Annotated in this window: 95 protein-coding genes, 1 tRNA gene and 2 pseudogenes; 30 read left to right on the plus strand and 68 right to left on the minus strand. The window is 73.5% G+C overall.

What is annotated here, in order from left to right; genetic code table 11:
• Positions 1-436: 436 nt before the first annotated feature.
• The 4 genes from uvrC to rsgA all read right to left on the minus strand — a co-directional run bounded on the left by uvrC (position 437) and on the right by rsgA (position 7,314).
• The gene (gene uvrC / locus ACZ6O5_RS21720) at positions 437-2,374 is read right to left on the minus strand and encodes an excinuclease ABC subunit UvrC (protein WP_465979590.1); all 1,938 of its coding nucleotides are present in this window, start codon (positions 2,372-2,374) and stop codon (positions 437-439) included.
• 76 nt (positions 2,375-2,450) lie between these two features.
• Positions 2,451-2,936, minus strand: coding sequence for a Rieske (2Fe-2S) protein (locus ACZ6O5_RS21725; RefSeq protein WP_465979592.1), 486 nt, complete (start codon positions 2,934-2,936; stop codon positions 2,451-2,453).
• A 201-nt stretch (positions 2,937-3,137) separates the two neighbouring features.
• Entirely contained in the window at positions 3,138-6,080 is a 2,943-nt protein-coding gene (gene uvrA / locus ACZ6O5_RS21730; RefSeq protein ID WP_465979594.1) for an excinuclease ABC subunit UvrA, read from the minus strand.
• Between the two features lie 154 nt (positions 6,081-6,234).
• Positions 6,235-7,314 carry a ribosome small subunit-dependent GTPase A gene (gene rsgA / locus ACZ6O5_RS21735; protein WP_465979596.1) on the minus strand — a complete coding sequence of 360 codons (1,080 nt, stop codon included), beginning with the start codon at positions 7,312-7,314 and terminating at the stop codon, positions 6,235-6,237.
• Between the two features lie 187 nt (positions 7,315-7,501).
• On the opposite strand from rsgA, the gene ACZ6O5_RS21740 reads away from it, so the two are divergent.
• Together ACZ6O5_RS21740 and ACZ6O5_RS21745 are read left to right on the plus strand one after the other, a co-directional pair.
• Positions 7,502-8,218: a maleylpyruvate isomerase family mycothiol-dependent enzyme gene (locus tag ACZ6O5_RS21740; RefSeq protein ID WP_465979598.1), complete on the plus strand. Its 717-nt coding sequence runs from the start codon at positions 7,502-7,504 to the stop codon at positions 8,216-8,218.
• 8 nt (positions 8,219-8,226) lie between these two features.
• Positions 8,227-8,880 carry an MBL fold metallo-hydrolase gene (locus ACZ6O5_RS21745; RefSeq protein ID WP_465979599.1) on the plus strand — a complete coding sequence of 218 codons (654 nt, stop codon included), beginning with the start codon at positions 8,227-8,229 and terminating at the stop codon, positions 8,878-8,880.
• A 49-nt stretch (positions 8,881-8,929) separates the two neighbouring features.
• On the opposite strand, the gene ACZ6O5_RS21750 is transcribed toward ACZ6O5_RS21745, so the two are convergent.
• Both ACZ6O5_RS21750 and ACZ6O5_RS21755 read right to left on the minus strand, forming a co-directional pair.
• Positions 8,930-9,097: a hypothetical protein gene (locus tag ACZ6O5_RS21750; protein ID WP_465979601.1), complete on the minus strand. Its 168-nt coding sequence runs from the start codon at positions 9,095-9,097 to the stop codon at positions 8,930-8,932.
• 91 nt (positions 9,098-9,188) lie between these two features.
• A complete protein-coding gene (locus tag ACZ6O5_RS21755) occupies positions 9,189-9,863 on the minus strand; it encodes a class I SAM-dependent methyltransferase (protein WP_465979603.1) in 675 nt (224 codons plus the stop codon).
• A 179-nt stretch (positions 9,864-10,042) separates the two neighbouring features.
• Between ACZ6O5_RS21755 and ACZ6O5_RS21760 the strand changes: the two genes are divergently transcribed.
• Positions 10,043-10,246: a cold-shock protein gene (locus tag ACZ6O5_RS21760; RefSeq protein ID WP_091059998.1), complete on the plus strand. Its 204-nt coding sequence runs from the start codon at positions 10,043-10,045 to the stop codon at positions 10,244-10,246.
• A 50-nt stretch (positions 10,247-10,296) separates the two neighbouring features.
• On the opposite strand, the gene ACZ6O5_RS21765 is transcribed toward ACZ6O5_RS21760, so the two are convergent.
• From ACZ6O5_RS21765 to ACZ6O5_RS21785, 5 genes are all read right to left on the minus strand, one after another.
• Positions 10,297-11,574 (minus strand): MFS transporter, encoded by a 1,278-nt coding sequence (locus tag ACZ6O5_RS21765; protein ID WP_465979605.1) that lies wholly within the window; start codon positions 11,572-11,574, stop codon positions 10,297-10,299.
• Entirely contained in the window at positions 11,571-12,146 is a 576-nt protein-coding gene (locus tag ACZ6O5_RS21770) for an ArsR/SmtB family transcription factor (RefSeq protein WP_465979607.1), read from the minus strand. The genes ACZ6O5_RS21765 and ACZ6O5_RS21770 overlap by 4 nt, the downstream gene beginning before the upstream one ends.
• Positions 12,147-12,239: 93 nt before the next feature.
• On the minus strand, positions 12,240-13,148 hold the full coding sequence (locus ACZ6O5_RS21775) for a hypothetical protein (RefSeq protein ID WP_465979609.1): 909 nt from the start codon (positions 13,146-13,148) through the stop codon (positions 12,240-12,242).
• A gap of 167 nt (positions 13,149-13,315) precedes the next feature.
• On the minus strand, positions 13,316-14,971 hold the full coding sequence (locus tag ACZ6O5_RS21780; protein ID WP_465979611.1) for a CocE/NonD family hydrolase: 1,656 nt from the start codon (positions 14,969-14,971) through the stop codon (positions 13,316-13,318).
• 2 nt (positions 14,972-14,973) lie between these two features.
• Positions 14,974-15,492, minus strand: coding sequence for a MarR family winged helix-turn-helix transcriptional regulator (locus tag ACZ6O5_RS21785; RefSeq protein WP_465979613.1), 519 nt, complete (start codon positions 15,490-15,492; stop codon positions 14,974-14,976).
• Positions 15,493-15,620: 128 nt separating this feature from the next.
• Here ACZ6O5_RS21785 and ACZ6O5_RS21790 point away from each other — a divergent pair, with 128 nt between their 5' ends.
• Positions 15,621-17,756 carry an MMPL family transporter gene (locus tag ACZ6O5_RS21790; protein WP_465979615.1) on the plus strand — a complete coding sequence of 712 codons (2,136 nt, stop codon included), beginning with the start codon at positions 15,621-15,623 and terminating at the stop codon, positions 17,754-17,756.
• Positions 17,757-17,807: 51 nt separating this feature from the next.
• Here ACZ6O5_RS21790 and ACZ6O5_RS21795 read toward each other — a convergent pair whose 3' ends face one another.
• The gene (locus ACZ6O5_RS21795; protein ID WP_465979617.1) at positions 17,808-18,680 is read right to left on the minus strand and encodes a transglycosylase SLT domain-containing protein; all 873 of its coding nucleotides are present in this window, start codon (positions 18,678-18,680) and stop codon (positions 17,808-17,810) included.
• Between the two features lie 33 nt (positions 18,681-18,713).
• The gene (locus ACZ6O5_RS21800; protein WP_465979619.1) at positions 18,714-20,237 is read right to left on the minus strand and encodes a DedA family protein; all 1,524 of its coding nucleotides are present in this window, start codon (positions 20,235-20,237) and stop codon (positions 18,714-18,716) included.
• 130 nt (positions 20,238-20,367) lie between these two features.
• Between ACZ6O5_RS21800 and typA the strand changes: the two genes are divergently transcribed.
• Positions 20,368-22,236, plus strand: a complete 1,869-nt coding sequence (gene typA / locus ACZ6O5_RS21805) for a translational GTPase TypA (protein ID WP_465979621.1) — start codon at positions 20,368-20,370, stop codon at positions 22,234-22,236.
• 75 nt (positions 22,237-22,311) lie between these two features.
• Here the strand turns inward: typA and ACZ6O5_RS21810 are convergent, their stop codons facing one another.
• Complete coding sequence (locus ACZ6O5_RS21810) at positions 22,312-22,992, minus strand: class I SAM-dependent methyltransferase (protein WP_465979623.1); 681 nt, start codon at positions 22,990-22,992, stop codon at positions 22,312-22,314.
• 70 nt (positions 22,993-23,062) lie between these two features.
• Here ACZ6O5_RS21810 and ACZ6O5_RS21815 point away from each other — a divergent pair, with 70 nt between their 5' ends.
• Positions 23,063-23,929 carry a serine hydrolase gene (locus ACZ6O5_RS21815; protein ID WP_465979625.1) on the plus strand — a complete coding sequence of 289 codons (867 nt, stop codon included), beginning with the start codon at positions 23,063-23,065 and terminating at the stop codon, positions 23,927-23,929.
• 4 nt (positions 23,930-23,933) lie between these two features.
• On the opposite strand, the gene ACZ6O5_RS21820 is transcribed toward ACZ6O5_RS21815, so the two are convergent.
• Positions 23,934-24,731 (minus strand): tyrosine-protein phosphatase, encoded by a 798-nt coding sequence (locus ACZ6O5_RS21820; protein ID WP_465979627.1) that lies wholly within the window; start codon positions 24,729-24,731, stop codon positions 23,934-23,936.
• Between the two features lie 43 nt (positions 24,732-24,774).
• On the opposite strand from ACZ6O5_RS21820, the gene ACZ6O5_RS21825 reads away from it, so the two are divergent.
• Both ACZ6O5_RS21825 and ACZ6O5_RS21830 read left to right on the plus strand, forming a co-directional pair.
• Positions 24,775-25,872 (plus strand): mandelate racemase/muconate lactonizing enzyme family protein, encoded by a 1,098-nt coding sequence (locus ACZ6O5_RS21825; RefSeq protein ID WP_465979629.1) that lies wholly within the window; start codon positions 24,775-24,777, stop codon positions 25,870-25,872.
• A 56-nt stretch (positions 25,873-25,928) separates the two neighbouring features.
• Positions 25,929-26,846 (plus strand): C40 family peptidase, encoded by a 918-nt coding sequence (locus ACZ6O5_RS21830; protein WP_465979631.1) that lies wholly within the window; start codon positions 25,929-25,931, stop codon positions 26,844-26,846.
• Positions 26,847-26,889: 43 nt separating this feature from the next.
• Here the strand turns inward: ACZ6O5_RS21830 and ACZ6O5_RS21835 are convergent, their stop codons facing one another.
• The 3 genes from ACZ6O5_RS21835 to pnuC form a co-directional block, all read right to left on the minus strand.
• Positions 26,890-27,888 carry a TerC family protein gene (locus ACZ6O5_RS21835; RefSeq protein WP_465979633.1) on the minus strand — a complete coding sequence of 333 codons (999 nt, stop codon included), beginning with the start codon at positions 27,886-27,888 and terminating at the stop codon, positions 26,890-26,892.
• A gap of 566 nt (positions 27,889-28,454) precedes the next feature.
• Positions 28,455-29,537: an AAA family ATPase gene (locus tag ACZ6O5_RS21840; RefSeq protein WP_465979635.1), complete on the minus strand. Its 1,083-nt coding sequence runs from the start codon at positions 29,535-29,537 to the stop codon at positions 28,455-28,457.
• On the minus strand, positions 29,534-30,187 hold the full coding sequence (pnuC, locus tag ACZ6O5_RS21845; protein WP_281936405.1) for a nicotinamide riboside transporter PnuC: 654 nt from the start codon (positions 30,185-30,187) through the stop codon (positions 29,534-29,536). Before pnuC ends, ACZ6O5_RS21840 begins: the two co-directional genes overlap by 4 nt.
• Positions 30,188-30,306: 119 nt before the next feature.
• Here pnuC and ACZ6O5_RS21850 point away from each other — a divergent pair, with 119 nt between their 5' ends.
• The gene (locus ACZ6O5_RS21850; protein WP_465979637.1) at positions 30,307-30,600 is read left to right on the plus strand and encodes an antibiotic biosynthesis monooxygenase family protein; all 294 of its coding nucleotides are present in this window, start codon (positions 30,307-30,309) and stop codon (positions 30,598-30,600) included.
• A 124-nt stretch (positions 30,601-30,724) separates the two neighbouring features.
• On the opposite strand, the gene ACZ6O5_RS21855 is transcribed toward ACZ6O5_RS21850, so the two are convergent.
• The 6 genes from ACZ6O5_RS21855 to rpsA form a co-directional block, all read right to left on the minus strand.
• Complete coding sequence (locus ACZ6O5_RS21855; protein ID WP_465979639.1) at positions 30,725-31,624, minus strand: DUF5753 domain-containing protein; 900 nt, start codon at positions 31,622-31,624, stop codon at positions 30,725-30,727.
• Between the two features lie 85 nt (positions 31,625-31,709).
• Positions 31,710-32,078, minus strand: a complete 369-nt coding sequence (locus tag ACZ6O5_RS21860) for a VOC family protein (RefSeq protein WP_465979641.1) — start codon at positions 32,076-32,078, stop codon at positions 31,710-31,712.
• Between the two features lie 23 nt (positions 32,079-32,101).
• Positions 32,102-32,941 carry a helix-turn-helix domain-containing protein gene (locus ACZ6O5_RS21865; RefSeq protein ID WP_465979643.1) on the minus strand — a complete coding sequence of 280 codons (840 nt, stop codon included), beginning with the start codon at positions 32,939-32,941 and terminating at the stop codon, positions 32,102-32,104.
• 25 nt (positions 32,942-32,966) lie between these two features.
• Entirely contained in the window at positions 32,967-35,078 is a 2,112-nt protein-coding gene (gene uvrB, locus ACZ6O5_RS21870) for an excinuclease ABC subunit UvrB (protein ID WP_431936905.1), read from the minus strand.
• An 846-nt stretch (positions 35,079-35,924) separates the two neighbouring features.
• Entirely contained in the window at positions 35,925-37,118 is a 1,194-nt protein-coding gene (coaE, locus tag ACZ6O5_RS21875) for a dephospho-CoA kinase (RefSeq protein WP_465979901.1), read from the minus strand.
• Positions 37,119-37,323: 205 nt separating this feature from the next.
• Positions 37,324-38,853, minus strand: a complete 1,530-nt coding sequence (gene rpsA / locus ACZ6O5_RS21880) for a 30S ribosomal protein S1 (RefSeq protein WP_107157503.1) — start codon at positions 38,851-38,853, stop codon at positions 37,324-37,326.
• Positions 38,854-39,173: 320 nt separating this feature from the next.
• Here rpsA and ACZ6O5_RS21885 point away from each other — a divergent pair, with 320 nt between their 5' ends.
• The 4 genes and pseudogenes from ACZ6O5_RS21885 to ACZ6O5_RS21900 form a co-directional block, all read left to right on the plus strand.
• Positions 39,174-39,977, plus strand: a complete 804-nt coding sequence (locus ACZ6O5_RS21885; protein WP_405090436.1) for a class I SAM-dependent methyltransferase — start codon at positions 39,174-39,176, stop codon at positions 39,975-39,977.
• Between the two features lie 95 nt (positions 39,978-40,072).
• Positions 40,073-40,621, plus strand: coding sequence for a Uma2 family endonuclease (locus ACZ6O5_RS21890; RefSeq protein WP_465979646.1), 549 nt, complete (start codon positions 40,073-40,075; stop codon positions 40,619-40,621).
• 40 nt (positions 40,622-40,661) lie between these two features.
• Positions 40,662-40,880 carry a hypervirulence associated TUDOR domain-containing protein gene (locus ACZ6O5_RS21895; RefSeq protein WP_465979648.1) on the plus strand — a complete coding sequence of 73 codons (219 nt, stop codon included), beginning with the start codon at positions 40,662-40,664 and terminating at the stop codon, positions 40,878-40,880.
• Positions 40,867-41,211 (plus strand): annotated as a pseudogene (locus tag ACZ6O5_RS21900) (DUF3140 domain-containing protein); the annotation flags it as partial. The gene ACZ6O5_RS21895 and the pseudogene ACZ6O5_RS21900, both read left to right, overlap by 14 nt.
• Positions 41,212-41,274: 63 nt before the next feature.
• Here ACZ6O5_RS21900 and polA read toward each other — a convergent pair.
• The gene (polA, locus tag ACZ6O5_RS21905) at positions 41,275-43,974 is read right to left on the minus strand and encodes a DNA polymerase I (RefSeq protein ID WP_465979650.1); all 2,700 of its coding nucleotides are present in this window, start codon (positions 43,972-43,974) and stop codon (positions 41,275-41,277) included.
• A gap of 113 nt (positions 43,975-44,087) precedes the next feature.
• Here polA and ACZ6O5_RS21910 point away from each other — a divergent pair, with 113 nt between their 5' ends.
• Positions 44,088-44,312 (plus strand): hypothetical protein, encoded by a 225-nt coding sequence (locus tag ACZ6O5_RS21910; protein ID WP_396771622.1) that lies wholly within the window; start codon positions 44,088-44,090, stop codon positions 44,310-44,312.
• 39 nt (positions 44,313-44,351) lie between these two features.
• Here the strand turns inward: ACZ6O5_RS21910 and ACZ6O5_RS21915 are convergent, their stop codons facing one another.
• The 10 genes from ACZ6O5_RS21915 to ACZ6O5_RS21960 form a co-directional block, all read right to left on the minus strand.
• Entirely contained in the window at positions 44,352-45,161 is an 810-nt protein-coding gene (locus ACZ6O5_RS21915) for an amino acid ABC transporter ATP-binding protein (protein WP_465979652.1), read from the minus strand.
• Entirely contained in the window at positions 45,158-46,144 is a 987-nt protein-coding gene (locus ACZ6O5_RS21920) for an amino acid ABC transporter permease (RefSeq protein ID WP_465979654.1), read from the minus strand. Before ACZ6O5_RS21920 ends, ACZ6O5_RS21915 begins: the two co-directional genes overlap by 4 nt.
• Before the next feature lie 4 nt (positions 46,145-46,148).
• Positions 46,149-47,054: an ABC transporter substrate-binding protein gene (locus ACZ6O5_RS21925; RefSeq protein ID WP_465979656.1), complete on the minus strand. Its 906-nt coding sequence runs from the start codon at positions 47,052-47,054 to the stop codon at positions 46,149-46,151.
• 30 nt (positions 47,055-47,084) lie between these two features.
• On the minus strand, positions 47,085-47,795 hold the full coding sequence (locus ACZ6O5_RS21930; RefSeq protein WP_465979658.1) for an ABC transporter ATP-binding protein: 711 nt from the start codon (positions 47,793-47,795) through the stop codon (positions 47,085-47,087).
• Positions 47,785-48,630, minus strand: coding sequence for an ABC transporter ATP-binding protein (locus ACZ6O5_RS21935; RefSeq protein ID WP_425787839.1), 846 nt, complete (start codon positions 48,628-48,630; stop codon positions 47,785-47,787). Before ACZ6O5_RS21935 ends, ACZ6O5_RS21930 begins: the two co-directional genes overlap by 11 nt.
• Complete coding sequence (locus ACZ6O5_RS21940; RefSeq protein WP_465979660.1) at positions 48,623-49,768, minus strand: branched-chain amino acid ABC transporter permease; 1,146 nt, start codon at positions 49,766-49,768, stop codon at positions 48,623-48,625. The genes ACZ6O5_RS21935 and ACZ6O5_RS21940 overlap by 8 nt, the downstream gene beginning before the upstream one ends.
• Positions 49,765-50,715 (minus strand): branched-chain amino acid ABC transporter permease, encoded by a 951-nt coding sequence (locus ACZ6O5_RS21945; protein ID WP_107157517.1) that lies wholly within the window; start codon positions 50,713-50,715, stop codon positions 49,765-49,767. Before ACZ6O5_RS21945 ends, ACZ6O5_RS21940 begins: the two co-directional genes overlap by 4 nt.
• Positions 50,716-50,822: 107 nt before the next feature.
• On the minus strand, positions 50,823-51,983 hold the full coding sequence (locus ACZ6O5_RS21950) for a branched-chain amino acid ABC transporter substrate-binding protein (RefSeq protein WP_465979662.1): 1,161 nt from the start codon (positions 51,981-51,983) through the stop codon (positions 50,823-50,825).
• A 258-nt stretch (positions 51,984-52,241) separates the two neighbouring features.
• Positions 52,242-53,429: a hypothetical protein gene (locus ACZ6O5_RS21955; RefSeq protein WP_465979664.1), complete on the minus strand. Its 1,188-nt coding sequence runs from the start codon at positions 53,427-53,429 to the stop codon at positions 52,242-52,244.
• Between the two features lie 60 nt (positions 53,430-53,489).
• Positions 53,490-54,110, minus strand: a complete 621-nt coding sequence (locus ACZ6O5_RS21960) for an ANTAR domain-containing response regulator (protein ID WP_465979666.1) — start codon at positions 54,108-54,110, stop codon at positions 53,490-53,492.
• Between the two features lie 81 nt (positions 54,111-54,191).
• Here ACZ6O5_RS21960 and ACZ6O5_RS21965 point away from each other — a divergent pair.
• Positions 54,192-54,274: transfer RNA gene (locus ACZ6O5_RS21965), tRNA-Leu, on the plus strand.
• Positions 54,275-54,321: 47 nt separating this feature from the next.
• The gene (locus ACZ6O5_RS21970) at positions 54,322-55,056 is read left to right on the plus strand and encodes a transcriptional regulator (protein ID WP_465979668.1); all 735 of its coding nucleotides are present in this window, start codon (positions 54,322-54,324) and stop codon (positions 55,054-55,056) included.
• A gap of 34 nt (positions 55,057-55,090) precedes the next feature.
• Here the strand turns inward: ACZ6O5_RS21970 and ACZ6O5_RS21975 are convergent, their stop codons facing one another.
• Positions 55,091-56,248, minus strand: coding sequence for a trans-sulfuration enzyme family protein (locus tag ACZ6O5_RS21975; protein WP_465979670.1), 1,158 nt, complete (start codon positions 56,246-56,248; stop codon positions 55,091-55,093).
• A gap of 102 nt (positions 56,249-56,350) precedes the next feature.
• On the opposite strand from ACZ6O5_RS21975, the gene ACZ6O5_RS21980 reads away from it, so the two are divergent.
• Positions 56,351-56,830, plus strand: a complete 480-nt coding sequence (locus ACZ6O5_RS21980) for an Lrp/AsnC family transcriptional regulator (RefSeq protein WP_425787834.1) — start codon at positions 56,351-56,353, stop codon at positions 56,828-56,830.
• A 61-nt stretch (positions 56,831-56,891) separates the two neighbouring features.
• On the plus strand, positions 56,892-57,887 hold the full coding sequence (locus ACZ6O5_RS21985) for an LLM class flavin-dependent oxidoreductase (protein ID WP_465979672.1): 996 nt from the start codon (positions 56,892-56,894) through the stop codon (positions 57,885-57,887).
• A 167-nt stretch (positions 57,888-58,054) separates the two neighbouring features.
• Here ACZ6O5_RS21985 and ACZ6O5_RS21990 read toward each other — a convergent pair whose 3' ends face one another.
• The 7 genes from ACZ6O5_RS21990 to ACZ6O5_RS22020 all read right to left on the minus strand — a co-directional run bounded on the left by ACZ6O5_RS21990 (position 58,055) and on the right by ACZ6O5_RS22020 (position 65,719).
• Positions 58,055-60,331, minus strand: coding sequence for a rhamnogalacturonan lyase family protein (locus tag ACZ6O5_RS21990; RefSeq protein ID WP_465979674.1), 2,277 nt, complete (start codon positions 60,329-60,331; stop codon positions 58,055-58,057).
• Between the two features lie 452 nt (positions 60,332-60,783).
• Positions 60,784-61,767, minus strand: a complete 984-nt coding sequence (locus ACZ6O5_RS21995; protein ID WP_465979676.1) for a sulfite exporter TauE/SafE family protein — start codon at positions 61,765-61,767, stop codon at positions 60,784-60,786.
• 201 nt (positions 61,768-61,968) lie between these two features.
• The gene (locus ACZ6O5_RS22000; protein WP_465979678.1) at positions 61,969-62,454 is read right to left on the minus strand and encodes an RrF2 family transcriptional regulator; all 486 of its coding nucleotides are present in this window, start codon (positions 62,452-62,454) and stop codon (positions 61,969-61,971) included.
• A 71-nt stretch (positions 62,455-62,525) separates the two neighbouring features.
• Positions 62,526-63,410 (minus strand): acyl-CoA thioesterase, encoded by an 885-nt coding sequence (locus ACZ6O5_RS22005; RefSeq protein WP_281936448.1) that lies wholly within the window; start codon positions 63,408-63,410, stop codon positions 62,526-62,528.
• Positions 63,407-64,855: a pyruvate kinase gene (gene pyk / locus ACZ6O5_RS22010; RefSeq protein ID WP_465979680.1), complete on the minus strand. Its 1,449-nt coding sequence runs from the start codon at positions 64,853-64,855 to the stop codon at positions 63,407-63,409. Before pyk ends, ACZ6O5_RS22005 begins: the two co-directional genes overlap by 4 nt.
• Positions 64,856-65,024: 169 nt before the next feature.
• Positions 65,025-65,312: a BBE domain-containing protein gene (locus tag ACZ6O5_RS22015; protein WP_465979682.1), complete on the minus strand. Its 288-nt coding sequence runs from the start codon at positions 65,310-65,312 to the stop codon at positions 65,025-65,027.
• A 41-nt stretch (positions 65,313-65,353) separates the two neighbouring features.
• Complete coding sequence (locus tag ACZ6O5_RS22020) at positions 65,354-65,719, minus strand: YciI family protein (RefSeq protein ID WP_107157528.1); 366 nt, start codon at positions 65,717-65,719, stop codon at positions 65,354-65,356.
• A gap of 146 nt (positions 65,720-65,865) precedes the next feature.
• Between ACZ6O5_RS22020 and ACZ6O5_RS22025 the strand changes: the two genes are divergently transcribed.
• Genes ACZ6O5_RS22025 through ACZ6O5_RS22035 form a run of 3 tightly spaced genes read left to right on the plus strand, consistent with a single transcriptional unit; the run spans position 65,866 to position 70,574 of the window.
• Entirely contained in the window at positions 65,866-68,565 is a 2,700-nt protein-coding gene (locus ACZ6O5_RS22025) for a hypothetical protein (protein WP_465979684.1), read from the plus strand.
• 9 nt (positions 68,566-68,574) lie between these two features.
• Complete coding sequence (locus tag ACZ6O5_RS22030) at positions 68,575-69,567, plus strand: queuosine salvage family protein (RefSeq protein ID WP_465979686.1); 993 nt, start codon at positions 68,575-68,577, stop codon at positions 69,565-69,567.
• An 11-nt stretch (positions 69,568-69,578) separates the two neighbouring features.
• Entirely contained in the window at positions 69,579-70,574 is a 996-nt protein-coding gene (locus ACZ6O5_RS22035; protein ID WP_465979688.1) for a hydroxyacid dehydrogenase, read from the plus strand.
• Positions 70,575-70,601: 27 nt separating this feature from the next.
• On the opposite strand, the gene ACZ6O5_RS22040 is transcribed toward ACZ6O5_RS22035, so the two are convergent.
• The gene (locus ACZ6O5_RS22040; protein WP_465979690.1) at positions 70,602-71,414 is read right to left on the minus strand and encodes a glycosyltransferase family 8 protein; all 813 of its coding nucleotides are present in this window, start codon (positions 71,412-71,414) and stop codon (positions 70,602-70,604) included.
• Between the two features lie 147 nt (positions 71,415-71,561).
• On the opposite strand from ACZ6O5_RS22040, the gene ACZ6O5_RS22045 reads away from it, so the two are divergent.
• The gene (locus ACZ6O5_RS22045; protein WP_465979692.1) at positions 71,562-72,809 is read left to right on the plus strand and encodes an MFS transporter; all 1,248 of its coding nucleotides are present in this window, start codon (positions 71,562-71,564) and stop codon (positions 72,807-72,809) included.
• Here ACZ6O5_RS22045 and ACZ6O5_RS22050 read toward each other — a convergent pair.
• The 10 genes from ACZ6O5_RS22050 to ACZ6O5_RS22095 all read right to left on the minus strand — a co-directional run bounded on the left by ACZ6O5_RS22050 (position 72,772) and on the right by ACZ6O5_RS22095 (position 83,322).
• Positions 72,772-73,905, minus strand: a complete 1,134-nt coding sequence (locus ACZ6O5_RS22050; RefSeq protein ID WP_465979694.1) for a hypothetical protein — start codon at positions 73,903-73,905, stop codon at positions 72,772-72,774. The genes ACZ6O5_RS22045 and ACZ6O5_RS22050 overlap by 38 nt on opposite strands.
• Positions 73,902-75,005 (minus strand): glycosyltransferase family 4 protein, encoded by a 1,104-nt coding sequence (locus tag ACZ6O5_RS22055; RefSeq protein WP_465979696.1) that lies wholly within the window; start codon positions 75,003-75,005, stop codon positions 73,902-73,904. Before ACZ6O5_RS22055 ends, ACZ6O5_RS22050 begins: the two co-directional genes overlap by 4 nt.
• Before the next feature lie 20 nt (positions 75,006-75,025).
• A complete protein-coding gene (gene trpS, locus ACZ6O5_RS22060) occupies positions 75,026-76,168 on the minus strand; it encodes a tryptophan--tRNA ligase (RefSeq protein WP_465979698.1) in 1,143 nt (380 codons plus the stop codon).
• A gap of 74 nt (positions 76,169-76,242) precedes the next feature.
• Positions 76,243-77,811, minus strand: a complete 1,569-nt coding sequence (locus ACZ6O5_RS22065; protein ID WP_465979700.1) for an asparagine synthetase B family protein — start codon at positions 77,809-77,811, stop codon at positions 76,243-76,245.
• Positions 77,799-78,740, minus strand: a complete 942-nt coding sequence (locus ACZ6O5_RS22070; protein WP_465979702.1) for a P-loop NTPase family protein — start codon at positions 78,738-78,740, stop codon at positions 77,799-77,801. Before ACZ6O5_RS22070 ends, ACZ6O5_RS22065 begins: the two co-directional genes overlap by 13 nt.
• The gene (locus tag ACZ6O5_RS22075; RefSeq protein WP_465979704.1) at positions 78,737-79,687 is read right to left on the minus strand and encodes an NAD-dependent epimerase/dehydratase family protein; all 951 of its coding nucleotides are present in this window, start codon (positions 79,685-79,687) and stop codon (positions 78,737-78,739) included. The genes ACZ6O5_RS22070 and ACZ6O5_RS22075 overlap by 4 nt, the downstream gene beginning before the upstream one ends.
• The gene (locus ACZ6O5_RS22080; protein WP_465979706.1) at positions 79,687-80,637 is read right to left on the minus strand and encodes an ornithine cyclodeaminase family protein; all 951 of its coding nucleotides are present in this window, start codon (positions 80,635-80,637) and stop codon (positions 79,687-79,689) included. Before ACZ6O5_RS22080 ends, ACZ6O5_RS22075 begins: the two co-directional genes overlap by 1 nt.
• Complete coding sequence (locus tag ACZ6O5_RS22085) at positions 80,634-81,146, minus strand: MaoC family dehydratase (RefSeq protein WP_405090465.1); 513 nt, start codon at positions 81,144-81,146, stop codon at positions 80,634-80,636. Before ACZ6O5_RS22085 ends, ACZ6O5_RS22080 begins: the two co-directional genes overlap by 4 nt.
• Positions 81,143-82,009, minus strand: coding sequence for an HpcH/HpaI aldolase/citrate lyase family protein (locus ACZ6O5_RS22090; RefSeq protein ID WP_465979708.1), 867 nt, complete (start codon positions 82,007-82,009; stop codon positions 81,143-81,145). The genes ACZ6O5_RS22085 and ACZ6O5_RS22090 overlap by 4 nt, the downstream gene beginning before the upstream one ends.
• Positions 82,006-83,322: an aminotransferase class I/II-fold pyridoxal phosphate-dependent enzyme gene (locus tag ACZ6O5_RS22095; RefSeq protein ID WP_465979710.1), complete on the minus strand. Its 1,317-nt coding sequence runs from the start codon at positions 83,320-83,322 to the stop codon at positions 82,006-82,008. The genes ACZ6O5_RS22090 and ACZ6O5_RS22095 overlap by 4 nt, the downstream gene beginning before the upstream one ends.
• A 202-nt stretch (positions 83,323-83,524) precedes the next feature.
• Between ACZ6O5_RS22095 and ACZ6O5_RS22100 the strand changes: the two genes are divergently transcribed.
• The 4 genes from ACZ6O5_RS22100 (at position 83,525) to ACZ6O5_RS22115 (ending at position 88,993) form a co-directional block, all read left to right on the plus strand.
• Positions 83,525-84,112, plus strand: a complete 588-nt coding sequence (locus tag ACZ6O5_RS22100; protein WP_465979712.1) for an NUDIX hydrolase — start codon at positions 83,525-83,527, stop codon at positions 84,110-84,112.
• Between the two features lie 72 nt (positions 84,113-84,184).
• Complete coding sequence (locus tag ACZ6O5_RS22105) at positions 84,185-86,407, plus strand: SpoIIE family protein phosphatase (RefSeq protein ID WP_465979714.1); 2,223 nt, start codon at positions 84,185-84,187, stop codon at positions 86,405-86,407.
• A 70-nt stretch (positions 86,408-86,477) separates the two neighbouring features.
• Positions 86,478-87,344 (plus strand): aldo/keto reductase, encoded by an 867-nt coding sequence (locus ACZ6O5_RS22110; RefSeq protein ID WP_465979716.1) that lies wholly within the window; start codon positions 86,478-86,480, stop codon positions 87,342-87,344.
• A 68-nt stretch (positions 87,345-87,412) separates the two neighbouring features.
• Positions 87,413-88,993 (plus strand): GMC family oxidoreductase, encoded by a 1,581-nt coding sequence (locus tag ACZ6O5_RS22115; protein WP_465979717.1) that lies wholly within the window; start codon positions 87,413-87,415, stop codon positions 88,991-88,993.
• Between the two features lie 43 nt (positions 88,994-89,036).
• On the opposite strand, the gene ACZ6O5_RS22120 is transcribed toward ACZ6O5_RS22115, so the two are convergent.
• The gene (locus ACZ6O5_RS22120) at positions 89,037-89,861 is read right to left on the minus strand and encodes a lipase family alpha/beta hydrolase (RefSeq protein WP_465979719.1); all 825 of its coding nucleotides are present in this window, start codon (positions 89,859-89,861) and stop codon (positions 89,037-89,039) included.
• Between the two features lie 215 nt (positions 89,862-90,076).
• Here ACZ6O5_RS22120 and ACZ6O5_RS22125 point away from each other — a divergent pair, with 215 nt between their 5' ends.
• Complete coding sequence (locus ACZ6O5_RS22125) at positions 90,077-91,432, plus strand: pentapeptide repeat-containing protein (protein ID WP_465979721.1); 1,356 nt, start codon at positions 90,077-90,079, stop codon at positions 91,430-91,432.
• 16 nt (positions 91,433-91,448) lie between these two features.
• Here the strand turns inward: ACZ6O5_RS22125 and ACZ6O5_RS22130 are convergent, their stop codons facing one another.
• The 3 genes from ACZ6O5_RS22130 to ACZ6O5_RS22140 all read right to left on the minus strand — a co-directional run bounded on the left by ACZ6O5_RS22130 (position 91,449) and on the right by ACZ6O5_RS22140 (position 95,058).
• On the minus strand, positions 91,449-91,712 hold the full coding sequence (locus ACZ6O5_RS22130) for a DUF6244 family protein (protein ID WP_107157547.1): 264 nt from the start codon (positions 91,710-91,712) through the stop codon (positions 91,449-91,451).
• Positions 91,713-91,870: 158 nt separating this feature from the next.
• Complete coding sequence (locus tag ACZ6O5_RS22135) at positions 91,871-92,542, minus strand: hypothetical protein (RefSeq protein WP_465979723.1); 672 nt, start codon at positions 92,540-92,542, stop codon at positions 91,871-91,873.
• Positions 92,539-95,058 (minus strand): FtsK/SpoIIIE domain-containing protein, encoded by a 2,520-nt coding sequence (locus ACZ6O5_RS22140; protein ID WP_465979725.1) that lies wholly within the window; start codon positions 95,056-95,058, stop codon positions 92,539-92,541. The genes ACZ6O5_RS22135 and ACZ6O5_RS22140 overlap by 4 nt, the downstream gene beginning before the upstream one ends.
• Before the next feature lie 185 nt (positions 95,059-95,243).
• Here ACZ6O5_RS22140 and ACZ6O5_RS22145 point away from each other — a divergent pair, with 185 nt between their 5' ends.
• Positions 95,244-96,656 carry an alkaline phosphatase PhoX gene (locus ACZ6O5_RS22145; RefSeq protein ID WP_465979727.1) on the plus strand — a complete coding sequence of 471 codons (1,413 nt, stop codon included), beginning with the start codon at positions 95,244-95,246 and terminating at the stop codon, positions 96,654-96,656.
• Positions 96,657-96,712: 56 nt separating this feature from the next.
• Here the strand turns inward: ACZ6O5_RS22145 and ACZ6O5_RS22150 are convergent, their stop codons facing one another.
• From ACZ6O5_RS22150 to ACZ6O5_RS22180, 7 genes and pseudogenes are all read right to left on the minus strand, one after another.
• Positions 96,713-97,114, minus strand: a complete 402-nt coding sequence (locus ACZ6O5_RS22150; protein ID WP_465979729.1) for a hypothetical protein — start codon at positions 97,112-97,114, stop codon at positions 96,713-96,715.
• A complete protein-coding gene (locus tag ACZ6O5_RS22155; protein ID WP_465979731.1) occupies positions 97,111-97,422 on the minus strand; it encodes a hypothetical protein in 312 nt (103 codons plus the stop codon). The genes ACZ6O5_RS22150 and ACZ6O5_RS22155 overlap by 4 nt, the downstream gene beginning before the upstream one ends.
• Before the next feature lie 644 nt (positions 97,423-98,066).
• Positions 98,067-98,234, minus strand: a pseudogene (locus tag ACZ6O5_RS22160) (GntR family transcriptional regulator); the annotation flags it as partial.
• Positions 98,235-98,643: 409 nt separating this feature from the next.
• Positions 98,644-99,057 carry a hypothetical protein gene (locus ACZ6O5_RS22165; RefSeq protein WP_465979733.1) on the minus strand — a complete coding sequence of 138 codons (414 nt, stop codon included), beginning with the start codon at positions 99,055-99,057 and terminating at the stop codon, positions 98,644-98,646.
• A 36-nt stretch (positions 99,058-99,093) separates the two neighbouring features.
• Positions 99,094-99,300: a hypothetical protein gene (locus ACZ6O5_RS22170; RefSeq protein ID WP_465979735.1), complete on the minus strand. Its 207-nt coding sequence runs from the start codon at positions 99,298-99,300 to the stop codon at positions 99,094-99,096.
• On the minus strand, positions 99,227-101,779 hold the full coding sequence (locus ACZ6O5_RS22175; RefSeq protein ID WP_465979737.1) for a type 1 periplasmic-binding domain-containing protein: 2,553 nt from the start codon (positions 101,777-101,779) through the stop codon (positions 99,227-99,229). The genes ACZ6O5_RS22170 and ACZ6O5_RS22175 overlap by 74 nt, the downstream gene beginning before the upstream one ends.
• Positions 101,780-101,905: 126 nt before the next feature.
• Positions 101,906-102,481: a TetR/AcrR family transcriptional regulator gene (locus tag ACZ6O5_RS22180; protein ID WP_465979739.1), complete on the minus strand. Its 576-nt coding sequence runs from the start codon at positions 102,479-102,481 to the stop codon at positions 101,906-101,908.
• A 165-nt stretch (positions 102,482-102,646) separates the two neighbouring features.
• On the opposite strand from ACZ6O5_RS22180, the gene ACZ6O5_RS22185 reads away from it, so the two are divergent.
• Complete coding sequence (locus tag ACZ6O5_RS22185; RefSeq protein WP_465979741.1) at positions 102,647-104,164, plus strand: MFS transporter; 1,518 nt, start codon at positions 102,647-102,649, stop codon at positions 104,162-104,164.
• A gap of 75 nt (positions 104,165-104,239) precedes the next feature.
• Here the strand turns inward: ACZ6O5_RS22185 and ACZ6O5_RS22190 are convergent, their stop codons facing one another.
• Positions 104,240-105,025, minus strand: coding sequence for an SGNH/GDSL hydrolase family protein (locus ACZ6O5_RS22190; protein WP_465979743.1), 786 nt, complete (start codon positions 105,023-105,025; stop codon positions 104,240-104,242).
• Between the two features lie 148 nt (positions 105,026-105,173).
• Here ACZ6O5_RS22190 and ACZ6O5_RS22195 point away from each other — a divergent pair, with 148 nt between their 5' ends.
• Complete coding sequence (locus ACZ6O5_RS22195) at positions 105,174-106,760, plus strand: M1 family metallopeptidase (RefSeq protein WP_465979745.1); 1,587 nt, start codon at positions 105,174-105,176, stop codon at positions 106,758-106,760.
• Between the two features lie 68 nt (positions 106,761-106,828).
• Here ACZ6O5_RS22195 and ACZ6O5_RS22200 read toward each other — a convergent pair whose 3' ends face one another.
• Positions 106,829-108,334, minus strand: coding sequence for a glutamate synthase subunit beta (locus tag ACZ6O5_RS22200; protein ID WP_465979747.1), 1,506 nt, complete (start codon positions 108,332-108,334; stop codon positions 106,829-106,831).
• A complete protein-coding gene (gene gltB / locus ACZ6O5_RS22205; protein WP_465979749.1) occupies positions 108,327-112,994 on the minus strand; it encodes a glutamate synthase large subunit in 4,668 nt (1,555 codons plus the stop codon). The genes ACZ6O5_RS22200 and gltB overlap by 8 nt, the downstream gene beginning before the upstream one ends.
• Positions 112,995-113,039: the final 45 nt, after the last annotated feature.

A 113,039-nucleotide genomic window follows, 5' to 3' on the forward strand; every position in this document is an offset into this window, starting at 1 on the left:
TTCCCCCGAGCCGGTGACCCCGACCACCCCACACCAACCCAAACCCGACACCCACCCCAGACAACCCCCGGGGAAGCCTGCCCGAGGCGAACGCTAGGAGATCTTGGTACCGAACGGCCCCTCCGGGGGCCGAAACGCACCAAGATCTCCACCGTTCCCGTCATTCGGAACAATCATCCCATAAAGCAAGAATATGCCGGGCAGGCATCCACACCCCCACCCGTTCATCCCGTCGATCATGGAGTTGGCGGGCCGACACGCCGACGGCACGGCAGCCAACTTCATGATCACCGGAGGCCCGGGTGGGCGAGCCGGGCACAGGTGGGGCCGACCCGGACACGGGCGGGGTGCGGCGGCGATCAAGGGGTTGGTGTCCCAGCGGCCCGCCGCGGTGACGTCAACCCCTTGATCAACAGGCTGTGGGGAGGGCGGCCGGTCAGGACGGGGTGGTGGCGGGGTCGCTGTCGAGGGCGGCGAGGATCGCCTCGGCGGTACGTCTGCCGACGCCGGGCACCTCGGTGATCTCCTCGACCGTGGCCCCGGACAGCCGCTTCAGCGAGCCGAAGTGCCGCAGCAACGCCTTGCGACGGACCTCGCCCAGGCCGGGGACCTTGTCGAGCGCCGACTCGGTCATCCGCTTGGAGCGCCGCTGGCGGTGGAACGTGATGGCGAAGCGGTGGGCCTCGTCGCGGACCCGTTGCAGCAGGTAGAGCGCCTCCGAGGTGCGCGGCAGGATCACCGGGAACTCGTCGTCGGGCAGCCAGACCTCCTCCAGCCGCTTGGCCAGCCCGCACAACGCCACGTCGTCGATGCCCAGCTCGGCGAGGGCCTTCGCGGCGGCGGCCACCTGCGGCGGTCCGCCGTCGACCACCACGAGCTGCGGCGGGTACGCGAACCGGCGCGGTCGCCCGGTGGTCGGGTCGATGCCGGGGCGGTCGGGGTCGGCGGCGGTCTCCTCACCCAGCTCCCCGGTCTCGGCGCGGGCGTCGAGATAGCGGGCGAAGCGCCGGCGCAGCACCTCGGACATGGCGGACAGGTCGTCGGTGGCGCCGCGCACGATGAACCGGCGGTACTCGTTCTTGCGGGGCAGCCCGTCCTCGAACACCACCATGCTGGCGACCACGTCGGTGCCCTGGATCTGGGAGACGTCGAAACACTCGATGCGCAACGGCGACGTCCGCATGTCGAGCGCGTCGGCGATCTCGTCGAGAGCCTGACCGCGGGTGGTCAGGTCACCGGCGCGCTTGAGCTTGTGCCGGGTCAACGCGTCCTTCGCGTTGCGCTCGACGGTCTCCAGCAACGACCGCTTGTCGCCGCGCTGGGGCACCCGCAGCGAGACCCGGCTCCCCCGGCGGGTGGAGAGCCAGTCGGCGAGCGCGTCGGCGTCACCGGGCAGCTCGGGGACGAGCAGCTCCCGTGGGACGTCGGCCTCGCCCTGCTCACCGCCGTAGACCTGGGTGCAGAAGTGGTGCACGAGGTCGCCGGTGGTCAGCTCCTCGGTCTTCTCCACCACCCAGCCGCGCTGGCCGCGCACCCGGCCGTCGCGGACGTGGAAGACCTGCACCGCGGCTTCGAGGGGGTCGTCGGCGAACGCCACCACGTCGGCGTCGGTGCCGTCGCCGAGCACCACAGTCTGCTTCTCCATGGCCCGGCGCAGCGCGGCCACGTCGTCGCGCAACCGGGCGGCGCGCTCGAACTCCAACTGCTCGCTGGCGTCGAGCATCTCCTTCTCCAGCCGGCGGACCATGGTGTCGGTCCGGCCGGCCATGAAGTCGCAGAAGCCGGTGACGATCTCCCGGTGCCGTTCGGCGGTGACGGTGCCGACGCACGGCGCCGAGCACTTGCCGATGTAACCCAGTAGGCAGGGCCGGCCGACCTGGCCGGCCCGCTTGAACACCCCGGAGGAGCAGGTGCGGGCCGGGAAGACCCGGAGCAGCAGGTCGAGCGTCTCGCGGATGGCCCAGGCGTGCGAGTACGGCCCGAAGTAGCGGACCCCCTTGCGCTTCGCGCCGCGCATCACCTGGAGGCGCGGGTATTCCTCGTCGAGCGTGACCGCGAGGTAGGGGTAGGACTTGTCGTCGCGGTAGCGGACGTTGAACCTCGGGTCGTACTGCTTGATCCAGGTGTATTCCTGCTGGAGCGCCTCCACCTCGGTGGCGACGGTGATCCAGTCGACCGACTCGGCGGTGAAGACCATCTGCCGGGTGCGCTGGTGCAGGTTGACCGGATCGGCGAAGTAGGAGTTGAGCCGGCTGCGCAGGTTGCGCGCCTTGCCCACGTAGATCACCCGGCCGGTGCCGTCGCGGAACCGGTAGACCCCTGGTGACTCCGGGATGGTGCCGGTCGCGGGACGGTAGGTCGAGGGGTCAGCCACGCGCCAAGCGTAGTCCGCACCCCCGACACCCCACCGTCGCCGCGCCCCGCCCGGCCGGCGGGGGCGCGACGCCCGGTCAGGCCAGCGTGATCTGGTCGCCGCTGACCTTGATCTCCTTGGCCGCGAGCGGCTTCGTGGCCGGGCCCGCCTTCACCGACCCGTCGCTGATCGAGAACCGGCTGTTGTGGCAGGTGCAGTTGATGGTGCCGCCGTCGACGTTCGACACCGGGCAGCCCTGGTGCGTGCAGATCGGGTCGAAGCCCTTGAACTGGCCCGCCTCGGGCTGGGTGATCACCACGCCCTTGCTGGCGTACACCGCGCCGCCGCCGACCGGGATGTCGGTGGTGCGGGCCAGCGGACCGCTGCTGTCCCGGTTGCCGTCGCCGGCGTCGCCGGTGGCGCTGGCGCCGGGCGGTCCGCCGCTGGTCGGGGCCGCTCCCGGGGTGGCGTCGTCGTCGCCGCAGCCCGCCAGCACCACGGCCGCGCCGACCGCGCCGGCGCCCGCGAGCAGGGCCCGGCGGCTCTGGGTGACCGGTCCGGTCGGCACCTGGTCGTCAGTCATCTCCGGCCTCTCTCTCGGCTGTCGCCACCGGTTCATGATCCGTGGCCACACTGCGGTACACGCACCAGGGTGGCGCGCGGTTCATACCGGCGCGTCACGAACCGCGTATATCCGCGGCCGGGCCAGCCGTGGCGGCCCGACCGGGCCCGCGTCGGCCGGCACGGACGGGCCGGGTCCGGCCCGTCCGTGCGTACGCGACGGTCAGCGTGCCCCCGCCGGCACCTTACGGGCCCGCGACTTGGCGGCGCCGTTGGCCTTGGCCGCCCGGGTGGTGGCCGCCTTGGCGCCCTTGGCGTCGCCGGCCAGCTTGAGGATCGGCCGCAGGAACTCGCCGGTGTGGCTCTCGGGCACCTCGGCGACCTCCTCCGGGGTGCCGGTGGCGAGCACCGTGCCGCCCCGGTGACCGCCCTCCGGACCCATGTCGATGAGCCAGTCGGCCGTCTTGATCACGTCCAGGTTGTGCTCGATCGTGATCACCGTGTTGCCCTTGTCGACCAGGCCCTCCAGCACCATGAGCAGCTTGCGGATGTCCTCGAAGTGCAGACCGGTGGTGGGCTCGTCGAGCACGTAGACCGTCCGCCCGGTGGAGCGCTTCTGCAGCTCGGAGGCGAGCTTCACACGCTGCGCCTCGCCGCCGGAGAGCGTCGGCGCGGGCTGGCCGAGACGCACGTAGCCCAGGCCGACGTCGACGAGCGTCTTGAGGTGCCGGTGGATGGCCGGGATGGCGGAGAAGAACTCGGCCGCCTCCTCGATCGGCATGTCCAGCACCTCGGCGACCGTGCGGCCCTTGTAGTGCACCTCGAGCGTCTCGCGGTTGTACCGTGCGCCCTTGCACACCTCGCAGGGGACGTAGACGTCCGGCAGGAAGTTCATCTCGATCTTGATGGTGCCGTCGCCGGAACACGCCTCGCAGCGCCCGCCCTTGACGTTGAACGAGAACCGGCCCGGACCGTACCCCCGGACCTTGGCCTCGGTGGTCTCGGCGAAGAGCTTGCGGACGTGGTCCCAGACGCCGGTGTAGGTGGCCGGGTTGGAGCGCGGGGTGCGCCCGATCGGTGACTGGTCCACGCCGACGACCTTGTCCACGTGCTCCAGGCCGGTGATCCGGGTGTGCCGGCCGGGCACCAGCCGGGCGCCGTTGATCTGGTTGGCGAGGACCGTGTAGAGGATGTCGTTGACAAGCGTCGACTTGCCCGAGCCGCTGACCCCGGTGACCGCGATGAGCTGGCCGAGCGGGAAGCTGACGGTGAGGTTGCGCAGGTTGTGCTCGCGGGCGCCGTGCACCACCAGCTCCCGGCCCGGCGTCTGCGGACGGCGGGTGGCCGGCGTCGGGATGGCCCGGCGACCGGCCAGGTAGGCGCCGGTGACCGACTCCTCGTTGTCGAGCAGCGCCGGCACCGAGCCGCTGTGCACGATCTTGCCGCCGTGCTCGCCCGCGCCCGGGCCGATGTCGACGATCCAGTCGGCCACCCGGATGGTGTCCTCGTCGTGCTCGACCACGATCAGCGTGTTGCCCAGGCCGCGCAGCCGCAGCAGCGTCTCGATGAGCCGGTGGTTGTCCCGCTGGTGCAGGCCGATCGACGGCTCGTCGAGCACGTAGAGCACGCCGACCAGACCGGAGCCGATCTGGGTGGCGAGCCGGATGCGCTGCGCCTCGCCGCCGGAGAGCGTGCCCGCCGGCCGGTCCAGGGAGAGGTAGTCCAGACCGACGTCGAGCAGGAACTTCAGCCGGGCGTTGATCTCCTTGAGCACGCGCTCGGCGATCATCTTCTGCCGGTCGGTCAACTCGATGCCGGCGAGCAGGTCGGCCGCCTCGCCCACGGAGAGGTTGCAGACCTCGGCGATGCTCTTGCCGGCCAGCGTGACCGCGAGCACCTCCGGCTTGAGCCGGGCGCCGCCGCAGGCCGCGCACGGCACGTCCCGCATGTACCCCTCGTACTTGTCGCGGGACCACTCGGACTCGGTGTCGGTGTGCCGGCGCTCGATCCACTGCACCACGCCCTCGAAGCCGGTGTAGTAGGAGCGCTCGCGACCGTACTTGTTGCGGTAGCGGACGTGCACCTGGTCGTCGGAGCCGTGCAGGATCGTCTTCTGCGCCCGCGACGGCAGCGCGCGCCACGGCGTGTCGACGTCGAAGTGCTGGCTCTCGCCGAGCGCCTCCAGCAGGCGCAGGAAGTATTCCAGGTTGTGCCCGGTGGCCCAGGGCTGGATCGCGCCCTCGCGCAGCGTGCGCTCCGGGTCCGGGATGATCAGCTCGGGGTCGACCTCCTTCTTGGTGCCCAGGCCGGTGCACTCGGGGCAGGCACCGTAGGGCGCGTTGAAGGAGAAGACCCGGGGTTCCAGGTCCTCGATCGCGAGCGGGTGGTCGTTCGGGCAGGCCAGGTGCTCGGAGTAGCGGCGCTCCCGGGCCGGGTCGTCCTCGGCCAGGTCGACGAAGTCGAGCAGCACCAGGCCGTCGGAGAGGCCGAGCGCGGCCTCGACCGAGTCGGTCAGCCGCTGCTTGGCGCTCCGCTTCACGCTGAGCCGGTCGATGACCACCTCGATGGTGTGCTTCTCCTGCTTCTTGAGCTTCGGCGGCTCGGTCAGCGGGTGCACCACGCCGTCGACCCGGGCCCGGGCGTAGCCCTTGGCCTGGAGTTCGGCGAAGAGGTCGACGTACTCGCCCTTGCGACCCCGCACCACCGGCGCGAGCACCATGAACTTGGTGCCCTCGGGCATCGCGAGGACCCGGTCGACGATCTGCTGCGGGCTCTGCCTGGAGATCCGCTCGCCGCAGACCGGGCAGTGCGGCTCGCCGATGCGGGCGAAGAGCAGCCGGAGGTAGTCGTAGACCTCGGTGATGGTGCCGACGGTGGAGCGCGGGTTGCGCGAGGTGGACTTCTGGTCGATGGAGACGGCGGGGCTGAGGCCCTCGATGAAGTCGACGTCGGGCTTGTCCATCTGGCCGAGGAACTGCCGGGCGTACGACGACAGTGACTCGACGTAACGGCGCTGCCCCTCGGCGAAGATGGTGTCGAACGCCAGGCTGGACTTGCCCGAGCCGGAGAGCCCGGTGAAGACGATCAGGGCGTCCCGGGGCAGGTCGAGACTGACGTCACGCAGGTTGTGCTCGCGCGCGCCACGGATGATCAGACGGTCGGCCACGGTGCGTGTGCTCCCGGAAGAAGAATGTGAGGCGGATCTGTTCACCAGACGACGGGTCTGGGTGGATTTCAGAGTTGTCGAGGCGCAGGGAAAGCGCCTCGACAACTCTAGCCCCGAGGTGTGACAACTTCCGGTGCGCGGACATTCCCCCAGTTCAGAGTGCGCCGGGAGTGGGCGGCGTCGCCGGACGCCCGGTGCGTCGCCGCCCACCGCGCCAGCCGCCCCGCCGCTCGGCGGCCACCCGGGCCGCGCGGCGACCGCTCTCGAACGCCAGCTCCCGCTGCAACCGGCGCCAGCTCTCCCAACGGCGGGCCGGCAGCGCGCCGCTGTCCAGCGCGTCCCGCACCGCGCAGGCCGGCTCGGCGTCGTGTGCACAGTCGGCGTACCGGCAGCCGGTGGCCAGCTCGGCGATGTCGGTGAACGCCCGGTCCAGGCCGGTGGCGCCGTCCAGCAGGCCGACCGCCCGGACGCCGGGAGTGTCCAGCACCGCGCCCCCGCCCGGGACCGGCACCAGCGCCCGCCAGGTGGTGGTGTGCCGGCCCTTGCCGTCGACCCGGCGGATCGCCTGGGTGGGCATCACGGCCGCCCCGGCCAACGCGTTGACCAGGCTCGACTTGCCCGCCCCGGACGGGCCGAGCAGGCCCAGCGTGCGCCCCGGCGCGACGTGCCGGCGCAGCGGCGCCAGGCCGGTGCCGCGCTCGGCGCTGACCGGCAGCACCGGCACCCCCGGGGCCAGCTCGGCGAGCTGCCGGGCCACCGCGGCCGGGTCGGCGGCCAGGTCGGCCTTGGTGAGCACCACCAGCGGCTCGGCGCCGGACTCGTGGACGAGGGAGAGCAGGCGCTCGATCCGGGCGGCGTCCGGCGCCGGGTGCACCGCCTCGATCACCGCGGCGGTGTCGAGGTTGGCGGCCAGCACCTGGCCGCTGGCGTCCTTGCCGGCGGTGCGCCGCACCAGCGCGGTGCGCCGGGGCAGCACCGCCTCCACGGTGACCGGGCCGTCCGGCCAGGTGGCCAGCAGCACCCAGTCACCGGCGCAGGGCAACGCGGTCAGGTCGCGGGCCGCGGCGGCGAGCACGCCGCCGCCGAGGCTCGCCCGTACCGGCCCGTCCGGGCGCAGCACGGTGCACACGCCGCGGTCCACCCGGGCCACCCGCCCGGGTCGGTGGTCGGCGCGTCGATCGAGGTGGGTCGCCCAGTCGGCGTCCCAGCCGAGGGCGGTCAGGTCGAGGGTCATGGCGTCCTCATCGGGGTCGTGGGATCAGGGCGGACACACGCGCGGGGACCGGCATGCGCACCACCTCCCTCCGACTCCCGGCGTCACGGCGTGAAGCCGTCGGCCCCGACGGTAGGACGCGCGGCGACGCGCCGAAAGCGATTTCCCCGGCGGCGCGGCGCGGGCCGGGCCGCTACTGTCGAACCCGATGACGACTGACCCCCTGCTGCTGACCGGCGAGCTGGCCGAGGCGAACGACCGGCTGCTGCGTACCGTGACCGCCCTGGCCGCCGCGGACGTCGCGGCGCCGTCGCTGCTGCCGGGGTGGACCCGCGCGCACGTGCTCACCCACCTGGCCCGCAACGCCGACGGGTTCGTCAACCTGCTCACCGCCGCGCGCACCGGCGCGGACATCCCGATGTACGCCTCGGTCGAGGCGCGGAACGCCGACATCGAGGCGGGCGCCGGGCGCGGCCCGGCCGACCTGCTGGACGACCTGCGTCGCAGCGGCCAGCGCTTCGACGTGGCGGTGGCGGAGATGCCGCCCGGGGCGTGGGGCGCCACGGTGCGGACCCGGCGCGGCCCGTGGCCGGCGGCGCTGCTGGTCTGGGCCCGGCTGCGCGAGATCGAGGTGCACCACGTCGACCTGGCTGCCGGCTACCGGCCGGCGGACTGGCCGGAGGCGTTCGCCCAGCGGCTGCTGCACGAGGTGGCCACCGGGCTGGCCGACGACCCGACCGCACCGGCCATGCTGCTGCGGCCCGACGGCCCGGCGCGCGACCTCGTCGTGGGCGACCCCGAGGGCGCGCCCACGATCACCGGCCCCGCGCCGGAACTCGCCGCCTGGCTGACCGGCCGGGGCACGGGCGAGCTGCTCACCGTCGATCCCGACGGCCCCCTGCCGAACCCACCGGAATGGATCTGAACCCCGTCATGACCTACACCGGAGACGTCACGCCCGGCGGCCCGCCGGCCGTGCGCGAACTCGACCGGCTCACCGTGACCAAGCTGTCGGTGGGCCCGATGGACAACAACGCCTACCTGCTGCGCTGCCGCGCCACCGGCGAGCAGGCGCTGATCGACGCCGCCAACGAGGCGCCCCGGCTGCTGGAGCTGGTCGGCGACGGCGGGCTGGCGACGGTGGTGACCACCCACCGGCACATGGACCACTGGGTCGCGCTGGAGGAGGTGGTCGCGAAGACCGGCGCCCGCGCGCTGGTGCACGCCGACGACGCCGAGGGCCTGCCGATCGCCGCCGAGCCGCTGCACGAGGGCGACACGGTCCGGGTCGGCGACTGCGAGCTGGAGGTGATCCACCTGCGCGGGCACACGCCGGGGTCGATCGCGCTGCTCCACCGCGACCCGTCCGGCGCCCCGCACCTCTTCACCGGGGACTCGCTCTTCCCCGGTGGCGTCGGCAACACCGACCAGGACCCGGAGCGGTTCGGCCGGCTCATCGACGACGTCGAGGCGAAGCTCTTCGACCGGCTGCCGGACGAGACCTGGTTCTACCCGGGTCACGGCAAGGACAGCACGCTCGGCGCCGAGCGGCCCGCGGTGCCGCAGTGGCGGGCGCGCGGCTGGTGACCCGCGCCGGGTCCGGCCTCCCCCGTGGCGGCCGGACCCGGTCAGCCGGTCACCGCGCCGCCGCCGGCCGGGCCACGCCGACCGCCGGCCGGGCCGCGGCGTCGCCGGGCACCAGCACCCCGAGCAGGGGTACGCCGTCGGCGAGCATCACCACGCCCGGCAGCCCCGTCAGCGCGGTGGTGGGCAGGTGCCCGAGCCGGGTGAGCGGGGCCGTCATGCCGAGCACGCTATGCCCGGCCGGCCAACCGGCGCATCGGGCGTGATCCCCCAGCCGCCCCGGAGGTCCCCTCCGGATGATCCCCGAGGGGTCAGCGGGGGCGCAGCACCTGGACCCGGCGTACCGGGGAGTCGACCGAGGGCTCGGTGGTGGGCACCGGGTAGCTGGCCACCAGTTCCAGCCCGGCCGGCGGCAGATGGCCCCGGTCCGGGTCGCCGACCAGCACCTCGACGCCCCGGTCCGCGCTACGTCGCAGGTAGGGCAGCACCCGCGCGGCCAGCTCGGCGTCGTAGAGGGCGTCGCCGGCGACCAGCAGGTCGACGCCGGCCACCCCGTCGAGCAGGTCGTCGCTGTCGACCGCCACCCGGACCCGGTTCGCCCGCGCGTTGACGGTGACGGCGGCCACCGCGTACGGGTCGACGTCGTTGGCGACCACCCGGTCGGCGCCGGCGAGCGCGGCGGCGATGGCGACCAGCCCGGACCCGGCGCCCAGGTCGAGCACGCGCCGCCCGGCGGCGAGTTCGGGATGGTCGAGCAGGTGCCGGGCCAGCGCCTGCCCACCGGCCCAGACCGAGGCCCAGTACGGCGGCGGCAGCGACCGCCCGGCGGCGGCCTCCATCCGCGCCCACCACAGGATGGCGTCCTCGGCCAGGTGCAGCCGCACCTCGGGCACGAACGGCGTGGCCACCAGACGCAGGCGGTCGGGGCCCGCACCGGGCGCCGTGATCTCCCGTTCCAGGTCGGCCAGCGCCGTTGTTGTGCTCATCCGGGCAAGCATGCCGTGCCCCGGGTCGGGTCGGGGAGGGTTTCCGGTTCGCAGGTATTCGTGAGCCACGCCGGCACTTCCGCCAGCGGATCCGGGTTCGGGCGGTTACTGTCGAGGAGGTACAGGGGCGATCACCGACCGCGGGTCGGTGCTCACCCGCATTGAACAGGGAGAGACGCATGGCAACCGGCACGGTCAAGTGGTTCAACTCGGAAAAGGGCTTCGGCTTCATCGAGCAGGACGGCGGAGGCCCGGACGTGTTCGTCCACTACTCGGCCATCCAGAGCGGTGGCTACCGCGAGCTGAACGAGGGCCAGAAGGTCGAGTTCGAGGTGACGCAGGGCCAGAAGGGCCCGCAGGCGGACAACGTCCGTCCGATGTGACGTAGTGCCGGTGGCGGCGGTCGGGCTCCGACCGCCGCCGCAGCGCGTCGTCAGGCGGGTGCCGCCGGCAGCTCACGTCGCCGGCGCAGCGGCCCGATCAGCAGGATCAACGGGGTGAGCGCCAGCCAGGCGGTCATCAGCCGGATCGCGCCTCCCGGCCCCCAGGCGGCGCCCACCCCGCCGGCGACCAGCGCGGCGAGCGGGATGGTGCCGTAGTTGAGCAGGTGCATGCTCACGGTGACGCGGCCGAGCAGCCGGTGCGGCGTGTACGTCTGCCGGAAGCTGCCCTTGACCACGTTGCCGACCGCGACGCCCAGGCTCACCAGCGCGCCGCCGAGCACCAGCCAGGCCACCCGCGCGCCCGGGCCGGCGAGTGGGATCAGCAGCGCGGGCGGCCCGGTGAGCGCGCCGGCGAGCAGCAGCGCGCGGGCGGTGCCGAGCCGCCGGGCCAGCCGGGCGGCCAGCGCCGCGCCGACGACCCCGCCGACGCTGGCCAGGCCGATCAGGAGGCCGACCAGGCCGGCCGGCAGCCCGGCCGAGCGGACCAGGAAGACGACCAGCACCGCCTGGTAGCCGGTGAGCCCGATGTTGCTCGCCGCGCCGAAGACGGTCAGCACCCGCAGGTACGGATCCCGGGCGACGAAGCGCAGTCCGTCGGCCACGTCCCGGCGCAGGGACGCCGCCCCGGCGGCCCGGCGCGGGTGTGGCTCGACCGCGCGGATGCGGTGCAGGCACAGCGCGGACGCCAGGAAGCTCACCGCGTCCAGCGCCACCGCGGTCACCGCGCCGGCGAGCTGGGCGATCAGCCCGGCCAGTCCGGGGCCGAGCAGGTAGCTCGCGGTCTGGGTGGCGTGCAGCCGGGCGTTGGCCGGCGGCACCTGCTCGGGCGGCAGCAGGGTGGGCAGGTAGACCTGGTCGGCGGTCTCGAAGAAGACCCGGGCCAGGCCGGCGCCGAGCGCCACGACCAGCAGGTGCCCGACGGTGAGCAGGTCGAGCAGCGCGGCGACCGGGAGGCTGGCGAACAACGCGGCGGCGACCAGGTCGGCGGCGATCATCACGGGCCGACGACGGACCCGGTCGACCCACGCTCCGACCGGCAGGCCGGCCAGCAGCCAGGGCAGCCAGGCGGCGGCGGTCAGCACCGCCACCTGGAACGTGCTGGCGTCGAGCACCGCCACGGCGACCAGCGGCAACGCCACGGCGGTCATGTTGCTGCCCACCGCGCTGATGGTGTGGCCGGTCCAGAGCAGCCGGAAGTCGCGGTGCCGGAACAGGCCGCCGGACGGCGCGACCGCGGGCGGCGCGGAGGCGCCGGCCGGGGCGGTCACGGCCGGGCCGGGACGCCGTGGGTGAACACGAAGACCGGCTCGCGGCGCTGCCCGTCGTCGGGGGCCGGACGGTCGGCCCAGCGGCTGAACAGCGCGATCACCTCGCGGCTCAGCTCGGCCAGCTCGTCCGGCGTCAGCCGCAGCCAGTGGTCGGTGCTGAACGGGGCGTCGCCCCAGGCGGCGTGCGTCTCGTCGGCGGCGGCGTGCCAGGCCCGCACCAGGGCGGTGTGCCGCTCCAGGTTGAGCGAGCCGGCCGCGTCGGCCACGACCCGGGTGGACGGGTCGGCGTCGAAGTCGGACTCGGACCACCGCACGCCTCTGCTCCGCAGCTTCCACCAGCGTTCCCGCCGGTCGCGGGCCAGCTCGGGCGCCTCGACCAGCAGGTCGGCGGCGGCCAGCACCTTCAGGTGGTGGCTGACGTTCGCCGGGGCCTGGTCGGTGCGCTCGGCGAGCAGGCCGACGGTGCACGGGCCGTACACCTTGAGCACGTCCATGAGGCGGCGGCGCAGCGGATGGGCGAGCGCGGCGAGCACCCGCGAGTCGGTGACCTGGCGCACGGTGGGTTGGTCCATGCGGCCGAGTCTGACATTCGCAAGAGATGTTGCGCAATGACTGTTGCCGAATGCCCCGGCGCCGCGACGCGGCAGTCGTCGCGGCGCGGACGGTCAGGCGGTCAGCCGCCGGGACAACTCGTCGGCGACGTCGCGGGCGATCTGCGGCGGAATGGCCTCGGCGATCCTCTCCGGCGGCAGCCCGGCGAGCACGCCGGTGACGATCTGCTGCTCGTCGGTGAGGTCCCTGCCGGACAGCTCGGTCACCTGCGCCACGAGCGCCGGCCACTCCTGCAGCATCGCCAGCATCTGCTGGAGCGGGGAGTTCGCCAGCGGCGGGTTGACCAACCCGACCGTGTTGGCCGGCGAGATCAGCCAGTTACGCAGGTTCTGCAGGTCGGCCAGCACGTCGCCGACCGTACGGCTGGTCGAGCCGGTGTTCCCGACGAGCTTGTCGGTCTGTTCCATGTCGTCCTCCGGTGTCGCTGGGGCGATCAGCCCGATGGCGGTGAGGTAGCGGCGGAACAGCGGGGTCTGGTCCCGGCCCGCCCTGGTCGAGTCGCGGAAGAAGCTGATGTGGGTGTGGTACAGGTGGCTGCTGTCGCCGCTCGTGCGCCGGCCCAGCCGGTCCCAGCGCCGCACGGTGCGGCCGTCCGCGGAGTAGATGACCTCCCGGATGTCCCGGGTGTCGGCCGCGTTCGCCGCGCACTGCGCCACCAGCCAGGTGGAGAACGTGCGCACCGTGTGGGTGGCGCCGCCGGAGCGGACCGAGAACGTGCCGACGTCCAACGCGGACGCGTACAGGGTCAGCCCGGAACGGTCCCGGGTGGACTCCACCACCGAGTAGTCGTTGGTCACCACCCGGTCCGAGCCGCAGTGGTAGCCGCCCCGGTGGCTGGGATCACCGACGATGCCGACCTCCGCCGGCTCGAGATCCTGATCCCGGACGACGTTCTTGTCGACGTTGAGGTAGGTGAGTAGCAGGCTGCGGACGGCCAGCAGGTTCGCCGGAGCCGACGTCATGGCGGATCCCCTTTCGAGCGATGTCGGCAAGGGAGCGGCCATCACTACGTGTGATGGATTGAGATCTGCGGACGCGCCCCCTGCCGGATGGCTGCACAGCAACGGGCACTTGCGGGAAGTCTATCCCTCGCTGGGAGGAATGCCCAGCTCAAAGACGTTATTGCTGACTATCCGTCGAGCCGCGCGACCGGGAGCAGCAACACCGAGGGACGCTCGGGATCGTGCACCACCTCGCGCCATCCCGCACGCAGCGTGACAGCGGTGCCGAGCGGTTCCCCGGTGCCGGGATTACGCGCCCAGCGCGGGTGGGCGCCGCCGGAGACCTGGAGGCGCAGCCGGTGCCCCGGCGCGAACCGGTACGCGGTCGGCCAGAGCGTGACCGGCACCCGCACCACGCCCGACGCGCCGGCCGGGAACCGGCCCGGTTCGACGCGGACCAGGCCGTCGCAGACGTTCCAGGACCGGCCGCGCCGGTCCACGTCGCACAGCCGCACGAACACGTCCAGGTAGGACAGCTCGCTACGCAGGTGGATCTCGGCGTGCACCGGCCCGATCACCTCGACCGGTTCGTCGAGCGGCTCGCCGGTGTAGGTCAGCACGTCCGCGCGGGACTCCACCGGCCGGTTGTCCACCGCGCCCGCCCGCTGGGCCACCAGCAGCGGGCCGCCCAGCGACGGGGTCGGATCGGCCGGGTCGTACCGGATCCGGTCCGGCGGGCCGCCCACCGGCGGGGCGGGCGACAGACCACCGCCGGGACGCAGGTGCCAGCGCGTCGGCGGGCCGGGCGGCGGCCAGTCGGGCAGGTCACGCCACCCGCCCCCGACGCCGCCCACGTGCACCCGCACCGGCGCGCGCGCCGCCTCCGCGCCGGGGGACGCCGGTCGGCCGGCCAGGTGCTCGTCGAACCAGTCCAGCCCTTCGCGCAGCGCCGCGACCAGCAGACCCGGGCTGCCGTGGGTCCACGGGCCGACGGTCAGCCGTGGCCGGGCGCCGGCGGCGCGCAGCCGGGCGTAGTCGTCGAGCTGGGCCGGGAGGAAGATGTCCTGCCAGCCGCTGACCATGACGACCGGCGCCCGCACCTCGGTGATCCGGTCGCCGAAGACCCGGGCCCGCCAGTAGTCCGCGCCCGGCGTGTGGTGGCGCAGCCACTCCTGGAAGAACGGCACGGTCACGCCGGTGGCCACCCGGTCCGCCTCGACCAGCGGCAGGTGGGCCAGCGCCCGGACGAGCCGGGGCTGGCCGCGCTTGAGTTCCCACTGCCGGGCCAGCCAGGGCACGGTCTGCGCCTGGAGCAGCTCCGCCCAGGTGAGCACCGTGTCCAGCGCGAACGACTCGCCCGCGTACGTCGAGTCGCGGGTGGCCGAGGCGGTCACCACGGCGACCATCGCGCGCAGCTCGTCACCGGCCTCGGCGGCCACCGCCCACTGCACGAAGCCCTGGTAGCTGGCGCCGAACATGCCGAACACGCCGGTCCACCAGGGCTGGCGGCGCAGCCAGTCGAGCGTGTCCAGGCCGTCGTCGCGCTCGTGCACCAGTGGGTCGAACTCGCCGCCGGAGCCGTACGTGCCACGGCAGGACTGGATCACCACGTGGTGACCGCGTTCGGCGACCAGGCGACCGAGCAGCCGCATCGGGCCACCCCGCCCGTACGGGGTGCGGATCAGCACGCAGGCCGCGCCCGGCAGGTCCGGCGCGTAGTGGTCGGTGCGCAGGGTGATTCCGTCGCGGACCCGCACCGGGGCGTCCCGGGTGACGGTGACCCGGCCGGCGCGGGCGGCGGGCAGGCGCAGCGCGGCCGCGGCGAGCCGGGTGACGAGCCGCACGGTCAGCGGTCGCCGGACGGTTCGGTGGCGGTGCCGCGGGCGGCGCGCACCTCGTCGCGGTGCGCCCGCATGCTGTGCACCATCTCGCCCATGAACCGGTGCACCACGGCCAGCTCCTCGTCGGTGAACCGGTCCATCACCTGGTCGGTGCGCCGGCCCAGCGGGCCGAAGAAGCTCTGCGCCAGCGTCGCGCCACGGTCGGCGTAGTGCAGCAGGATCTTGCGGCGGTCGGTGGTGTCCCGGTCGCGCCGGATGTGACCCACGCGCTCCAGCCGGTCGACGAGCGCGGTCACCGAGCCGGAGGAGAGGTTGAGCATCTCGCCGAGGCGGCCGGGGGTGATCGGCTCGCCCACCAGCTCGGCCTCCATCACCGCGATCAGCGCCTGGAGGTCGGTGGGGTTCAACCCGTGCAGCCCGGCGAACGCGTGCCCGACGTGCTGGGCGTCCACCGAGTAACGACGCAGGTCGTTGGTGATCTCCGCGACCATGCGCCCCCGCGGGTCGCTCCGTCGCCGGTACATGCCGTGCCCCGTCACCGCTCGCCGCCATCCCCTCGGTCCGGCTTGCAGCATAGAGCCTCGCCGGATAATCTCGCTCATCAAGATACTCGGCTGGCGAGAATCACCCCGCAGGATCAAGAGGGCATCCGATGTCACTGTTCACCCGCGTCGCCCGGGGCCGGCTGGCCGCCTGGCTCACCGTGGCCGCCGCACTCGTCGTCGGCGCGGTGGTCTTCGGGTTACCCCGACCGGACAACCCCGAACCGGTCTCCGCCACCGGCCTGTCCGTCGAGTGGCAGTCCACCCAGGTCGAGCGCCTCCAAGAGCAGTTGCCGTCGCGGGACACCCAGCCCACGCTGGTCGTGGTCAGCCGCGCCGACCGGGCTCCGCTCAGCGCGTCCGACCGGTCCGCGCTGGACGCCGCGGCCGGCCGGCTCGGCCCGCTCGCCGTCGGCGGCCGGGTCGCCCCCGCCCAGCTCTCCCCCGACGGCACCGTGGCGCTGGTCGCCGTGCCGCTGTCCACCGCGGGCGACCAGCAGGCCGTGGTCGACGAGGTGGGCAAGGTGCGCGACGCGGTGGCCGACCTGCCCGACGACCTGACCGTCGAGGTCACCGGCGGTCCCGCCTTCACCGCCGACCTGAGCAAGGTCTTCCAGGGCGCCGACACCACGCTGCTGCTGGTCACCGCCGCCGTCGTGGCGCTGCTGCTCCTGATCACCTACCGCAGCCCGTTCCTGTGGCTGGTGCCGCTGCTCGTGGTGGCCGCCGCCGAGCAGTTCACCCTGCGCACGGTCGAGACCGTCGTGCCCGCGCTGGGCATCTACCTGCCCAGCGGCCAGGTCACCGGCATCGCCAGCGTGCTGGTCTTCGGCGCCGCGACCGACTACGCCCTGCTGCTCATCGCCCGCTACCGCGAGGAGCTGCGCCGCGAGGAGAACCGGTTCACCGCCATGCGGGCCGCGCTGCGCCGCACCGCCGAGCCGATCCTGGCCAGTGGCGGCACCGTCGTCCTCGGCGTGCTCACGCTGCTGCTGTCCGAGCAGGAAACCAACCGGGCGCTCGCGGTGGCGTGCGCCATCGGTGTGGTGTTCGCCATGCTCTCCGCCCTGTTCGTCCTCCCCGCCGCGCTGGTGCTGTTCGGCCGGGGCCTGTTCTGGCCGTTCGTTCCGCGCGTCGGCAGCGCCGCCCGGGAGGGCCGGCTCTGGGGCCGCCTCGGCGAGCTGGTCGTCCGCCGGCCCCTGCCGGTCGCGGTGCTGGCCACGCTGCTGCTCGCCGGCCTCGCGCTCGGCGGGCTGGGCATCCGCACCGGTCTGTCCGAGACCGAGCAGTTCCGGGAGCGGCCCGAGGCGGTCGCCGGCGCGGAGACGCTCGCCCGCGCCTTCCCGGCCGGCAGCACCCAGCCGGTCGCGGTGCTCACCAACCCGCAGGCGGCACCCGCGGTGCTCGCCGCCGCCGGCGCGGTCGACGGTGTCGCCTCGGCCCGGCCCGGCCTCGCCGGGGACCGGGTCGCCCAGGTCGACGTGGTGCTCACCGCCGAACCCGGCACCGCCGCCTCCGACCGGGCCGTGACGGCGCTGCGCGACGCGGTCGCCGCCGTGCCCGACTCCGCGCCCCCCACCGTCGCCGGGGCGGACGCCCCGGACGGCGCGCTGGTCGGCGGCACGGTCGCCGCCACCTACGACTCCGACCAGGCCAACACCCGGGACCTGCGGCTGATCCTGCCGATCATCCTGCTGCTGGTCGGCGCCGTGCTGGTGCTGCTGCTGCGTGGCCTGCTGGCACCGCTGCTGCTGGTGCTGACCGTGATCGCGTCGTTCTTCGCCAGCCTCGGCGCCGCCTGGCTGCTCTTCGACCACCTGCTGGGCTTCCCGGCGCTGGACAGCGGCGTGCTGCTGCTGGCGTTCGTGTTCCTGGTCGCACTCGGCGTGGACTACAACATCTTCCTGGTCACCCGGGCCCGGGAGGACGCCCGCCGGACCGGGACCCGGGACGGCATGCTGTCCGCGCTGCGGGTCACCGGCGGCGTCATCACCAGCGCCGGCGTGCTGCTGGCCGCGGTCTTCGCGGTGCTCGGCGTGCTCCCGCTGATCACGCTCACCCAGATCGGGATCATCGTCTGCGTCGGTGTGCTGCTGGACACGCTGCTCGTCCGGACCGTGCTGGTGCCGGCGCTGGCGTTCCTGCTCGGCGACCGGTTCTGGTGGCCCGGGCGGATCACCCGCGACCCGGACGCGCCCACCGAGGCGGCCCACGCACCGGCCGAGCCGGTCACCGCGCGGGACTGACCCGCCGACCGGGCGTCGGCAGCACGCCGACGCCCGGTCACCACGGGCCGCTCAGAAGCCGAGGCACTCGCAGCTGGTCATCAGCTCGCGGACGTTGTGGACGTACTGCGGGTTGGGGATCGCCAGCGGCTGCCCCTCCCGGGCCACCGCGCCGTGCCCGTAGTTGTACGCCGAGATCACGGCGTTGAGCAGGCAGGAGCTCAGCTCGGCGGTGCACAGCGAGGCGTCCAGCCGGTAGTCCGACTCGAAGTACATGTCGCCGATGTACTTGGTCAACCAGGCCAGGTAGGTGCCGCCCAGGTAGGCGTTGTCCCGGTAGTCGTCGATGTCGTACGACTGCTCGAACCGCTGGTTCATCCACTCCGCGGTGGCCGGCATGACCTGCATCAGCCCGACGCCGCCGTCGCAGGCCACGATTGTCGACTGCCAGCCGCTCTCCTGCCAGGCGGTCGCCTTCATCAGCGCCGACGGAACGCGGATGTCGGGCGCGGAGGTGGGCCAGTAGGTGCGGGCCGCCGCGTCGGCCAGCGCCGCCTTGACCTGGCTCTGCGTCGCCTTGGTGCCCCGGTGGGTGGGCTTGCAGCCGCTGGGCGCCGGCTTCGGCGGGGGCGGCGGCACCCGCGTCTCGGTCGGCGGCTTCGGCCGGGCCAACGGCGCGTTCGACGTGCGGGACGGCTTCGGCCGCGGCTTCCCGCTCGCCTTCGCGCTGGGGCTGGGCTTGCCACCGATCGCCTCGACCGCCGGTGGCGCCTCGCTCGGCGCGTCGGCCGGCGCCTCCGCCGGCTCCTCGACCGGAGCCGCCGTGGGCAGCTCCGCCGCCACCCCGCGGACCGGCCGTTCCTCGCCGCCGCACCCGGTCACCGTGCCCGCCGCCAGCAGCGCCGCCACCGCAGCCGCGGCCCACCGGCCGACTCCTCGCCGCATCGATCCTCCCCGTGGTCCCCCGTCCGGCGCACCCTAGCAGGGATCGACGGGGGTCCGGGGCCCTCGCGACGCCGGCCGGTGCGTCCGGGGCCGCGGCGGCCCCTCCCCCGCGTCCGGGCCGTCCGGGCCGGCGTCCGCCGGGCCCGACGAATCAGCGACCGCCGCCGGACCGGACCGGTCGAGGCCCGCGTCCGCCGGGTCGGGCCGGCCGTCCCCACCCGCCGCCCGGTTCCGGGTCGACCAGGCGATCACGAACACGGCGGTCCAGGCGACGCCCAGCAGCACCGATGAGGCGGTGCCGCTGGCCGCGCTCCAGCCCAGGTAGAGCCGCGCGCCGGTGACCGCCACCACCCCGGCCGAGGCGACCGTCCAGACCGCCACCCCGACCGGCCAGCGCGCGCCGCGCGACAGCAGCCAGGCCAGCGTGCCGAAGCTCGCCGTCACCACCGCGTTCTGGCCGGGGAACAGGTCCCGGACCCGGTCCGGGACGCCCGGACCGGTCAGGTCGACCACCCCCACCAGCAGCACCAGGGGCACCGCCGCACCGACCGTGCCGACCACCCCGAGCAGATCCGCCCGCCAGGGCCGGTGCCGCCGGGCCACCACCGCCGCCACCAGGGCCACCGCGGTGATCAGCACCCAGCCGCGCAGCACCGACACGACGGCCAGCGCCGCGTCCGCCACCCCCGGGGTACGCCGGGCGGCGAACCAGTCGCCGACCAGCCCGTCGAGCACCCCGAGCCCGCTGTGCCGGACCACCGCCGCCAGCAGGGTCGCCACCGCCAGCCCGGCGGCGAACAGCAGCGCCAGCCCGAACGCCAGGTTGACCAACCACGCGCCGACCGGACCGACGCGCACGCCGAGCAGGAGGAACAACACCCCGTACCGGGCCCGGAGCCAGCGCAGCGGTGGCAGCGCGACGACGCGGGCCGCCAACGCCCGGGCCGGGTCCGGGTTGTGCCCGAGCCAACGGCCGGCCAGCACCACGCCGAGCAGGCACAGCAGCAGCACCAGCACCGCGCCGGTGGCACGGCCGAGCAGGTCCGACACCCGCCGGTACGACTCGCCGGCCAGATAACCGGCCAGCACGGACGCGCCGACCCAGCTCACCACCCCGGCCAGGTTCCACGGCGCGAACCGCCGGTACGACATCCCGGCGCCGCCGGCCAGCCGGGGCGCCAGCGTGCGGGCGAACGCGACCCAGCGCGCGGCCATCATGCCGCGCCCGCCCAGCCGGTCCAGCAACTCCTCGGCGCGTCGCCACCGGTGTGGCCCGATCCGGGCACCGAGCCCGGAGGCGCGCAACCGCGGCCCGTGACGCCGCCCGGCCCGGTAGGCGAGTGTGTCTCCGATCACGGCGGCGGCCGTCATCACCGCCAGCACGGGGGCGAGCCGTAGCGTCCCCGCGTACGCTAGGAAGCCGACCAGCAGCAGGGTCGCCTCGCCCGGCACCAGCAGCCCGAAGATCACCGCGGTCTCGCCCGCGACGATCAGCGCGGCGACCAGGTAGATCAGCAGGGGCGGCAGCCCTTGCAGCCAGTTCAGCAGATCAGGCATTCGGCACCCGCACGGGAGCCAGCATGCCAGTGGCTGGAACGGTCGGCCCAGCACTTTCGACACAGATCCGGGCCATCTCGGGGTGACCCCGAGGCGTGCCCCGGCAACCGCAGACAGGAGTATGGAGGGTATGCAGCTTCGCACCGACCTCCGCAACGTCGCCATCATCGCCCACGTCGACCACGGCAAGACGACCCTGGTCGACGCCATGTTGCGGCAGGCCGGCGCCTACGGCGCCCGCGGCGAGGACACCGAGCGGGTCATGGACTCGGGGGACCTCGAGCGGGAAAAGGGCATCACCATCCTCGCCAAGAACACCGGCGTGCGGTACCTGCCGGCGGACGGCTCCGACCCGGTGACGATCAACATCATCGACACCCCCGGCCACGCCGACTTCGGTGGTGAGGTGGAGCGCGGCCTGACCATGGTCGACGGCGTGGTGCTCCTGGTGGACGCCAGTGAGGGCCCGCTGCCGCAGACCCGGTTCGTGCTCCGCAAGGCGCTGCGCGCCCGGCTGCCGATCATCCTGGTGATCAACAAGGTGGACCGGCCGGACTCCCGGATCAAGGAGGTCGTGGACGACACCTACGAGCTCTTCCTGGATCTGGACGCCGACGAGGAGCAGATCGACTTCCCGATCGTCTACGCCTGCGCCCGCGACGGCATCGCCTCGCTGACCCAGCCCGCCGACGGCTCGGTACCCGACGACAGCACCTCCCTGGAGCCGCTGTTCCGCACCCTGCTGGACACCATCCCGCCGCCCGCGTTCGAGGACGGCGCGCCGCTGCAGGCGCACGTCACCAACCTCGACGCCTCGCCGTTCCTGGGCCGGCTCGCGCTGTGCCGGGTCCGCCAGGGCACGATCAGCAAGGGTCAGACCGTGGCCTGGTGCCGCACCGACGGCAGCACCCAGCGGGTCCGCATCTCCGAGCTGCTGATGACCGAGGGCCTGGAGCGCAAGCCCGCCGAGTCCGCCGGACCGGGCGACATCATCGCGGTCGCCGGCATCCCGGAGATCATGATCGGCGAGACGCTGGCCGACGCCGAGAACCCGGTTCCGCTGCCGCTGATCACGGTCGACGAGCCGGCCATCTCGATGACCATCGGCACCAACACCTCGCCGCTGGTCGGCCGGGTCAAGGGCGCCAAGGTCACCGCCCGGATGGTCAAGGACCGGCTCGACAAGGAGCTGGTCGGCAACGTGTCGCTGCGGGTGCTGCCCACCGAGCGGCCGGACGCCTGGGAGGTGCAGGGCCGCGGTGAGCTGGCCCTGGCGATCCTGGTCGAGCAGATGCGCCGCGAGTCCTACGAGCTGACCGTCGGCAAGCCGCAGGTCGTCACCAAGGAGATCGACGGCAAGACCTGCGAGCCGGTCGAGCGGCTGACCATCGACGCCCCGGAGGAGTACCTCGGCGCGATCACCCAGCTCCTCGCGACCCGCAAGGGCCGGATGGAGCAGCTGGTCAACCACGGCACCGGCTGGATCCGGATGGAGTGGCTGGTCCCGGCGCGCGGCCTGATCGGCTTCCGCACCGAGTTCCTCACCGACACCCGGGGCACCGGCATCCTGCACCACGTCTTCGAGTCGTACGAGCCGTGGTTCGGTGAGCTGCGTACCCGCAACAACGGCTCGCTGGTCGCCGACCGGGCGGGCGCGGTCACCTCGTTCGCGATGATCAACCTTCAGGAGCGGGGTCAGCTCTTCGTCGAGCCGACCACCGAGGTGTACGAGGGCATGATCGTCGGGGAGAACTCCCGCTCCGACGACATGGACGTCAACATCACCAAGGAGAAGAAGCTCACCAACATGCGGGCGTCGACCTCCGACGAGACCGAGAAGCTGATCCCGCCGCGCAAGCTGTCGCTGGAGCAGGCGCTCGAGTTCTGCCGCGAGGACGAGTGCGTCGAGGTCACCCCGACCGCGGTGCGCATCCGCAAGGTGGTCCTCGACCAGCAGCAGCGCGGCCGGGCAGCGGCCCGCCGCAAGCACGCCGGCTGACCCCACCCGCTCCGCGTCCCGCACTTCCACGGAAGGAGTGGCCATTCCCCGGGGAATGGCCACTCCTTCCGTGCATCAGCGCGCCCGGTGGGGGTGGGGTTTGGTGGCGGCGAAGGCCAGGGCGTCGGGGATCGGGCCGGAGCCGGACTCGACCACCCGGTCGAGCACCAGGCCGTTGGCGGTGACGGCGGTGAGCAGGTCGGCCAGGGGCAGGTGCCAGGCGCCCACCCGGGCCCGCACGCCGTGCGAGTTCCAGGACCGGAAGGTGTGCTCCGGCTCGGCGTAACCACCGTCGATCACGACGCGCTCCTGGTCGGACCGGTCCGCGAACGCGCCGCAGAAGCACGGATGCACCCCGACGTGCACCAGCCGGCCACCCGGCGCCAGCACCCGGGCCATCTCCGCGACCGCCGCCGGATAGTCCGGCATGTCGGTGTGTGCCAGCACGCAGACCGCGGCCGGCACCGCGCCGTCGGCGAGCGGCAGCGCGGTCGCGTCGGCGCGGGCCACCGGCAGCCGGGCCCGGGCGTGGCGGAGCTGCCCGGCCGACAGGTCCGCGCCCACCGGCGTCCAGCCCAGCCGGCGCAGCTCTGCGGCGTGCGCCCCGGTGCCGCAGCACAGGTCCAGGCAACGACCCGAGCCGCCGCCCAGCAGCTCCGCCAGCACCGACCGGACCCGGTCCATGTAGGTCGCCGAACCGACCGTGGCGTACTCCTCGTACCAGTCGGCGATCTCGTCGTACCGGGGGGTCGTCATTCCCGCACGCTAGACCCGGACACGATGCCGGCGCAGCCCGGCGCCACGAAGATCCGCTACGGTCACCTGCATGATCTGGGACGAGCTCGACGCGCACCTGGACCGGGTGCCCGGCACCGTCTCCGCGTACGTGGGACGTCCCGGCGCCCGGCCTGCCTGGACCCGACAGGCCGACGCCACCCACTACGCGGCGAGCACCATGAAGGTGGCCGTGCTGGTGGCGCTGCACCGGGCCGCCGAGGCCGGCCGGCTCGACCTGGACGCGCCGGTGCCGGTGCGCAACGCGTTCGACTCCGCCCAGCCCGGCGCGCCCCGCTTCGCCAACGCCCGCGACTACGACAACGACGAGGCGGTCTGGGACGCCGTCGGCGGTACCGCGCCGCTGCGCTGGCTCGCCGAACGCATGATCATCCGGTCCAGCAACCTGGCCACGAACCTGTGCGTCGGCCAGGTCGGGCTGCCCGCCGTGGCGGAGGTCTGGACGCGGGCCGGCGCGCGGCACAGCGTCACCGGCCGCGGCATCGAGGACTTCGCCGCCCGCGACGCCGGCATCGACAACCTGGTCACCGCCGCCGACCTGGCCGCCCTCCTCGGCGAGCTGGCGCTGGGCGCGAGCCGGCCCGGCCCACTCGCCTCGCCGGCCGGCTGCGCCGCCATGCTCGACGTGCTCGTCGCCCAGGAACACCGCGAGGACCTGGCCGCCGGGCTGCCCGACGGCACCCGCATCGCGCACAAGAACGGCTGGGTACGCGGCGTCCGCCACGGCGCCGGCGTGGTCTTCCCGGACGACGCGCCGCCGTACGCGATCGTGGTGTGCACGACCACCGACCTGGCCGACGGCGGCGCGGACGGCGAGCAGGTCGAGGACGACGCGTGCCGGCTCATCGCGCACGTCTCCGCGCGGGTGTGGGACGCCCGGCACGAGCTGGCCGGCTGAGCCGCTACTCCAGCAACTGCTCCCGCAGCCCCGCCCGGACCTCGTCGGTCACGCCCAGCCCGTCGCGCAGGTACGCCTCGAACGAGCCGTGCACCCGGCGCACCTCGTCGTACGCGGCGTCCAGGTACTCCGCGCGCACCTCAAGCAGTGGCCGGGCCACCGCCGGGTCGAGATCCGGCCGACGGCGCGTCATCGCCGCCAGCAGCACCTCGCGCAGGCTCTCGGTCAGCTCGTTGTGCCGCAGGTAGTCGGCCCGGATCGCCGGTTCCGGCACGCCCAGCGCGGTCAGCAGCACCACCGACAGCCATCCGGTGCGGTCCTTGCCGGCGGAGCAGTGGAACAGCAGCGGCAGGTTCGCGCCGTCCGCGGCCAGCCGCACCGCCGCGCCGAACCCCGCCCGCGCCGGTTCCCCGGTGACGAACCAGCGGTAGATCGCCGTCATCGCCCCCGGCATGCCCTCGCGGGCCAACTCCGCGTACGCCGCCAGGTCGTGCCCCTGCAACACGGCCGAGACGTAGGTGAACACCGGGTGGGCCGCGTCGTACACCGGCAGGTGCACCACGCGGGGCGCGCCCACCAGCCGGTCCGGCGGCGCCACCTCCTGCTCCTGCACGGCGCGCAGGTCCACCACGCAGGCCGTGCCGAGCTTGCCCAGCACCGGCAGATCGTCGTCGGTCAGCCGGCCCAGCGCCGCGGTCCGGACGAGCCGCCCGGCACGGACCCGCCGCCCGTCGGTCGTCGGCAGCCCGCCCAGGTCACGGGCGTTCGGCGCGCCCACCAGCTCCCAGTCCCGCCCGGTCATCGGCCCTCCCCTGCTCGCCACCAGTGCCTATAGGGTGCCCCACATGACGATCGCGGCGGTACGCACCCACCGGCTCTCGGCCCCCTTACACACCCCGTTCGTCACCGCGCTGCGGAGCACCACCACCGTGGAGACCCTGATCGTCGAGGTCATCGACAGCGACGGCCGGTCCGGGTTCGGCGAGGCCCCGCAGGTCTGGCAGGTCACCGGCGCGTCGATCGGCGGCGCGGAGGCGTGCGTCCGCGAACTGCTCGCCCCGCTGCTGACCGGTCGCGACGCGGACGACCTCCAGGCCCGCTGCCGGCAGGTGGGCCGGGCCGTGGTGGGCAACGAGTCGGCGAAGGCGGCCGTCGACGTGGCGCTGCACGACCTGGCCGCGCGGCGGCTCGGCGTACCCCTGGTGCGGTTGCTCGGCGGCACCGCGCTGCGCGTCCCCACGGACGTCACGCTGGCCGCCGGCGACGCGGTCGACCTGGCCGCGGCGGCCGGTCGGCGCCGGGCCGAGGGTTTCACGGTGCTGAAGCTCAAGGTCGGCACCGACGCCCGGGGCGACCTGGACCGGGTCCGCGCGGTGCGCGCCGCCGTCGGCCCGGACGCGCGGATCCGGCTGGACGCCAACCAGGGCTGGACGCCGCGCGAGGCGGTCCGGGTGATCCGCGGCATCGAGGACGCCGGGCTCGACGTCGAGCTGGTCGAGCAGCCGGTGCACCGCCGTGACCTGGACGGGCTGGCCTGGGTCAGCGACCGGGTGGCGGTGCCCATCCTCGCCGACGAGTCGGTCTTCGACGTGCGCGACCTGGTCGAGGTGATCCGCCGTCGGGCGGCCGACATGGTCAACGTGAAGCTGGCCAAGTGCGGCGGCCTGCAACCGGCCCGCACGCTGCTGGACCTGGCCGCCGCGCACGGCATGGGCACGATCGTCGGTTCGATGATGGAGGGCCCGGTGGGCGTGGGCGCGGCGGCCAGCCTGGCCGCCGCGCACGGCACCACCGCCGTGTCGGATCTCGACGCCGCCTGGTGGCTGGCCTGGTCGCCGGTCACCGGCGGGCTCCGGTACGAGGGCGCGGACGTGCTGCTGCCGGACGCCCCGGGGCTCGGCATCGCCGACGTGAATGAAGCTAAAGTTCAGCGCCACGGTTGAGTGCGGTTGGATTTTTTCATAGGGTCCCCCACAGGAGCGTGGGAGGAGGGGTGCGGATGGCGTCTCAACCGGGCCACCAGGCCGTGGTACGGGTCCCGGTGGCGACCCTGTGGACAGACCCCGACGCGGTCCGCCCGATCGACGGGCCCGCCCTGCGCGACCGCCCCGACGTCGCCGCCTGGGTTGCCGGGATGGATCGCGACCAGTGGGTCGGCGACTGTGTCCTGACCCAGTTGCTGCTCGGCGAGCCGGTGCTGGTCACCGGGGCCGGGCCGGACGGCTGGGTCCGGGTGGTCGCCCTCGGGCAGCCCGCCGCCAAGCTGGACCCTCGCGGCTACCCGGGCTGGATGCGGTCGGCCCACCTGGCCGCACCCGCCGACACCGGACCGACCGGGTCCGCGTTGGTGGTCGACGTCCGCCGGACCGCGCTGCACGGGGCCGCCGGCGGGTCTCCGGCGCTCACCGGCGTGGTCCTGGGCACCCACCTCACCTCCGCCGGCCGGCCGGCGGACGGCTGGCGGCCGGTCCGGACGCCCGGGCGGGTCGAGCCGCTCTGGGCCCCGGAGGGCGACCTGGTGCCGCTGCCCGCCGAGCGGCCCGAGGCCAAGGAGGTGCTCGCGGTCGCCGAGCGGCTACGCGACCTGGTCTACGTCTGGGGCGGCCTGTCCACCGACGGCATCGACTGCTCCGGCCTGGTGCACCTGGCCTGGCGGCGGTACGGCGTCACGCTGCCCCGCGACGCGGACGACCAGGCCGAGGCGACCACGCCGCTGGCGCTGGACGACGAGCGCCCCGGCGACCTCTACTTCTTCGCCCGCCCCGGCCGGCGCATCCACCACGTCGGGATCGTCACGGCCGAGCCGCACGGTGGCCGGCGCCGGATGCTGCACGCCTGCTACCTCACCCGCCGGGTGGTCGAGGAGGAACTGCCCGCGGACCGGGTCGCCACCCTGGTCGGCGCGCACCGCGTCTGACCCGGTGTCCGGGACGTCGTCCGCCCCGGACACCCGGCGCCGGTCAGCGACGCGCCTCGGCCAGTTCCCGGCGCCGGTCCCGGGACGACTTGGCCAGGCTCGCCACGGTGGCCACGGCCAGCGTGCCGAGGATGACCGTCAGCGAGAGCCAGATCGGGATGTGCGGCGCCCACGCCACGTGCTCGCCGCCGTTGATGAACGGCAGGTTGTTGTCGGCCAACGCCTCCAGGACCAGCTTCACGCCGATGAAGCCGAGCACCACGGCCAGCCCGTAGCTGAGGTAGATGAGCCGGTCCAGCAGACCGCCCAGCAGGAAGTAGAGCTGCCGCAGCCCCATCAGCGCGAAGACGTTCGCGGTGAACACCAGGTACGGCTCCTGGGTGATCCCGAAGATCGCCGGGATCGAGTCGAGCGCGAAGATGAGGTCGGTGGTGCCGATCGCGATCATCACGATCAACATCGGGGTGAACAGTCGCCGCCCGTTCTCCCGGGTGGTCATCTTCGCCCCGTCGAAGTCCCGGGACAGCGGCAGCGCCTTGCGGCTCCACCGGATCAGCAGGTTCTCGCTGAACTCGTCCTCGTCCGGCTCGCCCTGTCGGGCCAGGTTCACCGCCGTGTAGATCAGGAACGCGCCGAAGATGTAGAACACCCAGGAGAACTGGGAGATCAGCGCCGCTCCGGCGGCGATGAACCCACCGCGCATCACCAGCGCCAACAGGATGCCGATGAGCAGCACCTTCTGCTGGTACTGCCGGGGCACCCCGAAGCGGGCCATGATGATCACGAAGACGAAGAGATTGTCCACCGAGAGGCTGTATTCGGTCAGCCAGCCGGTGTAGAACTGGCCGGCCACGCTCGGCCCGGCCGTCACCCAGAGCACCACGCCGAAGAGCAGCGCCAGCGCCACGTAGAAGCCGACCCACAGGCTGGACTCGCGGACGCTGGGCTCGTGCGGGCGGCGGCCGATGATGAACAGGTCGGCGAGCAGGACCGCGATCATCGCGGTCAGGGTTACCGCCCACACCAATGCGGACACGTTCAAATCCATCCTCCGGCAGACACGCAGCGTCGGGCACACCGTACGCCGGGTGTCGGGCCGGGGTGCGTCGACGCTGACTGTGGTGACTGTCGGAGGTCTCTTCCGCCGGCGCCCGGGTGGACTCCGACCGACGGAGCCGGGTCGAGCGACCGGGGGGTGCTGGCGCTCTTCCGTGCTGACGACTCCGTCACGGGGGAATACTCCCCTCCTCGGCCGCCATTGTTCACCATGCCGGCCCGGTAGCGCATCTCCGGGCGCCGATCTGCCGTCATCGGGTGCCGCTCCTCACGTATTCGCGGTACGTCCTAGGAGGCTAGCCTCCCTTTCTGTCCTGGCGCCGGCGGCTCTCGGGTGCCCTTTCGAGCTGAGAGCGGAAACGACTCACGGCGGCGCGTCGACCCACCGCCGGCCACGTCCCACCCGGCATCCCGGACGCGGTCCTGCGTGAGTCGTTACTGCTATCAGCTCGAAAGGGCATCCGGCGAACAGCACCGCCAGGTGCCGGCACGCCCGGCACGATCCGGTCCGGTCCGGTCCGGTGCGGTGCGGTGCGGTGCGGACGGGGGCCCTCAGCGGGCGGGCAGCAGCGGGTCGGTGAACGCCCACCCGGCGGCGAGCAGATCCTCGACCGCGGCGACGGCGGTGGCCAGCCGCTCCTCGTGCGTGCCGCGCAGCTCGACCACCGGCACCCCGCTGGCGGCCAGCTCCACGCGGAACCGCCCGGTCATCCACGCCCGCAGGTGTTCCCCGTCGCGCAGGCCGTCGTCGGCGAAGGGCACCCCCACGTGGTCGGTGAGCAGATAGAGCGCCGGGCGGCGGGCGGCGGCCCGGACCTCGGCCGACGACGACCCCAGGTAGCGCTCCTCCCAGAGCGCGGTGGCCCGGGCGTCGGTGTCGCAGCACAACAGCGGGCCGCTGACCCGTGCCGCGGCGTCCTCGGCGGCCTGCTGCTCGCGTACCACCTCGACGAAGTCGTCCCGGTCCCAGGTGACGTCGAAGACGGTCGCGTCCGGTCGGGAGCGGCGCAGCGTGGCGAGTTTGCGGGCGGTCAGCTCACGGCCGTACTCGGGCACCCAGGCGGTGCGGAAGCGCTCGGCGAGCGCCCGCGTCATGGTCGTGGTGCCGGTGGACTCCGCGCCGACCACCACGACGCGGCGGACCAGCCACGCCCGCACCGGCGCGCTCAGCCACCGCCAGTGCGCCGCCGGGTCCGCGCGCACCGCGGTGCCGGAGACCGGCACCGTCCGCCGCTGCGGATCCACGTCGACCGCGACCGCGCCGAACCGGCGGGCCAGTTCCCCGCCGTACGCCTCGGAGGAGAAGACGGCGTCCACCGACTCGCCGCCCAGCGCGTCGGCGAACACCGCGCAGTGCAGGTCCCAGACCGCCGGGTCGGCGTAGTCGACCGGATGGTCGTCGTGCCGGCCGACGAACCGCACCCACGGCGTGCCGGCGTGCACCTCGCGCAGCCAGGCCAACCGCAGGTCCAGCGGGATCGACTCACGCCGGGACGGCGCCACCACCACGGTCACCGCCGCACAGCGGGCCGCGGCGGCCTCGACGAGCGCGTGGTGCCCCGCGTGCGGCGGATAGAACTTGCCGACCACCAGGCCGTGCCGGAACCGGCGCGGGCCCGCCCCGGTCGGACTCACGCGGCCACCGGTGCCGGGCCGGGCGGCACCGGCGTGGCCGCCGCGCGCCGGCGCAGGTCCGCCCGCCAGGACCGCAACCCCACCACGCAGAGGGCCAGGAAGATCAGGTACAGGCCGCCGGTCAGCCACAGCCCCTTGTACGCGTAGAGCGGGATGTAGATCAGGTCGGCGGCGATCCACAGCCACCAGCTCTCCACCAGCTTGCGGGTCTGGCCGTAGGTGGCCAGCAGCGACAACGCGGTGGTGACCGCGTCGGCCAGCGGGACGGTCGAGTCGGTGGCCCGGTCCAGCAGCGCCCACAGCCCGGCGGTGAGCAGCAGACCGGCCAGGCCCAGCGCCCACCACTCCCGCCGCCCGGTGCGGGCCACCGTGAGCCGGCTGCGCCGGGCCCCGCCGAACAGCCAGTGCCACCAGCCGTAGATCCCGAGCACCACGTAGACGAGTTGCAGGCCGGCGTCGGCGTACAGGCCGGCGGTCCAGAACAGCACCATCAGCAGCAGCACGTTGGCGATGCCGACCGCCCAGTTCGCGATGTGCTGGCGGGCGACCAACCAGACGTTGACCACGCCGGTGCCGAAGCCGAGCAGCTCCGCCCAGGTGGTGCCGGCGCCGAACACGGTGAACGCGGTGCCGGTGAGCCAGTCGAGCATGTGGGTGTCCCTCCCCCGCCGCCGGTGCCACGGTGGAGGCCGGTGCCTTGGTGGAGACGCGGCCCGCCGGAGCGCCCCCGGAGCGTACCGGGGGTGGCCGGGCATGGGAGGCTTCGGGCATGGTTCTTGAGGTCGCGCTGATCGACGTGACGCCCGGACAAGAGGACGACTTCGCCGCCGCCTACGCGCGGGCCCGGCCGATCCTCGCCGAGGCGCAGGGGTGCCGCTCGGTGCGGATGACCCGCGGGGTGGAGTCGCCCACCCGGTTCGTGCTGCTGGTCGAGTGGGACTCGGTGGAGGCGCACGACGTGAACTTCCGGCAGACCGAACGCTTCGGGCGGTGGCGCGGGCTGATCGGCCCGTACTTCGCCGGTCCGCCGCTGGTCGAGCACTTCGTCGACGTGCCGGCCTGAACTGTCGTACCCCACGCGTAGCCTGCGCGCGACGCGCGGTCACCGGTCCCGACGGGCAACGGGGGCGCCGGGCCCGGTGGGCGCGCGGCGGCCCCGTTTCAGCCCGGTGGGCGCGCGGCGCCCCTCACCCCGGCTCGCGCGCGTCGCGGGGCCGGGGCACCGGCGCGGGGCCGAGCCGTCGGGCCAGCAGCTCGGCCGTCGCGTCCTCCGGCAGCGCCGCCGCGAGCAGCCGCTGGATCACCTGCTCGTAGCGGGCCACGTCCGCCTCGCCGACCAGGCGCAGGTCGGTGGTGAGCGTCTCCACCAGCACGGTGCGGGGGTCGTCCGGGTCCGGATAGGCGTAGTAGGAGAACGGCGCCAGCGGGTGCAGGTCGTCGCCGGACGAGGCGTCCCGCGGCAGCACCCGGACCGTGACGTGCGACCGCTCGGCCAGCGCCAGCAGATGCCGTAGTTGCTCCCGCCACACCTCCGCCGGCAGGCTGCCCGGCTCGCAGGCCCGCTCGTCGATCAGCGCGGTGTAGTGCGGCGGGTCCGGCCGGACCAGCAGTTCCTGGCGTACCGCCCGGGCGCGGACGTCGGCATCCACGTCCACCTCGTCGGCGACCGACGCGCCGGCCGACACCCGCAGCCGGGCGTACGCCGGGGTCTGCAACAGGCCGGGCACGAACGCCGGCTGGTATTCCACGATGCGCTCGGCGCCGGCCTCCAACTCCGCGTACGCCCGCTGCCGCTCGCCCATCTCGCCCAGCGCCTTGGACCAGCCACGCCCGGTGGCGGCGTCACGCGCGATGACGATCAGATCGTCGCGCTGGTGCGGCGGCACCGCGTAGACATCGAGCAGGTCGAGGACGTCGGCCAGGTCGGGCCGGCTCTGCCCCAGCTCGATGCGGGACAACTTCGACGTGGACGCCCAACCGAGCCGGGCGCAGACCTGCTCGAGCGTCAGTGACTCACGGCGGCGCAGCCGGCGCAGCTCGACGCCGAGCCGCACCCGCCGGACGACCGGACTTGCTGACATCGGCATGCGCTCCTCCCAGGGTGGGAGCGTACGCATGACCATCACACACGGCAATACCTCGCTTGCGCAGAGCAACAGACACCGGGGTCGGTCAGGGACGGTACGTGCCGAACGACCAGACCATGCCGACCAGGTCACGGGCGGCGTAGTCGCGGGAGCCGTAGTCGGTGTCGAACGGCGACCGGACGATTTCCGCGCCGGCCGCGCGGGCCCGCTCGTGATGCGCGTCCACGTCGTCGACCGCCAGGTAGACGCGGTAGTCGTCGTCGGCCGGGCGGCTCGCCGGTGCGGGCCCCGGCCCGATCATGACGAGGCCGTCGCCGTGACCGAGCTGGGCGTGGCGCACCGCGCCGTCGGGCCCGGAGTGCAGCTCGTGGACCGTGAGACCGAACGCCGACCGGAGGAAGTCGACAGCGGCGTGGACGTCGGGGTACCGGAGGACCGGGTAGATGCTTCGCATGGCACCAGCCTGCCGCGCGCCGGTCAGCCCGGATAGGACGGATGTGATCCAGCCGTTCGCCGGGCCAGCACCGCCGGCGTGGCCCCGGCGAACGCCTGGAACTCCCGGATCAGATGCGACTGGTCGTAGTAGCCCCAGCGGGCCGCCCGCTCCGCCCAACCCGCCCCGCCCGCACCGACGCCCGGCGCGGTGGGCACCGTGCGGCCCAGACCGGCGTACGCCCGCTGGAAGCGCAGGAGCCGGGCCACGGTGCTCGGCGGCAGCCCGAACTCCTGACGGAACCGGACCGCCAGGTGACGACGGGACCAGCCGATCTCGTCGGCCAGCGCGGCGACGCCGACCGCTCCCCCGCTGACGTCGAGCCGCCGCCACACCGCCCGCAGCCGACCGTCGACCGGGTCGGTGGCCGCCAGCCGGGCGGCGAGGGCGGCGTCGAGCCGGGCGAAGCGCTCCGCCCAGCCGGCCGCGCCGGCCAGCACGTCCCGCAGGTCGGTCAGCCAGCCGGCGACCCGGTCGACCGGGACCACCCGGTTGGCCAGCTCGCCGAGCGGCAGCCCGAGCACCCGGCGCGCCGCCGGGGCGGTCAGGACCACCTGCACGCCGACTCCCGTGCCAGCGGTACGGGTGGCGCACCAACCGTCGAACGGGCCGGCCAGGAACGCGTTGCCGGACGTGCCGCGGCCGGTCGCCCGGGGATCGCGCACGTCGAGCGGGTCGCCCCAGCCCAGGATCAGCACCACGAACGCGCCGGCCACCTCGCGGCGCACCAGCGGCGCCGGCGCGTCCTCCCGATAGCCGAGGTACCGGTCCACCCAGGGACGCAGCCGCACGTCGGGACGCCCGACGACCGCCTCGGTCAGCATCCCGCCCTCCCGGCCGGCAGGCCGCTCACCGCACCCCGGCCGCGTCCATCCCGCGCAACTCCTTCTTGAGGTCGGCGACCTCGTCGCGGATCCGCGCCGCCAGCTCGAACTGGAGCTCCCGGGCGGCGGCCAGCATCTGGTCGTTGAGCTCCTGGATGAGGTTGGCCAGATCGGCCCGGGCCATCCCCTCCCGGGACGGGGTCGCCGCGCCGCCCCGGCCCCCCCGGCTGCGGGTCTCCTTGACCGGCGCCTTGCCCCGGGACAGCTGCCGCGCGGCGCCGCCGACGGTGGTGGCCTCGGTGTCCTCCGCCTCGCGGTAGATGTCGTCGAGGATGTCGTGGATCTTCTTGCGCAGCGGCTCGGGGCTGATGCCGTGGGCCTCGTTGTGCGCGATCTGCTTGGCCCGACGCCGGTCCGTCTCCTCGATCGCTGACGCCATGGACGGGGTGATCTTGTCGGCGTACATGTGGACCTGGCCGGAGACGTTCCGGGCCGCGCGGCCGATGGTCTGGATCAGCGACCGGCCGCTGCGCAGGAAGCCCTCCTTGTCGGCGTCGAGGATCGCCACCAGCGAGACCTCGGGCAGGTCGAGGCCCTCCCGGAGCAGGTTGATGCCGACCAGCACGTCGTAGTCGCCCTTGCGCAGCTCACTCAGCAGCTCGACCCGGCGCAGCGTGTCCACCTCGGAGTGCAGGTAGCGCACCCGGATGCCGTTCTCCAGCAGGTAGTCGGAGAGGTCCTCCGCCATCTTCTTGGTCAGCGTGGTGACCAGCACCCGCTCGTCACGCTCGGTGCGCAGCTTGATCTCGTGCATGAGGTCGTCGATCTGCCCCTTGGTCGGCTTCACCACCACCTCGGGGTCGATCAGACCGGTGGGCCGGATCACCTGCTCGACGAACTCGCCCTGGGCCTGCTCCAGCTCCCACGGGCCCGGGGTGGCGGAGAGGAAGACCGACTGGCCCACCCGTTCCAGGTATTCGTCGAAGCGCAGCGGCCGGTTGTCGGCGGCGCTGGGCAGCCGGAAGCCGTGGTCGATAAGCATCCGCTTGCGGGAGGCGTCGCCCTCGTACATGCCGCCGATCTGCGGGATGGTGACGTGTGACTCGTCGACCACGGTGAGGAAGTCGTCGGGGAAGTAGTCGAGCAGGCAGTGCGGCGGGCTGCCGGGCAGCCGGCCGTCCATGTGCATCGAGTAGTTCTCGATGCCGGAGCAGAAGCCGACCTGACGCATCATCTCGATGTCGTAGGTGGTGCGCATGCGCAGTCGCTGCGCCTCCAGCAGCTTGCCCTGCCGCTCCAGCTCGGCCAGCCGCTCGGCCAGCTCGGCCTCGATGTCGCGGATCGCCCGCTCCATCCGCTCCGGGCCGGCGGCGTAGTGCGTGGCCGGGAAGATCACCAGGCTGTCGACCTCCCGGACCACGTCCCCGGTCAACGGGTTGAGGTAGTAGAGCTTCTCGATCTCGTCGCCGAACAGCTCGATCCGGACGGCGAGTTCCTCGTACGCCGGGATGATCTCCAGCGTGTCGCCGCGGACCCGGAACGTGCCGCGTTGGAAGGCCATGTCGTTGCGGGTGTACTGGATGTCGACCAGCCGGCGCAGCAACTGGTCCCGGTCGAGTTCCTGCCCCACCTTGGCCCGCACCGCGCGGTCGAGGTATTCCTCCGGCGTGCCGAGGCCGTAGATCGCCGACACGGTGGCCACCACGATGACGTCGCGTCGGGTGAGCAGCGACATGGTCGCCGAGTGCCGCAGCCGCTCCACCTCCTCGTTGATCGAGGAGTCCTTCTCGATGTAGGTGTCGGTCTGCGGGATGTAGGCCTCGGGCTGGTAGTAGTCGTAGTAGGAGACGAAGTATTCCACCGCGTTGTGCGGCAGCAGCTCGCCGAACTCCTTGGCGAGCTGGGCGGCGAGCGTCTTGTTGGGGGCGAGCACCAGCGTGGGCCGTTGGAGCCGCTCGACCAGCCACGCCGTGGTGGCGCTCTTGCCGGTGCCGGTCGCGCCCAGCAGCACCGTGTTGCGGTCGCCGCGACGCACGCGACGCTCAAGATCGTCGATGGCTGCCGGCTGGTCGCCGGCCGGCTGGAACTCGCTGACCACCTGGAAGCGGCCGTCGAGCCGGGGAATGTCGAGCGCCATGCCACCAACGGTACGCCCGCGGTCCGACACTTCCCCGCCGACCACGGGCCGTCCCTGACCGGCTTCGATATTCCCATTGTGTGGCTCATCTCACCGGACTACCCTCGTACCGTAGGCCGCTCGCGGCGGCCGACCGGGCCGGTGGCCGCCTCCCTCGCGGGGGCCCGGCCGCCCCCGGCGCCGAAGGCCGCAGCACCCGGGACGACCGGCGTGCGCGCCCATGGTGGTCGCGCCGAGAGGCGCTCACCGGCCGCCGCGAGCGCCCCTGCGTCGTTACCCGTGACCCCGCAGCCGCGCCCCGCAGCCGCGTTGTCCCCTCGTGGAGCCCTCTCCCGACCGCCGGACGCGCCGTGACCGCGCCCCCGGCACCGGCGCGTCCGCCCCGCCGCCGGAGCCGGGCCGGCCGCCCGCACCGCCGGCCCGCCGGCCGCCCGCACCGCCGCGCCCGCACCGGGCCACCGCGCGCGGCAACGCCGACCAGCACGTGCCCCGCGAGCCCGGCCGAGGCCACCGCCGATCCCGCACCAGTGCCCCGACCCGGCCCGCCACCACGGCCGGCCGCCGGCGGCGCGGCGGCGCCGCGACCGGCCCGAGACCGGCCGGCACCGCCCGAGCGGGCGCCGATCCCGCGCTGGACGGGCGGGCGACCCACCGGACCGGCCGACCCGCCGACGCGCCGCGCCGGCCTCCCTCACCCCCTCCCCGACCCCTCCCCGCCGAAGCGCGCAGATTCACGGAAAGTGCGGCCATCCGACCCGGAATGAGCACGCTTTCCGTGAATCTGGGGGCGCGGGGGCGGGGCGGGGCGGGGCGGGGCGGGGCGGGAGGGGCGGGGCGGGGCGGGGGTCAGGGGTGCCATCCGGTCTGGGCGGCCCAGTCCTCGGCGCGCAGGTGCTCCTCGTCGAACCAGGGGTCGGTGAGCGTGCCGTGCTCCGCGCTGTCCGGCGCGGCAGCCGCCAGGTCCCGCTTCACCTGGAGGTACGCGGCCCGGCGCGCCGGGTCCGCGCGGAGGTGGTCGCGCATCAGCAGCGCGTACCGCCAGCCGGCCGAGCCGGCCACCCGCAGGTGCAGCAGCACCGGGCGACCCGGGTCCGCGCCGCCGTGCAGCCGCTTCACCCACTGCACCCGGTCGGGGCGACGCGGCGCGTCCCACCACTCGCCGGGCAGCCGGGGGAAGCCCGCCTCGGCCAGCCGGTCGGCGAGCGGACCGTCCGCCTCCGCCAGCGAAGGGACGGTGAGCTGGATGTCGATGACGTCCGGCGCGGCCAGGCCGGGCACGGCGGTGGAGCCGACGTGGTCGACCCGGAGGTCGCCACCGGCCGCGTGGTGGATCCGCGCGGCCAGCCGGGCGTACTGGGCGGGCCACGTCGGATCCGGCCCGGTCGTCGACGGCTCGGTCAACGTCGACGGCTCGGCCTGGACTGCGTGCCGCTCGCGGACGTTGCGCTCGTAGGGCAGCAACCGGTCCCGCCAGAGGTCGTCCACCGCGTCGTGCAGGTCGGTCAGCGTGCCGTCGTTGGTGAGCAGCACGTCCGCCACCGCCGCCCGGCGGGCGTCATCGGCCTGCGCGGCGATCCGCCGCTCGGCCTCGGCCGGGTCCATGCCCCGGTCCCGGGACAACCGCGCCAGCCGGGTCGGCACCGCCGTCTGCACCACCAGCACCAGGTGGTACGTGGGTGCGAGCCCGACCTCGACCAGCAGTGGCACGTCGTTGACCACCACCGCGTCGGCGGGCGCGGCGGCGACCAGCGCGGCGGCCCGCGCCCGGACCCGGGGGTGGGTGATCGCCTCCAGCCGGCGGCGGGCGGTCTCGTCGGCGAAGACCAGCGCGCCCAGCGCGGCCCGGTCCAGCGAGCCGTCCGGGCCCAGGACCCGGTCGGAGAACGCGGCGACCACCTCGGCCAGCCCTTCGGTGCCGGGCGCGACCACCTCGCGGGCGATCCGGTCCGAGTCGACGACCACCGCGCCGAGCGCGGCGAGGCGGGCCGCCACCGCGCTCTTGCCGGATCCGATCCCGCCCGTCAGCCCCACCTTCAGCATCCGGACAGTCAACCGGATCACCGGACACATGCCAAACAGGCCGCCGCTTCCAAGCCGGCCGGGACGGTACGCGAGCGGCGTCCGCACGTGTCCACGACGCGGGCCCCGCCCCCGGCGCTCCGCTGGTGCGGAACGCGGGGACGGGGCCCGTCGTCAGAGGCAGCCGCTGGTGCGTCCGGGTGGACGAACCGGCGTCAGCGACCGGTCACTTGCCGCCGGCGAGCTTCTCCCGCAGTGCGGCGAGCGCCTCGTCGGTGGCCAGCGTGCCGGCCGGCTCCTCGGCCTGACGGCTCGGGGCCGACGAGGTCGAGGTGGTGGTGCTGGTGGCCGGCGGAGCCGGGTTGGCAGCGGCCTCGGCGTCGGCGGCGCGGGAGGTCTGCACCTGCTTGGTGTGGGCCTCCCAGCGCTGACGCGCCTCGGCGTACTGGTTCTCCCAGGTCTCGCGCTGCTTGTCGTAGCCCTCGAGCCACTCGCCCGTCTCCGGGTCGAAGCCCTCCGGGTAGATGTAGTTGCCCTCGTTGTCGTACGTCGCGGCCATGCCGTAGAGGGTCGGGTCGAAGTGCTCCTCGCCCTCGACGAAGCCCTCGTTGGCCTGCTTGAGCGACAGCGAGATCCGGCGGCGCTCCAGGTCGATGTCGATGACCTTGACCATGACCTCGGAGCCGACCTGCACGACCTGCTCCGGGATCTCCACGTGGCGCTCGGCCAGCTCGGAGATGTGGACCAGGCCCTCGATGCCGTCGTCCACCCGGACGAACGCGCCGAACGGCACCAGCTTGGTGACCTTACCCGGCACGATCTGCTGGATCGCGTGGGTGCGGGCGAACTGACGCCACGGGTCCTCCTGGGTCGCCTTCAGCGACAGCGAGACCCGCTCGCGGTCCAGGTCGACGTCCAGGACCTCGACCTCGACCTCCTGGCCCACCTCGACGACCTCGGACGGGTGGTCGATGTGCTTCCAGGACAGCTCGGAGACGTGCACGAGGCCGTCCACGCCGCCCAGGTCGACGAACGCGCCGAAGTTGACGATCGAGGAGACGACGCCCTTGCGGACCTGCCCCTTCTGGAGCTTGTTGAGGAACTCGGTGCGCACCTCGGACTGCGTCTGCTCCAGCCAGGCCCGGCGGGACAGAACCACGTTGTTGCGGTTCTTGTCCAGCTCGATGATCTTGGCTTCGAGCTCGCGGCCGACGTACGGCTGGAGGTCACGCACCCGCCGCATCTCGACAAGCGACGCGGGCAGGAAGCCGCGCAGGCCGATGTCGAGGATGAGACCACCCTTGACGACCTCGATGACCGAGCCGCGGACGACACCGTCCTCGTCCTTGATCTTCTCGATCGTGCCCCAGGCCCGCTCGTACTGCGCCCGCTTCTTGGAGAGGATCAGCCGACCCTCCTTGTCCTCCTTCTGGAGGACGAGGGCCTCGATGTGGTCGCCGACCGAAACAACCTCGGCCGGGTCCACGTCGTGCTTGATCGACAGCTCCCGAGAGGGGATCACGCCCTCGGTCTTGTAGCCGATGTCGAGCAGGACCTCGTCCCGATCGACCTTGACGACGGTGCCTTCGACAATGTCGCCGTCGTTGAAGTACTTGATGGTCTCGTCGATAGCGGCGAGGAATGCTTCCTCAGAGCCGAGATCGTCGTGCGTGACCTTGTTGGCGCTCGAGGTGGCCTCGATGCTGCTCGTCATGTGGGCGGTTGCTCCGGTCGGATGGGTTGTCACAGCGGGCATGGGTGTCGCGGTGACTCTTCCGCGCCAGCGGATCCGTCGCCGGGCACACCGAACGATCGACGCAAGAAGATCATTAGTGGCTCCGGTGACCGCACACCTGCTCCCTGCCGAGGCACACGATCCGCGAGCGCATCGTCTAGCCTACCCGCTGTATTACCACAGCGTGCAAGCCCTCCCGGGTCCGTGCGACCTCATCCGCTGCGAAAGCGGAGATTTCGCGCGGTAAGGGGCCACTCCTGTCTCGTCCGTCACATCCGCCCCGCCCGCAACACGCCGGCCCGCCCGCGACGCGGCGCCTGACCGGCCCTAGCGTGGACTCCGTGGACGACGACAGGGTGACCCGCCGGCGGGTCGGGGCCGCCGAGATCCGCCGGGCCAACCGCGGCTGGTGGGACACCGACGCCGACGCCTACCAGGCCGAGCACGGCACGTTCCTCGGTGACGTCGACTTCGTCTGGTGCCCGGAAGGGCTGCGCGAGGCCGACGCGCGACTGCTCGGCGACGTCACCGGCCGCCGGATCCTCGAACTCGGCGCCGGCGCGGCCGCCGCCGCCCGCTGGCTCGCCGCCCAGGGCGCCCGGCCGGTCGCGTTGGACCTCTCCGCCGGCATGTTGCGGCACGCCGCCGACGCCGCCGACCGCAGCGGGGTACGCGTGCCGCTGGTCCAGGCCGACGCGCTGGCGTTGCCCTTCGGTGACGCCGCCTTCGACACGGTCTGCACCGCGTTCGGCGCGATCCCGTTCGTCGACGACTCGGCGGCGGCGATGCGTGAGGTGGCCCGGGTGCTGCGCCCCGGCGGCCGGTGGGTCTTCTCGGTCACCCACCCGATGCGTTGGATCTTCCTCGACGACCCGGGCGAGGGCGGGCTGACCGCCGTGCACTCGTACTTCGACCGCTCCCCCTACGTCGAGCAGGACGCGCGCGGCGTGGCCACCTACGTCGAGCAGCACCGCACGCTGGGCGACCGCATCCGGGAACTGGTCGGCGCCGGGTTCCGCCTGCTCGACCTGGTGGAGCCGGAGTGGCCGGCCGACCACGAGGGGATCTGGGGCCAGTGGAGCCCGCTGCGCGGCCGGCTCTTCCCCGGCACCGCCATCTTCGTGACGGAGAAGCCGGCGACCTGAGCGCGCGTCCCACCGCGGTCCGACCCGGGCCCGGTTCCCCGGCGGTACGCCCGCCGCATGAGCGCCGAGCCCGTCCCGACATCACCTGGCCCCTGGTGTCCGGACCCGATGCGGCAGCAGCGTGCGGACTACACGCGGGACGACCTGCTCACCCTGCCGGACGACGCCCCCCGCGTCGAACTTGTCGACGGAGTCATCCAGCCCTGGGCCACCAGACCACCTCCAGCCTGCTGTGGCTCTGGCTGCGATCCCACTCGCCGGCGCACCTGCGGGCATCCCAGGCCGTCGGAGTCGGGCTCAGTCCGAACACCAGCCGGCACCCGGGTGTGCTGCTCCACCACGCCGGACTACCCACCGACCGGTCCCGCCTGCGACCGACCGACGTCGTGCTGGCCGTGGAGATCGTCTCGACCGGCACCCGGCGGGTGGACCGGTTCGCCAAGCCGGGCGAGTACGCCGCCGCCGGCATCCCGTTCTACTGGCGGATCGAGCAGGACCCGGTGCACCTGTACGCGTACCGCCTCGGTGACCGGATCGGCCCCGGCGGCGAGCGCCAGTACGAGCTGGTGGCCGACGGCAGCGAGGTGGTCGAGTTGACCGAGCCGTTCGACATCAAGCTGCCGGTCGCCGAGATCCGGCCCTGACCGCACCGTTACTCGGTCCGGCGGGCGGGTAACCGCCGGCATGGCCGAGAAGGAGTTCCGCGCCGGCGACCACGTCTCCTGGGCCAGCCACAGCGGGCGGGCGTACGGCGTGGTCAAGGAGAAGCTGACCGAGCGCACCCACGTCCGCGGGCATCCGGTGCTCGCCTCGCCGGAGCAGCCGCAGTACCGGATCACCAACGACGACTCCGGCCGCGACGTCGCCCATCGACCGGAGGTGCTCCGCGATGAGTCGCAGTGAGGACCCGCAGCAGACGTACCGCGAGTTCACCGACGCGGTGAACATGAAACCCGCCGAGCTGACCCGCTGGCTGGAGACCGACGAGTCCAAGCACGTCGGCTGGCACAAGCCGGGCACCAAGGGCGGCGAATCGGTCGGGCACGACTCCGGCCGCCGGATCGTGGACCTGCTGCGCCGCAAGCGCGACCAGCTCACCGCCGCCGACTACAAGCACATGCGCAAGGTGGTCGGCTACGTGCACCGGCACCTGGCCCAGCGCCCGTCCGGCGACGTCCGCGACACGAGGTGGCGCTGGTCGCTGATGAACTGGGGGCACGACCCGCTCAAGGGCTGAGCCCGCGACCGAACTCCCTGGTCGACTTGGGCGCTGGCGGCACGGGACGACCCGAAGAGGTCAGTGGTCGGCGCTGTTCCAGTCGCGGCCCTCGCCGACCGACACCTCCAGCGGCACCGACAGCGGGTACGCCGCGCCCATCTCCTTGCGCACCAGCGCCTCCAGCGCCTCCCGCTCCCCCGGGGCGACCTCGAAGACCAGCTCGTCGTGCACCTGGAGCAGCATCCGGGAACGCAGCCCGGCGTCGCGCAGCGCGCTGTCGACGTGCAGCATGGCGACCTTGATGATGTCGGCCGCCGAGCCCTGGATCGGGGCGTTGAGCGCCATCCGCTCGGCCATCTCCCGGCGTTGCCGGTTGTCGCTGACCAGGTCGGGCAGGTAGCGACGGCGACCGAGGATGGTGGAGGTGTAACCGTCCTGCCGGGCCCGGGCCACCACCTCGTGGAGGTAGTCGCGGACGCCACCGAACCCGGCGAAGTAGTTCTCCATCAGCCCGCGGGCCTCCTCGGCGGAGATGCCGAGCTGCTGGGACAGGCCGAACGCGCTCAACCCGTACGCCAGGCCGTAGTTCATCGCCTTGATCTTGCGGCGCTGGTCGGCGGTGACGTCGCCGACCTCGACGGTGAAGACCGAGGAGGCGGTCGCGGCGTGGAAGTCGTGCCCGGAGTTGAACGCCTCGACAAGTGCCTCGTCGGCGGACAGGTGCGCCATGATCCGCATCTCGATCTGGCTGTAGTCGGCGGTGAGCAGGCATTCGTAGCCCTCGCCGACCACGAACGCGCGCCGGATCCGCCGCCCCTCCTCGGTGCGGATGGGGATGTTCTGGAGGTTCGGCTCGGTGGACGACAGTCGCCCGGTCGCGGCCACCGTCTGGTTGAACGTGGTGTGGATCCGGCCGTCGTCGGAGACGGACTTGAGCAGCCCGTCGACCGTCGACTTGAGCTTGGCGACGTCGCGGTGGCGCAGCAGGTGGTGCAGCAGCGGGTGCTCGGTCTGCGCGTAGAGCCACTGGAGGGCGTCGGCGTCGGTGGTGTAGCCGGTCTTGATCCGCTTCGTCTTGGGCAGCGCCAGCTCGGTGAAGAGGATCTCCTGCAACTGCTTCGGCGAGCCCAGGTTGAACTCCCGGCCGACCACCGCGTACGCGCTCTGCGCGGCGGCCTTCACCTCGGCGGCGAAGTGCGCCTCCAGCTCGGACAGGTAGACGGTGTCGGCGGCGATGCCGGTGCGTTCCATGGCGGCGAGCACCCGCATCAGCGGCAGCTCCACCTCGGCCATCAGCCGGGCGGACTGCTCGCCGTCCCGGGACAGCTCGGCGTCGATCGCGTCGGCCAGGTCGAGCGTGGCCCGGGCCTGGAGCATCAGGTTCTGCTCGGCCGCGTCCTCGTCGCCGAACCCGTCCAGGGTGAGCTGGCCCGTCTCCGGCGCGTCGACGCGCAGCTCCCGGTGCAGGTATCGCAGCGCCAGGTCGGTGAGATCGTAGGAACGCTGATCGGGACGGGCCAGGTAGGCGGCGATCTGGGTGTCGCGGGCGATCCCCCGCAGCTCCCAGCCGTGCGCGGCGAACGCCAGCACCGCCGGCTTGCTGTCGTGCAGCACCTTGGGCCGCCCGGCGTCGGCCAGCCAGCCGGCCAGCGCGGCCTCGTCGTCGGCGGCCAGCCGGCTCGGATCGAACCAGGCGCCCGCGCCGTCGGTGGTGGCCAGCGCCATCCCGGTCACGGTCGCGGTGTGCCGGCGGTTGGGCCCGGTGTCGAGCGTGGCCGCCAGGCCGACCGACGTGCCGGCCGGGGCGTGCGTGCCGAGCCAGCCGGCGAGCGCGCCCGGCTCGGTCAGCACCTCGCCGGCCAGCTCGAAGCCGGCCTCGGCCTCCGGCTCGACGGCTTCGAGATACTGGTAGAGCCGGTCGCGCAGGATGCGGAACTGGAGCGTGTCGAACACCTGGTGCACGGCCTCGCGGTCCCAGCCCTGCCAGCGGGCGTCCTCGGGACGCACCGGCAGCTCCAGGTCGGTGACCAGGCAGTTGATCTCGTAGTTGCGGATCACGTCGGCGAGTCGCTCGCGCAGGCTGTCGCCCGCCTTGCCCTTGATCTCGTCGGCGCGCGCCACCACGCCCTCGACCCCGTCGTACAGGTTGATCCACTTGGCCGCGGTCTTCGGGCCGACACCGGGCACGCCGGGCAGGTTGTCGCTGGTCTCGCCGACCAACGCGGCCAGGTCGCGGTAGCGGCCGGGGGTGACGCCGTACTTCGCCTCGACCGCCGCCGGGTCCATCCGGGCCAGGTCGGAGACGCCCTTGCGCGGGTAGAGCACGGTGACCTGGTCGCCGACGAGCTGGAACGCGTCCCGGTCGCCGGTGGTGATCAACACGTCCATGCCCTGGTCGCGGGCCTGGCAGGCGAGCGTGGCGATGACGTCGTCGGCCTCGTAGCCCTCCTTCTCGACCACCGGCACCCGCAGTGCGGCGAGGACCTCCTTGACCAGGCTGACCTGGCCCTTGAAGTCGGTCGGGGTCTCGCTGCGACCGGCCTTGTATTCGGAGTACCTCTCCGTGCGGAAGGAGCGGCGGGAGACGTCGAACGCCACCACGATGTGGGTCGGCTGCTCGTCGCGCAACACGTTGATCAACATCGAGGTGAAGCCGTAGACGGCGTTGGTCGGCTGCCCCGTGGTGGTGGAGAAGTTTTCCACCGGCAGGGCGAAGAACGCCCGGTATGCCAGGGAGTGTCCGTCGACGAGGAGCAGGCGCGGCGTCGTAGCTGTCACGGCAGCGACTCTAGTCCGTGACCCCGACATCCCCGGCACCAGCGGCCCCCACGGATCGCTACCGGACCGCTACGGTATGGAGATCAATCGATGGTATTCACAAGGAGGACCCGATGCGACGATGGAGTGTCCGAATCCTGGCACCGGTGCTCGCCACGGCCGGCATGGTGGCCGCGTTCAGCGCGCCGGCTTTCGCCGTGTGGGTCAACGGTGGGGTCTACTCGACCCAGTCGAAGTGCATCTCGGTCGGGCAGTCCCGGGTCAGCAGCGGCACCTACCAGACGTACGTCTGCGAGTCGCAGAGCCCCGGCTGGCTGCTCCGGGGCTACGTGAACTGACCGGAGGGGTCCGGTGCGGCGCACGCCGCACCGGACCCGTCAGAGCACCTTGGCCAGGAACGCCTGGGTCCGCTCGTGCTTCGGCGCGGAGATCACCTCGCGGGGGTCGCCCTGCTCGACGACCACCCCGCCGTCCATGAAGACCAGGTGGTCGCCGACCTCCCGGGCGAAGCCGATCTCGTGGGTGACCACGATCATCGTCATGCCGTCGCGGGCCAGGTCCTTCATCGTGTCCAGCACCTCGCCCACCAGCTCCGGGTCGAGCGCGCTGGTCGGCTCGTCGAAGAGCATCAGCTTCGGCCGCATGGCCAGCGCCCGGGCGATCGCCACCCGCTGCTGCTGGCCGCCGGAGAGCTGACCCGGGTACGCGCCGAGCTTGTCGCCCAGCCCCACCCGCTCCAGCAACTGCGCGGCGTGCTCCCGGGCCTGCGTCTTCTTCGCCTGCCGCAGCAGCAGCGGCGCCTCCATGACGTTCTGCAACACGGTCATGTGCGGGAACAGGTTGAACCGCTGGAACACCATGCCGATCGCCCGGCGCTGCGCGGCCACCTCCTTGTCCCGCATCTCGTGCAGCTTCCCGCCGCGCTCCCGGTAGCCGATCAGGTCGCCGTCCACCCAGATCCGGCCGGCGTCGATCTTCTCCAGGTGGTTGATGCAGCGCAGGAACGTCGACTTGCCGGAGCCGGACGGCCCGAGCAGGCAGCACACCTCGCCGGCGCGAACCTCCAGGTCGATGCCCTTGAGCACCTCCAGCGGCCCGAACGACTTGTGCACCTGCTCGGCGCGCACCATCAGGTCGGACCCCGCCGTCGGCGCGGTGGCCTGCGTGGGCACGATCAGCTCGGTCATGGTGTCCCCGCCCCTCCGGCGCCGCCTCCACCGGTCTCCGCGGCCAGCGTGCGCAGCCGCGCCCGGGCCCGTTGCGTGGTCCCGTAGCCCTTGCCGAAGTGGCGCTCCAGGAAATACTGCCCGACCAGCAGGATGCTGGTCAGGAACAGGTACCAGAGGCAGGCGGCGACGTACATCGGGAAGATCTGGAACGTCCGCTTGCCGACGGCGTCGAGCTGGAAGAACAGCTCTATGCTGACCGGCACGTAGAGCAGCAACGACGTGTCCTTGAGCATGGCGATGGTCTCGTTGCCGGTCGGCGGGATGATCACCCGCATCGCCTGCGGCAGCACCACCCGGCGCAGCAACTGGCCCCGGCTCAGGCCGAGCGCCTGGGCCGCCTCGGTCTGCCCCGGGTCCACCGACTGGATGCCGGCCCGGACGATCTCCGCCATGTACGCGGCCTCGGAGAGCGCCAACCCGAGCAGGCCGGCCATGAAGCCGGTGAGGATGTCCCGGGAGGAGAACCCGAACAACCGCAGTTGCAGGTTGTCGATGCCGAACAACTGGCCGAGCTGGGTGTCGAACGGCACGCCGAACTCGACCCGGCTCCACAGGATGCCGATGTTGCCGAAGACGGCCAGCAGCACCAGCCGGGGCACGGCCCGGAAGAACCAGGTGTACAGCCAGGCCACGCCGCGCAGGATCGGGTTGTCGGAGAGCCGCATCACCGCGATCACCACGCCGAGCGTGACGCCGATCAGCATCGCGCTGACCGTCATCAGCACGGTGCCGCGCAGCAGCCCCTCGATGATCGGCGGGCGGAACATCTTGTCGACCATGAAGGGCCAGTTGAAGGCCTTGTTGGTCACCAACAGGTGGACGAACATCGCGGTCAGCACGGCGAGCACCGCCACCGCGATCCAGCGTCCCGGGTGCCGCACGGGCACGGCCTTGATCGGTTCCGGCCGTGCCCGTGCGGTTGTCGCTTCCTCGGTGGTCATGTCGTCACGGGTTGATCGCGGGATCCGTGATCGCGCCGTCCCCCACCTTCCACTTGTCGAGCACCTGCTTGTACGAGCCGTCGGTGATCAGTGCCTTGGTGGCGTCGCGCACCGCCTCGGCGAACTGCGCCTGCTCCTTGGCCACCACGTAGCCGTACGGGGCCGCCTCGTACTGCTTGTCCAGCAGCTCCAGGGCGTCCTTGGACTGGGTCACCGCGTACACCCCGACCGGGTAGTCGGCGAGCATCGCGTCGTCCTTGCCGGAGACGACCGCGGCGGTGGCGGCGTCCTGGCCCGGGAACTGGTCGATCGTGATGGCCGGCTTGCCGGCGTCGGTGCAGGTCTTGGAACGCTTCTGGATGTCCTCGACCTGGACCGTGTCCTTCTGCACCGCGATCTTCTTGCCGCAGGCGTTGTCCAGCGCCACCCCGGCCGGGTTGCCCTTCTTGGTCACCCACTGGGTGCCGACCTGGAAGTAGCTGACCATGTTGGCCTGGCCCTTGCGCTCGTCGTTGACGGTGAACGACGAGACGCCGACCTCGTACTTGCCCGAGTTGACGCCGTTGATGATGTCGCCGAACGGCGCCGAGACGAACTCCGCCTTCAGGCCGAGCTTGGCCGCCACGGCGGTGAACAGCTCGACGTCGAAGCCGATGACGGTCTTGCCGTCGGAGTCGAGGAACTCGGCCGGGGCGTACGTGGAGTCGGTGCCGACCACGATCTTGCCGTCGGACTTGATGGCGTCGGGCACCTTGGCGGCCAGCGAGGAATCCGCCGTGGCGGTCACGCTCGCGCCGCCACCGGGCTGCTCGGTCTGCTCCTCCTCACCGCAGGCGGCGAGGGAGAGCAGGAGGACGGCCGCGCCGGCGACGCCGAGCGCCGCCCGACGGCGAGGGCTGGGGTGGAACATGGGGTACTCCTTTTGCGAGGGGGGCGTCGGTCAGGCCACGCCGAGGTAGGCCTCTTTGACCGAGGGGTCGTGCAGCAGGTCGGCGCCGGTGCCGCTCTTGACGATCCGGCCGGTCTCCAGCACGTACGCCCGGTGCGCGCGGGCCAGGGCCTGCTGGGCGTTCTGCTCCACCAGCAGGATGGTGGTGCCCTGCTGGTTGATCTCCGTGATGATGGTGAAGATCTGCTGGATGAGCATCGGCGCGAGACCCATCGACGGCTCGTCGAGCAGCAGCAGCTTCGGCCGGCTCATCAGCGCCCGGCCGACCGCGAGCATCTGCTGCTCGCCGCCGGAGAGCGTGCCGCCGGCCTGCTTGCGCCGCTCGGCCAGCCGGGGGAACAGGTCCAGCACCCGCGCCAGGTCCTGCGCGATGCCGGCCCTGTCCCGCCGGGTGTACGCGCCCATGTCGAGGTTCTCCAGCACCGTCATGCCGGGGAAGATGCCCCGGCCCTCGGGCGCCTGGCACAGCCCGCGCCGGACCCGCAGGTCGGCCCGGAGCTTGGAGATGTCCTCACCGGCGAACCTGATGCTGCCGGTGGCGATCGGCCGGATGCCGGAGATCGCCCGCATGGTGGTGGACTTGCCGGCGCCGTTCGCGCCGATCAGCGCGACGATCTCGCCCTCGTCCACGGTCAGGCTGATGCCGTGCAGCGCCTGGATCCGCCCGTAGAGCAGGCTCACGTCCTCGATCTCAAGCAGCATCGTCCGGCACCCCCAGGTACGCCGCGATCACCTTCGGGTTGTCCCGCACCTCGGCGGGCAGCCCCTCGGCGATCTTCTTTCCGAACTCCAGCACCACGATCCGGTCGGTCACGCCCATCACCAGGCGCATGTCGTGCTCGATCAGCAGCACCGTCACGCCGGTGTCGCGGATCTGCCGGATGAGCTGGAGCAACTCCTCCTTCTCCGCCGGGTTGAAGCCGGCGGCCGGCTCGTCCAGGCAGAGCAGCACCGGGTCGGTGGCCAGCGCCCGGGCGATCTCCAGGCGCCGCTGCTCCCCGTACGACAGGTTGCGCGCGAACTCGTGCATCCGGGGCAGGATGCCGACGAACTCCAGCAGGCGCTCGGCCTTCTCCCGACCCTCGCGCTCCTCCCGCCAGTGCCGCGGCAGCCGCAGCAGCGCGGAGATCACACTGGTCTTGTGGTGCACGTCCGCGCCGACCTGGACGTTCTCCAGCGCGGTCATCTCCGGGAAGAGCCGGATGTTCTGGAACGTGCGGGCCATGCCCATCCGGGTGATCTGGTGGCGCTTCTTGCCACTGATCTTCTCGCCCCGGAACCGGATCTGCCCCTCGGTGGGCTGGTAGATGCCGGTCATCGCGTTGAAGCAGGTGGTCTTGCCCGCGCCGTTGGGCCCGATCAGCCCGAGGATCTCGCCCTTGTAGAGCGTGAAGTCCACGTCGTTGAGCGCCACCACACCGCCGAAGCGCAACGTGACGTGGTCGACCTCCAGCAACGGCTCGCGCTTGTCCACCGTCTCGACGGCGGGCGCCGCGGCCTGGGCCGGAACGGCCGGGGTCTGTTCGGTGTCACTCACCGACGATCACCTCCTTGCGACGGTCCTTGAACTCCGCCGCTCGTCGCCGGTTCGGGATGAGGCCCTGCGGCCGGAAGATCATCATCACCACGAGCACCAGACCGAAGAAGAGGAACCGGTACTCGTACAGCTCGACGCCGAACAGCTCGATGCCGCGGAACCGCTCGATCATGTACGCCACCAGGCCGCCGCCGACGATCGCGCCGACGATGTTGCCGGAGCCGCCGAAGATGACCGCGGCCAGGATGATGATCGAGTTGAGCAGCTCGAAGTTCTGCGAGTTGACGAAGTTCTGCTTGCCGGCGAACAACGCGCCGGCCAGGCCGGCGATCGCCGCGCCGGAGGCGAACGCCCACAGCTTGAACTTGAACGTCGGCACACCCATGAGCTGGGCCGCGTCCTCGTCCTCCCGGATCGAGATCCAGGCCCGACCGACCCGGCTGTGGGTCAGGTTCCGCACCCCGATCACCACCAGGATGATCAGCGTGAGCACCAGCCAGTAGTAGGGGCGGGCGTCGAGCACACCGAAGAACGGCTTGCCGTCGGCGTACTTGCCGGGCGGGTGCGGGATCTGGTTGAAGCCCCGCTGCCCCTTGAGGAACTCGGAGCTGACCGCCGCGATCCGGATCATCTCGGCGAAGCCGAGCGTCACCAGCGCCAGGTAGTCGCCGCGCAACCGCAGCGTCGGCGTACCCAGCATGACGCCGGAGACCATGGTCAGGGCGATCGCGATCGGCACCACCAGCAGCCACGGCCACAGCGTCTTGACGTTGCTGCTCGGCGACGTCAACACCGCGACCGTGTACGCGCCGACCGCGAAGAAGCCGAAGTAGCCCAGGTCGAGCAGGCCGGCGAAGCCGACCACGATGTTCAGCCCGACCGCCAGCAACACGTAGATCGAGACGGTGAAGAGCACCTGGGTGAAGTTCGCCCCGGGCGTCGGGATCGGCCCGAGGTACTGGTAGAACTCCTTGTTCGGCAACGCGTAGAAGAACACGATCACCGCGGCCAGCAGCACCCAGCGCACCCAGCGCGGAGCGTGGTGCCAGCGGTTCGCGACCGCCTCGCGGCCGTGCCGCAGCCGTACCCCGATCCCCTCCTGCTGCTCCGGGGTCGGCGGATTCACCGTCGTCGTCATGCGCGTGCCCTCCCCAGTGATTCGCCCAGCAGACCGGTCGGCCGGAACATCAGCAGCACGACCAGCACCGCGAACGCGGCGAAGTCCTTCCACTGACTGCCGAACAGGCCCGAGGCGTAGTTCTCCACGACGCCCAGCAGCAGGCCGCCGATCAGCGCGCCGCGGAGGTTGCCGATGCCGCCGAGCACCGCCGCGGTGAACGCCTTGAGGCCCAGCAGGAACCCGACGCTGTAGGTGAGCGTCTGGATCCGGACGTCGTAGAGCAGGCCCGCGACACCGGCCATGGTGCCGCCGGCGATGAAGACCATCAGGATGATCCGGTCCTTGTTGACGCCCATCAGCGCCGCCGTGTTGGCGTCCTGGGCCACCGCCCGGATACCGCGGCCGGTGCGGCTGCGGTTGATGAACTGGTCCAGCGCGAACATCATCACCAACGCCGCGCCGATGGTGAGCAACTGGATGCTGTCGATCGGCACGCCGGCGACGTGGAACAGCGGCTTGGAGCTGACCAGCGACGGCGCGCCCTGGGGCAGGCGTCGGGTGTAGACGCCGAACGCCTCGGAGATCGCGATCGAGGCGCCGATCGCGGTGATGAGGAACGCCAGCGGCGGCGCGTTGCGCTTGCGCAGCGGCCGGTAGGCCACCCGCTCGATCACCGTCGCGGTGCCGGCCGAGGCGATGGCCGCCACGATCATCGCCACCAGCAGATAGAACAGGATCGAGCCGACGCCGCTGACCTGCGAGTCCTGGTCGAGACCGAAGCCGTTCCAGGTCCAGATCGCGGCGAACGCGCCGGCGATGAAGACCTCGGAGTGGGCGAAGTTGATGAGCCTGAGCACGCCGTAGACAAGCGTGTAGCCGAGCGCGACCAGGGCGTAGATCGCGCCCTGCGTCAGGCCGGTCGTGGTGAGTTCCCCGAAGTTGGAGAACAGTCCGTCGAAGTTCAAGGGAGGGACGCTCCGTCGCTGAAGAGAAAAAGGGGGTGCGGCCGGGAGCCAGCTCCCGGCCGCACCCGCGATTCACAACTCAATCGCCAGTCGCAGCGATCGACCGATCAGGACTTGGGGATCTCCTGGTCCGGGACAACCTTGCCGCCCTGCACCTTGAACGCCCAGACCTTGACCTGCGCCGGGTCCAGCTCGCCGCCCTCGACGAACTTGTAGCTGGCCGCCACGCCCTCGCCGCTGTAGCCCTTCACGAACTCCAGCAGGTCGGCGCGGGAGGACTTGCCGGCCTTGATGCCCGCCAGCAGGATGTTCGCCGCGTCGAACGCGGTGTCGCTGTAGGTGCCCGGGTCGGCGCCGTTGAGCGCCTTGTAGTCGGCGGCGAAGGTGCCGCGCGCCTCGGTGGACGGCTGGCAGGGGCAGGTGAGGACGGTGCCCTCGGCAGCCGCCGCGCCGGCGGAGGTGATGTACGCGCCGTCGTTGACGCCGTCACCGGCGACCAGCGGGGCGGTGACGCCGGCAGCGGTGAGCTGCTTGCGGATCAGGCCGGCCTCCTGGTAGTAGCCACCGTAGAAGACCGCCTTGACGTTCGCGGCCTTGACCTTGGTGACCACGCCGGAGAACTCGGTCTGCTTGCCCTCGCCCTGGACCTTGTCGCTGCCCACGACCGCCGGGCCGAGCACCTTCTTGACCTCGTCGGCCAGGCCCGCGCCGTACGCCGACTGGTCGTCGATGACGTAGACCCGGTCGGCCTTCATCACGTTCTTCATGTAGTTGCCGGCGGCCGGGCCCTGGCTGAAGTCGTTGCCGACCGCGCGGAAGAACGTCTTCCAGCCCTGCTCGGCGAGGCTGGGCCGAGTCGCGGAGGGGGTGATGGTGACCAGGCCGGCCTCGCTGAACAGCGGACCGGCGGCCTCCGACTCGCCCGAGTAGGCCGGACCCACCACGCCGAGGATCTTGGCGTCGTCGATCGCCTTCTGGGCCAGACCGGGCGCCTGGTCCGGGCTGCCCTGCGAGTCGAGCTCGGCGAGCTCCACCTTGCAGTCGGCGTTCTCCTTGTTGTACTTGTCGACCGCCAGCTTGACGCCGTTCTTCTCGTTGATGCCCAGCGCGGCCGAGCTACCGGTCAGCGCGCCGAAGAAAGCGATCTTGCTCCCGCAGGCGCTGCCCCCGGACGCTTCGTCGTCGCTGCCGCTGGAACAAGCGGTACCACCGGCGACGAGCGCCAGCATGGCGACCCCGCCGATCACGCGTGCGAGCTTCTGCCTCAAGGCCCGAACCCTCCTCCGTCCATGGTCCGAACCACCCGCTGCTGATTGGCACTTGCGGGGGCGGACGAACCAGACCGTCGTCGCCGGTCTGGGCCGGGACGTTATCCCACCGGCCAGCGATGGCGTAAGACCCGGAAAGCGGGGTTGACCGAACCGTTACACGCCGTGGCGGATTCCCGACGCTTCCCGTAAGAACCGAAGGCGACGCACGGCGTTCACCGAGGTTTCATCGGTAACGGGTCAACCCGCTATCACCCGCTACTCATCGACGGCCGGCAACGCCGCCCACCAGGCACGGGAGCTTTTTCCGTCGTCGGCGACCACAAGCAATCCGGCATCACCGGCGGCCACCGCCAGCGCGGCGTCCCCACGGTCCGGCACCGACGCCGGGACGATCACCGGCCGCCACGACGCGCCACCGTCACCCGAGATCCACAGCCGCCGATCCGCGCCGTCCCCGGTCGCCGCGAGCAGCCGGCCGTCGACGCCCACCAGGCCCGCCACCGACAGCACCCCCGGACCGGCCGCGCCGAACCCGCCCACCCGCTGCCAACCGTCCGACGACCCCGCCGGCGCGCGCCACACCGCGAAGCCGTCCCGGACCGGACCCACCACGGTCGGCGTGCCGTCGCGCGTCACCACCCGCTCCGCCGCCCCGCCGCCCGCCGACACCGGCAGCGCCGACCGCCGCCACGACCGGCCGTCCACCGACGACCAGGCCAACGGCATCAGGGCGGCGCCGCCGGTCGGCAGCAACGACCCCACCACCAGCCAGCCGGAACCCACCGCCACCGCGTCGTACGCCGTCGTCCGGCCCCGGGCATCGCCGGCCAGCTCCGGCACCCCGTCGCGCAGCACGAACCCGCCGGCATCCGGCGACGACCACACCGCCGCCCCGTCGGCGCGCGCCCCGGCGATCAACCAGCCCGCCGGCCCCGCCGCCAGCCGCGCCGCGCTCACCGCGCGCGGCCCGCCGAACAGCTCGAACGCCGCCGGCACCTCCCGCACCGGCCCGCCCGGACGCCACACCCACGTTCCGGTACGCGGATTGCCGTGCACGCCGCCCGTCTTCGCGCCGAGCGCCGCCATTCCGTCGTCGCGGCAGGCCACCGCGTAGAGCACGTGCTGCCGGCCGTAGAACGTCTGCGCCCGCACCGGCAACGCCGACCAACTCAGCCCGTCCGCGCTGGACCAGGCCGCCGGCCGCGTCTCCCCCGCGCCGTCGACCAGCCCGCCGACCGCGTACCAGCGGCTCCCGCAGTGCGCCGCGTCGCGCAGCAGCGGCCGACCCGCGACGCCCGCCGGCACGGGCAACTCGACCGCCCGCCAGGCCGGGCGCACCGGGACCGGATCAGCGGGCCGCTCCGGCGTCGACCGGCAGGCGGCCAGCAGCACCGCCACGCCGGCGACCACGGCGAAGACCGACCTGAGGCGCGGAGAAGGCATGCATCCGATCCTATCGATCGGCAGCCGTCCCGGGCGGGCCGTTCGTCGGCGGCGGGTGGCTCAGGACGCGGGCTGCGCCACCTCGCCGCCGGCGGTCTCCGCGAGGATCCGCTCGGCGACCTCCTTCATGGTCATCCGGTGGTCCATCGCGGTGCGCTGGATCCACTTGAACGCCTGCGGCTCGGTCATGCCGTACGTCGTCATCAGCGCGCCCTTGGCCCGCTCGACGGTCTTGCGGATCTCCAGCCGGTCGGTGAGGCCGGCCACCTCCGCCTCCAGCGCGGAGATCTCCGAGTACCGGGACAGCGCGATCTCCACGGCCGGCACCAGGTCGCTCTTCTGGAACGGCTTGACCAGGTACGCCATCGCACCGGCCGCCCGGGCCCGCTCGACCAGGTCACGCTGGCTGAACGCGGTCAGGATGATCACCGGGGCGAGGCGCGCGCCGGCGATCCGCTCGGCGGCGGCCAGCCCGTCCATGATCGGCATCTTGATGTCGAGGATGACCAGATCGGGCTTGAGCTCCTCGGCGAGCTTGACGGCGGTCTCTCCGTCGCCGGCCTCGCCGACCACCTCGTAGCCCTCCTCGACCAGCATCTCGGCCAGGTCCAGCCGGATCAGCGCCTCGTCCTCGGCGATCAGAACGCGCTTGCGCTCGGCATCCGTCTGCATCTCGCCCACGAGCCACTCCCACCATCGATCTCGGCACGGTCACCACCCATGCTCCCGCATGAGCCTAGTCGGGTACAGTTACCCCACCCCGCCGGGATGGTGGAACGGCATACACGGAAGTCTCAAACACTTCTGCCCGAAAGGGCTTGCGGGTTCGAATCCCGCTCCCGGCACTTTTGTCATACACCTGTTCGAGGATGCTGCTGTGCATCCTCCCGAGATGCGGGCACGAGCCCGCGCCCTTCGCGCCCGGGGTCGCAACATCCGTTCCGTGGCCCGCAGCCTCTCCCTGCCGTACACCACAGTCTGGCACTGGTGCGTCGACCGGCCTGAACCGGCGATCTTCGGCAGCGCGGTCCGGTGCTTCCGTTGTCGCCCCGACCAGGAAGGTCCGCTCGATCAGGCTGCCTACGCCTACCTGCTCGGGCTCTACCTGGGAGACGGCCATCTGGTCACCACCGACCGAACGCCGGTGCTCCGCATCTGTTGCGCGGATGCCTGGCCGAACCTGATCGACCTGTGCGACGCCGCGATGCGCGCCGTCTTGGCCAACAAGGTGCAGCGCATCCAGAAGCGAGGTTGTGTCGCCGTGCAGAGCACCGCACTTCATTGGCCCTGCCTGTTCCCCCAGCACGGGCCCGGCAAGAAGCACGAGCGCCCGATCGTCCTCGCGGACTGGCAACGCACCCTCGTCGAGGCACACCCGGGCGACTTCCTGCGCGGGCTCTTCCACTCCGACGGCTGCCGTTTCGCCAACCGGGTCGTCGTTCGCGGGAAGGCGTACGTCTATCCCCGCTACATGTTCTCCAACCGCTCCGCCGACATCATGGCTCTGTGCCAGTGGGCCCTCGACCTGCTCGGCATCGCCTGGCGGATGAACCTGCCGTGGTCCCTGTCCGTCGCGCGCCGGGAGGCGGTCGCCGCGCTGGACCGGCACGTCGGCCCGAAGTCCTGACCGGACGCCCGCACGGGCGCGCGAGCGGCGCGCGTCAGATGGACGCCAGCGCCCGCGCCAGATCGGCGCGCAGGTCCTCCGGGTCCTCCAGCCCGACCGAGACGCGCAGCAGCGCGCCGCCCGGCTTGGCGTCGCCCTCGACCGGCCGGTGCGTCAGCGACGCCGGGTGCTGGATCAGCGTGTCGACGCCGCCGAGCGAGACGGCGTGGGTGATCAGTTCGCAGGCGCCGGCGACCGTGGCGGCGGCGGGCGCGCCGCCGCGTACCTCGAAGGCGAGGAGGCTGCCGCCGCCCGACATCTGGCGGCCGACCAGCCCGGCCGGGTCGTGCCGGGACGGGTGGTGGACCCGTTCGACGGCGGGGTGGCCGGCGAGCCAGGCGGCGAGCTTCTCGGCGCCGGCCTGCTGGGCGCGGACCCGCAGCGGGAGGGTCTGGAGGCCGCGGTGCAGCAGGTACGCGCCGAGCGGGTGCAGGACTGCGCCGGTGACGGCGCGCACCTGGCGCAGCCGGGCCGCCCAGTCGGGCGCGCAGGCGACGACGCCGGCGAGGACGTCGCCGTGGCCGCCGATGCTCTTGGTGGCGCTGTGCAGGACGAGCGCGGCGCCGTGCCGGGCGGGCTGCTGAAGGACGGGCGTGGCGACGGTGTTGTCGACGAGCAGCGGGACGTCGCTGGCGGCGGTGGCGAGCGCGGCGATGTCGACGAGGTCGAGCGTCGGGTTGGCCGGGGTCTCCACCACGACCAGCGCGGTGTCGGGGCGGATCGCGGCGGCGACGTCGTCGGCGCGGGCCCAGGTGACCTCGGTGCCGAGCAGGCCGCTGGCGAGGACGTGGTCGGTGCCGCCGTAGAGCGGGCGGACGGCGACGACGTGGCGCTTGCCGTCGCGGGTGGCGGCGAGCAGGGTGGCGGTGAGCGCGGCCATGCCGCTGGCGAAGGCGACCGCCTCGGCGGTGCCTTCGAGGTGGGCGAGCGCGGTCTCGAAGCGGGCCACGGTGGGGTTCCAGAGCCGCTGGTAGACGGCGCTGCCGCCGGCCGGGAGCGGGTTGCCGGTGGCGAGCGTCTCGTAGTCGTCGCCGCCGCCGGCGACCGAGGGCAGCGGGTTGGTGGTGGAGAGGTCGATGGGCGGGACGTGGACGCCGAGCCCGGCGAGGTCGTCACGCCCGGCGTGCACGGCTGCGGTGTCCACGGCGGTCATGCCGGGAAGCGTCGAACATGACGACAGGCCAGGGCAAGGGAATCGAAGAAGATTCTGATGATCTCGCTTTCGTCCGGAGCTTGTTCGGTGGAAGATGTCGGCATGCCTCTCGCACCGAATGTTGTACGGCCGTTCTCCGCCCTCGACGACGTCGACCGCGCGATCCTCACCGAGCTGACCGCGGACGGCCGGTTGCCGAACAACGCGCTCGCCGAGCGGGTGGGGGTAGCGCCGTCGACGTGTCTGACGCGTACCCGGGCGCTGCGGGAGTGCGGGGCGATCCGCGGGTTCCACGCCGAGGTGGACCCGGCGGCGGTGGGCCTGCCGTTGCAGGCGTTGGTGTCGGTGCGGTTGACCGCGCACGAGCGGGCCGCGGTGGACGCGTTCCGGGCCCGGTCGGTGCGGCTGCCCGGGGTGGTGTCGGTGTTCCACGTGGCCGGCGCGGAGGACTACGTGCTGCACGTGCGGGCGGCGTCCGGGGACGCGCTGCGGGACTTCGTGCTCGACCATCTGGCGGTCGATCCGGCGGTGCAGCACACCCAGACCAGTCTGATCTTCGAGCAGGCCCGGGGTATGGGCTGACCCACTCGGCGGAACAATTCCGGCACCTCGCCGGTTGCACCATCGCGTGATCGACGTACCGATGTCTGTTCTTGACCTTGCCCCGGTGGCCGCGACCGGCAACGCCGGTGAGGCGCTGCGGCACACCACCGAGCTGGCCCGCCGCACCGAGGAGCTGGGCTACCGCCGGTTCTGGGTGGCCGAGCACCACAACATGCCGGCGATCGCCAGTTCGGCGCCGGCGGTGCTGCTCGCGCACCTGGCCGCGAACACCAGCACGATCCGGCTGGGCTCGGGCGGGGTGATGCTGCCCAACCACGCGCCGCTGGTGGTGGCCGAACAGTTCGGCACCCTGGAGGCGCTGCACCCGGGCCGGATCGACCTGGGCATCGGGCGGGCGCCCGGCACCGACCAGGGGACCGCGCTGGCGTTGCGCCGCACCATGGAGGGCCTGTCCGCCGAGCACTTCCCGCGCGAGCTGGCCGACCTGATGAACTACTTCAGCGGCGCCGAGCCGGGTCCGATCACCGCGACGCCGGGGCGCGGGCAGTCGCCGCAGGTGTGGCTGCTCGGGTCGAGCGGCTTCAGCGCCCAGCTCGCCGGCCTGCTCGGGTTGCCGTTCTCGTTCGCGCACCACTTCAGCGCGCAGAACACCGTTCCGGCGTTGCAGCTCTACCGGCAGCACTTCCGGCCGTCGCAGTGGCTGGACCGGCCGTACGCGATGGTGGCGGTCAACGCGGTCTGCGCGGAGACGGACGAACGGGCGGAGTGGCTGGCCGGGCCGGCCGGGCTGTCGTTCCTGAAGCTGCGGTCGGGGCGGCCGGAGCCGCTGGTCACGCCGGAGGAGGCGGCGGCCTATCCGTACTCCGCGCTGGAGCGGGAGTTCGTGGCGCAGCGTCGCGACGGTCAGGCGACCGGTTCACCGGAGACGGTGGCCCGGCAGCTCGGGACGCTGCTGGAGCGCACCGGCGCGGACGAGCTGATGCTGACCGCGATGGTCTACGACGTGGAGGACCGGGTCCGCTCGTTCGAGCTGATCGCCGAGAAGGTGGCCGGTGGCCTGCGCCGCGAAGGCTGAAACACGCTCTTCATAGCCACGTCACCGCAGCGTCGCGTGGGACGCATAGCTTTGTCCCCGGTGGTGGTACGGCATTCCCGGTCGGGACGGGTCGGGAATGCTGCGGTGTGGTGCACCGGGTCGCCGGCTGAGCGGATTCCGCGGCCGGCGACCCGGTGCCTGCCGTTTCAGCGCAGGTAGATGTTCGGCGCGGCCGGCGTGCTCATGCCGTCCCCGAGGTGGAAGCCCGGGTGCGGCGGCTGGTTGTAGGCGGTGTTCTGCCAGGCGACGGCGACCCGGTACTGCGGGTCGTGCATCAGCGTCGGCAGGCGCAGGCCGGTGGTGACCGGCGTGCTGTAGACGCGCAGCGCCGAGCTGTCGGCGGTGCGCCAGACCACCTCTTCGCGCCAGTCGCCGAGGAGGTCGGCGGAGAGCGCCGGGGTGGACTTGGTGCTGTTGTTCGACGCGACGTTGCTACCGGTGAGCAGTCGCGTCTCGCCACCGGTGCCGTATTTGTCGATCTTGGTGCCGTCGAGCAGCTCGCGGACCGGGTCGCCGTCCCACCAGATCAGGAAGTTGGCCGAGGACGGCTTGCGGCCGACGTTCTGCCCGCGCGTGTTGAGCAGGCCGTCGACAGCCGAGGACCAGGACTCGGCGCCGGGGCTGCCGGCCCAGATGTCGTCGGAGACGCCGCGACCGTTGTCGCCGTTCGGCGCGGTCTGCCAGAGGAGCTGCCCGGTACGCGCGTCGGACATCCACGAACTGGGCTTGCTGCCGTCCTCGTCGACCTTGAAGACCTCCAGGCCGGCGCGGGACGGGTCGAGGTCGCCGACGTGCAGCGCGTCGCCGTGCCCGTTGCCGGTCGAGTAGAGCAGCCGGCCGTTGTCGTCGATGGTGGCGGCCCCGTACACGATCTCCTGACGGCCGTCGTTGTCCACGTCGGCCACCGAGAGCTGGTGGTTGCCCTGACCGGCGGCGGCGCCGTTGCCGGAGGCGTTGGAGTCGAACGTCCACCGCTTGCGCAGCGTGCCGTCGCGGAAGTCCCAGGCGGCGATCACCGCGCGGGTGTAGTAGCCGCGCGCCATGATCAGCGACGGGCGCTGCCCGTCCAGGTAGGCGGTGCCGGCGAGGAACCGGTCGACCCGGTTGCCGTACGAGTCGCCCCAGGAGGAGACCGTGCCGCGCGGCGGGTCGTAGTCGACGGTGGACAGCGCCGCGCCGGTGCGCCCGTCGAACATGGTCAGGTACTCCGGGCCGGCGAGCACGTAGCCGCTGGAGTTGCGGTGGTCGGCCGAGGACGAGCCGATCACCTGGCCGGTGCCGGAGCGCGAGCCGTCGGCGGTCTTCATGGCCACCTCGGCGTCCCCGTCGCCGTCGTAGTCGTACACCTGGAACTGGGTGTAGTGGGCGCCGGCGCGGATGTTGCGCCCCAGGTCGATCCGCCACAGCCGGGCACCGGTCAGGGTGTAGGCGTCGACGTAGACGTTGCCGGTGTAGCCGGACTGGGAGTTGTCCTTGGCGTTGGACGGGTCCCACTTGAGCACGAACTCGTAGCGGCCGTCGCCGTCGAGGTCGCCCACGCTGGCGTCGTTGGCCGAGTAGCTGTACGCCTCGCCGCTCGGCGTGGTGCCGCCGGGCGGGGCCTGGATCGGCACGTCCAGGTAGCCGTTGGCGAACTGGAGCGCCGGGGCGGACGCCGCCTGCTCCGCGCCGTTCACCACGGCCCGCACGGTGTACGCGGAGCCGGCCGCCGCGCCGCCGTCCAGGTAGCTGGTGGCGCCGGTGATCGGGCTCGCGTTGACCTTGGTGGCGCCGCGGTAGAGGTTGAACGACACACCCGAGGTCTCGGTGCCGAGCAGCCGCCAGGAGACCAGGTTCCCGCTGCCGGAGCGGACGCTGACCAGCCCTCGGTCGAGCTTCTCCATCTGCTTCGCGCCGGCCGGCGGCGTGGTGGGCGGTGGGGTGGTGGGCGGCGGCGTGGTCGGGGGCGGAGTGGTCGGCGGTGGGGTGGTCGGGCCGGACGTCGTCGGCGTCGCGGTCGGGGGCGCGCCGGTGCACGTGGTGCCGTTCAGCGTGAACGTGGTGGGGGCCGGGTTGCTGGCGTTGTTCCAGGAGGCGTTGAATCCGAAGTTCGCGGTGCCACCGGTGCCGATGGCGGCGTTGTAGCCGGCGTCGCGGGCGGTGACCTGGACGCCGGACTGGCTGACCGTGGCGTTCCACGCCTGGGCGACCTGCTGACCGGCGGCGAAGCTCCAGCCGAGTGTCCAGCCGTCGACCGGGTCGCCGAGGTTGGTCACGGTGACGTCGGCGCCGAAGCCGCCGCCCCACTGGTTGGTGATCCGGTAGTCGACCCGGCAGGCGGCCGCCGCCGCCGAGGCGGTGACTGTGGTGAGCACGCCGGCTGCCAGCGTGGCCGCCGAGACCGCGGCGAGCAGGGCGAGCCGGCGTGAGGTGGTGTGGTGCACGGGGGTTGCCTTTCGCGAAGGTCGGGCACGCGGCGACGCCGGCCTGCCCGGGCCGGCGGGAGTGTGCACGTGCGCTGACGCGACGGGAACGTCGACGCATCGACGTTGATAATTAGGCTCCGCGCTCCGCCAGCGTAGCCACCACCGCGCACCCCCACAAGCACGCCGCGCCCCGACGGAACCTCGGCCATCACTCCAACCACGGAGAGTGACGTCTCGGCACCACATTTCGCGGGACGGCGATATACCACTGAGGCATAAATATGACGGAGCGGTATATCGCGCGCGAGAGCATCCACCCCGGGCCGGCGACACGCCGACGACCGCGGCGCGCCGGCCGGGATGCCGCTCGTCAGCGACGCCGGCGGCTCAGCCCTCGGCCCGGGAGGCTCAACCCCGACGCGAAAGGCTCAACCCTCGACGCGAAAGGCTCAACCCTCGACGCGGGAGGCTCAACCCTCGACGGCGGCGGCGAGCGGCCGGGGCTCCCCCGCCTCGACCGGCGGAGCCGAGGCGTCGGCCACCGCGGCCGACGGCACCGACGCCGCGGCGAGCGCCGCCTCGGCCGTGGCCCGGGCCCGGCGGGCGCGACGCAGCGCGCGTACCGCCAGCACCATGGCGGCCAGCCAGCCGGCGCCGAGCACGGCGTAGACCAGGGCCGGCACCGGGCCGCCCAGCTCGCCGGCACGCAGCAGGGTACGGGCGTTGGTCAGCACGATCACGCCGCCGATCACGGCGCCGAGCACCTGGGCGGGCACGATGCGGACCAGCCAGGCCGCGATCGGCGCGGCGATCAGGCCGCCGATCAACAGCGCGGCGACGGTGGGCAGCAGGAAGCCCTCCGAGCCGAGGCCGATCAGGAAGCCGACGCTGGCCGCGCCCGCCACCACGAACTCGGAGGTGTCCACCGAGCCGATGACCTTGCGGGGCTCCATCCGGCCGGAGACCAGCAGCGCCGGGGTGGCGACCGGACCCCAACCGCCACCGCCGGTGGCGTCGACGAAGCCGGCGACCAGCCCGAGCGGGGCCAGGAAGCGGCTACGTAGCCGGCCGGCGGCCCGGTTGGCGCGCAGCGGCCGGGAGAAGCGGATCAGCAGGTACGCGCCGAGGGTGAACAGGATGGCGGCCATCCACGGGGCGGCCGACTCGGTGGAGATGGAGCTGAGGAACGTGGCGCCGGCGAACGCGCCGATCGCGCCGGGCAGCGCGATCCGGCCGACCACCTTCCAGTCCACGTTGCCGAAGCGCCAGTGCGAGACGCCGGCGGCGAGCGTGGTGCCGATCTCGGCCAGGTGCACCGAGGCGGAGGCCGCGGCCGGCGCGACACCGGCGAAGAGCAGCAGCGTCGACGACGTCAGCCCGTACGCCATGCCGAGCGCGCCGTCGACCAGTTGCGCGAGGAGCCCGACGAGGGCGAGTACCAGTAGCTTGCGCACGAGCGCCCCCTGACTTTTCGGTATCTCCTATCAACTTGGTCGACAATGCGGCACGGAGGCACCCCGGGTCAAGTCCCCCATCCGGTTGGTGGGACACGCCGGACGGCCCCGGCCGGCACGCGGGACGGTGGTCACGGGCCGGCGGGAGGGCGGTCGAGGGCAGGCGGGACGACGTCGGCGGCGCCTCGCGGCGTGCGGCCGTCAGCTCCAGGCGCGCGGGTCGGCGGCCAGCTCGTTGACCCGGGCGGGCAACGTGCCGGCGGCCACGTCGGCGATCGTGACCAGCTCCAGAATCTCCCGCTCGCTGGCCCGCAGCGCGATCCACACGTCCTGCAACGCGCGGGCCGCGCCCTGGTAGCCCAGTTGCTCCGGGCGGTGGCCGCGGACGTGCGCCAGCGGCCCGTCGATCACCCGGATCACCTCGGCCAGGGAGATCTCCCCGGCCGGACGGGCCAGCCAGTAGCCCCCCTCGGGGCCCCGCTGGGCGTGCACGATGCCGCCCCGGCGGAGCTGGAGCAGGATGCTCTCCAGGAACTTCGGCGGGATGTCCTGCGAGCGGGCGATCTGCTCGGCGGTCACCGGCCGGCTCCGCCCGGCGGCCGTGCCCTCGGCGGCCGTGCCCTCGGCGACCGAGGCCAGCTCGGCAGCCGCACGGAGGGCATAGTCGACCCGGGCGGAGAGACGCATGCCGGCAAGGTTAGTCGCCTGTTCAGCCGCCCGGTCTCCCGACCCTCGGCCGAACGGTCACGGTTGCCGGGTCAGCCACCCACCCGGCGCAGCAGCCCCTCCTGCACGGCGCTGGCGATGTGCCGGCCGTCGGTGGTGAACATCCGGCCGGTGGCCAGGCCCCGGGCACCCGACGCGGACGGGCTCCAGCAGTCGTAGAGGAACCACTCGTCGGCGCGGAACGACCGGTGGAACCAGAGCGCGTGGTCGAGGCTCGCGCCCACCACCCCGCCCGGCCCCCACACCTCGCCGTGCACCGACAGCACCGAGTCGAGCAGCGTCAGGTCCGAGGCGTACGTCAGCGCGCAGGCGTGCAGCAGCGGATCGTCCGGCAGCTTGCCGTCGATGCGCATCCAGACCCGCTGGTGCGGCTCGGCCGGGCGGTCGCCGGGGCGTACCCAGCCGGGCTCGCCGACGTACCGGACGTCGATCGGGCGCGGGATCTGTCCCCAGATGCCCAGCCGTTCCGGGTAGCGGGACAACCGGTCGGTCATGGTGGGCACGTCGTCCGGGCCGGGCACGTCGGGTGGGAGCGGGGCGTGGTGGTCCAGCCCCTCTTCCTGCCGTTGGAACGACGCCGACATGAAGAAGATCGGCTTGTCGTGCTGGAGCGCCACCGAGCGGCGCACCGAGAAGGACCGGCCGTCGCGGACGTTCTCCACCTGGTAGTCGATCGGCTCGGCCGGGTCGCCGGGCCGCACGAAGTAACCGTGCAGGGAGTGCACGGCCCGCTCCGGGCCGACCGTGCGGCCGGCCGCCACCAGCGCCTGACCGGCGACCTGGCCTCCGTAGACCCGCTGCGGGCCCACCTGCGGGCTCATCCCGCGGAAGGCCATCTCGCCGGTCTGCGCGAGGTCCAGCACCTCCAGGAGCTGGTCGACGGCGGCCTGCCCGGTCGCCACCGGAGCGTCACTCATTGAAGGGCCCGGGCCGCCGCGGCGTCGACGAGCGAGCCGAGCTGGTGCACGCGCAGCGTGTTGGTGGAGCCGGGCGTGCCGGGCGGGCTGCCGGCCACGATCACCACGTAGTCGCCCGGGTTGGCCCGGTTCAGGCCGAGCAGCGCCTGGTCGACCTGGCGGAACATGTCGTCGGTGTGCTGCACGAACGGCATCAGGAACGTCTCCACGCCCCAGCAGAGCGCGAGCTGGTTGCGCACCTCCGGCACCGGCGTGAACGCCAGCAGCGGCAGGTCGCAGTGCAGCCGGCTGAGCCGCTTGACGGTGTCGCCGGTCTGCGAGAACGCCACCATGGCCTTGGCGCCGATGGCGCGGGCGATCGACGACGCGGCGACGGTGAGCGCGCCGCCGTGCGTACGCGGGTCGTGCTGGAGCCGGGGCACGGCGATGGAGCCGGCCTCGGTGGTGGTGACGATCTTCGCCATGGTGCTGACGGTGAGCACCGGGTACTTGCCGACGCTGGTCTCGCCGGAGAGCATCACCGCGTCCGCGCCGTCGAGCACGGCGTTGGCCACGTCGGAGGCCTCGGCGCGGGTCGGGCGGGAGTTCTCGATCATCGAGTCGAGCATCTGGGTGGCCACGATGACCGGCTTGGCGTTCTCCCGGCAGAGCTGCACGGCGCGCTTCTGCACCAGCGGGACCTGGTCCAGCGGCAGCTCCACGCCGAGGTCGCCCCGGGCGACCATGACGCCGTCGAAGGCGAGCACGATCGCCTCCAGGTGGTCGACCGCCTCCGGCTTCTCGACCTTGGCGAGCACCGGGCGACGGACGCCCTCCTCGTCCATGATCGCGTGGACGAGCTTGATGTCGTCCGGCGAGCGGACGAAGGAGAGCGCCACCAGATCGACGCCGAGGCCGAGGGCGAAGCGCAGGTCCTCGGCGTCCTTGTCGGACATGGCCGGGACGCTGACCGCCACGTTCGGCAGCGAGACGCCCTTGTTGTTGGAGACCGGGCCGCCCTCGGTGACCAGGCAGCGGATGTCGTTGCCGGTGACGTCGCTGACCTCGACCGCGACCCGGCCGTCGTCGATCAGCAGCCGGTCGCCCGGCCTCACCTCCTGCGGCAGCTTGCGGTAGGTGCAGGAGACCCGCTCCTTGGTGCCGACGATCTCGTCGCTGGTGATCACCACGGAGTCGCCGGTGCGCCACTCGTGCGGACCGTCGGCGAAGCGCCCGAGCCGGATCTTGGGGCCCTGGAGGTCGGCGAGCACGGCGACCGGCTGCCCGGCGGCCTCGGCCGCCTCCCGGACCATCCGGCAGACCGACTCGTGGTCGGCGTGACTGCCGTGGCTGAAGTTGAGCCTCGCCACGTTCATGCCGGCCTCGACGAGCCCCCGGATGCGCTCCGGGGACGAGGTGGCGGGGCCGAGAGTGCAGACAATCTTCGCGCGGCGTGTCACGCCCATCAGGCTAGTCTCTCCTCCGGGTCGGCTCACCAGCCGACCCCTTGCGGACTTGCGGAACAGTTGTCCAACGATGCGCGAACAAACGCGCGGGCGGGCGGTAGGCGTACCGCACCGGAACGTCGTGTGGCGGGCATCGGCGACCGCGCGGCGGAAATCGTACCGCCCGTCGTCACCGCCCGACGCGGGGTCCGGGCCGGCCGGCCGGCGGCAGCGCGGGCACGGCGGAGAACACCTCGTGCGGGTCGTACCGGCGCCTGGCCCGGCGCAGCCGGTCCCGGTTCGGCCCGTAGGCGGGCCGGACCCGGTCGGTCTCCTGCGGCGCGAGCGCGTTCGGGTAGCCGCCGGGCAGCGCGTACGACGCCAGCGCCGCCGCGGTGCGCGGCCCACGCCCGGTGCGGCGCCGGATTGCCGCCCGGCGTCCGGACCGCGATGATCTCGACCGGCAGGCGGTCGGCACGCAGCCCGAACGCGGTCCCGCCGGACGCCGCGGTCAGTCCCTCAGCTCTCCGCCTTGACCAGCGGGAACTCCAGCGAGCCGGCCGGGCAGAGGAAGGTCAGCACCTCTACCCGGTAGAGCCCGGCCTGCACCGCCGGGTCGGCCTCCATGACGCTGCGTACGTCGTCCACCGAACCGGTCCGGGCCAGCCCGAAGCCGATCGGCGGGTCGGGTTCCCGGGCCGGCCCGTCCACCGAGCCGTCGATCAGCACGATGCCGCGCCGCTGCAACGCCTGCATGTGCCGGAGGTGCTCGGACTGCAACCGCTGCACGGTCTCCTCCGGCAGCGCCCGGCCCGAGGGTCCGGGGTAGAGCACGATGCACTCGTAGGTGTCCAACGCGAAGTCGAGCCGGGGCGTCGCGCCCATGCGCACCTCCTGACCGCCGTCGCGTCCAGCCTCGCACGGGGCCGCGTCACCGCGGGGTCGCTCGCCGCAACTGCCCCGGGTCACCGCCGGAACCGGGCGTTCGTCCCGCCGTTGCCAGCGCCTTCAGGGCATTGATATCTTTCCGCGTGCACATCCCCCGGGGCTCGACCGCGGCTGCCTCACCGTGGTTGGCCGGCCCGCCGGGCGACGCCGACGTCGACCCGGAGCCGTCCTCGCTGGGTCAGGCCCTCCGCGGGTTCGCGACCCGCACGCTCACCGAGTTCGTGACGCGCTACACGCCGCGCTTCCGGGTGCCCCGCGTCTTCGCCGGGTTCCCGGTGCAGGCGGACGTGCACGCCGACCTCGCCCACGTCCTCGGGCTGCTGCACGCCGGCGGGGTGACCCGGCTCGCCGGCACGCCGCTCGACGACGCGTTGCTGACCGTGCTCGGCGCGGTCGACGGCGAGCGGACCCACACGTTCGCCTCCTACCGGGTGGCGGAGACGCTGCGCCGGTTCGGCCCGTGGGCGGACAACGCGCTGCTCCCCCGGCTGCCGCCGGAGCGGCGGGAGCACCTGCGGGCCGCCGTGGACACCGGTCCGCACGAGAGCTGGCTGGACGCCCGGACGCCGCGTAACTACGCGGCGGTGCTGGCCCGGTGCGAGCACGCCCGGGCGGAGCTCGGGCTGCCGGTGGACGCCGCGACGCTGGACGACCTGGTCCGCCGCACCCGCGACCTGATCGAGGAGACGCCGGGTCGGCAGTTGGACGACTCCACCGACGACTCCGGCCGGTTCGACATCTACGGTCCGGCCCTGTATCCGGTCGCCGAGCCGCTGGCCGCCCGGATAGGCCCGGCCTGGGCGGCGGGCGCCCGCGACGCGCTCGCCCTGGTGGATCTCGTGGTGACCGACAGCGGGAGCGCCGTCGCCTGGGGCCGCTCCGCCGGGGCGCTGGCCCGCTGCCTCACCGTCGAACTGGCCGGGCTGGTCGCGCGCCGTCCCGAGCTGTCCCCGACCGGCCGCGACGAGTGGGCGGCCCGGGCCCGCGACGCGTTCGACGCGCTCCGCCCCTGGTTCGACCAGGGGTTGGTCCAGGCCCACCGGTACCGGTCGACCTACGCGTACCGGGGTCCCGCACGGCGGCTCCAGATGACCCTCGACTGCCTCGGCAAGCTGCTGGACGCGGCGAACTCGCTGGACTCCGTCCCGATGCCGGGCCCGACGCCCCGCCGGCCGCGCGACGCGGTCTTCTTCTTCGACCGGGCCCGCCACGCCGGCGTCTGGTCGTACCGCTCGGCGCAGACCGCGTTCGTCCTGCCGCTGGTCGGGTCCACCGTCTCGGACTACCTGCCCGCCCCGCAGTGGCCCGGCCTGTTCGAGGTGCCGGTGGACAGCGCGCTCGCCACCGGCGTGCCGGTGGCGGTGCGGGACGGGCGTACGGTCGTGCCCGCCGGCCGGCCCGACCGGGTGGTCCACCGGCCGGGTGGCCTGGAGGTGGTCCACCACCGCTGGCAGGAGCCCGGCCGGCGGCAGACGCCCGCCGACCTCCCGCCGGTGCCCGCGACGCGTCACGCCCGGTACGAGGTGCGCGGCCGGACCCTGCACGTGCACGAGGAGCTGCGCTTCGACCGGCCGCCGGAGGCGGTCGCGCTCCAGGTGACGGAGGCGGCGGCCCGGCCGCTGCGGGTCGAGTTCGGCGTCGGCCCGGCGGACGTGGTCACCACCGTCGAGGTGGCGGGCGTGTCGGCCTACCGCAGCTACTTCGGCGAGCTGCCGGTCGTGCACCAGGTGGAGGTGACGCCGGCCACCCGGATGGCGTTCACCTGGTCGGTGACGCCCAAGCTGCGGGTGGCCAGCTCGGCGTACGGCCACCACTACGACGCCCTGCTCTACGGTCCGCTGCGGGACCGGGTGCACGAGGTGGCGCTGGGCCGCGGGCAGCTCGACCGGCACCGGGAGATCCTGGCCGACGTCGACGTGTTCCACCTGCACTGGCCGGAGCGGCTGCTCCCGGCGGAGCTGGCCGGGCACCTCGCGCTGATCGACGCGATCCGGGACAGCGGGGTACGGCTCCTGCTCACCCAGCACAACCTCACGCCGCACGACCGGCAGCCACGGTGGCGGCCGGTCTACCAGGCCTGGGCGGCGGCCGCCGACGGCGTGGTGCACCACAGCGCGCGCGGCCGGGACCGGGCGCGCGACGTGCTGCCCTACCCGGACGATGCCCGCCACTGGGTCGTTCCGCACGGGCACTTCGGCGACCTGATGACCGACATCCGCGCCGACGACCGGGCCCGCACCGAACGGGAGTACGGCCTGCGCCCGGGTGCGCTGCGGCTGGGCGTGATCGGGGCGCCCCGCCCGGAGAAGGACACCGCGCTGGTCATCGACGCGGTGGCCGCGTCCGCCCGCGACGACATCGAGCTGCTGGTCCTCTCCGGCACCCCGGAGCTGCCCCGGTCACCGGACCCCCGGATCCGGGTGGTGCCCTACGACCTGGTGCCCCGCCGCGAGTACAACCGGCGGCTCGCCGCGATCGACGTGCTGGTGCTGCCGTTCCGCGACGGCGAGATGCTGGCCACCGGCACCGTGGCCGACGCGATCGGGCGAGGGCTGCCGGCGCTGGTGTCGCCGTGGCCCTTCCTCACCGAGATGCTCGGCGGGTCCGCCATCCCGTACGGCCGCACCCGGGAGGACCTGACCCGCTGCCTGGACTCGCTGGACGACGCCCGCCTCGACCGGGCCCGCGCCGCGAGCGGGCGGCTACGCGCCACGTACGACTGGGCCCGGGTGGCGGAGTCGCACCTCGCCGCGCTGGAGTCCCTGGGTCCCGCGAAGCTCTGAGGAGAGTGGATGACCGACCAGACCACCGACCGGACCGCGTCGCCGGACCACACCGTCGACCACCCGGCCGCGCTGCGCGTCGCCGCCGCCTCGGTGGCGGCCCGGGCCACCCACGCCCGGCCGTCGGCGCGCCCGGTCGACGCCAGCTACCTCGACGAACTGCGCCGCCAGCCGCCGGTGGAGTCCGGGCTGGCCCGGCTGCCGGACGAACGGACCCGGATCGGCTTCGTGATCGTCCGCGACGCCGTCAACTTCGGCTCCGGCCTGCACCCGCACCTGGTGAAGCTGCCCGGCCTGTCCGGCGCCCGGACCATCGGCCAGCTCCTGCTCGACCGGGTGCGCCGGGACGGCGTGCCGACCCCCGCGTACCTGGCCGGGCTGGACGGGCGGGCCTGTGCGGAGATGTTCGGCCAGCCCACGCGGGGTCCGGCGTTCACCCTGATGACCATGTTCGCCACCGCCTGGAACGAGCTGGGCGCGTACACCGGGGACCGGTTCGGCGGGGAGTACCCGGCGCTGGTGGAGGAGGCCGCCGGGTCGCCGACGGCGATGGTGGCGATCCTGGCCGGGATGCCGCACTGGCGGGACGTCTCCCGCCACGGCGACCTGGACGTGCCGTTCCACAAGCGGGCCCAGCTCGCGACGTACGGCCTGTCGTTGTGCCACGACCCCGGCGGCGCGCGACGGTTCACCGACCTCGGCCGGCTGACCGCGTTCGCGGACAACCTCATCCCGCACGTGCTGATCGAGGACGGGCTGCTGGAGATCGACGCGGAGCTGGCCGACTCGCTGCGGGCCGGCCGGCCGTTGGCGCACGGCAGCCCGGCGGAGGTCGAGCTGCGGGCCGCGGCGGTCGAGATCTGTGAGCGGCTGGCCCACCTGGCGGCGGCGGCCGGCGACCCGGTGCACCCGGTGGAGCTGGCCAGCCTGCTGTGGAAGAAGGGGCAGCAGCCGCGCTACAAGGCCCGGCCCCGGCCCCGCAGCGTCAGCTTCGCCTACTGAGGAGGACGCGGATGCTTCCGGCCGCCCTGCTGATGCGCGCGGACCTGCCCGACCAGCTCTTCACCCCCACCAGCCGGGCCCGGCTGGACCGGCTGGTCAGCCTCCCCCCGGGCCCCTGGACCGGCTGGTCCGACGCCACCCCGGCGGCGCTGCGCCGCACCGAGCTGTTGCTGACCGGTTGGGGCTGCCCACGCCTCGGCGTGGCGGAGCTGGCCGCCATGCCCCGCCTGCGGGCGGTGGTCCACACCGGCGGCTCGGTCAAGGAACTGCTGGACCCGGCGGTGTGGGAGCGCGGCGTCCGGGTCACCACCTCGGCCCGGGCCAACGCGGTGCCGGTCGCCGACTACACGGTGGCGATGGTGCTGCTGGCCGGCAAGAACGTCCTCGCCGCCGCCGACCGCTACCGGCGCAGCCTGGACCGCCGCGCCCTGCTCACCGGTTACCCGGCGACGGGCAACGCGGACCGGACGGTGGGCCTGGTCGGGGCGTCCCGGGTCGGCCGGCTGGTGGCGGCCCGCCTGTCGGACCTGGGCTTCCGGCTGCTCTGCCACGACCCGTTCCTGGACCCGGACGACGCGGAGCGGCTCGGGGTACGCCCCGTCGAGCTGGCGCACCTGCTCCGCGAGTCGTCGATCGTCAGCCTGCACGCCCCGCTCACCCCGGAGACCGCCGGGATGATCGACGCGGCCGGGTTGTCGCTGCTGCCCGACGGCGCCACCCTGATCAACACCGCCCGGGCCGGGCTGCTGGACCAGGAGGCGCTGCTCGGGCACCTGCGTACCGGCCGGCTCTCCGCCGTGCTGGACGTGACCGACCCCGAGCCGCTGCCGCTGGACCATCCCCTGCGCGCCCTGCCGAACGTGCTCGTCACCCCGCACGTCGCCGGCGCGCAGGGCAGCGAGCTGCGCCGGCTCGGCGACCAGGCGGTGGAGGAGGTGGACCGGTTCGTCCGCGGCCTGCCGGCGGCGGATCCGGTCCTGGCGGAGCGGCTGCCGTTCCTCGCCTGAGCCGGGGGCGCCTGAGCCGGGATCGCCTCAGCCGTCCAGCTCCGCGCGGTACTTCCAGTAGCGCCGGCCGAACTCGCTGAAGTCGGGGAACTCGTCGGTCCAGAACTTCTTCGGCCCGACGCAGTGCACCAGGGACGCCTGCGCCGGGTCACCGCCGTAGACCGGCTCCAGCCGCCAGCCCATCATGTGGTTCCACCGGTGCGACAGCCGCAGCCAGCGTCCGAACAGGACGTGGTTCAGCGCGTCCTGGTCGGGGTAGCGCGCGGCGTCCGCGTGCCGCTCGATGTAGTCGAGCGCGCGGCCGGTGACGTCCGCGTCGCGCCACCGCGCGAGGTCGATCAGCAACATGCCGGAGTTGAAGTAGGGCGCCTGCGGGTCCAGCGTGGCCTCCTCCCGCAGCCCCGGGAGCGCGCCCCCGTCGGCCAGCCGCCGGGTGTACGCGTCCCGCACCGCACCGACCACCGCCTCGCCCAGCGCGACGTCGGCGAGCCCGGCCAGCGACCCCGTGCAGAGCATGTCGCAGTCGAGGTAGACCAGCCGGTCCAGCTCGACGGGCACCAGCCACGGCAGGAACAGCCGCAGGTACATGCCCTGGGAGATGTGTCGCGCGCTGTCCCGGGTGGACAGTGGCAGGTGCGCGACCCGGTCCACCGGCCGGAAGCGCACCTCGCCGCGGTCGCCGACCTGCCGGCGGAGCGCGTCGCGCAGGTCCGCCCCGAGCTCGTGATCGGTGACCAGCCAGAAGGTGGGCGTCGCCAGCGCGCCCTCGCGCAGGATGCTCTCGATGAGGACCCGTGCGTGCGGCACGTACGCTTCGTCGAAGCCGAGTCCGAAGTGCACCGCGTTCCCATCGTCGTCCGGGCGCGCCCGGCGGTGGCGCCGCTGCCAGCTTCGGGCACGGTGGCCGGATTGCCAACCCCGCACGACCCCTATCCGGCAGCGACGGGAGCCGATGTCCGACCCGCCGGCCGGTAGGCTCGCCCGGTGGTGCCCTTCCCCGTTTTCTGGTGCTTCGCCCTGCTGTCCAACACCGCGGCGTCGGCCCAGTGGGTGAACATCGCCTGGGCGCTGGGCGACAACCGCCTGCCGGCGGCGGTGCTCGCCGTGTGGCAGATCTCCGCGCTGCTGGGCACGATCCCCGGTGTGCTGCTGGGGGCGCGGGCGGCCCGCCGGCTCGGACCCGTCCGCACCCTGGTGTGGTCGTCCGCGGTCGAGGCGGCGAGCTGTCTGGCGGTGGCCGTCGTCGCCTGGGACACCGGCGACGGCCTGTCCACCCGCCGCGCGCTGCTGGTGGCGGTCGTCTGCTCGGTCACGCCGTTCGCGGTCGGCTTCGGCGGCCCGTCCTGGCTGGCCCTGGTCGGCGCCTGGCCGGGCAGCGCGAGCCGGACCCGCCAGTTGCTGCTGGACAGCATCCAGTTCCAGCTCGGCCGCACCGCCGGGCCGCCGGTGGCGGCCCTCCTGATCGCCACCGTCGCCCATCCGGTGCCGGTCGCGGCGGTGGCCAACTCCGTCACCTTCCTCGCCGTCACGGTGATCATGCTGGCCGCGGCGCGTACGCCCGGCGTCGGGCCGCCGCCGCCCCGGCCGGCCGACGCGCCGACGGCCCGGCTCTCCTGGCGGCTGTTCGGCTCCACCGCCGTGCTCGCCGCCGCCGGATACGCGCTGGCCAGCGACACGTCCCGGCTCTACGTCGCCCGCCTCATCCGGGGCGCCGACCTGCCCGCCGTGGTCTTCTCGGTGACCGTCTCGGTGGTGGCGCTCACCGCCGCCGGCGCGGCGGCCGTGGCTGCCCGGCGGCGGATACCGGACCGCCGGCTGGCCCAGCTCGGGCTCGGCCTGCTCGCCGTCGGCCTGCTCGTCTGGGCGACCGCGAGCACGCTCGGCGTACCGGCCTGGATCGTCGGCGGGGCGCTGGTCGGCGCGTCGCTGCCGCTGGCGCACGCCGCGCTGACCTCGCTGGTGATGGGCGAGGCCGGCGACGCGGACCAGGCGACCGGGGCCGCGGTCACGATGGCGACGAACACCGGCGCGGTGGCGCTCGGCAGCACCGTGGTCGCCCCGCTGGTGAGCCCGCTCGGCCCGCTGGTGTTCCTGCCGCTGGCCGCCCTGGCGGCGATCGCGCTGGCCCGGGTGCGCCGCCGCTACCGGGCCGACGCCCCCGCGCCGCCGCCCGCCGTACCGGTGCCGGCGGGCGGCGTCAGCGCCGGAGGCAGTCCGCCAGGTCGGCCGCGATGACGGCGGCGCCGCTGACCGGGGCGCGCAGCGCCACGGGGAGCGGCCGGTCCCGCTGGTCGGGGTGCCGCCACGCCTCGGCGAGCGCCGCGCCGAAGGCCGGATCGGACAGCACCCGCTCGTTGAGGTCGTGCACCGCCCGGACCCCGTCGCCCTCGGGGAGGTCGGCCCCGATCGGGCGGTACGCGTCGTCCAGCACCCGCCAGGCGGGGCCCAGCTCCGTGCCGTGGTGGCGCAGCAACCGGCGCAGGTTGAGCACCTGCGAGTAGTTCTCCGGCGGCAGCGGCAGCATCGGACGGCCGAGCTGGGCCAGTTCCAGGATCGTGGTCAGCCCCGGGGGTGCCAGGACCGCGCCGGCCCGCCGGAACAACGCGAGCGCCGCGTCGTGGCTGAGCGACCGGGCGTCGACCCCGGCGAAGAGGTCACCGAACCGGTCGATGGCGCCTGCGCTGGTGAGCACCACCGGCGGGCCCGCCGACGCGTCGGCGACCAGGCGCAGCACCTGCGCGAGGTAGACGTGTTGGCGGCCCGGGTACGGGTTGAGCAGGCCACCGAGGCTGGCCACCCACGGCGCTCCGGCGCGGTCCGCCGGCCCGGCGTCGGCGGGCTCCGGCCCGACATCGGTGATCGGCGGGACGGCCCGGACGTTCGGCACCCCGGTGCGGGCCATCACCTCGACGGAGTCGAAGAGATCCTGCACCCAGTAGCGGCGCACCGACCGGATGCCGGGGAAACCGGCGAACGAGTCCGGCCGCCACATGTAGGCCAGGCTGTCGACGCAGAACACCGGCAGCTCCGGCGCCAGGCGGGCGGCCAACGGCCGGTGCATCACCACGATCATCGCGTCCAGGGTCGGCCGCAGCTCACCGCCGACCTGCTCGGCCTCGTGGACGCTGCCGGTGTCCACGACCCGGGCCGGCAGCCCGGTGCGCCGGAGCAGCTCCAGTCCGAGGCCGCTGGACACGAACGTCCAGCGCACCCCGTCGCCGAGCCGCCGGTGGACAGCCTGGGCGACGGCGACGGCCTTGCTCGCCGGCCCGTAGCCGAACGGCAGCGCGTACAGCCCGAGTCGCAGCGGCGTGCCGCCCGGGCCGCTCATCCGATCGTCCCGGGCGTCCGGGCGGGCACCGGGGCGCCGGCGCCGACCGGGTCGGGACCACCACCGAGGCTGCCCAGCAGCGCCCGGAGTGAGCGGTCGAGGCTGAACCGCTCGGCGACCCAGGCCCGGCTGCCCGCCGGCACCTCCGGCGCGTCCAACGCGTCCCGCACCGCCGCGGTCAGCGCGTCGAGGTCTCCCACGGGCACCGCGACGGCCGCCGGCCCGACGGTCTCCGGCAGGCCCGCGTCGGCGTACACGACCGTCCGCGTGCCGCTGGCCTGCGCCTCGATGGAGACCATGCCGAACGGCTCGCCGACCGACGGCAGGACCACCGCCGAGGCCGCCGCGAACAGGCCGGCCACCTCGGCGGGGGACGACGGCGGCGGGACCAGTCGGACGCCGGGCAGCCGGCGCAGCCGGTCGCGGAACCCGGCGGTCTCCGGGTCGAGCACGCCGGGGGTGACGTCGGTGACCCGCAGCTCCACCCCGAGACGACCGGCGACCGTCGCCGCGTCGGCCAGGCCCTTGTTCGCGACGAGTCGTCCCGCCCACACCACGTGCCGCCCCTTCTCGACGCGGGGCTGCCCGACGAACTCCGCCGCCACGAACGGGGTGACGACGTCCACCCCGGCGGCGACCTCGGCCTCGATCAGCCCGGCCAGCCACCGCGAGCAGGCCTGCCGCGACGGCGCGCCGGCGATGGCCGCGCGCAGCGCCCCGGGGTCGGCGGCGGGCGGCCAGACCCGGCCGGGCGTGAAGCACGGCGGGTTGTGCATCATCAGGCCGGCCTGGGGGAGGTACGGCAGCCAGTGCGCCTCCTGGTGCAGCGAGACGAGATCCATCCCGGCCACCACCTCGGCGGCCTCCGCCGGGCTGCCCACCGCGTGCTTGCGGACCCCGGCCAACCGGTGCGCGTGCGCGGCGAACGCCTCGTCGAGGTCGTCGGGCACCGTGTCGTAGACGGCGACGACGTGCACGTCGTAGCGCCCGCTGAGCGCCTGCGCCCAGCCGGCCATGACGTTGGAGATGCCCCCCACCCGGAAGCCGGACGGGTAGTGGCCCATGCTGACGAACGCGATCGATCCGGTCGAAGTGTGCACCGGGTCCCCTCCCCGAGGGCTCAGTAGACCATCCCCATGGCGTCGCGGACCTCGGCCAGCGTGGCGTCGCCGACCTCGTTCGCCCGACGGTTGCCCTCGGCCAGGATCGACCGCAGGTAGCCCTCGTCGGCGGCCAGCTCCGCGCGCCGGCTGCGGATCGGGGCGAGCCGTTCGTTGACCGCCTCGGTGACCACGGCCTTCAGCCCCGCGGCACCGGCGCCGGCCAGTTCGTCGGCGATGACCTCCGGCGACCGGCCGCTGCTGAGCGCGGCGAGCAGCAGCAGGTTGGCCACCTCGGGGCGGCGTTGCGGCTCCCAGGTGATCGTCCGCTCGCTGTCCGTGACGGCCCGGCGGATCAGCTTGGCCGTGACGTCGGCGCTCATCGCCAGCTCGATCGCGTTGCCCCGGGACTTGCTCATCTTCTGCCCGTCCACGCCGAGGATGCTCACCGCCTCGGAGAGCAGGGCGTCCGGGCGGGGGAACACGGCGTGCCGCTTGTCGGCCCGGCCGTAGATCTCGTCGAACCGGCGGGCCACCACCCGGGTCTGCTCGACGTGCGGCAACTGGTCCTTGCCCACCGGCACCAGGTTGGCCTTGCAGAACAGGATGTCGGCGGCCTGGTGCACCGGGTAGGTCAGCATCAGCCCGGACATGGGCCGGCCGTTCGTCGCCGCGAGCTCCGCCTTCACCGTGGGGTTGCGGCGCAGCTCGGCGTCGGTGACCAGGGCGAGGAACGGCAGCATCAACTGGTTGAGCGCCGGCACGGCGGAGTGGGTGAAGATGGTGCAGCGGCGCGGGTCGAGCCCCACCGCCAGGTAGTCGGTGACCAGCGACAGGACCCGCTCCCCCACCGGGCCGACCGCGTCCCGGTCGGTGATGACCTGGTAGTCGGCGATGATGACGAACGTCTCCACCCCCGCGTCCTGCAACCGCACCCGGTTCTCGAGCGAGCCGAACAGGTGACCGACGTGCAGCCGGCCGGTGGGCCGGTCGCCGGTCAGCACCCGGAATCGGGACGGGTCCTCGCGCAACTCCTGCTCGATCGCCAGCGACCGCTTACGGGCTGCCGCGAGGGAGGCGTTGTCCGACCCGCCGTCGGCCGGATCGTCCGAACCCGCCGCGGCCGGTGGGTCCATCAGCGAGCTGTCCTGCGCAGCGTGCATGAAACGGCAAGCCTCTCTCGTCACCGACGGCCGGGCGCGCCGTCCGTCCCTTTCGTACCGGGAATTGTAGGTGTTCAGTCGACCGCCGGACCGGACGACCCGAGCGCCGCGAGGAAGTCCGCCCGGGTGTAGGCGCCGTGGCGCAGGGTGCGCCGGAGCAGTCCTCGACGGACCAGACCCCGGTAGTCGGCGCTCAGGTCGGGAAAGCGCTCGCTCCAGCGCTGCCACAGGTAGGCGGCGGTGCGCAGGCCGTACCCCTGCATCTCCGGCGCGGCCTGGAGGAAGGCGGCGGCCTCCGGCTGCTCGAACAGCTCGGCCAGGTCCGCGCCGGTGATCCGGCCGGCCGCGAAGCGCCCGACGGCGTGCAGGTACCCGGCGCCGTCGGGGAACGGCATCTTGACCCGGTGCGCCAGGTGGGACGGGAGGAACTCCTCCGCGACCTCCCGGAGCGCGACCTTCTGCCGCACCGGCCGCACCGAATGGTCGATCTTGCGGTCCGGCGGCAGGGCCCGCGCGTGGGCGATCACCGCCGAGTCGAGGTACGGCACCCGCGCCTCGACGTGGTGCGCCATGGCGCAGCGGTCCAGCCGCAGGCACTCCCGCGCGCCCAGGTCCTGCTGCTCGAACCGCATCCACGGCTCGACCATGGCCGGTGGCAGGTCGGCGTAGAAGCCGTAGCCGCCGAACAGCTCGTCCGCACCCTCGCCGGAGAGCAGCACCTTGACCCCGGCGGCGTGGGCCAGGCGGGCGGTGAGCCAGGTGCCGACGCCGCCGAGCACGGTGAAGACGTCCGGGCTGACCGTGTGCGTGACGACGGCGTCGAGCAGGTCGGGGATCTCCGTCTCGTCGAAGATCACCTCATGGTGGTCGGCGCCCAGGTGCTCCGCCACCTCCCGCGCCGCGTCGAGGTCGGGGCTGCCCTCGATGCCGGCGGTGAAGGTGCTGACCCGGCCGGCCTCCCGCGCGGCGATCGCGGTCAGCAGCGAGCTGTCCAGGCCGCCGCTGAGCATGCAGCCCCACCGCACCTCGGTCGGGATCTGCTCCCGTACGGCGGTCACCACCAGGTCCCGCAGCGTCCCCTCGCGCGGGCGGGGCTCGATGGCGACGACCTCCCCGCGCGAGGACCACACGGTCCCCGGGGCCACCCGGCAGGCGAACGGTCGCAGCTCGGCCGGAATGGTCTCCGGGGTGCTGCTGACGAACGTGGACCCGCCCCCACGCGCCACGTACAGCGGCTTGATCCCGATGCCGTCCACTGCCACCACCAGGACGTCCTGCTCCACGTCGTAGAGGCAGACCGCGTACATGCCCTCCAGGTGGTCGGCGAAGCGCAGCCCGTACTTCTCGTAGAGGACGCCCACGACGTGGCCGTCGTTGCCCGACGGTGGGCGCACCCCCAGCTCGTCGAGGACCCGGCGATGGTTGTAGACGGCGCCGTTGAACGCCACCCAGGCCCGCCCGCCGGGCGAGCGCAGCGGCTGGTCCCCGTGCGCGACGTCGGTGATGGCGAGCCGGACCACCCCGAGGGTGAACCGCGGGTCGTCGAGCACGGCCGTCGCGTCCGGGCCGCGGTGGCGCATGCCGGCCAGGGCCGCCTCCACGGCGGCCCGGTCGGCGGGGAAGGCGGCAGCTATCCCGCACATGGGACGGTTCCCTCTCTCGTCTCCTCCGACCGGCGCCCCGACCCGCCGGTGATGGTCACGCCGGCCGCCGGCCGGCCGAGGTCGGCGACGAGGTGTCGCCGGCGGTGCAGGTAGTCGAGGTACCCGTCCAGGGCCGGCCCCTCGAAGGTCGGGACGACCACCAGCCGGGGCGGTGTGGGCCGGTGGACCAGGTGCCGCCGCAGCTTCGCCGAGACGGCCGCCTCCAGCGCAGCCAGTTCGTCGTCCCCCGGATCCCGCTCCGGCACGCGCAGGAAGAGCACGTCGTAGAGGAGGCCGAAGCGGAGGCTGCCGGTCAGGCAGTCCTGGAGCGACCGCGTCTTCGGCTCCACGAACCCGCCCGGCAGCTCGGAGAGGAGCGCGGTGGTCACCCGGGCGTTGGCCGGCGTGCCCAGCATGGACAGCGCCGGCAGCGCGTACGTGGTCAGCTCCTGGTCGAAGACCGTGCCACCGAGCTCCACGAACAGGTGCTCCGGACGACCCGCGTCGACCCAGGCCCGGTGCAGGGTGAGCAGGAAGTACCGGCTGAGGTGCGGTACGAAGCTGAGATGTTCCCAGTCGGTGCCGCCGAACTCGCGCAGGAACGAGAGCAGGACGTCGCCGCCGAGGATCTGGTTCGGCCAGCCCATCACGGTGTCCGGCAGGAACCGCCGGTAGGTGGCCAGGTCGTCGTTCGGCGAGGGGTGGTTGCCGCGCTCGTTGGTGTTGAGGATGCCGTCGAACTTGACCACCGTCGCCGGGCCGGGGGCGATCGCGGCCAGCCGCGCCACCAGTTGACCCTTGCCGATGTCCGAACGCGGATGGCCCAGCAGGACGAACACCTGGCAGCCGGCGAAGTCGACGTGCCGGAACGCCTCGTCCAGCCGGTCGGTGACCGGGGTCGGTTCGCTCAACGGCCAGGTGCCGGTCATCGGTCGGTTCCTTCCTGGACGGTCCGGGTGTGCGTGTCGACCCAGCCGAGCGCGCGGGCCCGGGTCACGTCGTACCGCAGGTCGCGGGTGGCGCGACGGATCCCGTAGCGGAGGTTGGGCCACCGGGCGGGCCGGCCCCGGGCCCGGGCGGCGGACCAGGTCAGCAGACCCAGCGCCGCGTAGGCCGGCCGTGGCACGGGCAGCACCCGCAGGCCGGGCGCGTGCCGGCGGCACCAGGCGCGGGCGAACGGCAGCGCCGGCGCCGGTCGGACCGGCGCGGCGTGGTACACCGCCGGGCGACCGTCCTCCACCGCCCGCCGGACCAGGTCGGCGACGTCCGCCGTGTGGACGAACGGCAGGTGGTTGCGGCCGGCGCCGACCAGCAGGCCGACCCGGCCGACGGTACGGACGACCGGCGGGGTGCGGTCGTCGAAGAGGATCCCCGGGCGCACCACCACCAGGTTCACGCCGAGCCGTTCCGACGACTCGCGCAGCCGGCGCTCCAGTTCGATCTTCATCGCCGGGTACGGGTCCAGCACCTCGGCGGCGTCGGCCGGTGACCGCGTCTCGGGCAGCGGATCCGTGCCGACGCCCGGGTCCAGCCCGTACACCATCACGCTGGACACCTGCACGAAGGTCCGGACCCCGTTCGCGTGTCCGTGCTCCATCAGCCGCAGCGCGGCGTCCAGGTTGTCCCGCCGGTAGTCGGCCGGCGGGTGCGGGGCGAACCGGAAGGCGCAGTGCACCACCGCGTCGACGTCCCGGGTGAGGTCCGCCGCCGTCGCCGGATCCGCCGGCGTGCCCTGCCGCACCTCGACCCGCCGGCCCGGGGCCGACGGCACCGGACGCCGGTGCTTCAGGGCGCGGACGTCGTGCCCGGCGTCGGCCAGGGCCGCGACGCAGGCCCCACCCAGCCGGCCCGCGGCGCCGGTCACCAGGACGCGCATCAGCCGACCGCCACGCGGTCGCGGGCGAGGCGCAGCACGTGCCCGGCGGTCACCAGGTCGGCCCACGGGTCGCCGGTCGAGCTGAAGACGGTCGTGCGGGACGCCAGGTCGGCCGGGACGTCGGCGAGCAGCGTGCCGAGATCCGTCGCGTCCCGGTGCGCCGGGCCCGCCTCGGCCAGGGCCAGGTCGAGATCCTCCACCAGGACCAGGTGCTCCCGCAGCAGGTCGGCGGCGACCTCCCGGCGGTCCGCCGCGTGCGCGCCCATGCAGTTGACGTGCACCGGCCCGGCCGGCAGCCGGGTGACAAGCGGCTCGGCCGAGCCGGTCGCGGTGCAGATCACGTCGCGCCCGACGAGCACGTCGTCCGGCCCGTCGGCGACCTCGACCGGGCACCCCGGGCCGACCAGGCCGACCGCCCACCTGGCGAACGCCTCGGCGTTTTCCGCGCGGCGGCTGGCGACCCGGACCGACGCGATCGGCCGTACCGCGATCGTCCCCCGCAGTTGCTGCCGGGCCAGCACCCCGCTGCCGATCAGGCCGACGTGCAGCGGCCGGGAGGGGGTGCAGACGTCGGTCACCAGCGCGGTGACCGCGGCGCACCGCAGGTCGGTCACGGCCGCACCGTCCAGCACCGCCAGCGGTCGCCCGGTCCGGGTCGACATCACCACCGAGAGCGCGTGGATCGCGGGCTCCCCCGCCGGCCGGTCCGGCACCAGCGCGGCCAGCTTCGTGACGAAGAGACCGTCCCGGGCACTGACCGAGGGCATGACGCCGAACATCGCCGGCGGGTCCGCGGTGGTCACCGTGGTTCGCAGCGGCGTACGCGCGGCGGCGCGCCGGCCCTCGGCGTACCCCTGGCGCAGCTCCTCGACCAGCGCGGGCAGGTCGGCCGCGTCGGTGACCGCGTCGCGGTCGAGCACCAACGGGACGAGACCGGTCTCCCCGCTCACGCCGCGCCGCTCCCGTCGGCGCACGGGATCAGCGCGCTGCGGGTGAAGGTCATGACCGGGGTGCCGTCGGACTTGAGACCGCGGGTCCGGAACGTCACGACACCGGTGCCGGGGCGGGACCGGGAGAGGCGCTTGGCCACCACCTCGGACTCGGCGGTGAGGGTGTCGCCGACGAAGACCGGCGTGGTCAGGCGGATCTCCTCCCAGCCGAGGTTGGCCACCGCCCGCGCGCTGGTGCCGTTGGTGCTCATCCCACCGACGATGGCGAGCGTCACCAGGCTCGACACGACGGGACGGCCGAACTCGGTCTGCTCGGCGTAGGCGGCGTCGATGTGCAGGGGGTGGGCGTTGAGGCTGAGCAGCGACATCCAGATGTTGTCGGCGTCGGTGACGGTCCGGCCGGGTCGGTGCTCGATGACGTCACCGACGTCGAACTCGTCGTAGTAGAGGCCCCGGGACTCGCGGTACCGCCCCGGCGAGACCTCGGTGAAGGCGCGCGGCGGCCTCACCGCGACCGCCCCGCCCGCGCGAGCGTGCTCTCGGCCTGACGCAGGAACGGCGGCCCGAGCATCCGGCCGTCCATGGTGATGATGCTCGCCCCGGTGCGGCGGAACTCCCCCACGATCCGGTCGGCCCGGTGGACGTCGGCCGCGCTGGGCGTGAACACCTCGTTGATGGCGTCGACCTGCCCGGGGTGCACGGCCACCTTGCCGGTGTAGCCGAGGCCGGCGGCGCGACGGGCGTCGGACTCGAGCGCGACGGCGTCGTCGAGGTCGAACGTCGGCCCGTCCACCGCCTCGATCCCCGCCGAGCGCGCGGCCAGCGCGACCCGGGACCGGGCCATCAGCAGTGGCTCCCACTCCATGGCGGTGCCGGTGTCGGCGCAGAAGTCGGCCGCGCCGAAGGTCAACGCCACGAGGCGGGGACGGGACCGGGCGACGGCCATCGCGTTCTCCAGCCCGGCCGCGGTCTCCAGGATCGCCCACAGCACGGTGTCGATCCCCGCGCCGGCCAGGACCTCGTCGACGAGTTCGACGTCGTGCGGCGACTCCACCTTCGGCAGCACGATCATGTCCGGGGCGGTCCGGGCGTCGAGCACCATGTGCAGGTCGCGTACGCCCTCCGGGGAGCGGAGCGGGTTGACCCGCAGGCTGTAGCCGGCCGGCACCTCGGCCGGGTCGAGCATGGCCACCGCCTGCCGCGCGCCGTGCTTGGCGTCCGCCGGCACGGAGTCCTCCAGGTCGAGCAGGTTGATGTCGGCGGCTCCCGCGGCGCTGCCGAGGAACCGTTCCATCCGGGTGGCCGGCGTGACGAGCAGGCAGCGACAGATCCCGCGGGACCGGCTGCGGGGCACGCCCTCGACGAGGGTCATCTCGGGTCCCCGGCGGCCACCGCGCCGTCGGCCCCCACCAAATGGGGCACCACCCAGTCGACGAGCAGGTCGACGAAGCGGCGCAGGTCGTCCTCGCGGAGGTTGGCCCGCATCATGACGCGTAGTCCCTCGCGGCCCCGGGAGGTCACCGGGAAGTAGACCGGCGCGCAGTAGAAACCCTCGGCCAGCAGCCTGCGGGACAGGTCCACGGCCAGGTCGCGGTCGCCCACCGGGAGCGCCCGCACCGGCAGGATGCTGCCGGCGGACTCGCTGGGCACCCGTGAGTCGAAGTAGTCGAGGTTGGCGCGCAGCCGGGTCTGCAGGACGTTCAGCTCCGGGCCGGCGTGCAGCCGGGCGGCGGCCAGGACGCTGCCCATGTTGGCGACGCTCGGGGACTGCGACCAACACATCGGCCCGGCGAACGTGTTGACCAGGGCGGGGTCGACGGAGTCCGGGAGCATCACCACGCCGCCGGAACACCCGAAGCCCTTCTCCAGCGACCCGGTGACGAGGGTCAGGTCGTTGAGCCGGTCCACCGCCGACCGGATGTAGCCCTCTCCCCGGTCACCCATGACGGAAATGGCGTGCGAATCGTCCATCCACAGAAAAAGGCCGTACCGGTCCTGGAGCTGCAACAGGCCGTCGAGATCCGCCAGGCCGCCCATGGAATAGGCTCCGTCGGCGACGTAGGCCACCCGTCCGTACTTCTTGCACGCGTCCTCGACGAAGTCGAGGTCGTTGTGCGGGGCCACCAGCACGGGCGCCTCGTCGGCGCAGATCGGCTTCACGTAGTCCATGCAGAAGTGGCTGCGCTTGTCGAACACGGTGACCCGGGGGCGGCCGTCGATGAGATGCCCCGAGGACACCAACGGGAGCAGTCCGGCGGTCGCCACGCTGCACGAGATCGCCAGCAGACACTGCGCCCGCCAGATCTCGGAGAGCTGGTCCTGGGCCTGCCGCAGCACCGACGGCCGCATCCGGGTGGGCGTGATGCCGAGGCCGACGCAACCCTGGGCGGTCAGGGCGTCGATCGCCCCCTGCACCACCGCGGGGTGCGTGTTCAGCCCGAGGTAGGAGTAGGAGCTGAGGTTGAGGAACGAGCGGCCCGTCTCCGGGTCGTGCAGGGTGCCGTCGGGCCGGCAGTCGAGGTGCAGGTTGATCAGACCCCCGCTCTCCGCCTCGCGCCAGTTGCCCTGCGACAGACGCATCATCTTCGCGGTGTCGCGGAAACGGTGGGGACCTTCGAGGCCGGCCGTGCCGGAATCGTCCGGCACTGTTTTCGCGGCAGGCTCCGCGACCGACGGACCGCTCATGCTCCCACTCCTTCAGGGGTTGCCGCGTACGAAAATAGGGGTCGCGACGCACGCGATAAGGGTCGGATATAGGGGTACGAATTCAACAGTGCCGTCACCACGTGGGAAGCACTCGGGATGCAATTATCATAAAGCCGGTGCCAGCGTATACGGAATTGAATCGCGCGCAAGCATTGACTTGCGACAGTAGATCGGATAAGAGATGACGAATCACCGGGGGGACCCGCCGCCGGTCGCCGGCCCACCGCGCCGCTGCGACAACACGAGCGTCGGCGTGCTGATCGCCGATCCGGCCGGGCGGCTGTTGCTGCTGCGCCGGGCCACCCCGCCGGTGGGAGTGGCCCCGGTCGCCGGTCACGTGGACGACCACGGCACCCCGGCCGACGCGGCCCGCCAGGAGGTCGCCGAGGAGGTGGGCCTGACCGTCCGGACGCTGGACCTCGTGGCGGAGGGTTGGCGACCCAACGCCTGCCGCCGGCCGGCCGGCCCGCGGGGCACGGGCCACCACTGGTTCCTCTACCGGGCGGTGGTCGCCGGAACCGTCCGGCCGGATCCGGCGGCGGCCCGCGAGGTCCGCTGGCACACCCCGGACGAGGTACAGGACCTCGTCCGGCGCACGGTGGCGTACGCGAGCGGACACGTCACCGCGGAACTGTTCGCCGACGCGCCGGGCATCGAGCCGGTGTGGGTGCGGTTCCTGCACGACCTGGCGCTGGCGGACGCGCCGGCCGGGGATCTCGCCGCGGTGGACGCGCTCGCCCGTGGACGGGGCCCCGACCCGACGGCGTGACGATCGCCGCCAGGGCGGGCCGCTGGTACGTTTCGGGTACTGCCGATGTCCACGCCCGAGCGGAGGTTCCGGGTGAGCAGCACCGGACCCGACGACGCCCGGTGGCCGGACGTCCTCGACACCACCGGCGGGGACGCGGGCAGGGCGATCACGGAGCGTGACTGGACGGGAACCCCGCTCGGCCCGATCGCGGGGTGGCCGCAGAGCCTGCGTACCGCGCTGGCGCTCTGCCTGCACCTTCCCGCCCCGGCCGTGCTCTGGTGGGGCGGCACCCCGCTGCCCAACGACGCGTACCGCCGGTTGCTCGGTCCGGGCGCCGCGCCCGGCGGGCCGGTCGACGAGGTGTGGCCGGGCGACGCGGGCGCGTTCGCTCTCCTGCTCGCCGGCGTGCGCGCCGGCGAGGGCGCGGCCGAGAGCCGGGACGTGCCGGTGCGGCACGCGCACCACGGCGGGGCGGACCGCTGGTTCACCTTCGCCCACACGCCGGTGACGGGCGAGTCGGGCCGGCCGGCGGGTGCCCTCACCGTCGGCACCGAGTGCGCCGCCCCGCGCTCCACCGACCCCGCCGACCCCGCCGACCCGGACGCCGCCCGCGCCGAACTCGACGCCGCCCGCGCCGAACTGGCGGCCGCCCGCGCCGAGCTGCGGCTGTTCCGCGTCCGGTCGGAGCAGGCGCTGCGGCGGGCCGAGGCGCTCGCCCGGCTGGCCGGCGCGCTCAGCTCGGCCCGGGGCCGGGACGCCATCGTCGAGGTGGTGACCACGGTGGCCCCGGCCGTGGTGGACGCCACCACGCTGCGGGTGGCGATCGCCCTGCCCGGCCGAACCATGCTCGACGTGGCCGGCGCCGGCGCGTCGCCCGAGCGGCTGCCGGTCGACGCCGACGTCCCGCTGGCCCGGGCGGTACGCGAGAACGCGGCGCTGCCGCTGGGCGACAACCGGGCCACCGGGGTCTGCCTGCCGTTGCGGGACGGCGACGGCGGCGCGCTCGGCGTGCTGGAGGTGCGCTGGGCCGCCCCGGTCGCCGACGACGAGGCGCTGCACAGTCTCCTCGACGCGGTGGCCGCGCTGTGCAGTCAGGCGCTGCAACGGGCCGAGCTGACCGGGTCGGCGCAGGCGATGGCCGGGTTCGCGGCCCGGTTGAGCATCACCCGGTCCACCACCGAGGCGATCGCGGTGATCCTGGACGCCGCCACCACCGCGTTCGGCGCGGAGCTGCCCGGCCTGGCCATGCGGGACGAGGGCCGCCGGGTCCGGCTCTGGTACCACGACGACGTGCCGGGCGAGCTGGCCGCCACGTTCCGCGACCTGACCGTCGACGACCCGCGCCCGATCGTCCGCGCGCTGCGCCACGGGGAACGCATCGTGCTGCGTGACCGCGCCGACTTCGCCTCCCGGTTCCCCGGCCTGCCCGACGCGGTCGGCCGGCACGGCATGGTGACCACCGTGGCGCTGCCGCTGTTCGACGCGGACCGCCGCCCGATCGCCGCGCTGGGCTTCGGCTGGCGGCGGGAGCGCCCGCTGCGGGACAGCGACCTGGCGCTGCTGGACACCATCGCCGACCTGTGTGAGCAGACGCTGGAGCGGGTCCGGTTGGCCGCCGCCGAGCACAGCCTGGTGACCCGGCTGGCCGGCCGGCTGCGCAGTTCCTCGCTGACCACGCCGAAGGGCCTGGAGGTGGCCACCCGCTACCGGCCGGCGATGAGCGGCCTGCACCTCGGCGGCGACTGGTACGACCTGGTCCGGCAGGACGGCGACCGGCTCGCCGTGGTGGTCGGTGACGTGGTCGGGCACCAGGTCGAGGCCGCCGCCGACATGGCCCAGCTACGTACCGTGCTGAACACGCTGATCCGGATGGGCGTGCCGCTGGAGGAGGTGTTCCTCCGGCTCACCGAGCTGCTCGGCGTCGGGTTCCTGGGCACCTGCCTGGTCGTGGTGGTCGATCCGGTGGCCCGCGTGGCGCACGTGGCCCGGGCCGGGCACCCGCACCCGGTGGTGCTGCCGGCCGGGCGGCCGCCGCGCACCGTGCAGACCGCCAACGCGATGCCGCTGGGCATGGTCGACCGGCCGATGACGATCACCACTGTCGCGTTCCGTCCCGGGGACGTGCTGGTCGCGTACACCGACGGGCTGGTGGAGCGGCGCGGCCGGCCGTACGACGAGGGCGTCGCGGCGCTGCACCGGTCGCTGACCGCGGTGCGGGACGAGCCGGTGGAGGCGATCGCGGACGCGCTCCTGCACGACCTGGCCGGCTCGGAGGACGACCAGGCGCTGGTGGTGCTGCGACACCTCGGTTGAGCAGGCTTCGGCGGCCCGGTTCGGGGAATGATCCTCGGGTCGGCGGACCACCCACCTCAGGAGGACCATGATGGCCACCAGCAACCAGCCCGCCAAGGCGTCGGGCAGCTACCGGATCGGCGGTGACCTGCGGGTCGACCGCCTCGGCTACGGGGCGATGCAGCTCACCGGCCCGGGCGTCTGGGGCGACCCGAAGGACCCGGCGGAGGCGGTGCGGGTGCTGCGCCGCGCGTACGAGCTGGGGGTGACGTTCGTCGACACCGCCGACTCGTACGGGCCGTTCGTGAGCGAGCTGCTGATCCGGGAGGCGTTGCACCCGTACGCCGACGACCTGGTGATCGCCACCAAGGCCGGACTGACCCGTTCCGGCCCGGGCGACTGGCGGCCGGTGGGGCGCCCGGAGTACCTGCGCCAGCAGTGCGAGCTGAGCCTGCGCCACCTGGGCCTGGAGTCGATCCCGCTCTACCAGCTGCACCGGATCGACGCGCAGGTGCCGCTGGAGGACCAGCTCGGTGAGCTGGCGCTGCTCAAGCAGGAGGGCAAGATCCGGCACATCGGGCTCTCCGAGGTGACGGTGGACCAGATCGAGGCGGCGCGGGCGATCACCCCGATCGTGTCCGTGCAGAACCTCTACAACCTGGCCGACCGCAGCGCCGAGGACGTGCTGACCCACTGCGAGCGCAACGACCTGGCGTTCATCCCCTGGTTCCCGATCGCCACCGGCAACCTGGCCCGGCCGGGCGGTCCGTTGGACGCGATCTCGACCGGGCACGGCGCCAGCCCCGCGCAGCTCGCCCTGGCGTGGCTGTTGCGCCGGTCGCCGGTGATGCTGCCGATCCCGGGTACGTCGTCGGTGGCGCACCTGGAGGAGAACATCGCGGCGGCCGAGGTGGAGCTGACCGACGACGAGTACGAGGCGCTGGCGAAGGCGGCCTGAAACCCGACACTTGCCATCCGTGATCGAGAAACTACTGTCAGAAGGATTCTCGCGAGTAGGGGTCCTCAGTGGTGGAATTCGATTACGTCGTGGTCGGCGCCGGCGCGGCCGGGTGTGTGCTGGCCGACCGGCTGACCGAGGACCCGGGCACCCGGGTGCTGCTGGTCGAGGCGGGCGGCTGGGACCGTAGCCCGTTCGTGCGGGTGCCGAAGGCGTTCTCCCGGCTGATGGACGACCCGCGTACCGCCTGGCACTATCCGGCGGCCACCGGGCCGGGCCGGCGGGAGACGTGGCAGCGCGGCCGGATGATCGGCGGCTCGACGTCGGTCAACGGCATGATCTGGAGCCGCGGCGCGGCCCGGGACTGGGACACGCTGGCACCGCTGGGCTGGGGCTGGTCGACGATGCGGCAGGTGTTCCAGCGGCTGGAGGACCATCCGCTGGGGCCGGCGCCGCACCGGGGCGTCGGCGGGCCGGTGCGGCTCTCCGTCGCCACCGGCACCGACCCGCTCGCCGAGGAGATGGTGGCGACCGGCGTCGAGCTGGGCTGGCGTCGGGTGGACGACCTCGACGCCGACGACGACGAACGGATCGGCTACCCGACCGCGACCATCCACGGCGGCCGTCGGGTCAGCGCCGCCGACGCGTTCCTGCACCCGGCGCGGCGCCGCCCCAACCTGACCGTCGTGGTCGACGCCGTGGTGCTGCGCGTGCTTGTCGAGGGCGGCCGGGCGGTCGGCGTACGGGTGGCGCACCGGGGCCGGGAGGTCGAGCACCGGGCGGCCGGTGAGGTGGTCCTCGCCGCCGGCGCGCTGGCCACCCCGGCGTTGTTGCAGGTCTCCGGCATCGGGCCGGCCGACACGCTGCGCGCCGCCGGCGTGCCGGTGCTGCTCGACCGCTCCCGGGTGGGCGCCGGCCTGCGGGAGCACCGGTCGATCGCGTTGCAGTACCGGCTCGCCGAGCCGGGCGGCTACAACGCCCGGCTCGCGAGCCCGCTCGGGCAGGCCGGCGCGACGCTGCGCTGGCTGCTCACCCGGGGCGGGCCGCTGGCGCTGCCGGTGCTCGACGTCGCGGCGCACGTGAAGTCCCGGCCCGATCTGGACCGTCCGGACGGCCACCTGCTGATGGCGCCGTTCTCGGCCGCCCCGCCCCGCCCCGGCCGGGCGCTGGAGCTGGAACGGGAGCCGGGCGTGATGTGCCTGGGCACGGTGACCCGGCCGGACAGCGAGGGCAGCCTCACCGTCACCGACGCCGATCCGCGCGTCCCGCCGGCGATCGTGGCGAACTACCTGACCACCGAACCGGACCGACGGACGGCGGTGGACCTGTTCCGCCGGATGCGGGAGTTCTTCGCCGGCGGGCCGATCGCCAAGCGGCTCCAGGTCGAGACCGTGCCCGGCCTGACGACGCGGACCGACGAGGAGATCGTCGAGGCGGCGGTGGCGCACGGGTACTGCGGCTATCACGCGGTCGGCACCTGCGCCATGGGCGGGGACGACGATCACGTGGTCGACCCCGAGCTGCGGGTCCGCGGCGTCGACGGGCTGCGGGTGGTGGACGCGTCGGTGCTGCCGGCGATGGTGGCGGGCTGGACCAGCGCGCCGGTGACGGCGTTGGCCTGGCGGGCCGCCGACCTGATCCGGGAGTGAGCGCGGTCGGGCCGGGCCCACCCGGGGGCGGGCCCGGGTCGGCTCAGACCGCGAAACAGTTGGGCCGGATCGCGACGCCGGCCAGCGCCTGCCGCACCGCCGTGTAGGTGGTGCCGTCGAGCACCAGACCGAGGTGGCCGACCACCCGCAGCGGGCACCACGCCTGCACCAGCACGTTCGTCGCGCCGTCGGCGAGCACCGCGTTGTCGACCGGACGCACCAGCTCGTCCTGCCAGGTGCGCAGCGTGGTCCAGCGGACCGGTCCCGGGGTGTCGTCGCCGGAGTTCAGGTCGGCGAGGAAGCTCGACCCGATGGTCATCTGCTGGCAGGCCACGATGCCGGCGCAACTGCCCAGCCCGACGACGGCGAGGATGTTGGCGACGTACGTGCCGTACTGCGGGCTGCCGAGGCTGACGTACTGGTCGACCGCGGCGGCGCCGCCGAGGAACTTGACGTACCAGCGGCTCACCAGCCCACCCTCGGAGTGGGTGACCAGGTCCACCCGGCTCGCGCCGGTGGCGGCGCGGACCTGGTCCACGTAGGACGACAGGGCCCGGGCGGACTCGCGGATGTCGCCGAAGCCGAGGTTCGGTAGCTGGTAGATGGAGACCCGGTAGCCGTCGGCGCGCAGCCGGGCGGCGATCGGCTCGTACGCGATGGAGACGCCGATCAGGCCGCCGACCACGATCACCGGGTCGGCCGCCGCGGCGGCGGCCCGCTCGGCGGCGGTGACGGTGCTGGCGGGAGCGGCGGCGGCTTCGGTGGCCGGGCTCGGCGCGGCGGGTGGCGCGGCGGCGTGGGCGGCGGTGGCCGGGACGAGCAGCGCGGTGGCGGTGACGGTGGCGGCCAGGATCGTTCGGAGCAGCATGGGCTGCACCTCCGATGGGAGGGGCACCCGGCGGGAACCGGGCGGGGCGGGTGGGGTCCGATCGATCGTGGGAACGATGATGCGTGTCTGATTTCACACACGTCAATGGAAAGTTACGCGCCGGTAACCAGTTGTTCCACCTGGCGCACGAACCGGCATTCGGGACGGCCCAGGCGCCCCCCACCAGCCGGGGCCGCGATGGCATGCTGGGCGCCGTGTCCACCCCACCACCGCCGCCACCGGAGAAGCCGCTGAGGGTGATGCCCTGGTGGTCGGCGCTGCTCGGGCTGCTGCTGGCCGTGCTGCTCGGCTGGCTGGTGCTGGACTGGCTGCTCGCCGAGGCCGACCGGGCCGGCCAACCCGACACCCGGGCCACGCTGCGCGTCGACGCCATCCGCACCGGCCTCACCGTGGTCGCCGGCACCGGTGGCGGGGTGGCGCTGCTGTTCGCCGCCCGTCGACAGTGGATCAGCGAACGCGGCCAGCGGCACCAGGAGGCGGTCGCCGCCCGTGACCAGACGCACCGCGACCGGGTGCAGGCGCACGCCGAAGTGGTCGCCGAGACCGCCGCCCAGCACCAGGACCGGCAGGCCGCCGCCGCCGAGCACGACGCCGCCGAACGGCGGCTCACCGAGCTGTACGTCCGGGCCATCGAGTTGATCGGCAGCGACCACCCGGCGGTCCGCCTCGGCGGCCTGCACGCCCTGGAACGGCTCGGTCAGGACAACCCGGCGCAGCGCCCGACAACCGTGGCGGTGCTCTGCGCGTACCTGCGGATGCCGGCGCCCGACGACAGGCGCGAGACCGAGGTGCGGCGGACCGCGCAACGGATGCTCACCCGGCACCTGCGCGCGGACCAGGACGGCTGGTGGCCGGGCATCGCGCTGGACCTGACCGGCGCCCGGCTGGACAACTTCGACGCCGCCGGCTGCACGCTCGTGGACCTCGACCTCACCGGCGCGGTCTGCACCGGCACCACCAGCTTCGCCGGCGCGGTCACGCACGGCCGGCTGCGGCTGACCGCCGAGTTCGCCGACGTCGTCCTCGACGACCTCACCGGCGACGCCGAGATCGTCCTCGACGACGCCCGCCTCACCGGTCGGGTGAGCTTCGACCGGGCCGACCTCGGCGGCGAGCTGTCCTGCCGGGGCGCGAGCCTCGGACCGGTCTCGTTCCGGGACGCCACGGTGCGGCAGCCGATCAGCTTCGACCGGGCCAGGTTCACCGACAGCGCAAGCTTCCGGGAAACGGTCTTCCTCGGCGGGGTGTCCATGGAGCACACCACGTTCGTCGGGTACGCCGGCTTCCACCGGGCGCGCTTCGCCGACATGGCGTTGTTCCGCTGGACCGAGTTCGGCGCGGAGGCGTGGTTCGAGGGCGCCCGTTTCGAGGGCGCGGCCAACTTCGGCCGGGCCGTGTTCCACGGGCGGGCTCGCTTCGAGGGCGCGACACTGGCCCGCCGGGCACTGGTCGACCAGGCCCGCGCCTCGACATCGGTCAGCCACGTCTGGCCGCCCGGCACCGCCGTCACCCGCCGCGACGACGACTGGCTGCTGCTGACCGACCCGTGACGCCCGTCCCGACCGGTCAGTTCCCCAGCGCCTGGACCTTCGCGATGGTCTCCTGCACGTGCTGGCGGGCCGGCTCGCCACCCTGCGCGGCCTGGGCGAGCGCCTGCCGGTAGGCGTCGATCACCCCGATCAGCGGCCCCGCCGTCGCGCCTTCGAGCGCGCCGGCCACCAGCGCCCGCGCCTCGGCCGCGTCCTGCGCGGCAGCGGCCGTACGGGCCTTCGCCTCGTCCAGCTTCCGCGCCGCCGCCGCCAGCCTGGCAATGACCTCCGCCGCACTCACAAGCCCTCCCCTCCCCACCTCACCCCACCCGTCCCAACCCCACGAACCCTACCGCCCCACCCTCGCCCCACCCCCGCCGCGATCTTGCACTTGCCGCCCCGACAAAAGCCATGAAAGCCGCATCACCCAGGCCGAAACTGCAAGATCGCGGAGAAGGGTCAGCGGAGGAGGCGGAAGAGGATCAGATAGAGGCAGAACAGGGACGGGGAGACCAGGGCGCAGATCACGAAGCCCATCGGCACGTACCGGCCGGCCGGGGTCTCGGGGTCGGGCAGCGCGGGGCGGCCCCAGCGGGCCAGCACGACCTGACCGGCCACGAACGACAGCAACGGCACGCCGGCGCAGGACAGCGCCGCCACCAGGTCCATCCCGGACACCGGCAACGGCGAACCGAGCAGCGCGACCAGCATGAACACCGAGCCGACAAGCGCGCACCCGGCGTACACCGCGACCGCCCGGGCCGGCGCGGACCAGGCGGGCAGCAGCACCGGCCGCCGCGCCGACGCCTCCGCCTCCTGCCCGTGCCGGTCCGCCTCGTCGGCCAGCCGCCCGGCCGCCGCCAGCTCCGCCGCCGGATCGCCGGGCGGCACACTCCCCGGCCCGGCGGGGGCACCGGCCGCGTCGTCCGGAACCGACCCCATCGGTACGCCGACCGCCTGCCCGAGCCGGTCCAGGCGCTCCCCCTGCGCGGCCAGCCGTCGCCCGACCTCGTCCACCCCGGACTGGAGGCCACGCCGGCGCTCCGCCTCGGCGGCGATGGCCCGCTCCCCGCCCCGCTGCCGGGTGGACAGCTCCCGGATCAGGGCCGCGTACTCGTCGAATCCACTCATGGGTTGTCGCTCTCGGGGGCGAACGGCACGATCAGGGCGGTCCGGTGCTCGTGCCGGTCGACCAGCAGGGCGCGGCCGTCGCGCGGCTGGTAGGCGAGGTCGTGCACGCCGAGGTGCAGACCGAGGTCGGCGGCCGGCACGTTCAACGCGACCAGCCCGGTCACGTCGTCGCGGTGCCCGCTGCCGCCGAGGTCGTCGGCGAGCCGGCGCAGCCCCCGCCACCAGCCGAGCACGTGCACGCCGCGCGCCGGACCGTGCCGCAGCACCGCGCGCAGGTCGTCGTGCCCGGAGCGGAACGTGCCCGGGTCGGTGGCGGCCAGCGTGCCGGCGGCGGCGTCCATCCCGAACACCGTCAGGTAGGTGCGGCCCGGTCCGGAGGCGTCGCCGGCCAGCTCGGCGAGGAGGGCGCGCAGCGCGTCGGTGTCCAGCCGGCGGACCGGGTGACCGGCGGCGGCCAGCGTCATCGCCAGGTCGTCGGCGAGGTCGGTGGTGCCCGGCGCCAACGGCGCGAACAGGAACCGGGCGGTGCCCGGCGCGTGCTGCCGGGCCAGCGCCAGGACGGCCGAGCGGAGCACCTCCGCGCCGGCCGCGGCGGTGCCCACCACGGCCAGGTGCCGGCCCGGGCTCGCGTCGAGCGCGAAGCCGGCCGGGCTGCCGGCGACGTCCACCACGCGGCCGAGGAGCGCGTACGGCGGGTCGGCGCCGGGTGTCAGCGCCGCCCACGCCGGATCGTCGGTGAGCCGGGGCGTCTCGTGGCCGCGGAACACCACCGGCGGCGGGGCGCCCTCCGGGCGGGCCGCGTGCAGCTCGTGGCGCAGCGCCGCGAGGTCGGCCGCGGCGGAGTGCGCGTCCGGGAAGTCCACCTCGGTGTCCGCACCGGGCGCGCCGGCGGCGGTGTTCACCACGGCGGCGCCGACCGTGAGCCCTCGCGCGGCGTCGTTGCGCGGGTCCAGCACGGCGTCCCCACCGGGCAACGCGATGCGCAGCGGGAACTGGCCGAAGATGGCCTCGGCCCGGCCGTACAGGGCCTCGATGCCGGTGGTGCTCTGGCTGGCCAGCACCAGGTGCAGGCCGTACGAGCGGCCCTTGCGGGCCAACTCCTCGATCAGGTCGACGGCCTGCCGGGCCAGCGCGTCGTTGCCGGCGAACAGCACGTGGAACTCGTCCACGACGGTGACGATCCGGGGCGGGCGGGCGTTCGGCGGCAGGTCGGCGAGGCGACTGACGCCGTGCCGCTTCAGCAGCTCGGCGCGCCGGGTCAGCTCGGCGCGCAGCTCCCGGAGCACGGCCACGCCGTACTCCCGGTCGGACTCGATGCCGACCGCGCGGGCGTGCGGCAGCCAGGACGGGTCGCGCGGCGTCGGCACGAACTCGGTGAAGCTGACGCCCTCCTTGAAGTCGAGCAGCATCAGCCGCAGCTCGGCCGGGGAGTAGCGGGCGGCCAGCCCGTAGAGCACGTCGAGCAGCAGCACCGTCTTGCCGGCGCCGGTACGCCCACCGACCAGCCAGTGCGGCGTGGCGTCGTCGAACGCGACGGTCAGCGGCTTCTTCCCGGCGCGGCCGAGCACCGTGCGCAGACCGGCGCCGGCCGACTCGGTCCACCGCCGCGCCGGGAGCAGGTCGGCGAACGTGACGACCGAGCTGTCGTCGGCGGCCTCGGCGAGCCGGCGGGCCAACGCGGTCACTACCGCGTGCGACGGGTCGTTGTCGAGCACCACCGGCGCGGCCAGCCCGCTGCCGTCGACGCTGAACGGGCGGCCCGGCGGGTCACCGACGAGCGTGTAGCGCTCGGTGACCCGGAGCTGGGTGGTCGCCCCCAGCGGCGGCACGGACACGCCCGGACCGGCCGACGCGTAGCCGGCCAGCAGCACGCAGACCGCCGCGGCCGGGCCGGCGTGGGTGAGCGCGGCCAGCCGGGCCAGCTCCCGGGCCGGCAGCGTCGACGCGGCGACCACGACGAGCAGCTCCCGGTCCTCCGGGTCGGCCCGTTGGGCGGTACGCGCGTGTCGTTCCGCGGCGTCCAGCAGCGCGGCCGTCTCCGCCTCGGTGGTCGCCGCCGCGCCGAGCACCCCGGCGTCGTGCAGCGGGCGCAGCGGCAGGAACGCCGCCCCGAACGCGGCCTGGTCGATGCCGGCCACCCGGACCGCGCCGGCCGGGGCGGCGGTGAGCAGCCGGACCACCACGGCGCGCAGCAGCTCGCCGACGCGCGGGTCGCGGGCGTCCACGTCGACCGCCAGGTGGGCGCCCGCCCCCACCGGCACCAGCACCGGGAACACGCCGTCGACGGTGGTCGCCTCGCCGAGGCGTACCGGCACGGGGTGGGTCGCGACGCGGGCGGTGCCGGGCACCGCGGCGGCCAGCTCCCCACCCAGGCGGGCCAGTCGGGCGACCAGCTCGGGGCTGCCGACCGGGGCCGGCCCGGCCGCCCCCAGCAGCCGCCCGGCGGCGGCCCAGTGGCGCCGCGCCGCCCGGTGCCGCTCGACCGCCTGCCGGTACGCCGCCGCGAACCTGTTCACCGTCCGCCCTCCGACGCCGTCTGCGATCGAGGGAACCCTAACGGACGCCCGCCATCGGAGCACGGGGCGCTCGGCACCCGGGATTCGTCCACTGTTCACCCCACCGCCGACGGTCCCGCCGCCCGCCGTTCCCGCGACCCGACTTGCCTGCCAGTGCAACCTCGAATGCACAGGAAGGCGACGACGTGACCTCCAACTCACCCCTCTCCCGGCGGTCGCTGCTGGGCGGCGCGGCCGGCGGCCTCGGCATCGTGGTGGCCGGCAACCTGGACGCCATCGCCGGGCCGGCGGCGGCCCGCGCCGCGTGCCGGCCCGCGGTCGGTTACGGCGACCTGGTCCCGGACCCGGCCGGCCTGCTGGCGCTGCCGCCCGGCTTCTCGTACACCGTCGTCGCCCAGGCCGGCGCGACGCTGCTGGAATCGGGGCAGCCGACCCCGAGCGACGCCGACGGCACCGGCTGCTTCCGCGGCCCGCGCGGCTCGGTGCTGGTCAACAACCACGAGATCGGCGGCAGCGAGCCCTACCCGGTGCCGGCGCTGCCCGGCCTCACCTACGACCCGGGCGCACGCGGCGGCACCACCACCATCGAGGTGGACAAGCACGGCCGGCGGCTGCGCGAATACGTGAGCGTGGCCGGCACGCACAACAACTGCGCCGGCGGCATCACGCCGTGGGGCACGTGGCTGACCTGCGAGGAAACCGAGCAGCGGGCCGGCGGTCAGTTCCTCAAGGACCACGGGTACGTCTTCGAGGTCGACCCGCACGACCGGTCCGCCAACACCGACCCGGTGGCGCTGACGTTCCTCGGCCGCTACTCCCACGAGGCGGTGGCGGTCGACCCCTACACCCACTCGATCTACCTGACCGAGGACGCCAGCGGCCCGAACGGGCTCTACTTCCGGTGGACGCCGCCGGCCGGCTTCCGAGCCGGCAAGGGCGCGCTGCGGGCGCTCGCCCAGCGGCCGGACGGCGCCACCGCCGGCACGCTGGAGGCGATGCGTTGCCGGCGCGGCGACGGGCACGTGGCCGACCTGTCCGAGGCCACCACACCGGGCACCCGCTACCAGGTCGACTGGGTGGAGGTGCCGGACCGGGACGCCCGCACCGTGTCCGTGCGCAAGCAGTTCACCGACGACGAGGTGACCCGCAGCCGCAAGCTGGAGGGCGCCTGGTGGGGCGACGGCGGCGCGTACTTCGTGGCCAGCTACGCCCGCCACGACGACGGCAGCGTCAACGAGCACGACGGCCAGGTCTGGTTCTACGACCCGCGCCGGCAGACCGTCACGCTGAAGACCATCTTCGGCGTGAACCCTGACCCGGCGGCCGACCATGGCAACTACGACGGGCCGGACAACATCACCGTCTCCCCGTACGGCGGGGTGATCCTGGCCGAGGACGGCGAGGGCGTGTCGCACCTGGTCGGCGTCACCGAGCAGGGCAAGGCGTACGCGCTGGCCCGCAACGAGCTGAACGACAGCGAGTTCACCGGGCCGACGTTCAGCGCGGACGGGAAGATCCTGTTCGCCAACATCCAGACCCCGGGGTACGTGTTCGCGATCACCGGCCCGTGGGGCCGGCCAAGCAACGCCCACCGCTGACCGTGTGCTGTCGGCCGGCGGTTTCCGCATAGGGAGCCGCCGGCTGGCACGCCAGGTCAGCCCGGAAAGGCGACGACGGGTAGGTCTCCCCCGTCCCCGTATGCCTTGCCCTCGCTGGTCAGCACGCTGGCGTCATGGTCGAGAACAGCCATCACCGCCGCCGCGAGATCGACCCTGCCGGTGATGCGGCGCCAGTATGCCAACTCCTGCCAGTCCTCGCCCCATGTCGGCAGCACCGCGCAGGCGGGGCGCTCCAGCAGCCGATGCAGAATCGCGCGGTCACCTGGATCGTCGATCGCCGCCAGGGCCTCCGCCACGACGACCGCCGGAACACCGAAGCGCACGCCATCGTGCGCGACCTCGTGCAGCGGTTCGGCCACGTGCATCGAACCGGACACGTAGCCGACCAGCGCTGACCGGTCCAGCACCAGCCGCACCGGCGGTTCGGCAGCGGTCATGCCGCCGGCGCCTGACGACCGGTCTCGTCGAGCATCTCCCGCGCCGCCCGGCGTGACCGATCACGCAACGCTTGGCGGCGACCGGGCGACCACTCCTGCTCCACCTGGGCGCGCTGCGCACGCGCACGAGCACGGCCCTGGGCGGAAACAGTCATCCCTCGTCGGGCAAGCTCGGCATCGAGATCCTCGGCACGCATCCGCGCCCGCACTGCGTCGACGACGTAGGCGCTCGCATTCGGCTCACGTTCCAGACGCTCGGCGACGTCTGCGGGCAGCGAGAACGACTTCTTACTCACCGGTCCGGTCACACCGTGGATGTTATCGGATCGCACCGCCGATGACTCCGCGCCACGCAGACGTAACAGCGCGGAAGGAATTCAGGCCAGCCGGATCGTGTCACGTCTTGACCGACCGGGCGACAGATGACCGGCGATTCCCAGGCGGGGAGCCGCCGGCCGGCACCTGCGATAGACGGGCCACTTCCGGCCGTACTCACCAGGGGACTCGGCCGGACGCTGCTGGTGATTCCGGCGTCCAGCCGCGCCTGGCAGTGGCCACAGCACGTCGCGGTACCCGTCGTCGACGCGCCGCACATCACCACGGTGCTCGCCTGGCCCGCCCGCAGCCGCTCCCGCCCGATCGCCTCACTCGTCCGCACCGCGGCCAGCCTCCGCGACACCCCCGCCGCGCCGATCTTGCACTCACCGCCCCGACAAAGCGGCACATGAGCCGCGTTCCGCCAGCCGAAAGCGCAAGGTCGGCGCGCGCTGGAACGTGTCCAGGTCGGTGAGACGCTCGCCCGTCCGGCGTTCACGTCCACTCCGCGGGGGACATCGCCGAGAGGCGGTATGACACTCGGGCATAAATATGACGCAGAGGCATACCGTCGAGATGCTTTCTATCTGCCACGTGCCTTACGCAGAGTCACCTGGGGCACTCGACCGGCGAGGCGTCAGGCCGATTCGCCTCGCTCGGAGACGAAGACCCCGAGGCCGTGAACGCCTTCGACGAGCCCCTGCGTCTGGAGCACCAGCACGGCCTGACGCACCACGCCCGCCGACACGCCGTGCTCAGCGCGGAGCTGCGAGGTCGAGGGGAGCTTGGCTCCCGGAGCGAGTTGGCAGGGGTGAAGCGGTCGCCAAGCGGGAGCTGTTCGTGCAGCCCGCGGGGCTGCGCTGGCTGGACGCCAAACCCAGCGTGGCCCAACCCCCGCCCGGGTGCGGGTGCCGGCATGAGCACCGGGACCCGACCGCATGCACCCGTGCGTCCGCTCTGGATCTGTAAGCGCTGCGCTCACCCGTGGCCGTGCGCGGAGGCTCGACTCACCCTGCTGGCCGAGTACGCGGGCGACCGCACCGCCCTCTCCGTCCATCTGTACGGGCAGCTCTACGACGCGGCTGTGGAGCTGCACCGCCTCAACCCGGATGAGGCCCCGAGCCCGCAGGCGCTGTTCGCCCGGTTCGTCGGCTGGGCACCCTGCGCTCACCGCCGTTCCCGCGCTGATCCGGACCGACGACGCAAGGCCGAACTCAACGCCCGAGCCAGCGCGTGTCGACCGCGATCGACCGAAGCGCGTCGGCGTCCACCACCTCCGGATCCGCCAGCACGTTCACCGCGACTCCGGGTCCGGTGAGCCAGAACGCCTCGCCCGCACCGATCAGGCCGGGCCCGTCGGGGTGGGTGAAGTCGGCAAGCTCCCAGGTGGCGGCGTCGCGCTCCTGGTATTCGGCGAGAAACTCGCGGACCGCGTCCAGATCGACGAGACCCTCGCCCCGGAGCACGTGCACCCGCAGGTCGACGCGGTAGCCGTCCTCGACCTGGCGCTCCCAGACGCGCGTGGCGAGGCTGACGTCCTCCCACTCGGTGGCGAAGTCCGACACCGCCTCGCCGATACCGTCCGGCAGCTCTCCGATGTGGAACCCGTCCAGCACCCCACCGTTCATCCGTCGCCTCCGCAGATTCGTACCAAGATCCATTCGCTACCGGGCCGTGGTGCCGCAGCCGGGGTCGGGGCCGGCGTCGGCGACGCCGCAGTGGAAGACCTCGACCGGGGCGGCCCCGACGTCGGGCACCTTCGCCACGGTGAGCAACGCCAGCCGCTTGGCGAGCGGCTCACCGGCGTCCGGCGCGTACCGGATCAGGCCGCTGACCCCCGGGTAGCCGCCGGCGGCGTTCTGTCGCAGCACCTCGGCGTGCACGCCGACCGGGTTGACCGCACGCGGCTCCCAGCGGCGGCCGGTGTCGGCGTGCCGCAGCCGGGCGGCGAGACTCTCCAGCGCGCGCACCATCATCATCGCGGCGTCGTAGGCGAGGCTGACCCGCTCGCCGACCGGCGGGCCGGTCCCGGCGCGGCAGCGTGGCGGGTCGAGCAGGTCGTCCGCGCCGATCCAGGTGAGGAAGCTGCCCCGGGCGTCGTCGCGGGCGGCCTGCGCGGCCCGCAGCGTGGTGCACGTGGCCAACGACGCCTTCGACACGTACGTGACCGGCAGGTTGCCCGGCGCGCTGGCGCGCAGCCCCGGGTTGGCCATGTAGCGGTTCACCGAGTCGTCGGCGACCAGGTGCCGGGGCGGGGTCCGCGCCGCACTCCTTGAGCGCCCGCAGGAAGCCGTCGAACTCCGACCAGCGACCGGCGAAGAAGAGCATCCCGGGGTAGCCGCACTCCTGGGTCAGTCGCCGGCCGCTGCGCCACTCGTCGAGCCGGGTCAGCCGGGTGCCGAACCGTTCCCGCAGGCCGTCGACGAGCGTGGCGACGTAGAGGTCGTCGGTGAGCGAGCTGCCCTCACCGGTGGTCCAGTAGACGTGCGCCTCCCCCACCCGCAGCACCTGCCGGGCGTACGCCTCGACCATCCGGGCCTGCTCCCGGTTGGGCGCGGACATGGCCAGGTAGAGGCTGGAGTTCTCGTCCATCCGGTCGGCGGACAGCGTGGGCGCGAGCACCGGCAGGCCGACCCGGTTGAGTTCCCGCAGCGCCGCCGCGGTGCTGGCGCGGCTGTCCACCAACCCGACCACGCCGAGCACGGTCGGGTCGTCGCGGGCCAGCCCCTCCAGCATGCGTACCGCGTCGTCGGCGTGCCGCATCTGCCGGCCGGCGTTGGCCACCACGATGTGCAGCAGCGCCGCGTCGTCGGCCGCTGCCGACTCCTTCAGCAGCGCGTACTGGGCGGTGGCCATGCCCTCCAACTCCTCCCGCTCGGAGACGTAGGACTCCTCGTCCGCACGCGTCCGGTTGCCGGTGAGGCTGCCCAGGTAGACGAGCGTCAGGTAGGGGCGGCGGTGGTCGCTGCGCCGCCACACCTCCTCGGTGGCCCGGTTCTGCGCGAAGATGCGCCGCTGCACCGCGCGCAGCCGGTCCTGGCCGGGCTCACTGTTGAAGACCTGCCCGGCGGTGTCGCTGTAGCCGACGCACTCGCCGCCCACCAGGCGCACGCTCACCCGGTCGGTGGGCCAGGGCCGGCAGTCCGACGCCCACCGCCCGTGCGCCCAGACGCCCACGCCGGCGAGCAGCACCAGGGCCACCGCCGCCGGCAGGAACCGCCGCGCCCACCACGGCGGATCCGGCGCCACCAGCGCCGGCGGGGCAACCCCAGGGGGTACGCCGGCAGCGTCCTCCTCCGCCGTCAGCACCAGCAGCCAGGCGCCGGTACGCCGCAGCCGGCGACGTTCCGGCAGCACCTCGGCCCAGTCCTCGTACGCCTCCTCGGCCTGCGCCACCGGCCGGAACGCGGCCGGTTCCGGCGGCGGATCGGTGGCGACGGCGACCACCAGCAGCGGGTCGTTGCGGCCGGTCTCGTTGCGGACCTCGCCGAAGATCCGGACCAGTGTGTGCCCGACGTTGTCCGGGCGGACACCGTCGAGCAGCACCACCGGGTAGGCGGTGCGCCGCCAGTCCCCCGGTCGCCAGAACCGCCGCCGGTAGGCCAGCCGCAGGTCCTCCAGGAACGCGTGCAGCAGCAGCTTCTCCACCTGGGCGGGGTGTTCGCCGTCGCGCCAGCCGGCGGTGAGCCGCTCGGCGAAGCCGAGGAACGTCACCGACTGCCGGGGCGCGAGATACTGCTGGCGCATGAACCAGCGGTACTGCCGGCCGACCAGGGGCACCCGCCCGGAGACCGCGATCCGGAACACCACGCTGGGCACCGCCCGGCGCAGCAGCCAGAGCAACACCTGGAGCGCGGTGCCGAGCCCGGAGCCGCCGCCCACCTGCGGGTCCTCGCCGACGCCGACGCGTCGCCCCCGCCAGTCGCGCAGCCGACGCACCAGCGAGGCCCGGCCGCTGTCCGCGGCGTCCACGTCGACCGTGAGCGTCTGCTGCATCAGCCAGTCGGCGAGCGGATAGTGCCGGAACCGCAGCCGGGGCGCGCCGAACGCCTCCAGCGAGAGCTGCCGGTGCAGCTCGCGCAGCGCGGTCGCGACGTCGTCGGTGGGCGGCCGGTCGGTCAGGTCCAGCACCGCGTGCGGCACCCGGCGCCCGGCGCCCCGGCCGGCGAAGCGGCGCAGCAGGCCGGCCACCGCGCCGTCGTCGGCCGGCCGGAGCAGCCAGAGCAGCGGGAGCCGGCGGTCTCCGCGACGCGGCCGGCGCAGCAGCCGGGCGAGCAGGGTGAGCAACTCCAGACCGCCGGCCGGGAGTTGCTCGCGGGCAGGCCGTGGCCGGGTCACCGGTTCGCGCATGGTCACCTCCAGGTGACGGCGAGTGTCTCACCATTGTCGACTCGCCACGCAACCGCCCAGGGATGTAAGGCGGGGCCCCCTGTTAACGCCTGAGGCATAGGAGGGGGTCCCGGTTAACACCCGCAGCTAGCGCGGCGGCGGGCGCAGGCCGTCCAGGGCGATGGCCAGCACGCGATCGCGCTGTGCCGGGTCCGGGAACTGGTACGCGGCGAGGCCGCTGATCAGGCGCACCACGTCGTCGAAGTCGGCGTCGGGGCGGGCCGCCCCGGCGGCCTGGGCGCGGCGCAGCAGCGGCTCACCGGCCGCGTAGATCTCGGTGCGGCAGCTCCGGAACACGTCGGAGTCGTGCACCAGTTCCTCGGCCAGCGCCCGCTTCGCGCCGACGTAGGCGACGAACCGGTGCAGCCAGCCGACCAGGGCGTCCCACGGGTCCAGGTCGGCCAGGTCGGCGGCGGACGCGCTGAGCGCGCGCACCTCCTCGACGTAGACCGCCTCGAACAGGTCACGCCGCTGCGGGAAGTTGCGGTAGAGCGTGCCGATGCCGACACCGGCGCGGCGGGCGATCTGCTCCAGCGACGCGCCGGCGCCGTACTCGCCGAACACGTCGCGGGCGGCGGCGATCAGTGCGTCGTAGTTGCGCCGGGCGTCGGCCCGCTTGGGGCGGCGCGCGAAGACCTCGGTCGACTGGTCGGCGCTGGACATGACGCCTGTCACTCCTTCCGTCTTGCAAACGGAGGCACCCCTCCACTACCTTGGTGGAGGCACCCCTCCGGATAGCGTACTCCGGAGGGGCCCGGCCCGACGCGCCGCCATCGCCGCCCACCGCGCGAGCGGCCACCGACTCGTACCGAACGGGAGTTCTCCCACATGATCGACACCTTCCGGCGTGGCTCGCGCCGGATGACGTTCCTCGTCCTCGCGGCCGGCACCGGCTTCTTCGCGATGCTCCAGTCGCTGATCACCCCGGTGCTGCCCACCATCCAGCACGACCTGCACACGTCGCCGAACACGGTGACCTGGGTGCTGACCGCCTACCTGCTCTCCGCGTCGATCTTCACGCCGATCCTCGGCCGGGTCGGCGACATGGTCGGCAAGGAGCGGATGCTCGTCGTCTCGCTCGCCGCGCTCGCGCTGGGCTGCCTGGTGGCGGCCGTCGCGCCGACCATCGGCGTGCTGATCGCCGCCCGGGTGGTCCAGGGCATCGGCGGCGCCGTCTTCCCGCTGTCGTTCGGCATCATCCGCGACGAGTTCCCCGCCGCCCGGGTCAGCTCGGCGGTCGCGTCGATCTCGGCCGTGGTGGCCGTCGGCGGCGGCTTGGGCGTCGTGCTCGCCGGGCCGATCGTGGCCACGCTGGGCTACCGCTGGCTGTTCTGGATCCCGCTGGTCGTGGTCGGCCTGACCGCGCTGGCCGCGCACCGGTTCGTGCCCCGCTCGCCGGTACGCACCCCGGGGCGGATCAACTGGCTCAGCGCCGTCCTGCTCTCCGGCTGGCTGGTGGCGCTGCTGCTGCCGGTCAGCAAGGGCGCCGCCTGGGGCTGGGCCTCCGGTCGGGTGACCGGGCTGCTCATCGTGGCCGCGGTGCTGCTGGCCGTCTGGCTGGCGGTCGAGGCCCGGGCCGCGAACCCGCTGATCGACCTGCGGATGATGCGGCTGCCGGCGGTCTGGACCACCAACCTGGTGGCGCTGCTCTACGGCGCCTCGATGTTCGCCGTCTACGCCTTCCTGCCGCAGTTCGCGCAGATCCCGACCAGCGCCGGCTACGGCTTCGGCGCCAGCATCACCCAGGCCGGGCTGCTCATGCTGCCCATGCTGGTCGGCATGTTCGCCGCCGGCCTGCTGGCCGGGCGGTTGGAGTCCCGGTTCAGCGCCAAGGCGCAACTGGGCACCGGCGCGGTGTTCAACGTGGCCGCCGCCGCGATGCTCACCGCCGCGCACGACACCCGCTGGCAGGTCGGCCTCGCCGGCGGCCTGGTCGGGCTCGGCATCGGGCTGGCGTTCGCCTCGATGGCCAACCTGATCGTGGGGAACGTGCCGGCCTCGCAGACCGGCGCGGCGACCGGCATGAACGCCAACATCCGTACCATCGGCGGCGCGATCGGCGCGGCGCTGGCCAGCACCGTGATCACCGCCAACCCGCAGCCGAGCGGGCTGCCCCGGGAGGCCGGTTTCACCGCCGGCTTCCTGCTGCTCACCGGCATCTCCCTCGCTGCCGCGCTGGCCGCGCTCGCCGTGCCCTCCGGCCGCCGCGCCCGGCCCCGGCGACACACCGGGCCGACGCCGGAGATCGCGCTGCCGCAGGCGACGCCCAGCACCCCCGCCCCCGCCCCCACCCCCGCGACCACGCTGCCGAAGACGGTCGGCGGGCTGGCGCCGGTGGGCCGCTGACCCGGCAGCCGGTGAGTTGTTAAGAGGGGGCCCCTGCTATGCGGAATGCGTTAACAGGGGGCCCCTCCTTGCACCTCAGCCGATGGCGGCGGTGAGGGCGGCCAGGTAGCCGTAGCGGTAGCCGTTGGCGTTCGGGTGGTACGCCTCGATCACGCCGCTGACGTCGCGGATCCACGGGTCGGCGGCGCACACCCCGTGCCCGGTGAAGAACGGCCGCGCGTCGACGAAGGTGGCCCCGGCCGCGCCGGCCCGGTCGGCCGTGACGCCGTTGAGCACGTCGGCGGCCTGGTTGAGGATCGTGCGCTTGTACCTGCTCATGGCGAGCAGCCCGCAGGAGCCGGTCTCGAACAGCCGCGGGTAGCCGAGCACCACCAGCCGGGCGTTCGGGGCCCGGTCCCGGATCGCCGCGTAGGTGGCGTCCAGCCGGGCGGGCAGCGTCGCGGTGGCGAACGCCTTGGCCCCGGCCACCGCGTTCTCGCAGCTCGACGTGCTGCCGAAGCGGCAACCGGTCATCACGTCGGCGAAGCCGGCGTCGTTGCCGCCGATGGTGATGGTGACCAGGGTGGTGGCGGTGCTGAGCTGGCCGACCTGGTTGTTCAGCACGTCCGCGGTGACCGCGCCGCCGCAGGCCGGGAAGCGGAAGCTGGTGACCGCGTGGGCCGCGGCCCAGAGCGGGGCGTACGACTTCTGGCTGCGCAGGCAGGTGGAGAGGTCGTACGGCCCGGCGCCGACGCCGGAGGAGTAGGAGTCGCCGAGGGCGACGTAGTTGACGGTGGCGGCACGGGCGGCGCCGGGCAGCAGCACGGCGCCGAGGACGGCCGCCAGGACCGCGGCGAAGACGGTACGGACGCGACGGGGCATGGGGGGACCTCCACGGGACAGGGGTGGTGGAGCCCGTTGACCGCGCGCGTGGTCGAGGGGACGGTGCTTGTTACTAGTCGGTAATGCTATCGAAACATCGACACTATTTGAATAGCCCCGGCCACCGACTCGGGGCGGATCCGTTTACATGTGTCGATTAGGTTGGCGGTGCGTACACCCGACGGAGGGAGTCCCACCCGTGCCACGCGCACTCTCGGCGGCGATCGCCGCCCTGACCCTCACCACCGCCGTCACCACCGTGACCGGCGCACCCGGCCAGGCCGCCCCGACCGGATGGGGCCGCCCGCACGTCTCGGCGGCCACCCCCACGCCGGGCAGTCCCGGGCTGGGCGACAGCTACTTCCCCGACTACGGCAACGGCGGCTACGACGTCGACCACTACGACATCCGGCTGCGTTACGAGCCGGCCACCGACCGGCTCAGCGGCACCACCACGATCCTGGCCACCGCCACCAAGGACCTGTCCCGGTTCAACCTCGACTTCGCGCTGGCCGTCGAGTCGGTCCGGGTCAACGGCTGGGCCGCCGGGTTCGCCCGCGCCGGCGACCACGAGCTGGTCGTCACGCCGGCCCGCCCGCTGGCCAGGGGCCAGCAGCTCACCGTCGTGGTGAAGTACGCCGGCGTCCCGTCGGAGACCACCGTCTACGGCTACACCGGCTGGACCCGCACCGCCGACGGCGCGCTCGCCGTGAACGAGCCCGAGTCGGCCTGGTGGTGGTACCCGAGCAACGACCACCCGAAGGACAAGGCCACCTGGGACATCTCCGTCTCGGTGCCGACCGGGCTCGAAGTGGTCAGCAACGGCGTGCAGCCGCGCGACCCGCTGCCCGAGGCCGGCAACCGCACCCGGTGGAGCTGGCGCAGCGTCAAGCCCGGCGCCACCTACCAGGCGTTCCTCGCCATCGGGCAGTACGACATCGTCACCGACACCGCGCCGAACGGGCAGCCGGTGGTGAACGCGTACAGCACCACGCTGGGCGAGCGCCTGCCGGCCGCCCGGGCCAGCATCGAACGCACCGCCGAGATCGTCGACTGGGAGAGCGGGGTGTTCGGCCCGTACCCGTTCGAGGCGCAGGGCGGCGTGGCCGGCCCGGTCGACGGCATCGGCTTCGCGCTGGAGACGCAGACCCGACCGGTCTACGGGCCGGGCTTCTGGCGGCGGGGCGCCAACCCCTACGTGGTGGTGCACGAGAACGCGCACCAGTGGTTCGGCGACTCGGTGTCGGTGGCGGCCTGGCGCAACATCTGGCTGAACGAGGGCTTCGCCTCGTACGCCGAGTGGCTCTGGTCCGAGGAGCAGGACGAGGGCACCGCGCAGGAGCTGTTCGACTTCACCTACGACAGCTACCCGGCCGACTCGGAGTTCTGGCAGGTGCTGCCCGGCGACCCGGGCGCCGGCCGGGTCTTCGACGACGCGGTCTACGACCGGGGGGCGATGGCGCTGCACCAGATCCGGCTGGCCGTCGGCGATCCGGCGTTCTTCCGGATCCTGCGCACCTGGACGGCACAGCGGCAGTACGGCAACGGCACCATCGAGCAGTTCCAGGCGCTCGCCGAGCGGATCTCCGGCCGGGACCTGGACGCGGTGTTCACCACCTGGCTGTTCACCGCCGGCCGACCCGAGCTGGCCGCCACCGCGCGCACCTCGGCGGCCCCGGCGCAGCCGGCCTCCTGGACGAAGATCCGGTCGGCGCACGAGCTGCTCGCCCGCTGACCGCAGCGGGTGTTAATCGGGGCCCCCTCCTCTACCGAATGCGTTAAGAGGGGGCCCCGCCTTACTCCTTACCGGGCGGCGAGCGGCTGGCGGGCCGGGTCGACCGGGGCGGGCAGCTCGCCCGCCCCGCCCAGGTACGCGTGGACCGCCGCGGCGGCGGCCCGCCCCTCGGCGATCGCCCAGACGATCAGCGACGCGCCCCGGTGCATGTCGCCGGCGACGAACACACCGTCGGCGGCCTGCCAGTCGGGGCGGGCGTCGATCGCACCCCGGGCGTTGCGGGCCACCCCGAACTGGGCCAGCAGTGGCTGCTCCTCGGTGCCCTCGAAGCCGATCGCCAGCAGCACCAGGTCGGCCGGGATCTCCCGCTCCGAACCGGGCAGCGGCGTGACGATGCGCCGGCCGTCGACCTTCTCCACGGTCACCTCGGCGATCCGCACGGCCCGGACCTGCCCGGTGCCGTCGTCCACGAACTCCTGCACCGCCACCGCGAAGACCCGCTCGCCGCCCTCCTCGTGCGCCGGGTAGGAACGCAGCAGCCACGGCCAGGTCGGCCACGGGTCCCGCGCGCCGTCGCGTTCGGTCGGCGGCTGCGGGTAGAGGTCGAGCTGGTGGACACCGGCCGCGCCCTGCCGGTGGGCCACGCCGAGGCAGTCGGCGGCGGTGTCGCCACCGCCGATGATCACCACGTGCTTGCCGGCCGCGTCGATCGGCGTGCCGTCCGGCAGCGTGGCGAGCGCGGGCCGCCCGTCGCCGGCCGCCGCCACCACCCGGTTCGCGGCCACCAGGTGCGACATCGCCTGGTGTACGCCGCGCAACGCCCGGCCCGGCGTCTGGAGGGTGTCCCGGCCCTGCAACGCGCCGCAGGCCAGCACCACCGCGTCGTGCTCGGCGCGGAGCTGCTCGGCGGTCACGTCGACGCCGACGTCGATGCCGGTGCGGAAGCGCACCCCCTCGGCGCTGAGCTGGGTCCCCCGGCGGTCGACGTGCTGCTTCTCCAGCTTGAAGTCGGGGATGCCGTAGCGGAGCAGGCCGCCGACGGCGTCGTCGCGCTCGTACACGGTGACCGTGTGGCCGGCGCGGGCGAGTTGCTGCGCGGCGGCCAGGCCGGCCGGGCCGGAGCCGACCACCGCCACCGATCGGCCGGTCGACACGGACGCCGGCCGGGGACGCAGCCCGCCCCGGGCCACCGCCGCGTCGGCGATCTCCACCTCGACCTGCTTGATGGTGACCGGCTGCTGGCCGCCCAGGCCGAGCACACAGGCCGCCTCACACGGTGCCGGGCAGAGCCGGCCGGTGAACTCGGGGAAGTTGTTGGTGGCGTGCAGCGACTCCACCGCGGCGTCCCAGTTGCCGGTGCGAACCAGGTCGTTCCAGTCCGGGATGCGGTTGCCCAGCGGGCAGCCGTCGTGGCAGAACGGGATGCCGCAGTCCATGCACCGGGTGGCCTGCTCGCGGATCAGCTCCTCACCGGCCGGCGGGTAGACCTCCCGCCAGTCCGTGATCCGCACCGGGACCGGACGACGGGCGGGCAGCCGCCGGTCGTAGCGCAGGAAACCGTTCGGGTCAGGCACGGGCCACCTCCTGGGCGACCACCCGCGGCGCGGGCGGCACGGACGCGGTCGAAGGTGTGGTGAGAGCACTCATCACCGCGTCGTCGACGTCGCGGCCGGCGGCTTCGGCGGCCCGCATGATCTCCATGACCCGGCGGTAGTCCCGGGGCACCACGGCGGTGAACTCCTCCACCGCCTCCGGCCAGCGCTTGAGCAGCGCCTCGGCCACCGCCGAGTCGGTCTCGGCGAAGTGCCGCTGGACCAGCTCGTGCAGGCGGTCGCGTTCCTCGTCGCGCAGGGGCGACAGGTCGACCAGCTCGGCGTTGATCCGCCGCCGGTCCAACCGGTGCACGAACGCGGTGCCACCGGACATGCCGGCGGCGAAGTTGCGCCCGGTCGGCCCGAGCACCACCACCGTGCCGCCGGTCATGTACTCGCAACCGTGGTCGCCGAGGCCCTCGACCACGGCCACCGCGCCGGAGTTGCGCACCGCGAACCGCTCCCCGACCCGGCCGCGCAGGAACACCTCGCCGCCGGTGGCGCCGTACAGGATGGTGTTGCCGGCGATGATCTGGTCCTCGGCGCGGTGGCCGGGCTCGGCGTCGCCGCCGGCGAACGGCGCGGCGGCGTCCGGCCGGACCACGATCCGCCCACCGGACAGGCCCTTGCCGACGTAGTCGTTGGCGTCGCCGTGCAGGCGCAGCGTCACGCCGCGCGGCAGGAACGCGCCGAACGACTGGCCGGCGGTGCCGCGCAGCAGGAACTCGACGGTGTCGTCGGGCAGCCCGGCGCCGCCGAACCGGCGGGTCACCTCGCCGCCGAGCATCGCGCCGACGCTGCGGTGCTCGTTGCGCACCTCGACCTCGACCCGGACCGGCGTGCCGTCGCGCAGCGCCGGACCGGCCAGCTCGATGAGCCGGTTGTCCAGCGCCACGTCGAGGCCGTGGTCCTGGGGCCGGACGCCGCGCCGGGCCGCGCCCTCGGGCAGCTCGGGCAGGTGCAGGACCCGGTGCAGGTCGAGCCCGTGGCCCTTCCAGTGGTCGATCGCGCCGGCCACGTCCAGCAGCTCGGTCTGGCCGATCGCCTCCTCGATGCTGCGGAAGCCCAGCTCGGCCAGGTACCCGCGGACCTCCTCGGCGAGGAAGAGGAAGAAGTTCTCCACGAACTCCGGCCGGCCGGTGAACCGCTCGCGCAGCACCGGGTTCTGGGTGGCGATGCCGACCGGGCAGGTGTCCAGGTGGCAGACCCGCATCATCACGCAGCCCTCGACGATCAGCGGGGCGGTGGCGAAGCCGAACTCCTCGGCGCCGAGGAGCGCCGCGACCAGCACGTCCCGGCCGGTCTTGAGCTGACCGTCGACCTGCACGGTGACCCGGTCGCGCAGCTTGTTGAGCAGCAGCGTCTGCTGCGCCTCGGCCAGGCCCAGCTCCCACGGGGTGCCGGCGTGCTTGAGCGAGTTGAGCGGGGACGCGCCGGTGCCGCCGTCGTGCCCGGAGATCAGGATGACGTCGGCCTTCAGCTTGGCCACGCCGGCCGCCACGGTGCCCACCCCGACCTCGCTGACCAGTTTGACGTGCACCCGGGCGGCCGGGTTGACGCACTTCAGGTCGTGGACGAGCTGGGCCAGGTCCTCGATGGAGTAGATGTCGTGGTGCGGCGGCGGGGAGATCAGGCCGACGCCCGGGGTGGCGTGCCGGGTCCGGGCGATCCACGGCCAGACCTTGTTGCCGGGGAGCTGGCCGCCCTCGCCGGGCTTCGCGCCCTGCGCCATCTTGATCTGGAGGTCGTCCGCGTTGACCAGGTATTCGCTGGTCACGCCGAACCGCCCGCTGGCGATCTGCTTGACCGCCGAACGCCGCTGCGGGTCGTGCAGGCGCTCGACGTCCTCGCCGCCCTCGCCGGTGTTGGACTTGCCGCCGAGGCGGTTCATCGCGATCGCGAGCGTCTCGTGCGCCTCCGCCGAGATCGACCCGTACGACATGGCGCCGGTGGCGAAGCGCTTGACGATCTCGGTGGCCGGTTCGACCTCGTCCAGCGGCACCGCCGGGCGGACGCCGGTGCGCAGCGTGAACAGCCCGCGCAGCGAGCCCGCCTTGGCGGCCAGCTCGTCGACCTTGGCGGTGTACTGCCGGAACACGTCGTACTGGCGGCTGCGGGTGGCGTGCTGGAGCAGGAAGACCGTCTCCGGGTTGAACAGGTGCAGCTCGCCCTCGCGACGCCACTGGTACTCCCCGCCGACCTCCAGCCGGTCGGTGGCGGGCACGCCGGGCGCCGGCCAGGCCAGCGCGTGCCGGGCCGCCACCTCGGCGTGGATCTCGGCCAGCCCGATGCCGCTGATGGTGCTCGGCGTGCCGCGGAAGTAGCGGTCGACCAGGCGGGTGTCCAGGCCGACCGCCTCGAACACCTGCGCGCCGCAGTACGACGACACGGTCGAGATGCCCATCTTGGACATGATCTTCAGGACGCCCTTGCCGAGCGCCTTGACGTAGTTGCGGACCGCCTTCACCCGGTCCACCCCGGCCAGGATGCCCGTGGAGATCATGTCCTCCACCGACTCGAACGCGAGGTACGGGTTGACCGCCGCCGCGCCGTACCCGATCAGCACGGCCGCGTGGTGCACCTCGCGGCAGTCGCCGGACTCGACGACAAGCGCCACCTGGGTGCGGGTCTGCTCGCGCACCAGGTGCTGGTGCACCGCGGCGGTGAGCAGCAGCGACGGGATCGGGGCCAGGTCGGCGTTGGAGTCCCGGTCGGAGAGCACCAGGATGCGGACGCCGTCCTCGATCGCCTCGGAGACGTGCCGGCAGATCTCGGTCAGCCGGGCCTTGATGCCGGCGCCGCCGTCGCGGATCCGGTAGAGACCGGAGACCCGGACCGCCTTGAAGCCGGGCAGGTCGCCGTCCTCGTCGATGGAGAGGATCTTCGCCAGCTCGTCGTTGTCGATCACGGGGTAGGGCAGCACGATCTGCCGGCAGCTCGCCGGGCCCGGGTCGAGCAGGTTGCCCTCCGGCCCGATGGTGGACGCCAGGCTGGTCACCAGCTCCTCCCGGATGGCGTCCAGCGGCGGGTTGGTGACCTGGGCGAAGAGCTGGTGGAAGTAGTCGTAGAGCAGCCGCGGCCGGGTGGACAGCGGCGCGATCGGGGTGTCGGTGCCCATCGAGCCGAGCGGCTCCGCGCCGCTGCGGGCCATCGGGCCGAGCAGGATCTTCAGCTCCTCCTCGGTGTAGCCGAACGTCTGCTGCCGGCGGCGTACCGAGTCGTGGGTGTAGACGGTGTGCTCGCGGGCGGGCAGGTCGTCCAGCTCGATCAGGCCGGCGTGCAGCCACTCCTGGTACGGCTGCGCGGCGGCCAGCTCGGTCTTGATCTCGTCGTCGGAGACGATCCGGCCGTTGACGGTGTCGACCAGGAACATCCGGCCCGGCTGGAGCCGGCCCTTCGCCACCACGGTGGCCGGGTCGAGGTCGAGCACGCCCGCCTCGCTGCCCAGCACCACCAGGCCGTCGCTGGTGTGCCACCAACGGCCCGGCCGGAGGCCGTTGCGGTCCAGCACCGCGCCGACGACCTCGCCGTCGGTGAACGCGACCGAGGCCGGGCCGTCCCACGGCTCCATCAGGCTGGCGTGGAAGCGGTAGAACGCGCGCTTGTCGGCGCGCATGTCCGGGTCGTTCTCCCACGCCTCCGGGATCATCATGAGCACCGCGTGCGGCAGGCTCCGCCCGGCCAGGTGCAGCAACTCCAGGACCTCGTCGAAGTTGGCCGAGTCGGACGCCGCCGGGGTGCAGACCGGGAAGACGCGGCGGATGTTGCCGGACAGGTGGGGACTGCGCAGCAGCGCCTCCCGGGCCTGCATCCAGTTCCGGTTGCCGCGGATCGTGTTGATCTCGCCGTTGTGCGCGATGAAGCGGTACGGGTGCGCCAGCGGCCAGGACGGGAACGTGTTGGTGGAGAAGCGCGAGTGCACAAGCGCGATGGCGCTGACCATGCGCTCGTCGGTCAGCTCCGGGTAGAACGCCGGGAGCTGGTCGGGGGTGAGCATGCCCTTCCACACCATGGTGCGGCCGGACAGCGACGGGAAGTAGGCGGGCACGCCCCGCTCGGCGGTCTCCCGCTCGACCTGCTTGCGCAGGCAGAACGCCACCCGGTCCAGGTCGAGCCCGGTCAGCGGGGAGCCGGCCGGGCCGGCGGGCGCGTCGGTCAGCCGGTGCGCGGCGACGAAGAGCTGCCGCACCCGGGGCATCGCCGCGAGCGCGGTCTCCCCCAGGCCGGACGGGTCGGTCGGCACCTCCCGCCAGCCGAGCACGTCGGCGCCCTCGACCAGCGCGTACTTGTCCACCACCCGGCGGGCGCGGGCCTCGGCGGCGTCGTCGTCGGGCAGGAAGACCAGGCCGGTCGCGTACTGGCCGGGCGGGGGCAGCGGGAAGTCGACGGTCGCGCGCAGGAACGCGTCCGGCACCTGGATCATGATGCCGGCGCCGTCCCCGGTGTTGTGCTCCGCGCCCCGGGCGCCCCGGTGGTCCAGCCGGCAGAGCGCCCCGAGACCGTTCGCGACGACCTGGTGCGAACGCCGCCCGTGCAGGTCGGCCACGAAGGCCACGCCGCAGGCGTCATGCTCGTACGCGGGGTCGTACAGCCCCGTCGTCGGCGGGGCCGGTTGCGGGCTGAGAGGGTACGGAAAGGCCACCGGGCCTCCTGTCGTCACTCAGGATGGATCATGGAGGGGACGACG

This window comes from Micromonospora sp. NPDC049201 (assembly GCF_055586805.1).

What these genes read in the sequence shown, in the direction of transcription:
- ACZ6O5_RS22110 (WP_465979716.1), top strand. Translation starts at nt 86,478, where the DNA reads ATGGCCACCAGCAACCAGCCCGCCAAGGCGTCGGGCAGCTACCGGATC.
- ACZ6O5_RS21930 (WP_465979658.1), bottom strand. Translation starts at nt 47,795, where the DNA reads ATGCTGCTTGAGATCGAGGACGTGAGCCTGCTCTACGGGCGGATCCAG.
- ACZ6O5_RS22030 (WP_465979686.1), top strand. Translation starts at nt 68,575, where the DNA reads ATGACCGACCAGACCACCGACCGGACCGCGTCGCCGGACCACACCGTC.
- ACZ6O5_RS21915 (WP_465979652.1), bottom strand. Translation starts at nt 45,161, where the DNA reads ATGACCGAGCTGATCGTGCCCACGCAGGCCACCGCGCCGACGGCGGGG.
- ACZ6O5_RS21810 (WP_465979623.1), bottom strand. Translation starts at nt 22,992, where the DNA reads ATGACGACCCCCCGGTACGACGAGATCGCCGACTGGTACGAGGAGTAC.
- ACZ6O5_RS21820 (WP_465979627.1), bottom strand. Translation starts at nt 24,731, where the DNA reads ATGACCGGGCGGGACTGGGAGCTGGTGGGCGCGCCGAACGCCCGTGAC.
- ACZ6O5_RS22035 (WP_465979688.1), top strand. Translation starts at nt 69,579, where the DNA reads ATGCTTCCGGCCGCCCTGCTGATGCGCGCGGACCTGCCCGACCAGCTC.
- ACZ6O5_RS21770 (WP_465979607.1), bottom strand. Translation starts at nt 12,146, where the DNA reads ATGGACCAACCCACCGTGCGCCAGGTCACCGACTCGCGGGTGCTCGCC.
- ACZ6O5_RS21855 (WP_465979639.1), bottom strand. Translation starts at nt 31,624, where the DNA reads ATGCCGATGTCAGCAAGTCCGGTCGTCCGGCGGGTGCGGCTCGGCGTC.
- ACZ6O5_RS21790 (WP_465979615.1), top strand. Translation starts at nt 15,621, where the DNA reads ATGTCACTGTTCACCCGCGTCGCCCGGGGCCGGCTGGCCGCCTGGCTC.
- ACZ6O5_RS21750 (WP_465979601.1), bottom strand. Translation starts at nt 9,097, where the DNA reads ATGACGGCCCCGCTCACCCGGCTCGGGCACCTGCCCACCACCGCGCTG.
- ACZ6O5_RS21925 (WP_465979656.1), bottom strand. Translation starts at nt 47,054, where the DNA reads ATGTTCCACCCCAGCCCTCGCCGTCGGGCGGCGCTCGGCGTCGCCGGC.
- ACZ6O5_RS22120 (WP_465979719.1), bottom strand. Translation starts at nt 89,861, where the DNA reads ATGCTGCTCCGAACGATCCTGGCCGCCACCGTCACCGCCACCGCGCTG.
- ACZ6O5_RS21755 (WP_465979603.1), bottom strand. Translation starts at nt 9,863, where the DNA reads ATGAGCACAACAACGGCGCTGGCCGACCTGGAACGGGAGATCACGGCG.
- ACZ6O5_RS21745 (WP_465979599.1), top strand. Translation starts at nt 8,227, where the DNA reads ATGACCTACACCGGAGACGTCACGCCCGGCGGCCCGCCGGCCGTGCGC.
- ACZ6O5_RS21895 (WP_465979648.1), top strand. Translation starts at nt 40,662, where the DNA reads ATGGCCGAGAAGGAGTTCCGCGCCGGCGACCACGTCTCCTGGGCCAGC.
- ACZ6O5_RS21775 (WP_465979609.1), bottom strand. Translation starts at nt 13,148, where the DNA reads ATGACGTCGGCTCCGGCGAACCTGCTGGCCGTCCGCAGCCTGCTACTC.
- typA (WP_465979621.1), top strand. Translation starts at nt 20,368, where the DNA reads ATGCAGCTTCGCACCGACCTCCGCAACGTCGCCATCATCGCCCACGTC.
- ACZ6O5_RS21985 (WP_465979672.1), top strand. Translation starts at nt 56,892, where the DNA reads ATGTCTGTTCTTGACCTTGCCCCGGTGGCCGCGACCGGCAACGCCGGT.
- ACZ6O5_RS22075 (WP_465979704.1), bottom strand. Translation starts at nt 79,687, where the DNA reads ATGCGCGTCCTGGTGACCGGCGCCGCGGGCCGGCTGGGTGGGGCCTGC.
- coaE (WP_465979901.1), bottom strand. Translation starts at nt 37,118, where the DNA reads ATGCTGAAGGTGGGGCTGACGGGCGGGATCGGATCCGGCAAGAGCGCG.
- ACZ6O5_RS22175 (WP_465979737.1), bottom strand. Translation starts at nt 101,779, where the DNA reads ATGCGCGAACCGGTGACCCGGCCACGGCCTGCCCGCGAGCAACTCCCG.
- pyk (WP_465979680.1), bottom strand. Translation starts at nt 64,855, where the DNA reads ATGGGCGTGACACGCCGCGCGAAGATTGTCTGCACTCTCGGCCCCGCC.
- ACZ6O5_RS21830 (WP_465979631.1), top strand. Translation starts at nt 25,929, where the DNA reads ATGGCGTCTCAACCGGGCCACCAGGCCGTGGTACGGGTCCCGGTGGCG.
- ACZ6O5_RS22065 (WP_465979700.1), bottom strand. Translation starts at nt 77,811, where the DNA reads ATGTGCGGGATAGCTGCCGCCTTCCCCGCCGACCGGGCCGCCGTGGAG.
- ACZ6O5_RS21970 (WP_465979668.1), top strand. Translation starts at nt 54,322, where the DNA reads ATGCGGGCACGAGCCCGCGCCCTTCGCGCCCGGGGTCGCAACATCCGT.
- ACZ6O5_RS21955 (WP_465979664.1), bottom strand. Translation starts at nt 53,429, where the DNA reads ATGCCTTCTCCGCGCCTCAGGTCGGTCTTCGCCGTGGTCGCCGGCGTG.
- ACZ6O5_RS22000 (WP_465979678.1), bottom strand. Translation starts at nt 62,454, where the DNA reads ATGCGTCTCTCCGCCCGGGTCGACTATGCCCTCCGTGCGGCTGCCGAG.
- ACZ6O5_RS21785 (WP_465979613.1), bottom strand. Translation starts at nt 15,492, where the DNA reads ATGTACCGGCGACGGAGCGACCCGCGGGGGCGCATGGTCGCGGAGATC.
- ACZ6O5_RS21940 (WP_465979660.1), bottom strand. Translation starts at nt 49,768, where the DNA reads ATGACGACGACGGTGAATCCGCCGACCCCGGAGCAGCAGGAGGGGATC.
- ACZ6O5_RS22190 (WP_465979743.1), bottom strand. Translation starts at nt 105,025, where the DNA reads ATGCCCCGTCGCGTCCGTACCGTCTTCGCCGCGGTCCTGGCGGCCGTC.
- rpsA (WP_107157503.1), bottom strand. Translation starts at nt 38,853, where the DNA reads ATGCCCGCTGTGACAACCCATCCGACCGGAGCAACCGCCCACATGACG.
- ACZ6O5_RS22100 (WP_465979712.1), top strand. Translation starts at nt 83,525, where the DNA reads ATGACGAATCACCGGGGGGACCCGCCGCCGGTCGCCGGCCCACCGCGC.
- ACZ6O5_RS22195 (WP_465979745.1), top strand. Translation starts at nt 105,174, where the DNA reads ATGTGTCGATTAGGTTGGCGGTGCGTACACCCGACGGAGGGAGTCCCA.
- ACZ6O5_RS22070 (WP_465979702.1), bottom strand. Translation starts at nt 78,740, where the DNA reads ATGACCGGCACCTGGCCGTTGAGCGAACCGACCCCGGTCACCGACCGG.
- ACZ6O5_RS21850 (WP_465979637.1), top strand. Translation starts at nt 30,307, where the DNA reads ATGGTTCTTGAGGTCGCGCTGATCGACGTGACGCCCGGACAAGAGGAC.
- ACZ6O5_RS21800 (WP_465979619.1), bottom strand. Translation starts at nt 20,237, where the DNA reads ATGCCTGATCTGCTGAACTGGCTGCAAGGGCTGCCGCCCCTGCTGATC.
- uvrB (WP_431936905.1), bottom strand. Translation starts at nt 35,078, where the DNA reads ATGGCGCTCGACATTCCCCGGCTCGACGGCCGCTTCCAGGTGGTCAGC.
- ACZ6O5_RS22185 (WP_465979741.1), top strand. Translation starts at nt 102,647, where the DNA reads ATGATCGACACCTTCCGGCGTGGCTCGCGCCGGATGACGTTCCTCGTC.
- ACZ6O5_RS21865 (WP_465979643.1), bottom strand. Translation starts at nt 32,941, where the DNA reads ATGCTGACCGAGGCGGTCGTCGGGCGTCCCGACGTGCGGCTGCGTCCC.
- ACZ6O5_RS21760 (WP_091059998.1), top strand. Translation starts at nt 10,043, where the DNA reads ATGGCAACCGGCACGGTCAAGTGGTTCAACTCGGAAAAGGGCTTCGGC.
- ACZ6O5_RS21920 (WP_465979654.1), bottom strand. Translation starts at nt 46,144, where the DNA reads ATGACCACCGAGGAAGCGACAACCGCACGGGCACGGCCGGAACCGATC.
- pnuC (WP_281936405.1), bottom strand. Translation starts at nt 30,187, where the DNA reads ATGCTCGACTGGCTCACCGGCACCGCGTTCACCGTGTTCGGCGCCGGC.
- ACZ6O5_RS22095 (WP_465979710.1), bottom strand. Translation starts at nt 83,322, where the DNA reads ATGAGCGGTCCGTCGGTCGCGGAGCCTGCCGCGAAAACAGTGCCGGAC.
- ACZ6O5_RS22135 (WP_465979723.1), bottom strand. Translation starts at nt 92,542, where the DNA reads ATGAGTGGATTCGACGAGTACGCGGCCCTGATCCGGGAGCTGTCCACC.
- ACZ6O5_RS22165 (WP_465979733.1), bottom strand. Translation starts at nt 99,057, where the DNA reads ATGAACGGTGGGGTGCTGGACGGGTTCCACATCGGAGAGCTGCCGGAC.
- trpS (WP_465979698.1), bottom strand. Translation starts at nt 76,168, where the DNA reads ATGCACGCTGCGCAGGACAGCTCGCTGATGGACCCACCGGCCGCGGCG.
- ACZ6O5_RS21910 (WP_396771622.1), top strand. Translation starts at nt 44,088, where the DNA reads ATGCGACGATGGAGTGTCCGAATCCTGGCACCGGTGCTCGCCACGGCC.
- ACZ6O5_RS22150 (WP_465979729.1), bottom strand. Translation starts at nt 97,114, where the DNA reads ATGACCGCTGCCGAACCGCCGGTGCGGCTGGTGCTGGACCGGTCAGCG.
- ACZ6O5_RS22180 (WP_465979739.1), bottom strand. Translation starts at nt 102,481, where the DNA reads ATGTCCAGCGCCGACCAGTCGACCGAGGTCTTCGCGCGCCGCCCCAAG.
- ACZ6O5_RS21975 (WP_465979670.1), bottom strand. Translation starts at nt 56,248, where the DNA reads ATGACCGCCGTGGACACCGCAGCCGTGCACGCCGGGCGTGACGACCTC.
- ACZ6O5_RS21740 (WP_465979598.1), top strand. Translation starts at nt 7,502, where the DNA reads ATGACGACTGACCCCCTGCTGCTGACCGGCGAGCTGGCCGAGGCGAAC.
- ACZ6O5_RS21795 (WP_465979617.1), bottom strand. Translation starts at nt 18,680, where the DNA reads ATGCGGCGAGGAGTCGGCCGGTGGGCCGCGGCTGCGGTGGCGGCGCTG.
- ACZ6O5_RS21725 (WP_465979592.1), bottom strand. Translation starts at nt 2,936, where the DNA reads ATGACTGACGACCAGGTGCCGACCGGACCGGTCACCCAGAGCCGCCGG.
- ACZ6O5_RS21815 (WP_465979625.1), top strand. Translation starts at nt 23,063, where the DNA reads ATGATCTGGGACGAGCTCGACGCGCACCTGGACCGGGTGCCCGGCACC.
- ACZ6O5_RS21980 (WP_425787834.1), top strand. Translation starts at nt 56,351, where the DNA reads ATGCCTCTCGCACCGAATGTTGTACGGCCGTTCTCCGCCCTCGACGAC.
- ACZ6O5_RS22020 (WP_107157528.1), bottom strand. Translation starts at nt 65,719, where the DNA reads ATGGGCGCGACGCCCCGGCTCGACTTCGCGTTGGACACCTACGAGTGC.
- ACZ6O5_RS21860 (WP_465979641.1), bottom strand. Translation starts at nt 32,078, where the DNA reads ATGCGAAGCATCTACCCGGTCCTCCGGTACCCCGACGTCCACGCCGCT.
- ACZ6O5_RS21825 (WP_465979629.1), top strand. Translation starts at nt 24,775, where the DNA reads ATGACGATCGCGGCGGTACGCACCCACCGGCTCTCGGCCCCCTTACAC.
- ACZ6O5_RS22050 (WP_465979694.1), bottom strand. Translation starts at nt 73,905, where the DNA reads ATGAGCGGCCCGGGCGGCACGCCGCTGCGACTCGGGCTGTACGCGCTG.
- ACZ6O5_RS22005 (WP_281936448.1), bottom strand. Translation starts at nt 63,410, where the DNA reads ATGAGTGACGCTCCGGTGGCGACCGGGCAGGCCGCCGTCGACCAGCTC.
- ACZ6O5_RS22090 (WP_465979708.1), bottom strand. Translation starts at nt 82,009, where the DNA reads ATGACCCTCGTCGAGGGCGTGCCCCGCAGCCGGTCCCGCGGGATCTGT.
- rsgA (WP_465979596.1), bottom strand. Translation starts at nt 7,314, where the DNA reads ATGACCCTCGACCTGACCGCCCTCGGCTGGGACGCCGACTGGGCGACC.